Origin of the sequence: Streptomyces sp. NPDC098781 (genome assembly GCF_044759995.1) — a bacterium.
Lineage (GTDB): Bacteria > Actinomycetota > Actinomycetes > Streptomycetales > Streptomycetaceae > Streptomyces.
In genome coordinates this window covers 655,921-771,263 of the sequence record NZ_JBIWAK010000001.1, presented here as the reverse complement: position 1 = coordinate 771,263, position 115,343 = coordinate 655,921, and the positions used below count along the sequence as shown (strand labels likewise).

At 72.5% G+C, this 115,343-nt stretch carries 66 protein-coding genes and 3 pseudogenes (2 of these 69 only partly in view); 27 read left to right on the top strand and 42 right to left on the bottom strand.

Annotation, left to right across the window (positions count from 1 at the left end; translation table 11 throughout):
• The 7 genes and pseudogenes from ACIQWG_RS03240 to ACIQWG_RS03210 all read left to right on the top strand — a co-directional run.
• Positions 1–998 carry the 3' portion of an aromatic ring-hydroxylating dioxygenase subunit alpha gene (locus ACIQWG_RS03240; RefSeq protein ID WP_404089622.1) on the top strand. The gene continues 181 nt to the left of window position 1, outside the view, so only the last 998 of its 1,179 coding nucleotides appear in the window; its start codon lies off the left edge, out of view; it ends in the stop codon at positions 996–998.
• A 187-nt stretch (positions 999–1,185) separates the two neighbouring features.
• Positions 1,186–2,310, top strand: a complete 1,125-nt coding sequence (locus tag ACIQWG_RS03235) for a spermidine/putrescine ABC transporter substrate-binding protein (protein ID WP_404089620.1) — start codon at positions 1,186–1,188, stop codon at positions 2,308–2,310.
• A 3-nt stretch (positions 2,311–2,313) separates the two neighbouring features.
• Positions 2,314–3,207, top strand: a complete 894-nt coding sequence (locus tag ACIQWG_RS03230) for an ABC transporter permease (protein ID WP_404089618.1) — start codon at positions 2,314–2,316, stop codon at positions 3,205–3,207.
• Complete coding sequence (locus tag ACIQWG_RS03225) at positions 3,204–4,082, top strand: ABC transporter permease (protein WP_404089616.1); 879 nt, start codon at positions 3,204–3,206, stop codon at positions 4,080–4,082. The genes ACIQWG_RS03230 and ACIQWG_RS03225 overlap by 4 nt, the downstream gene beginning before the upstream one ends.
• A gap of 5 nt (positions 4,083–4,087) precedes the next feature.
• Positions 4,088–5,161 carry an ABC transporter ATP-binding protein gene (locus ACIQWG_RS03220; RefSeq protein ID WP_404089614.1) on the top strand — a complete coding sequence of 358 codons (1,074 nt, stop codon included), beginning with the start codon at positions 4,088–4,090 and terminating at the stop codon, positions 5,159–5,161.
• A gap of 25 nt (positions 5,162–5,186) precedes the next feature.
• Positions 5,187–6,506: a flavin monoamine oxidase family protein gene (locus tag ACIQWG_RS03215; RefSeq protein WP_404089612.1), complete on the top strand. Its 1,320-nt coding sequence runs from the start codon at positions 5,187–5,189 to the stop codon at positions 6,504–6,506.
• Positions 6,507–6,585: 79 nt separating this feature from the next.
• A pseudogene (locus ACIQWG_RS03210) lies at positions 6,586–7,920 on the top strand (aminobutyraldehyde dehydrogenase); the annotation flags it as partial.
• 22 nt (positions 7,921–7,942) lie between these two features.
• Here ACIQWG_RS03210 and ACIQWG_RS03205 read toward each other — a convergent pair.
• From ACIQWG_RS03205 to ACIQWG_RS03195, 3 genes and pseudogenes are all read right to left on the bottom strand, one after another.
• On the bottom strand, positions 7,943–9,577 hold the full coding sequence (locus ACIQWG_RS03205; RefSeq protein WP_404089610.1) for a sigma-70 family RNA polymerase sigma factor: 1,635 nt from the start codon (positions 9,575–9,577) through the stop codon (positions 7,943–7,945).
• A 270-nt stretch (positions 9,578–9,847) separates the two neighbouring features.
• Positions 9,848–11,305: a dihydrolipoyl dehydrogenase family protein gene (locus tag ACIQWG_RS03200; RefSeq protein WP_404089608.1), complete on the bottom strand. Its 1,458-nt coding sequence runs from the start codon at positions 11,303–11,305 to the stop codon at positions 9,848–9,850.
• Between the two features lie 234 nt (positions 11,306–11,539).
• Positions 11,540–11,749, bottom strand: a pseudogene (locus ACIQWG_RS03195) (diguanylate cyclase); the annotation flags it as partial.
• A gap of 242 nt (positions 11,750–11,991) precedes the next feature.
• On the opposite strand from ACIQWG_RS03195, the gene ACIQWG_RS03190 reads away from it, so the two are divergent.
• Genes ACIQWG_RS03190 through ACIQWG_RS03180 form a run of 3 tightly spaced genes read left to right on the top strand, consistent with a single transcriptional unit; the run spans position 11,992 to position 15,639 of the window.
• Positions 11,992–13,359, top strand: coding sequence for an MFS transporter (locus tag ACIQWG_RS03190; RefSeq protein ID WP_404089606.1), 1,368 nt, complete (start codon positions 11,992–11,994; stop codon positions 13,357–13,359).
• Positions 13,356–14,735: an alpha/beta hydrolase family protein gene (locus tag ACIQWG_RS03185; RefSeq protein WP_404089604.1), complete on the top strand. Its 1,380-nt coding sequence runs from the start codon at positions 13,356–13,358 to the stop codon at positions 14,733–14,735. The genes ACIQWG_RS03190 and ACIQWG_RS03185 overlap by 4 nt, the downstream gene beginning before the upstream one ends.
• A 52-nt stretch (positions 14,736–14,787) precedes the next feature.
• Positions 14,788–15,639 carry a PaaX family transcriptional regulator C-terminal domain-containing protein gene (locus tag ACIQWG_RS03180; RefSeq protein ID WP_404089602.1) on the top strand — a complete coding sequence of 284 codons (852 nt, stop codon included), beginning with the start codon at positions 14,788–14,790 and terminating at the stop codon, positions 15,637–15,639.
• A gap of 8 nt (positions 15,640–15,647) precedes the next feature.
• Here ACIQWG_RS03180 and ACIQWG_RS03175 read toward each other — a convergent pair whose 3' ends face one another.
• The 3 genes and pseudogenes from ACIQWG_RS03175 to ACIQWG_RS03165 all read right to left on the bottom strand — a co-directional run bounded on the left by ACIQWG_RS03175 (position 15,648) and on the right by ACIQWG_RS03165 (position 18,577).
• Positions 15,648–17,207: a glycoside hydrolase family 30 beta sandwich domain-containing protein gene (locus tag ACIQWG_RS03175; protein WP_404089600.1), complete on the bottom strand. Its 1,560-nt coding sequence runs from the start codon at positions 17,205–17,207 to the stop codon at positions 15,648–15,650.
• 313 nt (positions 17,208–17,520) lie between these two features.
• Positions 17,521–17,697 (bottom strand): annotated as a pseudogene (locus ACIQWG_RS03170) (transposase family protein); the annotation flags it as partial.
• 139 nt (positions 17,698–17,836) lie between these two features.
• A complete protein-coding gene (locus ACIQWG_RS03165; protein WP_404089598.1) occupies positions 17,837–18,577 on the bottom strand; it encodes a DUF1775 domain-containing protein in 741 nt (246 codons plus the stop codon).
• Between the two features lie 268 nt (positions 18,578–18,845).
• On the opposite strand from ACIQWG_RS03165, the gene ACIQWG_RS03160 reads away from it, so the two are divergent.
• The gene (locus ACIQWG_RS03160) at positions 18,846–19,850 is read left to right on the top strand and encodes an esterase/lipase family protein (protein WP_404089596.1); all 1,005 of its coding nucleotides are present in this window, start codon (positions 18,846–18,848) and stop codon (positions 19,848–19,850) included.
• Between the two features lie 84 nt (positions 19,851–19,934).
• Here the strand turns inward: ACIQWG_RS03160 and ACIQWG_RS03155 are convergent, their stop codons facing one another.
• The 3 genes from ACIQWG_RS03155 to ACIQWG_RS03145 all read right to left on the bottom strand — a co-directional run bounded on the left by ACIQWG_RS03155 (position 19,935) and on the right by ACIQWG_RS03145 (position 21,736).
• A complete protein-coding gene (locus ACIQWG_RS03155; RefSeq protein ID WP_404089594.1) occupies positions 19,935–20,336 on the bottom strand; it encodes a DUF3592 domain-containing protein in 402 nt (133 codons plus the stop codon).
• Positions 20,337–20,462: 126 nt separating this feature from the next.
• Positions 20,463–21,311 carry an ergot alkaloid biosynthesis protein gene (locus ACIQWG_RS03150; RefSeq protein ID WP_404089592.1) on the bottom strand — a complete coding sequence of 283 codons (849 nt, stop codon included), beginning with the start codon at positions 21,309–21,311 and terminating at the stop codon, positions 20,463–20,465.
• Complete coding sequence (locus ACIQWG_RS03145; protein WP_404089590.1) at positions 21,308–21,736, bottom strand: nuclear transport factor 2 family protein; 429 nt, start codon at positions 21,734–21,736, stop codon at positions 21,308–21,310. The genes ACIQWG_RS03150 and ACIQWG_RS03145 overlap by 4 nt, the downstream gene beginning before the upstream one ends.
• 109 nt (positions 21,737–21,845) lie before the next feature.
• Between ACIQWG_RS03145 and ACIQWG_RS03140 the strand changes: the two genes are divergently transcribed.
• Positions 21,846–22,430, top strand: coding sequence for a TetR/AcrR family transcriptional regulator (locus tag ACIQWG_RS03140; RefSeq protein ID WP_404089588.1), 585 nt, complete (start codon positions 21,846–21,848; stop codon positions 22,428–22,430).
• Here the strand turns inward: ACIQWG_RS03140 and ACIQWG_RS03135 are convergent.
• Both ACIQWG_RS03135 and ACIQWG_RS03130 read right to left on the bottom strand, forming a co-directional pair.
• Positions 22,423–22,809: a luciferase family protein gene (locus tag ACIQWG_RS03135; RefSeq protein WP_404089587.1), complete on the bottom strand. Its 387-nt coding sequence runs from the start codon at positions 22,807–22,809 to the stop codon at positions 22,423–22,425. The two genes, ACIQWG_RS03140 and ACIQWG_RS03135, sit on opposite strands and share 8 nt — an antisense overlap.
• 135 nt (positions 22,810–22,944) lie before the next feature.
• The gene (locus ACIQWG_RS03130; protein WP_404089585.1) at positions 22,945–23,508 is read right to left on the bottom strand and encodes a heme-binding protein; all 564 of its coding nucleotides are present in this window, start codon (positions 23,506–23,508) and stop codon (positions 22,945–22,947) included.
• Positions 23,509–23,742: 234 nt separating this feature from the next.
• Here ACIQWG_RS03130 and ACIQWG_RS03125 point away from each other — a divergent pair, with 234 nt between their 5' ends.
• The 4 genes from ACIQWG_RS03125 to ACIQWG_RS03110 all read left to right on the top strand — a co-directional run bounded on the left by ACIQWG_RS03125 (position 23,743) and on the right by ACIQWG_RS03110 (position 29,610).
• Positions 23,743–24,945 (top strand): sensor histidine kinase, encoded by a 1,203-nt coding sequence (locus tag ACIQWG_RS03125; protein WP_404089583.1) that lies wholly within the window; start codon positions 23,743–23,745, stop codon positions 24,943–24,945.
• A 61-nt stretch (positions 24,946–25,006) separates the two neighbouring features.
• Positions 25,007–25,648 (top strand): response regulator, encoded by a 642-nt coding sequence (locus tag ACIQWG_RS03120; RefSeq protein ID WP_404089581.1) that lies wholly within the window; start codon positions 25,007–25,009, stop codon positions 25,646–25,648.
• 79 nt (positions 25,649–25,727) lie between these two features.
• Positions 25,728–28,268, top strand: coding sequence for a beta-galactosidase (locus ACIQWG_RS03115; protein ID WP_404089579.1), 2,541 nt, complete (start codon positions 25,728–25,730; stop codon positions 28,266–28,268).
• A 184-nt stretch (positions 28,269–28,452) separates the two neighbouring features.
• Positions 28,453–29,610: a hypothetical protein gene (locus ACIQWG_RS03110; protein WP_404089577.1), complete on the top strand. Its 1,158-nt coding sequence runs from the start codon at positions 28,453–28,455 to the stop codon at positions 29,608–29,610.
• Between the two features lie 44 nt (positions 29,611–29,654).
• Here ACIQWG_RS03110 and ACIQWG_RS03105 read toward each other — a convergent pair whose 3' ends face one another.
• A complete protein-coding gene (locus ACIQWG_RS03105; protein ID WP_404089576.1) occupies positions 29,655–30,086 on the bottom strand; it encodes a hypothetical protein in 432 nt (143 codons plus the stop codon).
• A gap of 122 nt (positions 30,087–30,208) precedes the next feature.
• Positions 30,209–30,436 carry a hypothetical protein gene (locus ACIQWG_RS03100; RefSeq protein ID WP_404089575.1) on the bottom strand — a complete coding sequence of 76 codons (228 nt, stop codon included), beginning with the start codon at positions 30,434–30,436 and terminating at the stop codon, positions 30,209–30,211.
• 104 nt (positions 30,437–30,540) lie between these two features.
• Between ACIQWG_RS03100 and ACIQWG_RS03095 the strand changes: the two genes are divergently transcribed.
• Both ACIQWG_RS03095 and ACIQWG_RS03090 read left to right on the top strand, forming a co-directional pair.
• Positions 30,541–31,074, top strand: coding sequence for a PadR family transcriptional regulator (locus tag ACIQWG_RS03095; protein ID WP_404089574.1), 534 nt, complete (start codon positions 30,541–30,543; stop codon positions 31,072–31,074).
• A 125-nt stretch (positions 31,075–31,199) separates the two neighbouring features.
• Positions 31,200–32,381 carry a DUF2306 domain-containing protein gene (locus ACIQWG_RS03090; protein WP_404089573.1) on the top strand — a complete coding sequence of 394 codons (1,182 nt, stop codon included), beginning with the start codon at positions 31,200–31,202 and terminating at the stop codon, positions 32,379–32,381.
• A gap of 148 nt (positions 32,382–32,529) precedes the next feature.
• On the opposite strand, the gene ACIQWG_RS03085 is transcribed toward ACIQWG_RS03090, so the two are convergent.
• Positions 32,530–33,555, bottom strand: coding sequence for a hypothetical protein (locus ACIQWG_RS03085; RefSeq protein WP_404089572.1), 1,026 nt, complete (start codon positions 33,553–33,555; stop codon positions 32,530–32,532).
• A 571-nt stretch (positions 33,556–34,126) separates the two neighbouring features.
• On the bottom strand, positions 34,127–34,348 hold the full coding sequence (locus ACIQWG_RS03080) for a hypothetical protein (protein ID WP_404089571.1): 222 nt from the start codon (positions 34,346–34,348) through the stop codon (positions 34,127–34,129).
• Between the two features lie 196 nt (positions 34,349–34,544).
• On the opposite strand from ACIQWG_RS03080, the gene ACIQWG_RS03075 reads away from it, so the two are divergent.
• A complete protein-coding gene (locus tag ACIQWG_RS03075; protein WP_404089570.1) occupies positions 34,545–34,838 on the top strand; it encodes a hypothetical protein in 294 nt (97 codons plus the stop codon).
• Between the two features lie 58 nt (positions 34,839–34,896).
• Here ACIQWG_RS03075 and ACIQWG_RS03070 read toward each other — a convergent pair whose 3' ends face one another.
• The 7 genes from ACIQWG_RS03070 to glyA all read right to left on the bottom strand — a co-directional run bounded on the left by ACIQWG_RS03070 (position 34,897) and on the right by glyA (position 43,853).
• Complete coding sequence (locus ACIQWG_RS03070; protein ID WP_404089569.1) at positions 34,897–35,355, bottom strand: SRPBCC family protein; 459 nt, start codon at positions 35,353–35,355, stop codon at positions 34,897–34,899.
• 237 nt (positions 35,356–35,592) lie between these two features.
• Entirely contained in the window at positions 35,593–37,470 is a 1,878-nt protein-coding gene (locus tag ACIQWG_RS03065) for an exo-alpha-sialidase (RefSeq protein ID WP_404089568.1), read from the bottom strand.
• Positions 37,471–37,566: 96 nt separating this feature from the next.
• Positions 37,567–38,196 (bottom strand): sarcosine oxidase subunit gamma, encoded by a 630-nt coding sequence (locus ACIQWG_RS03060; RefSeq protein WP_404089567.1) that lies wholly within the window; start codon positions 38,194–38,196, stop codon positions 37,567–37,569.
• Positions 38,189–41,050 carry a sarcosine oxidase subunit alpha family protein gene (locus ACIQWG_RS03055; RefSeq protein ID WP_404089566.1) on the bottom strand — a complete coding sequence of 954 codons (2,862 nt, stop codon included), beginning with the start codon at positions 41,048–41,050 and terminating at the stop codon, positions 38,189–38,191. The genes ACIQWG_RS03060 and ACIQWG_RS03055 overlap by 8 nt, the downstream gene beginning before the upstream one ends.
• Positions 41,047–41,328, bottom strand: coding sequence for a sarcosine oxidase subunit delta (locus ACIQWG_RS03050; RefSeq protein ID WP_404089564.1), 282 nt, complete (start codon positions 41,326–41,328; stop codon positions 41,047–41,049). Before ACIQWG_RS03050 ends, ACIQWG_RS03055 begins: the two co-directional genes overlap by 4 nt.
• 9 nt (positions 41,329–41,337) lie before the next feature.
• Complete coding sequence (locus ACIQWG_RS03045; protein WP_404089562.1) at positions 41,338–42,558, bottom strand: sarcosine oxidase subunit beta family protein; 1,221 nt, start codon at positions 42,556–42,558, stop codon at positions 41,338–41,340.
• The gene (gene glyA, locus ACIQWG_RS03040) at positions 42,555–43,853 is read right to left on the bottom strand and encodes a serine hydroxymethyltransferase (RefSeq protein WP_404089561.1); all 1,299 of its coding nucleotides are present in this window, start codon (positions 43,851–43,853) and stop codon (positions 42,555–42,557) included. The genes ACIQWG_RS03045 and glyA overlap by 4 nt, the downstream gene beginning before the upstream one ends.
• A 112-nt stretch (positions 43,854–43,965) precedes the next feature.
• Between glyA and ACIQWG_RS03035 the strand changes: the two genes are divergently transcribed.
• Positions 43,966–44,631 carry a GntR family transcriptional regulator gene (locus ACIQWG_RS03035; RefSeq protein WP_404089559.1) on the top strand — a complete coding sequence of 222 codons (666 nt, stop codon included), beginning with the start codon at positions 43,966–43,968 and terminating at the stop codon, positions 44,629–44,631.
• A gap of 9 nt (positions 44,632–44,640) precedes the next feature.
• Here ACIQWG_RS03035 and ACIQWG_RS03030 read toward each other — a convergent pair whose 3' ends face one another.
• On the bottom strand, positions 44,641–46,050 hold the full coding sequence (locus ACIQWG_RS03030) for an FAD-dependent oxidoreductase (RefSeq protein ID WP_404090780.1): 1,410 nt from the start codon (positions 46,048–46,050) through the stop codon (positions 44,641–44,643).
• A 255-nt stretch (positions 46,051–46,305) separates the two neighbouring features.
• Here ACIQWG_RS03030 and ACIQWG_RS03025 point away from each other — a divergent pair, with 255 nt between their 5' ends.
• Positions 46,306–46,608 carry an antibiotic biosynthesis monooxygenase family protein gene (locus tag ACIQWG_RS03025; RefSeq protein WP_404089557.1) on the top strand — a complete coding sequence of 101 codons (303 nt, stop codon included), beginning with the start codon at positions 46,306–46,308 and terminating at the stop codon, positions 46,606–46,608.
• 20 nt (positions 46,609–46,628) lie between these two features.
• Here the strand turns inward: ACIQWG_RS03025 and ACIQWG_RS03020 are convergent, their stop codons facing one another.
• The 10 genes from ACIQWG_RS03020 to eccD form a co-directional block, all read right to left on the bottom strand.
• Positions 46,629–47,129, bottom strand: coding sequence for a DinB family protein (locus ACIQWG_RS03020; protein ID WP_404089555.1), 501 nt, complete (start codon positions 47,127–47,129; stop codon positions 46,629–46,631).
• 146 nt (positions 47,130–47,275) lie between these two features.
• Complete coding sequence (locus ACIQWG_RS03015) at positions 47,276–65,731, bottom strand: hypothetical protein (RefSeq protein WP_404090777.1); 18,456 nt, start codon at positions 65,729–65,731, stop codon at positions 47,276–47,278.
• Positions 65,732–65,845: 114 nt separating this feature from the next.
• Complete coding sequence (locus ACIQWG_RS03010) at positions 65,846–66,220, bottom strand: hypothetical protein (protein ID WP_404089554.1); 375 nt, start codon at positions 66,218–66,220, stop codon at positions 65,846–65,848.
• Between the two features lie 2 nt (positions 66,221–66,222).
• Entirely contained in the window at positions 66,223–66,678 is a 456-nt protein-coding gene (locus tag ACIQWG_RS03005; RefSeq protein WP_404089552.1) for a YbaB/EbfC family nucleoid-associated protein, read from the bottom strand.
• Positions 66,679–66,862: 184 nt separating this feature from the next.
• Complete coding sequence (locus tag ACIQWG_RS03000) at positions 66,863–70,174, bottom strand: AAWKG family protein (protein ID WP_404089550.1); 3,312 nt, start codon at positions 70,172–70,174, stop codon at positions 66,863–66,865.
• A 24-nt stretch (positions 70,175–70,198) separates the two neighbouring features.
• Positions 70,199–70,669, bottom strand: coding sequence for a type VII secretion system-associated protein (locus ACIQWG_RS02995; protein WP_404089549.1), 471 nt, complete (start codon positions 70,667–70,669; stop codon positions 70,199–70,201).
• Positions 70,670–70,893: 224 nt separating this feature from the next.
• The gene (locus ACIQWG_RS02990) at positions 70,894–71,202 is read right to left on the bottom strand and encodes a WXG100 family type VII secretion target (RefSeq protein WP_126900176.1); all 309 of its coding nucleotides are present in this window, start codon (positions 71,200–71,202) and stop codon (positions 70,894–70,896) included.
• An 88-nt stretch (positions 71,203–71,290) separates the two neighbouring features.
• Positions 71,291–71,626, bottom strand: a complete 336-nt coding sequence (locus ACIQWG_RS02985) for a hypothetical protein (RefSeq protein ID WP_404089547.1) — start codon at positions 71,624–71,626, stop codon at positions 71,291–71,293.
• A 469-nt stretch (positions 71,627–72,095) separates the two neighbouring features.
• Positions 72,096–73,661 (bottom strand): type VII secretion protein EccB, encoded by a 1,566-nt coding sequence (gene eccB, locus ACIQWG_RS02980; protein ID WP_404089545.1) that lies wholly within the window; start codon positions 73,659–73,661, stop codon positions 72,096–72,098.
• A 58-nt stretch (positions 73,662–73,719) separates the two neighbouring features.
• Positions 73,720–75,126 (bottom strand): type VII secretion integral membrane protein EccD, encoded by a 1,407-nt coding sequence (eccD, locus tag ACIQWG_RS02975; protein ID WP_404089544.1) that lies wholly within the window; start codon positions 75,124–75,126, stop codon positions 73,720–73,722.
• 453 nt (positions 75,127–75,579) lie between these two features.
• Here eccD and eccCa point away from each other — a divergent pair, with 453 nt between their 5' ends.
• Positions 75,580–79,566 (top strand): type VII secretion protein EccCa, encoded by a 3,987-nt coding sequence (gene eccCa, locus ACIQWG_RS02970; protein WP_404089542.1) that lies wholly within the window; start codon positions 75,580–75,582, stop codon positions 79,564–79,566.
• Positions 79,567–79,775: 209 nt separating this feature from the next.
• Here the strand turns inward: eccCa and ACIQWG_RS02965 are convergent, their stop codons facing one another.
• From ACIQWG_RS02965 to ACIQWG_RS02950, 4 genes are all read right to left on the bottom strand, one after another.
• Positions 79,776–81,005, bottom strand: a complete 1,230-nt coding sequence (locus tag ACIQWG_RS02965; RefSeq protein ID WP_404089540.1) for a S8 family serine peptidase — start codon at positions 81,003–81,005, stop codon at positions 79,776–79,778.
• On the bottom strand, positions 81,002–84,319 hold the full coding sequence (locus tag ACIQWG_RS02960; protein ID WP_404089538.1) for a right-handed parallel beta-helix repeat-containing protein: 3,318 nt from the start codon (positions 84,317–84,319) through the stop codon (positions 81,002–81,004). The genes ACIQWG_RS02965 and ACIQWG_RS02960 overlap by 4 nt, the downstream gene beginning before the upstream one ends.
• 152 nt (positions 84,320–84,471) lie before the next feature.
• A complete protein-coding gene (locus ACIQWG_RS02955; RefSeq protein ID WP_404089536.1) occupies positions 84,472–85,653 on the bottom strand; it encodes a ricin-type beta-trefoil lectin domain protein in 1,182 nt (393 codons plus the stop codon).
• Entirely contained in the window at positions 85,650–86,426 is a 777-nt protein-coding gene (locus ACIQWG_RS02950) for a type VII secretion system-associated protein (RefSeq protein ID WP_404089534.1), read from the bottom strand. The genes ACIQWG_RS02955 and ACIQWG_RS02950 overlap by 4 nt, the downstream gene beginning before the upstream one ends.
• 479 nt (positions 86,427–86,905) lie before the next feature.
• On the opposite strand from ACIQWG_RS02950, the gene ACIQWG_RS02945 reads away from it, so the two are divergent.
• Positions 86,906–87,946, top strand: coding sequence for a mannose-binding protein (locus ACIQWG_RS02945; protein ID WP_404089533.1), 1,041 nt, complete (start codon positions 86,906–86,908; stop codon positions 87,944–87,946).
• 94 nt (positions 87,947–88,040) lie between these two features.
• Here ACIQWG_RS02945 and ACIQWG_RS02940 read toward each other — a convergent pair whose 3' ends face one another.
• Genes ACIQWG_RS02940 through ACIQWG_RS02930 form a run of 3 tightly spaced genes read right to left on the bottom strand, consistent with a single transcriptional unit; the run spans position 88,041 to position 93,871 of the window.
• Positions 88,041–90,974, bottom strand: a complete 2,934-nt coding sequence (locus ACIQWG_RS02940; protein ID WP_404089531.1) for a hypothetical protein — start codon at positions 90,972–90,974, stop codon at positions 88,041–88,043.
• Between the two features lie 2 nt (positions 90,975–90,976).
• Positions 90,977–92,824 carry an HSP90 family protein gene (locus ACIQWG_RS02935; RefSeq protein ID WP_404089529.1) on the bottom strand — a complete coding sequence of 616 codons (1,848 nt, stop codon included), beginning with the start codon at positions 92,822–92,824 and terminating at the stop codon, positions 90,977–90,979.
• Positions 92,825–92,884: 60 nt separating this feature from the next.
• Positions 92,885–93,871 (bottom strand): hypothetical protein, encoded by a 987-nt coding sequence (locus ACIQWG_RS02930; protein WP_404089528.1) that lies wholly within the window; start codon positions 93,869–93,871, stop codon positions 92,885–92,887.
• A gap of 196 nt (positions 93,872–94,067) precedes the next feature.
• On the opposite strand from ACIQWG_RS02930, the gene ACIQWG_RS02925 reads away from it, so the two are divergent.
• From ACIQWG_RS02925 to ACIQWG_RS02910, 4 genes are all read left to right on the top strand, one after another.
• Positions 94,068–94,739, top strand: a complete 672-nt coding sequence (locus ACIQWG_RS02925) for a hypothetical protein (protein WP_404089526.1) — start codon at positions 94,068–94,070, stop codon at positions 94,737–94,739.
• Between the two features lie 64 nt (positions 94,740–94,803).
• The gene (locus ACIQWG_RS02920) at positions 94,804–96,513 is read left to right on the top strand and encodes an ABC transporter ATP-binding protein (RefSeq protein WP_404089524.1); all 1,710 of its coding nucleotides are present in this window, start codon (positions 94,804–94,806) and stop codon (positions 96,511–96,513) included.
• Positions 96,510–98,297, top strand: coding sequence for an ABC transporter ATP-binding protein (locus tag ACIQWG_RS02915; RefSeq protein WP_404089522.1), 1,788 nt, complete (start codon positions 96,510–96,512; stop codon positions 98,295–98,297). The genes ACIQWG_RS02920 and ACIQWG_RS02915 overlap by 4 nt, the downstream gene beginning before the upstream one ends.
• 107 nt (positions 98,298–98,404) lie before the next feature.
• Positions 98,405–99,472: an iron-siderophore ABC transporter substrate-binding protein gene (locus ACIQWG_RS02910; protein ID WP_404089521.1), complete on the top strand. Its 1,068-nt coding sequence runs from the start codon at positions 98,405–98,407 to the stop codon at positions 99,470–99,472.
• Positions 99,473–99,531: 59 nt separating this feature from the next.
• Here ACIQWG_RS02910 and ACIQWG_RS02905 read toward each other — a convergent pair whose 3' ends face one another.
• Both ACIQWG_RS02905 and ACIQWG_RS02900 read right to left on the bottom strand, forming a co-directional pair.
• Positions 99,532–99,741, bottom strand: a complete 210-nt coding sequence (locus tag ACIQWG_RS02905; RefSeq protein WP_404089519.1) for an MbtH family protein — start codon at positions 99,739–99,741, stop codon at positions 99,532–99,534.
• Between the two features lie 29 nt (positions 99,742–99,770).
• Positions 99,771–115,343, bottom strand: partial view of an amino acid adenylation domain-containing protein gene (locus ACIQWG_RS02900; RefSeq protein WP_404089517.1) — the 3' portion only. Its footprint extends 3,303 nt past the window's final position; the window shows 15,573 of its 18,876 coding nt (coding positions 3,304–18,876); the start codon falls outside the window, past its right edge; it ends in the stop codon at positions 99,771–99,773.

The window sequence follows — 115,343 nt, the reverse complement described above, 5'->3', positions numbered from 1 at the left end:
CCGGCCCCGGCGCCCGCCTGACCGCGACCGTCGCCGGCCGGGAAGTGCTGGTCGTACGGACCGAGGACGGCACGCTCGCCGCCCACCTCAACGTCTGCCGGCACCGCGGCACCCGTCTGGTCACCGACCCGGAGCCTTCGGGCAAGGCGATCCGCTGCCCGTACCACGGCTGGACCTACAAGCTGGACGGCCGTCTGGTCGGTGCCCCCGAGGCGCGCAGGATCCCCTGCCTGGACAAACCGAAGCTCGGCCTGCACGCGGTCAACGTGGAGTCGTTCCTCGGCTTCGTCTTCGTCAACCTGGACATGGAGGCGACCCCGCTCGCCGAGAGCTGCGCCGGGCTCGCCGAGGCCGTGGGCCGCTACGCCGGACCCGGTCTGGTGCCCGTCGGCAAGCACCGCATCCACGACCTGGCCGGCGGCGAGGAGCAGAACGCCAACTGGAAGGTCATCGTCGACAACTACCTGGAGGGCTACCACGTCCCGGTGGCCCACCCCTCGCTGATGCGACTGCTCGACTACGCGGCGTACACGGTGGACGTGCAGGAGAACTACGTACTGTTCGAGTCGCCGCTGCGCGACAAGCCCTCCTCCAACTGGACCGAGCGGCTCTACCAGCGACTGGCGACCCCGATGCCCGGCCTGGTCGAGGCCGACCGGCGGGTCTGGCGGTACGCCGTGATCTACCCCAACACGCTCATCGACTTCTACCCTGACCACGTGCTCGCGTGGACCGCCCTGCCCACCGCCCAGGACCGGGCGGCGATCCCCGGCGCCTTCTACACGAAGCTCGGCGAGGGCCTGCGCACCCGGCTGGCCCGGCGGCTGAACATCCACATCGGCTGGGTCACCAACGACGAGGACGCCGAGCTGGTGGAGCGGGTCCAGACCGGGATGCGGACGCCCGGTTTCGAGCCGGGCCCGCTGTCGCAGCGCGAGGCCGCCGTCGGCTGGTTCGCCGGACGGGTCAGGGACGACCTGGAGGGTGACGCACGGTGACGCCTCCGTCGACCTCGCCGGCGCGCACCCCCGTGCGTCCGCCGTCGGTCTCCGTCTTACCGCGCGACCTCTGATCCGCGCACGCACCTCCCCAGACCGGTCTTCACTACGGAATCAGGGCCTGAAGTGAGCCGACCAGCCGGTCCCGCCCTGGAGTTGTGCCGTTCCTCGACGGAGAGGACGTTCCATGTCCCCCGAGGTACCACCGCCGACCCGACGCGCCATGCTGAGAGCGGGTGCCTGCGGCCTGCTGGGCGCCGCGGCCGGCGGCTGCGGGTTCATGCCCGCCAAGAAACCCGGCGGCGAGCAACTCGCCCCGGTCGAGGCGCGCGTCGACGGCGATCTCGTCTACTTCAACTGGGCCGACTTCGTCGACCCGGCCGTGTTCAAGGGCTTCGAGAAGGAGTACGGCGTCAAGGTCGTCCAGTCGAACTTCGACTCGATGGAGGGCATGGTCGCCAAGCTCAACGCCGGCAACCGCTACGACATCATCTTCCCCACGGCCAAATGGGCCCAGCGGCTGGTCCGAGGCGGTCGGCTGCGCCGTATCGACCACGCCCAACTCACCAACGGCCACGCGGTGTTCGGTTCCCACGCCTACTTCGCCGACCCGTGGTACGACCCCGGATCCGCGCACACCGTGCCGTTCACGGCGTACAAGACCGGCATCGGCTGGCGGCGCGACCGGATCGGCGAACTCAGCGACTCCTGGCGGGACCTGTGGAGCGAGCGGGCCAAGGGCAAGGTCTTCCTGCTGGACGACCGCGACGAGGTGCTCGGCATGGGCGCCCTCTCGCTCGGCCTTGACGTCAGCACCGGTGACACCGGTGACCTCGACCGGATCACCTCGTTGCTGGGCACCCTGCGTCCGCGGCTGCGCGGCTTCTCCAGCGACAGCTACAACAACCTCCTCAACGGCAACGCGCTGATCCAGCAGGCGTGGAGCGGCGACATGGCCGCGATGCTCAACCAGGCCGAGGATCCGTCCGTGTTCGGGTTCGAGGCGCCCAAGGAGGGCACGCCGATCAACTCCGACTGCTACGCCATCCCCTGGAACGCGCCCCATCCCGGCACCGCGATGCTGTTCATCGACTACATGCTGCGGCCGGAGAACGTGAAGAAGAACATCGAGTACATCGGCTACCCGATGCCGGTCGCGGGCTCCGAGCAGATCTACGCCGATCTGGTGAAGCCCTTCCCCGAGTGCCTGGTCACCCAGGACGACCTCAAGGCCGACGTGTTCTTCCGCAACGCCGGCCGCGCGGCGGAGGAAGCCCGCGACATCGCCTGGACCCATGTGAAGGCGGGCTGAGACATGGCACTGCTCCGCCCCTCCTCGCGCAACCGGCGCCGCGACACCGGTGGAAACCGGATCTGGCTGTGGTTCATGCTGCCGGGCACCCTGTGGATGACCGGCTTCCTGATCGCCTCGCTCGCCCTCGTCGCCGTCCTCGCGGTCGGCACTACCGACGAACTCGGCAACCCCCGCTTCGGCTTCGACCTGGCCGGCGTACGCGCGCTTGCCGACCCCGCCTACACCGAGGTCCTCGCCCGCTCCCTCGGCTACGCCCTGCTGACCTGCCTGATCTGTCTGCTGATCGCCTATCCGGTGGCGTACACGATCGCCCTGCACGGCGGGCGGTACAAGCACGCCCTGATCGCCGCGATCGTGGTCCCGTTCTTCGCCAACTACCTGGTGCGGATGTACGGCTGGTCGGTGGTCCTGTCCGACGACGGGCCGGTGCTGCGCACCCTGCGCGCGGTCGGCCTCGCGGACGCGGGCACGAAGATCCTCAACAGCGGCTTCGGCGTCGTCGCGGGACTGGTCTACGGCTTCGTCGTCTTCATGATCATCCCGCTGTACGCGGCCCTGGAACGGCTCGACGTTTCCCTCATCGAGGCCGGCCGAGACCTGTACGGCGGCCCGGTCCGCACGTTCTTCTTCGTCACCCTGCCCGCCACCCGGCAGGGCGCGGCGGCCGGACTCGTCCTGGTCTTCCTGCCCGCGATGGGCGACTTCGTCAGCGCGCAGCTCATGGGAGGCCCGGACCAGATCATGATCGGCAACCTCATCCAGGACAAGTTCTTCCAGGGCCAGAACTGGCCGCTCGGATCCGCGCTCACCATGCTGCTGATGCTGGTCCTGCTGATCGGGATGCTCGGCTATCTGCGGCGCACCCGCAAGGACGAGGCGGAGGCCCTGCGATGACACTGGTCAGCACCCCCTCCACCACCGCTCCGGCCCATGAATCCGTCCGGACGCGGAAGCGCCGGCGCCCTCACCGCAGGCCCCGCGTCCTCGTCGCGGTCACCTGCCTGTTCTTCGCGCTGCTCTACCTGCCCATCGCGGTCGTGGCGCTGTTCTCCTTCAACTCCCAGAAGTCCCTGACCGTGTTCGACGGGTTCAGCCTGCGCTGGTACCGCGCCTTCGCCCACGACGACGTCCTGATCGCCTCCTTGGGCACCAGCCTGCGGATCTCCCTGGTGGCGATGGCCGGTTCGGTGCTGCTCGGGGTGGCGCTCGCGCTCGGTCTGGTCCGCTGCCGCACCCGGCTCGGCTCCCTGGCCGGGCTGATCATGCTGGTCCCGCTGATCACACCGGAGATCGTCACGGGCGTGGCGTCGATGCTGCTGTTCAAGGGGCTGGGTGTGCCCCTGTCCACCGGCACCGTGATGCTCGCGGAGATCACCTTCTCGATCTCGTACGTCACGGTCGTCCTCCGTTCCCGGGTCGCCGCGCTGAACCCGGAGGTGGAGGAGGCCGCGATGGATCTCGGCGCCACCCGCTGGCAGGCGGTGCGGCTGGTGACCCTGCCGGCGCTGCTGCCCGCTGTGCTCGCCTCCGCCGTACTGATCTTCGCGCTGGTCTTCGACGACTTCGTGCTCGCCTACTTCACCACCGGCGTCGACCCGCAGCCCCTGTCGGTGCGGATCTACTCGGCGATCCGCTTCGGGGTGCAGCCCACCATCAACGCCGTCGGGACGCTGATGCTCGCGGGATCCATCGCCCTGATCGCCCTGGCCCTGTTCATCCCGCGCCTCTTCGGCCGTCGCGGCGGCCTCGACATCCTCTCCGGGGAGTGACTTCCATGGACGCGACCCCCGCCGTCCGGCTCGACGCCGTCTCCAAGCAGTTCGCCGACTCCTACGCCGTGCACCGCCTCGACCTCGACATCGAGGCCGGCCACTTCTTCTCCCTGCTGGGCCCGTCCGGCTGCGGCAAGACCACCACGCTGCGCATGATCGGCGGGTTCAGCGACCCCACCGAGGGCGCGGTGCTGCTGGCCGGCGAGGACGTGACCGACCTGCCGCCGAACAAGCGCAACGTCAACACGGTCTTCCAGAGCTACGCCCTCTTCGACCACCTGAGCATCGCCGACAATGTCGGCTTCGGCCTCAAGCGCAGAGGCGTCGCCAAGGCCGAGATACGGCAACGGGTCGGCGAGATGCTGGAGCTGGTCCAGCTCGCCGGGCTCGCCGACCGGGGTCCCCGTACGCTCTCCGGCGGCCAGCGTCAGCGCGTCGCCCTCGCCCGCGCGCTGGTCAACCGGCCGGCCGTGCTGCTGCTCGACGAACCGCTCGCCGCGCTCGACCTGAGACTGCGCCGCCAGATGCAGGTGGAGCTGAAGCAGATCCAGCGCGAGGTCGGCATCACCTTCGTGTTCGTCACCCACGACCAGGACGAGGCGCTGACCATGTCCGACCGGATCGCGGTGATGAACGAGGGGCACATCGAGCAGTGCGGCACCCCCGAGGACATCTACGAGCACCCCGCCACCCGGTTCGTCGCCTCCTTCATGGGCACCTCCAACCTGATGACCGGCACCTACCGGGGTGGTGAGGTGGCCCTGGAGAAGGGTGGGCCCGCCCTGCCCGTCGGCGCGCGCTCCGAGATCGCGGACGGCACCGCCGTGAGCGTGTCGGTGCGCCCCGAGAAGATCTGGCTGTCCGACTTCGAACCGGGCATGTCGATGCTGAGCGGGGTGATCCGCGAGACCGTCTACAGCGGCCCGACGACGACCTATCTGATCGAACTCGCCCCGGGCGTCACGCTGTCGGTGCTGGAGCAGAACACGGCCCGCGCCCGCATGGAGGACCGCTGGAGCGGCGGCGAGACGGTGGAGTTCGGGTGGCGGCCCGAGCACTGCCTGGTCCTGGCCTGACCCACCCGCGACGAAAGCGAAACCCATGCATCACGACGTGATCGTGCTCGGCGCCGGTCTCGCCGGGCTGAGTGCCGCCCGGGACCTGGCCGCCGCCGGCACCGACGTGCTGGTCCTGGAGGCCCGGGACCGCGTCGGCGGCCGGGTCGAGCAGACCCGCACACCCGACGGCCGTACCGTCCAGCTGGGCGGCGAGGTGGTCGGCCACGGGCACACCGCCTATCTGCGACTCGCCAAGGAACTCGGCCTCGAACTGATCCCCAGCTACGTCGACGAACCCGGCCGCATCACGCGTGCCACCCCGGACGGGCTCTCGGCCGGCGACCCGCCGCACTGGTTCGGACCCGGTGACGCGGCCCTGCACGAGCGCCTGGGCGCCGAGTTCACCGCCCTCGCCGCCTCCGTCGACCCCGACGACCCCTGGTCGCATCCGGACGCGACCGCCCTGGACCGGCTGTCCGTCGCCGGCTGGCTGCGCTCCCGGCAGGCCTCCCCCGCCGTGGTACGCCTGTGGGAGATCGGCCAACTCGCCCTGGCGGGCGGCTCCTACGAGCGGACCTCGCTGCTGGCGGCGCTGCGCAAGAGCGCGGCCGTGCCCGGCTCCGGCAGGGGCGACTACGACTACGAGGACTGGGAGGGGCTGCGGCTCGCGGAGGGCTCGGCGACCCTCGCCGAGGTGCTGGGCCGGGTGCTGGGGCCGCGTATCCGGCTCGGTTCGCCCGTGGCCGCGCTGGACATCCGCCCCGGCCGCTGTGCCGTACGCCTGGCCACGGGTGAGGTCGTCACCGCCGACGCGGTGGTGAGCGCCCTGCCCGTCGGACCGCTGCGGTCGGTCGCCGTCGGCGGTGTCAGCGAGGCACGGCTCGCCTCCCTGCACCGGCAACGACAGGCGACGGCGGCGAAGTTCGCCGCGGTGTACGACCGTCCGTTCTGGCGGGACGCCGGCCTCAACGGGCTGTCCGAGGCGGAGGGGGTGCTGGGCAGCACCTGGCCGCAGAACGAGGGCGTCCTGTCGGCCCTGGTCCCGCCCGAGCGCTACGGCGTCCTGCTCGGCATCCCGCCCCAGCTGCGCACCCCCGAACTGCTCGCCGAGGTGGCCGGCATGTTCGGCGACGAGGCGCTGCGGCCGAGCTCCTGCCATCTGCGGCTGTGGGGCACCGACCCGTGGACCCAGGGGTACGTCACCCAGTGGCCGCCCGGCGAGGTCATGGCCGTCGGCCCGCTGCACGGCACCCATGAACCCCCGTTCTACGTCTGCGGCTCCGACCAGTGGGTCGCCGGATACATGGAGGGCGCCGTCCGCACCGGCCGCGCCGCCGCCGAGGAGGCGTTGCGCCGTGGCTGACACCGAGCGTCTGAACCACATCGGCGGCAAGGACGTGCCGGCCGCGTCCCGCGCCACCCAGCCGCTGATCGACCCGGCCACCGCACTCCCCCACGGCACGGCCCCGCTGTCCGGTCCCGAGGACGTCGACGCGGCCTGCCGCGCGGCCGAGGAGGCGTTCCAGGGCTGGTCCTCGACGACTCCGGCGCAACGACAGACGGCGCTGCTGCGCATCGCCGACGCACTGGAGCGGGAGGCCGAGGCGGTGACCCTGGCCGAGGTGACCGACACGGGCAAGCCGCGTGCGCTGTTCGTCGCGGACGAACTGCCCGCGATCGTGGATGTGTTGCGGTACTTCGCCGGAGCGGCACGCAACCTGCCGGGCGCGGCGGCCGCCGAGTACACACGGGGCCGCACCTCCGTGCTGCGGCGCGAGCCGGTCGGCGTCTGCGCGCAGATCACCCCGTGGAACTACCCGCTGATGATGGCCGTCTGGAAGGTCGCCCCGGCACTCGCGGCCGGCAACACGGTCGTACTCAAACCGTCCGACACCACCCCGTCGTCGGCGCTGCTGCTCGCCGGGCTGGCCGCGGAACACCTGCCGCCCGGCGCACTCAACGTGGTGTGCGGCGACCGCGACACCGGGCGGGCCCTCGTCGCCCACCCGTACGTCGGGCTGGTGGCGGTCACCGGCAGCGTCCGCGCCGGACAGGAGATCGCCTCCGCCGCCGCGGCCGACCTCAAACGGCTGCATCTCGAACTCGGCGGCAACGCCCCCGTGGTGATCCACGCGGACGCCGATCTCGACGACGCGGTCGAGCAGTTGTCGGCGCTGGCCTACTACAACGCCGGACAGGACTGCACGGCCGCGACCAGGATCCTGGTCGACCGGCGCATCCACGACACGTTCGTCACCCGGTTCTCCGAGCGGGCCGCACAGCGGCGGCCCGGAGCACAGGACGACACGGAGGCCGACTTCGGACCGCTCGCGAACGCAGCCCAACTCGCCTCCGTACAAGGCCTGTTGGAGCGGCTCCCGGAGCGTGCCGAAGTCGTCACCGGAGGCTCGGCACTGGACCGTCCCGGCTACTTCCACCAGCCCACGGTGGTCACCGGGGCCGGGCAGGGGGACGAGATCGTGCAGAGCGAGGTGTTCGGCCCGGTCGTCACGGTCCAGCCGTTCGGCGACGAGACCGAGGCCTTCCAGATGGCCAACGGCGTCCCGCAAGGTCTCGCCGCGAGTGTCTGGACCCGCGACCACGAGCGTGCCATGCGGGCGAGCCGTGCCCTGCGGACCGGCATCGTCTGGGTCAACACCCATGGCACGACGGTGTCGGAGATGCCGCACGGCGGCGTACGCCACTCCGGCTACGGCAGCGACCTCTCCCTCACCGGGCTGCTCGACTACACGCAGGTCAAGCACGTAATGCTGTGACCGGCGCTGTCCGGTTCACGGCTCAGAGCTCGGCGCCGAAGTTCTGCGTCCACCAAGGGCCGCCCGCACCGTCGTGGACTCCCACGCCGATGTCCTTGAACGAGCAGTTGAGGATGTTGGCGCGGTGGCCGGGGCTGTTCATCCAGGACTCCATCACGGACTGAGGGGTCTGCTGGCCCATGGCGATGTTCTCCCCGTACGTGGACCAGCGATAGCCCGCGGCGGTGATGCGCTGCCCGGGGTCGGCGCCGTCCGGGTTGGTGTGGTCGAAGAAGTCGCGGGCGGCCATGTCCTCGGAGTGTCCCAGCGCCGCCTTGTTCAGCAGGGAGTCCTCGGCGAGCGGACCGCAGCCGGCGTTCGCCCGTTCCTTGTTCACCAGCGCGACCACCTGCCCGACGGTGTCGGCCGGGGCCGACTGGGCCTGGGGGGTGCTGGACGCGGTCCGGGTCGGCCGGGTCGAGGGACGGGGGGTGGGCGAGGCCTTCTTGGTCGGCTCGGCGGACTTGGTCGGGCTCGGCTTCTTCGACGGCGAGGCGGACGGCGACGGGGACTTGGAGGGCGACGCGGAGGTTTCGAGGGGGCGTTCCGAGAGGTCCGCCACGGGGGCTCCGGCGGTGCGCGCGGCGGTCGGTTCCTCGGTCCCGGTGCCGGGGTCGGAGTCGAGGTACCAGAGTCCGCCGCCCGCGACACAGGCCGCCACTACGGCTCCGCCGACGGCCCGTCGCTTGATGCGCCGGCGGCGTCGGGCCTCGCCGCGGGAGACGGCCCGGCCTCCGGCCCCGCGGTGCCCGGCGGCCCTACCGCGAACTGCGTGACCCGTCGACCCGCTCGCCAGGGAAGTCGAGCCGACCGGTGCCATACCGCCGGAGGCCGCGAGCACCCTCTCCAGCAGGGCGGGCGCCGCGGCGACCAACGCGAGACCGGCCAGCAGCCCTTCGGCGGGCAGCAACCCGCTCCACAGACCGGAGCAAAGCGCGCATCCTCGGGCATGCCTGGCTATTCGCTTGCGCCACAACGCCGAGGGCCGGCCGTCCCAGGTCGCGAGAACGCCTTGCAGTTCCTGGCATCGCGGCCGCGCGTCGAGTGCCCGTACCACCACGCGGGCCGCCTCCAACTGCGCCTTCATCCGCTGCACGCGGACCGCCGTGTGCTGCGGCGACAGCTCCAGGGCCGCGGCGACCTCGGGCCGGGTCAGCTCACCGGCGCACTCCAGCCACCACAGCGACAGCAGTCCCCGGTCGTCGGGTTCGAGCCAGCGGGTGGCACGCGCCGTCTCCTGGCGCTGGCCGGACAGTTGGAGCTGCACCAGGGTCAGGTCCACGAAGTCGGCGCCCGGGTCGGCGAGCTCCTCGGCCTCCTCGACGCCGCCCGGGGCGGACTGCCGGTCGTGCCAGTGCGCCCGCACCTGGTTCATCGCGATCGCCACCAGCCAGGACCGGAAGCTCTCGGGAGCACGCAGACCGCCGAGCGCGTCCAGCGCGCGCAGCATGGTCTCCTGCACCACGTCGTCGACGTCGACCGATCCGTTCAGAGCCCGCCCCACCACGTTGTACACCAGCGGGAGGTACGCACTGACCAGGGCGTCCTGAGCCTCCGGGTCGCCGCTGCGGGCGGCGTTCACCAGTGCCGCGAGATCCCTCGTGCGCTCTGTACTCATCAGAAAACTTCCCTGCCCTCGACGCCGAACGATGCTGTCCGATACCTGGGAGATCGCTCGGTGGACCGTGGATAACAGTTCTTCGGAGATTTCTTCGGACGCTTGTTCCCCGTGAGCCTCACGAGGCGCGACGAGGCGCGCAATGGGGAACGTCACATCGAGGTGAACCCGAGGGAAGTTGGGAGCTACGGAACGTGCCGGTATGGGGCCAATGCCCTGCCTGTCCTGCCGATCGGGCCGACCGGTCCGGCCCTACGGCACCGACCCGTGTCAGTCCCGGTCGCGTCGGTACGCGGCGAGAAGGAAGAGCCAGATCTCGCTGACCGTGGGGAAGCACGCGATGGCGTGCCGCAGGCGCTTGAGCGGGATCTCGCCCGCGACCGCGACGGTGGCCGAGTGCAGCAGATCGCTGACGCCGGGGCCGACGAAGGTGACGCCGAGCAGGACGTCCCGGTCGACGTCGACGACCAGGCGGGCGTGGCCCGGGTAGTCATCTGCGTGCAGGTTGGCGCCCTGGGCGGCGTTGAAGTCGAGGTCCACGGTCTGGACGCGGTGACCGGCGCGCTCGGCCTGCTCGGCGGTCAGGCCCACCGACGCCGCCTCGGGGTCGGTGAAGAACACCTGGGGCACCGCGTGCTGGTCGGCGGTGGTGGCGTGGTCGCCCCAGGGACCGTCGTCCAGGGGGCGCCCGGCGGCACGGGCGGCGATGGCGTCGCCGGCGGTGCGGCCCTGGTACTTGCCCTGGTGGGTGAGCAGGGCACGGTGGTTGACGTCGCCGAGGCCGTACAGCCACGCTCCCTCGACGTCCCGGACGAGGCAGGTGGTGTCGACGTCCAGCCAGGCGCCCGGGGTGAGCCCGACGGTGTCCAAGCCGATGTCGCCGGTGCGCGGGGCGCGACCTGTGGCGAACATGACCTCGTCGGCCTCCAGTTCGCCGCCGTCGTCGAGGGTGAGGGTGACCGGGCCCTTCGGGTCGGGGCGGCGCAGCGCGGTCACCCGCACGCCGATCCGGACGTCGGCGCCCGCGGCGGTGAGGCCCTCGGCGACCAGTTCGCCGGCGAAGGGCTCCATGCGCGGGATCAGGTGACGGCGTGCGAGGAGGGTGACCCGGGAACCCAGGCCCTGCCAGAGGGTCGCCATCTCCACGCCGACGCCTCCGCCGCCGACCACGGCGAGCCGGTCGGGCACGGTACTGGAGTCGGTACCGTTCCGGTTCGTCCAGGGCCTGGCCTCCTCGATGCCCGGGAGGTCGGGCAGCACCGGGTCGCTTCCGGTGGCGACGGCCACCGCGCGCCGGGCGGCGAGGGTCTGGCGGGCACCGTCGTCGCGGGTGACCGTGACGCGCCTGGGGCCGTCGATCCGGCCGTGGCCGCGGAAGAGGTCGGCGCCGATGGACTTGACCCACCGGGCCTGGCCGCTGTCGTCCCAGTCGCTGACGTAGCGGTCGCGACGGGCGAAGACGCGGTCGGTGTCGAGCGGTCCCGTGACGGCCTGCCGGGCGCCGTCCACGCGGCGGGCGTCGGCGACGGCGATCACCGGTCGCAGCAGCGCCTTGCTGGGGACGCAGGCCCAGTAGGAGCATTCACCGCCGACCAGCTCCCGCTCCACGACGGCCACCGTGAGACCGGCGGCGCGTGCGCGGTCGGCGACGTTCTGGCCGACCGGACCGGCGCCCACCACGATCACGTCGTACGTTGCGGTGCCCGGGGTTTCCTGCGGCTGGCTCATGGCTTCCTCGCCTCACGAGACGGATCCGTGCGTACCGACTTCCTGTAACCGCGCGGCACCGCTCGCCCGCCGCGCTGCGCCCATTCGGCCCACGAAGAGCAGCCATAAGCGCCGCCTTCGGCCCATGCGGCAGGCCGGCCGGGCGCGGCGACAGGTGCGTGCCGTCAAGCCGACGCGGCAGGCGTCTCACGAGCACCGTGGGGGGCCGCCGCCTGTGCTGCCGTGGGTATGCGCCTACGCCGGCCAGTCGGAGTTCTTGACCACATCCACGAAGTCACCGCGGACGAAGCCGGGCACGAAGTGCTCCAGTACGCCCGCCTTGACGTTGCCGAAGGTCGTCTCGGGGCGGTCCTGAAGACCCTCGGCGAAGGCGGCGAGGATCCGGTTCTTGAAGTCCGGGCGGGGGTGGGCCGCGACGACGGCGGCGCGCTGCTCGTCGGAGACCTCGTGACCTCGGCAGCCCGGCGAAGCGGTCTGGGCAGCGACGAGACCCTGCGCCGCGCCTTCGCCCGCCATCTGGGCACCACCCCGCCCGAGTACCGCAGGCGTTTCACCACCACCCGTCCCCAGGACCCGTCGTAAGGACGCGGGCGACCGACCGTCCCTAATGTTGTGCACTTTCTTGACGGCGGTCACCACAGAGCCTACTTTCGCGATGTCCTTCCCACCGCTCTAGGGAGACCGCGATGCCCCCGTCCCCCGTCGCATCACCGTCACCGTCCCCGTCCACGAGCCCCGAGCGCACCCGGCAGTTGCGACGGGTCGCCCTGTCCGGACTGCTCGGTACGGCCGTGGAGTTCTACGACTTCCTCGTCTACGGCACCGTCGCCGCGCTCGTCTTCGGCGAACTGTTCTTCCCTGGTGCCGACCCCGCCGTAGGCACCATCGCCGCCTTCGGCACGTTCGCCGCCGGCTATGTCGCCCGCCCGCTCGGCGGCATCGTCTTCGGGCACTTCGGCGACCGGCTCGGCCGCAAGTCGATGCTGCTGCTCACCATGGGCCTGATGGGCGGCGCCAGTTTCCTCATCGGGCTGCTGCCGACGTACGGCACGATCGGTATCTGGGCTCCGGTCCTGCTGATCGCGCTGCGCGTCCTCCAGGGCGTCGCCATCGGCGGTGAGTGGGGCGGCGCCACGCTGATGGTCGTCGAGCACGCCGGGGAGCGGCGCCGCGGTCTGTGGTCCAGCTTCACGCAGATGGGAGCACCGCTCGGCTCCCTGCTGTCGTCGCTCGTCGTGACCCTCGTGGTCGCCATGCCCCGCGACCAGTTCACGGCATGGGGCTGGCGGGTTCCCTTCCTGATGAGCGTGGTGCTGCTCGGCGTCGGGCTCTTCGTCCGGCTGAAGGTGGTCGAGAGCCCCCTCTTCGCCGAGGTGAAGAAGGACCGAGCCGAGGCACGGCTGCCGATCCTCGACGTCCTGCGGCGGCCCCGGCCGCTGCTGCTGGCCTGCTGTGTCGGGATCGGCGCCTTCACCGCCCAGTCCCTGCTGACCAGTTACCTGATCGCGTACGCGACCGGCATCGGCTACGCCCGCCCGCAGGTACTGACCGCGCTCACGGTCTCCGCCGCCGTCGCCCTCGTCGTACTGCCCTGCGCCTCCGCGCTGTCCGACCGTGTCGGGCGCCGCCCGGTCGTCCTCACCGGCGCCGTCCTCTCGGCCGCCACCGCCTTCCCCGTCCTCGCGCTGATCGACTCCGGGTCACCGGGCTCGCTGATCCTCGCCGTCGTCATCGGCCACGGCATCGCCCAGTCCACGATGTACGGCCCGCTGGGCGCCCTGCTCACCGAGATGTTCGGCACCCGGGTCCGCTACACCGGCGCTTCCCTCGGCTACCAGGGAGCGACGCTCATCGGGGCCGGGTTCTCCCCCATGATCGCCGGCAGCCTGGTCGCCGGCAGCGGCAACGGCACACCCGTCGCGCTGCTGCTCTGCGGCGGCTCCCTCGTCACCGCGGTGACCGTGTGGTTCGTCCGGGAGACCAGCCGTACCTCCCTTTCCGCCCCCGCCACCGAACTTCCCGCCACCGCCCGCACGGAGGAGATCACCGCATGACGCCCGGCACCCGCACCGCCTGCGCGACCGCCCTCCTGCTCGCCGTCACCGCCCTCCCCGCCCCGGCCGTCGCCGCGACCCCCGCGCCCACCCACGTGGACGGCCGACTCCCTTCCGGGGCCACGTACATGATGGACGTACCCGCCGACTGGAACGGCACCGTCCTGCTCTTCAGTCACGGCTACGCCTCCGGCCCCACCAACCCCGCCCAGGACGCCCCGGACGACGCCACCAAGGCCCTCCTCCTCGGTCAGGGCTACGCCCTCGTCGGTTCCTCCTACGCCACCACCGGCTGGGCGGTGACGGACGCGGTCCCGGACCAGCTGGCCACCCTCAGCGCGTTCACCGACCGCTTCGGCGCGGCCTCCCGCACCCTCGCCTGGGGACGGTCGTACGGCGGACTCGTCACCACCGCCATCGCCGAGCGCCATCCGGAACGGATAGACGGCTCGGTCTCCCTGTGCGGGCTCGTCCAGGGCGGCGTGGCGAACTGGAACAACACCCTGGATCCCGCTTTCGCCCTCAAGACGCTTCTCGCGCCGGGCTCCGATGTGCCGCTCGTGCGCATCGCGGACCAGACCGCAGCGGACGAGGCGGCCGACGCCCTCACGGCGGTGGTCGACTCGGCGCAGTCGACGCCCGAGGGGCGGGCCCGGATCGCCCTGGCCGCGGCCCTGCACAACATCCCCGGGTGGAACCAGCCCACGCAGACCCGGCCCGCTCCGACCGACTGGGACGCCCAGCGGGCCCATCAGTACGAGGCCGTCAAGGGGCTGCTGAAGATCGCCGCCTTCAACCGGCGCCAGGAGGCCGAGGCCCGCGCGGGCGGCAACATGTCGTGGAACACCGGCGTGGACTACGCGAAGCTGCTCGGGCGGTCGTCGGTCCGCAAGGAGGTGACCGAGCTGTACCGGAAGGCCGGACTGTCCCTGCGCGCCGACCTCGCCGTCCTCGACCGGGCCCCGCGGATCGCCGCCGACCCGGCCGCCGTGTCCTGGATGGCCGGCACCAGCTCCTTCACCGGCGAGCTGACCAAGCCGCAGCTGTCCGTCCACACCACCGGTGACGCCCTCGTCCCCGTCCAGACGGAGAGCGCCCTGAAACGGGCCGTCACCGCCGCCGGCTCGGCGTCCCTGCTGCGGCAGGCCTACACCGACAACGCGGGCCACTGCACCTTCAGCCCCGCCGAACAGCTCGCCGCCCTGCACACCCTGGAGGACCGCCTGACCAGGGGCCACTGGGTCGGCACCGACGCCGCATCTCTCAACTCCCGTGCCACGCAAACCGATCCGACGACACCCACCCGCTATGTCCGCCACCACCCCACCCCCTACCTGCGCCCCTACGACCTCGCGCACCCCGGCGACGGCCGGTGAAGCCGTACGGCCGCCCGCCGCGCCCTCGGCTGGCGGCCGTACCCTTGCCACCGTGGAGGACGACGACATCCTGGACGGTCAGGACACCTCGGAGGGCCCGCAGCCGCGCCCGCAGTCACTGATGCTCGCCTTCTTCGGCAACCACGTCCTGGAGGAAGGCGACGTCGGCGTCTACTCCGGCAGCATCATCGACGTGCTCGGCCGGGTCGGGGTCGGTGAGCAGGCCGTACGCTCCACGCTGACCCGCATGGTCAACCGGGGGCTGCTGCGGCGTCAGCGCGAGGGCCGCAAGATGTTCTTCGGCCTGACCCCGCAGGCGACGCGCGTCCTGCGGGACGGTCGGACCCGCATCTGGCAGCAGGGCGCGGTCAACGACGACTGGGACGGCTCCTGGACCCTGCTCGGCTTCTCGCTGCCCGACTCCTGGAAGCGGCAGCGGCACGACCTGCGCTCCCGGCTCACCTGGTCCGGGTTCGGTGCCCTCTACAGCGGGCTGTGGATCGCCCCCGGGCACGTCGACGTCTCCGAAACCGTGGCGGAACTCGGCCTCGCCGCCCACGTCAAGGTCTTCCACGCGCAGGCCGACGCGGCCACCGACATCGAGGTGATGGTCCGCGACACCTGGGACCTGGAGAGCATCGCCGCCCGCTACGTCGTCTTCGACAAGCGCTGGACCGCGCATCTGGACGCCGGGGGCGGGGACGACCCGATCGGCACCCGGCTGCGGCTGGTCAGTGAATGGCTGTGGACCATCCGTACCGATCCCAGGCTCCCGGCCCGCCACCTCCCCCCGGAGTGGCCGGCCCGCCCCGCCCAGGACACCTTCCGGCGCGTCGCCGACCACACCGCCCTGCCCGCGCGGCGGATGGCCCGGGAACTGCTGGAGACGACGCGCCTGCGGTGAGCGGCCGGTTACTTCTCTCCGTCCCGCTCGCCGTGTCCCGCGTGCCCGTTCCACCGGTAGGTGGCGAAGGACCCGGCCGGCACCGTCACCACGAACCGCTGGCCGCCCACCGCGATCCGGACCCTGCGGTCGGTACCGGCGCTGTTGCCGAGGACCGCCACGTAGGTGCGGTCGCCGGAGCGGTAGACGACGTTGCTGACGCCGTTCTCCGTGGCGCTCGACTCCAGGCGCACATCGCCGGGTGCGAGGTACCTGGCGAACTGCCCGATCCCGTACAGCTCGTCGCGGACGGTGAACTTCTTCGCGACGGTGTCCACCTCCACCAGCCGGTCCGGCCACTTGGTGGTGGCCGCGACCTCGTCCCAGTCGATGTCGTTGTCGCGGTAGGGCGTCCAGTGCAGGGTTCCGCCGTCCTGGTCCGTGGCCTGGGCCCAGAGGATGTAGGAACTGGCGTCCAGACGGAAGTCGTCGAGGACGGTCGCGGGCGAGAGGTCGCTCGTCTCGGTCATATGGACCGGCTTCCCCGTCTGCTGCCGGGCGTCGCGCATGACGCTCGCGTCGCCCCAGTACGGGTGGAAGGCGATGCCGTCCGCCGCGCGCCGCACCTGCTCCCCGGTGACGGAGCCGTCCGGGGCGTCCTCGAAGATGCGGTGGTAGTTCTTGGTCGTCGTGCTGTTGGGGTCGCGCCAGTCCCAGAAGTTGAAGTCATGGACGTAGAGCTGGGTGTTCAGCCGGGCGGCGCGCAGTTCACGCTTGATCGCCAGGGCCAGCTTCTGCTGCTGGGCGACGCTGATGTCCATCGCCGGGTAGACGACGTCCATGCCGGGCTCGTTCAGCAGGGTCAGCGCGTCGACCCGGACGCCCTGCCTGGCGTACGCCTGGACGAACTTGACGTAGTAGCGCGCGAACACGTCGACGCAGTCGTCGCGCAGCTTGCCGACCTGGTAGTGCTCGGTGGTGCTGCCGGGCTTGAGCGCGACCTCGCCGGTGAACCGGTTGTTGGTCTTCATCCACGCCGGGGCGCTCCAGGCCGAGGCGAAGAAGGTGGCCTTGGGGTTGTGGCGCTGGATGAGCTTGATGGTCTCGACGATGTGCAGGTCGATGTCCCGCTGGATGGAGAAGTGCTTCAGGCCGAAGTCCTCGGTGACGCCGGAGGGAAGGTCGTCCAGCGACCAGAACGGCAGGTGCTCGATGAGGTCGGGGCTGCCGATCGTCAGCCGGAACCGGTCCAGGCCCGCGCCCCGCTTCGGGTCGACCAGCAGCCGGATCGCCCGCTCCCGTTCGGCGGGCGTGAGCTTCCACAGGTTGGACACGCTCGTCTCGTCCAGGGAGAAGCCGACGCCCGCGTACTTCTGGCGGGTGGCGGCGGGGTCGACGACCACGGTGGCGTCCACGGGGCCGCCGCGGTCGTCGCCCGTCCGCACGGTCGGCAGCGGCTGCCAGGCGTGCGCGGCACCGGTGGAGTAGGAGCCGGTCACGGCCTGGCCGTGCGCGGCCTGACCGGTTCCGACCAGTGCGGACAGTGTCGTGACCGCGACGGCCGCGAAGGTGGTGAGGGGACGTCTCACAGCTGCTCCTGGACTCGTGGGGGGCAACAACGTGAAGATGAGCGGGAGTTGAGATCCAAGCAAGACCCGCACACTTACGTCAAGGCGTGAAGAAAGCATCGTTACGGGGAGCCCTCAGCGGCCCGGTCGCGATCGGGACCGGGCTGCCCACCCCGGTGCCGGGCTTTCAGGTCAAGGTGAGCACTGGCCCCTCGACGCCCAACACCGATCGCAATGACGATATTTGATGCCACGTCAGTCCGAGAACACGGGAAGCGAACCGGAGCGTGACGTGTGACGCGCCCTTGGCCGCGTGCCGTGTCGCACCCCGTGCGTCCCGCGGGCTGTCGGGCAGCCCGAACAGCGGCGGCCACCAGCCGCAACGTGGGCTTCGTGCGCCAGTACGTCGCCACCAGCAGCACCCGGTCTGCCGGCGGCAGCCGCCGGGACGGCCGCGCCGGACGTCATATCCGCGGCGCCGCACCAGCCCTGTGAACTGCCCCTCGGTCAGCCCGGAGACCGGCTCGAGCCGCTTCGGATCATCTGCTCAGATCACTCCACCCTTGCCCGACCGACGCACCAACCGCCCCACCGGTTACGGGACATCTCCAGGTACGACCGCCTGCCGCACGGCGTCGCCCACCACGTCCTCAGGCAGCCCCACCCCGACGCCTCCGCATCCACCACGCCCCGCCACCGAGCACCACCACCACGGCCGCCCCGATGCCCACGGGCACGGCGGCGGACATGCCGTCGTCGTCCTTCGCGTCGTCCGCCACGGGCTGCGTGGAGGACTGCTCGGCGGCCGGCTCGTCCGATGCCGTGGCAGAAGGGGCGGGAGTGGTCGGGGCGTCCGTGGGGGTGGGGCTCACCGACTCGGCACCGGGTGCGGCGGCCTTCAGGGCCAGCCGGGGTGCGGGGTGGCCGTGCCCGTGTCCGTCGCCCTCGGCCTCCTCCAGTTCGATCCAGCGGTCGACCTTGCCGTCGCTGTAGCTCTGGAGGGTCTTGAAGACCACCTCCTTCGCGTCCGGCAACTGCCGTACGGTCACGACGTACTCGGCGTCCTCACCCACCGCCAGCTTCGGCCCGGACACCGTGTAGCCACGGCCGGTGGGGGCGAACTTCCAGCCCTTGGGCCCTTCTTCGTAGGTGACGTCCTGCGGGACCATCCCCTCGGGCAGGATCACCTCCAGCTTGCTTATCCCGGCCGTGCCGGACTCCGACTCGGCGGAGAAGGTCAACTCGACGTTCTGGTCGAGGGCCCGGGCTCCCTCGGCCTCCACCTCCGTGTGGGCCGCCGCCGGTCCCGTGGCGGCCAGGGTCACCGCGAGGGCGACGGAGGTGAGGACGCCGATCCGGCGCAGGCTGTCTGTCTGGGTGGAGCGGGGCACGGATGACTCCCTTGTACCGAGGACGTGGTGGAGCGGCCGACGAACGGCCCTCTCCTCTCACAGGTCGGCTGGAGGCCCCGAAGAGTTCCCGGCGTACCCGGGAGATTTTCGCCGGGACGGATCGGGCCGCTCGGATTCCATGGGCTGGACGGATGAAAGGCGTCTGCTCCATAAGAGGTGCCCGAGCGGGTGTCGGGCGCTGCGGCAACCCGTTCCTCGATGATCTTCGCGTCGGCGCTCGGCCGGCTCTGAGGCGAGGAGTGGCCCGATGTCGGATCGGATGGTTACCCGGAAACGTTCGCACGGGCGGCGGGGCGCACTCGCCGCCGCCTGCGCCGGTCTGGCGCTGTCGCTGACGGCCGGCGTGCCGGGCGTGGCGACCGCCTCCGACGGCCCCGTACCGCCGCGACCCGCTCTCCGGATCCTCGACGCCCCAGCGGCGGTGGCCCAAGGGCTGCTCCACCCGGATGCCTCGCCGGCCGGGGCCAACGACTGGAGCTGCAAGCCCACGCGCAGGCATCCTCGGCCGGTCGTCCTGCTGCACGGCTCCGCCGCCAACCGCTTCAACAACTGGAGCATGCTGTCCCCGTGGCTGAAGCGGCAGGGCTACTGCGTCTTCGCGCCCAACTACGGCGGGGCACCGGGCAGTCCGTTCCAGGCCACCGGTCCCATCGCGCGATCCGCCCAGCAGGTCGCCCGTTACGTCGACCGCGTGCTGAAGGCCACCGGTGCCCGCCAGGTCGACCTAGTCGGGCACTCCCAGGGCGGCGGTCCGACGCCCCGCTGGTATCTGCGCTTCGAGGGCGGCACGCAGCCCAAGCATCCGAAACGGAACAAGGTCCGCGGTCTCGTCGCCCTGGCTCCCTCCAACCACGGCGGTGACATCTCCGGCGTCGGCAGGCTGACCACCCAGCTGGGGCTCGACCCGGCCATGTCCGCCGTCGTCGGCCAGGCGTGGTCGGATCAGATGGTCGGCTCCGAAATGAACCGGAAGCTGGACCGGGACGGCGACACCCAGCCGGGCGTCCACTACACCGTCATCGCCACCCGGTACGACGAGTTCGCCACGCCGTACCAGAACAGCTTCCTGACCGCGGGGCCTGGCGCGACCGTACGGAACATCCTGATCCAGAACATCTGCCCGGAGGACCTCTCCGAGCACCTGTCGCTCGCGTACGACTCCAACGCCGCCCAGCTCGTGAGCAACGCCCTCGACCCCGCCCACGCACGGCCCGTGCGCTGCGGTCCGGCGCTGCCCGTACTCGGGGGCTGAGGAAGAGAGCCGGACACGGCGGGCCGTTCGGTTCACACCGTGTCCGGCGCCCGGCACGTCTCGCGCGGGCCGGCACCGGCGTGCTCAGCGAGTCAGCACGACCAGGACCGCGGTGCCCAGGAAGAGCGTTCCGCCGATCGACAGACCGATGTACGCCGCCCTGCGGTGCCTCGCGGTGAACACCCGTGCCGTGTCCGGCTGTTCGGGGAGATGGACGACCGGGACATGGGTGCCGAGAGCGAGGCCGAGACCTGTCCCGGTCGCCCGGGGCCGGAACCTGACCCGTCGCCCCTGCCGGTCGGTGTACTCGATCACCGGCGTCCAGGGGTCCTCCGACGAGGACCGCTCCCGGTCCACGACCACGCCCTCTGCGTGCACCCCGTGCCGGACGAGCCGTCGGATCAGGCGGTACTCGCGGACGCCGGCCCACAGGCACAGCGCACCCGCGAGGACGCACAGCACGACGCCCACCGTTTCACCCGTCATCGGTCACCCGTCTCCGTCGGTTCCGGCGCACGCTCGCCGCCGGCTTCACCCTGACACGACGCGGATCACACCCCAACGGTTCACGGAGCGCTCTCGTTCACGGCCCGACCGATCAGCTCCGACCGATCAGCTCCGACCCGTCAGCTCCCGCTCGGCGACCGCCCGGAATCCGTTCGGCGGGCGGCCCGTCACACGCCGGACGGTGTCGGTGGTGCGGTCCTCGGCTCCCTCGGCGATGGCACGGTCCATCTCGGCCAGCATCGTGGCGAATTCGAGCGGGATCATCGCGGCGAGCCGCTCCCGCATGTCGTCGTAGGACACGTGGTGGTGGGTCACTCGGCGGCCGGTGACCTCGGTGACGGTCGCGGCGACATCGTCGTGGCTGAGCGCTTCCGGGCCGGTCAGGATCAGGTCGGCATTGGGTGCATGCTCGTCGATCAGGGCGTGCGCCGCCACGGCGGCGATGTCGTCGGCGTCCACGAATCCGACGCGTCCGATGCCGGCCGCAGTCCGGATGACGCCCTGCTCGCGGATGCTGTCCGCGTGGGCGTGCGCGCCGGTGAAGTTCTGCATGAACCACGAGGGCCGCAGCACCGCCCACTCGTCGAACAGACCGGGCAGCGTCCGGTGCACCTTCCCCACCGCCGGACCGCCCTCCGGGATCGCCGACGAGCTGAGCAGTACGGCGCGCCGCACTCCCACGGAGCGTGCTTGCCGGAGGAACGGCAGCATGACCGCGGCGGGGTCCGGATCGCCGATCGGGGGGACGAGGTAGACGCGGTCAATGCCGGTGAGGGCGTCTTCGTGGGTGGCGGGGTCGTACCAGTCGAACCGGGCCGCTTGCGCCCCGGGCACCGGGGTGCCGCTTCGGCCGGCGGCCTTGACCCGCTGACCGGCGGCGATCAGCCGTGCCGCGGTACGGCTGCCCGTGGTGCCGGTGGCGCCGATGACCAGAGTGGCGCCGGTGGCCGTCATCGGGCGCCGCTCCCGGTGAAGTCCACGCCGGGTTCGGCGACGGCGAGCGGGTTCCAGTAGTCGCGGTAGGAGGCGAAGTGTCCGTCCCGGACGGTCACGACGGCGATGTAGGTCATGTCGAAGTCGCCGCCCGTCTCGACCAGTCGGCCCACGCCCCGCATCTCGACCACGATCGTCCCGGGGTCCGTCGTCTCGTGGATCCGCAGGTCGGGGAAGTCGTGGAGGTCGATGTGGTCGGGGTAGTCGCGCATGTAGGAGGCGATGGCCTTCCGGCCCTCCAGCCGCCCGGGCCAGCCCGGCGGCCCGAACGGGAACTCCATGACGCCGTCCTCGGTCCACAGTCCGACCCAGGCGGCGATGTCCTTGTCCAGGAGCAGCCGCAGGCTGTGGCGGTACAGGTCCGCCGGTGAGGTGGTCGTGGGCATGAGTGTCTCCTTGCCGTACGATACGGACCAACGGTCCGCTTCGCTGGAAACAATACGGACCGCCGGTCCGCATCGCAACCGGCACGCCACACCGCCGACGGAGGAGCCCATGACCGAGCGCAAGCCCCGCAAGGACGCGGCCCGCAACCGGGCGGCCGTCCTCGCCGCCGCCGACGCCCTGTTCGCCGAGTGCCGAACCCCGGAAGAGGTCACGATGGCGGGCATCGCGGAAGCGGCCGGCGTCGGCAAGGGGACGCTCTTCCGCGCCTTCGGCGATCGCAGCGGCCTGATCCGCGCGCTGTACGCCGCGCGGCTCGAACCCTTGAGGACCGCCGTCGAGGAGGGCCCCCCACCACTGGGCCCCGGCGCCGCACCCCGGCAACGGGTACCGGCGCTGCTCGACGCCGTCCTGTGCTTCAAGCTCGACCATCGACATCTCGCCCTGGCCCTGGAGGGCGACGCAGCGGACAGTCCCTACCGCGCCGAGCACTACGAGCGCTGGCACGCCCTGCTCCGGGACCTCCTGGACCAGGTCCCGGGTATGGCCGACGGCGACTTCACCGCCCACGCGCTGCTCGCGGCCACCCGGGCCGACCTCGTGGAGTACCTGGCCGGGGAGAAGGGGGTGCCGCGGGAGGAACTGCGGGAGAAGCTGGCGAAGTTCAGCGCAGGGGTCCTCGAGGGCGTCAGGTGAAGCCACGCGCGCATGCGGCGCTGCGGTACTCGTTGCAGGGCACGGCCGGCGGGCCGTCGAAGTACGGCGACGCCTGGTGGGCCTGGAGGGCGGCGCTCGCCAGGGTCAGGAGCAGGTCGATGTCCGAGTCGCAGTCCAGGTGGATGGTCACCCAGTGCGAGCCGAGGACCAGCCGGACGGCCGTCGAGTTCTTCAGTTCGTCCTGGAAGCGCCGGATCGTCCTGGCCGAGAGATGCAGATCGACGCTGTGATCCGAGTGGAAGTGCACGATCTCGGCACCGGCCGAGCGCAGCGCTCGGCCGGTGCCGCAGCTGGGGGGAGCCTCGGAGAGGTCGGGCCAGCCTGCGAGTCGCGTCATGGCACGTAAGGCCGTGGTCATTTGTCCATCATCGGGTGCTCACCGCTGCGCCACCAAGGCGTGAGCCAGCCGTAACCCGAAGGTGGTAATGAACCGCTTCGCGCGACCTGTACCGATACGCGATGACGGAAGTCGAGCGTCGAGCTCTCCCGGTGGCTAGCGAGCCACCGCGTTCGCGCCCGCCTGAGCGAACTTCTCGTCCAGCGCCCCGGACGGAGCGCCCGCGACACCGATGCCGGCGATCGGTGCGTTCCCCGCGGTGACGGGGACACCGCCGGCGAGGAACAGGGTGCCGGGGATGTCCTTCAGGTTGGGGGCCTGCTCCAGCCGCTCGGCGAGCTGGGAGGTGGGGGCGTTCCAGGAGACCGCGGTGTACGCCTTGCGCTCGGCGGACTCGTAGGACTGCGGGCCGGCGCCGTCGCCGCGCAGGGTGACGATCGTGTTGCCGTTGCGGTCGACGACGGCGACCGTGACGCGCTGGTTCTCCTTCTCGGCGGCGTCGAGCGCGGCCTGCGCGGCCTTCGTGGCGGCGTCGATCGTCAGGTGGGTGGAGGTGGTCGTGGCCCGCGCCGGGGCGGCAGCGGCGGTGGCCGTGGTGGTGGCCGGGGCCGAGGCGTTCGCGGACACCGCGCCGAAGCCCGCCAGGGCGACGGCGGCGAGCACGGCACCGCCGGTGGCGACGCGAGCGCGGCGGGAGAACTTCTTGTGCACGGGGTTCATGGGTCGGTCGACTCCTTCGGTGGGCGGGCGGCCCGGTTGCCGCCCCGCTTCGTCCGCTCTCCACCCTCGGCCCGGAAAGGGTCCCGCACGGTCGACGTTCCGGCTCGCTCCGGGTGACGCGAAGGACGACACCGGGGTCATCCGATCGGTTGACCCGCCCGCCGCCCGCACCGGGCCACAATGGAGGTGTTTGCCCAGTTCAGCGCGGGCGGGCGGAAGGGAGGCGAGCACCGGATGACGAACCGGCCGTACGAACCGGGCACCGTGGACACCCGGTGGCTCGGGGTCGTGATGCACACGGCGTTCTTCCTGCTGCTCGGCGGGGCGCTGGCCCGATTCGTGCTGCGTCACCCCGGCGAACCGCGCACGCCCTGGATCATCGCGCTGTGCGTCGTGCTCACCGTGCTGCATCTGCTGGGCCCGCGGGCCGGCGACGCGCGCCCTCGGCCCACCCGGCGGCACGTGGCCTGGCTGGCCCTCGTCGTCGTGGTGTGGATGGTCCTGGTCGTGCTCGCGCCCAGCTTCGCCTGGTGTGCGGTGCCGCTGTTCTACACCGGTCTGCGCACGCTGCCGACGCGCGCCGCCCTCGTTCTGGTGGTGGTCCTGACCGCGTTCGTGGTCGCCGCGCAGGTGCAGCTCGCGGGCCGCTTCGACCCGAACCTGGTGCTCGCGCCGCCCGCGGTCGCCGCCCTCGCCACCGCCGTCTTCCTCCAGATGGAACGGCACACCGCTCGCCAGCGCGTCCTGATCGACGACCTGATCCGCACCCGCCACGAACTCGCCGCCTCGGAGCGGCGGGAGGGCACGCTGGCGGAACGTCAGCGGCTCTCCATGGAGATCCACGACACGCTCGCCCAGGGCCTGTCCAGCCAGCAGATGCTGTTGCAGGCCGCGGACCGGGTGTGGGACACCGAACCGGACAAGGCCCGCGCCCATGTGCGTACCGCCGCGTCCGTCGCCGGCCACAACCTCGCCGAGGCCCGGCGCTTCGTGCACGACCTCGCCCCCGCGGACCTGGTGGACGTCGGCCTCGACCAGGCGCTGCGTGCCCTGGCCGCGCGGGAGTCCGGGGCCGCGCTCACCGTGCGCGTCCACATCGACGACGACGGCCGCCTCCCCCGGCTGCCGGACCGCGTGCAGTCGGCCCTGCTGCGCATCGCGCAGGGTGCCCTGGCCAACGTCCGCGAGCACGCCGCCGCCGGCCACGCCGCCCTCACCCTCACCGTGCTCGACGACGAGGTCGTCCTGGACGTCACCGACGACGGCCACGGTTTCGACCCCGCCGCGCTGCCCGACTCCCCCGGCGCGGGACGCGGTCACGGACTGCCCGCTATGCGGGCCCGGCTGCGCGCGCTGGGCGGGACCCTGACCGTCGACTCCACGCCGGGCGAGGGCACCGTACTGTCCGCCGCCGTACCCCTACGGGCGCCCCGATGACCACGACCGTCCCCCCGGTGGCACCGCCCAAGACCACCGCCGCCCCCACGGAGACACCCCGATGACCAGCGCCACCCCTGCCGTACGCATCCTCGTCTGCGACGACCACGCCGTCGTCCGGGCCGGGCTGCTCGCCCTGCTCGACAGCGCCCCGGGCATCGAGGTCGTCGGCGAGGCCGGCACCGGCGAGGAGGCGCTCGCGCTGGCCGCGCGACTGGCCCCCGACGTGGTGCTGATGGATCTGCAACTCGGCGAAGGCATCGACGGCGTGGAGACCACCCGCCGCCTCACGGCCGCCCCCGGCGCCGCCGCCCGTGTCCTGGTCCTGACCACGTACGACACCGACGCCGACATCACCCGTGCGATCGAGGCAGGCGCGACGGGCTATCTGCTGAAGGCGGAGCGCCCCGAGGAGCTCTTCGCCGCGATCCACGCCGCCGCCGAGGGGCGGCCCGCCCTGTCACCGCCGGTCGCCGGCCGCGTCATGGCCAACCTGCGCAGGCCCCGTCCCACCCTCACCGACCGCGAACGCGACATCCTCACCCAGCTCGCCCGGGGCATCGGCAACCGCGACATCGCCCGCGCCCTGTACATCAGCGAGGCCACGGTCAAGACCCATCTGCGGCGCATCTACGACAAGCTCGGCGTCGACACCCGCGCCGGGGCGGTCGCGGTGGCCAAGGAACAGCGTCTGCTGCCGTGACTCTTGTCGCGGCATTCGAACAAGGGTTAGTTTAACCCTCGTTCGAAGCCGGTCCCGGCCGCACCAGCGCGGGAGTGACGTGAACCGTACGGAGACCGTCGACGCCGTCCGTCTCGACGCCCGGGGCGTGTGGATCGCCGGCCGGCCGCGCACCCTGCTGTGCGCCTCGCTGTTCTACTTCCGTCTGCCACGCGAGCAGTGGCGGCAGCGGCTCGCACAGGTGCGGGCCTCGGGGTACACCTGCGTCGACGTCTATCTGCCGTGGAACTTCCACGAGTTGGCGCCCGGCCGCTGGTCGTTCGAGGGGCGGCGGGATGTCGCCGCCTTCCTCGATCTCGCCCACGAGGCGGGCCTGTACGTCATCGCACGGCCGGGCCCGTACATCTGCTCCGAGTGGGACGGCGGCGCGCTGCCGGCCTGGCTGGGCCTCGACCCCGAGTTGAGGGTGCGTCAGAACGAGCCACGGTATCTGGAGCAGGTCACCGCGTGGTTCGACCAGGTGCTGCCGCTGCTGGCCGGGCGCCAGTACCCGGCGAACGGACCGGTCGTCATGGTGCAGTTGGAGAACGAGCTGGACTTCTTCGACTGCGCGGACCGAGCGGGCTATCTTACGGCCCTGCGCGAGGCGGCACTCGGGCACGGCATCACCGTCCCGCTGATCGCCTGCGCCGGCCAGGGCGACCTGGCGGGCGCCACGGGGGACGTCGACGGCATCGTGCCTGCCTGCAACTTCTACCCGGACGACGACTCCCCCGACATCGAGGCCGAGGTCCGCCGCTACGCCGACCTGGTCGCGGCACGCGGCGTGCCGCTGCTGGTCACCGAGACCAACCGGCGCCATCGGACGCTACGACGGCTGCTGGCGTCCGGCGCCAAGCTGATCGCGCCCTATCTCCAGTCGTCCGGCTGGAACTTCGGGTACACCCCGTCGTGCGGCAACTGGGGCCGCCCCGGCAATTTCATTAGCCATGGCTACGACTTCGGCGGCTATGTGACGTCGACGGGCGTGGAGCGGCCGGAGTACGCCGAGGCGCAGGTGCTGGCGCGGGTCGTCGAGACGTGGGGCGACCGGCTGGCGCTCGCCGTGGCCGGGGCGCCGGACACCGACGTGGCCTGTGACTTCCCGACGAGTTCGGTGGCGGCGGCGCTGGACCTGCACGGGGGCGGACGCCTGGTGGCCGTACCGCACCTCGGCACGGACCCCGGTACGGCGGCTGTCCGGGGTGTGCCGGTCGCGGTCGCGCCGGGGTCGTGCCCCTTGATGGCGGTGGACGTGCCGCTGCGGCCCTGGGGCGTGGACGCGACCCTGACGCTGGCCTCGGCGGACCTCGTGGCGGCGATGGACGGGGTGCTGGTGTTCTCCTCCGACGTGCCGGTGACGGTCGTACTGGACGGGACACGGACCGAGATCCCGGTGTCCGAGCGGAGGACCCTGGCGGGAATGACGCTCCTCGCGCTGCCGTCGGCGCAGGCCGCGCGGCTGCGGTCGGTCGACCGGGTGGGTGCGGTGAGCGTCGCCGACGCGCCGAACCCGCCCGCCGAGTCCCCGCCGACCGCGGTGCGCCGGCGTCGCGAAGTGCCCCCCGAGGAACGGGCCGGGCGGCACGCGCTCCCGCCGACGTTGGAGTCGCTCGGCGTGTACCGGGGGCGTGGCGTGTACCGGACCACGACGGACCTGACGGACGTCGACGAGCTGCTGCTCACCGGCGCGGCGGACATCGTCGACCTGACCGTGGCGGGCCGCACGCACCCGTCGATCGCCGGGTTCGGCGCGGCGCGGCGCATCGACGTGCGGGACGTGTCCGGCAGCGTCGCGATCGAGGCCGGGGTGGAGATCTGGGGCCACGCCAACTTCGACGACGCCCGCCTGCCGGCACTCCGGCTCGGCGCGCTGCGTGGCCTCGGCACGCTGTGGAAGGTGCGCGGGACGACGGACGTGTCGGCTCTGTGGACCGTGCACGGGCACTGGGCCGGCGCCCCGGCACCCGTCCGTGTACTCGGCGGCTGGAGCAGCACACGCGTCGCCGCGCCGGTCACGTACCGGCGTACGGTCCACTCCCCCACCGCGTCGGCGTTGCGTCTGGAGGGGGTCGTCGAACCCCTCCGGGTGAGCGTCAACGACGGCGAACCGGAGACCGTCCACGCGGAGAACCCCTGGCTGCTGCTGCCTGCGGGCAGCCACCGGATCTCGCTCACGCTGCCCCACCACCCGAGCGGGCCGGGTCTGCGCGCCGAACTGCTCGCCCTCGACGCCGTACGGGACTGGTCGTGCGCGGTGCAGAACGACGAGCTCCTGACCGCGTTCGCCGCCCGGCCGGGCCGTGCGGAAGAGGTACCGCTCCCGCTCGCTCTGGCTCCGGGAGAGGAGGCGTGGCTCGACCTCGATCTGCCGGCCTCGGCGGACGGCCGTCTGGTCCGGCTGGATGCCACGCAGGTGCGGGTGACCGGATGGGCGGGTGGGGAGTGCGTGGGACGTGTCTGGCTCGGCGACCGGCCCGCGTTCTCGGGCGGGGACCCCGACTCGCTCTGGGTACCGCCGGGTTGGTCGAGGCTGACCTTGCTCGTGCGGGGGATCGCGGGGAGCGAGGTTCCGCTGGTGCGTACGGTGTGGGCTCGCTGAAGCCGCACCGGCCGGGCCCCGCCGCGCTCGCGGTCATGGCGGACGGCTTGTGGTGGGCGGCAGCGCGCGCACCCTGACTTTTCTCAGGGCCACGACACCGTCATCCGTCCCTATGGTTCGTCTCGTCCTCCAAGGCCCGGCCGCAGCACGGGACTTCCTCCACCGACAGGAAGAGACGGCATCCATGCGCCCGTTCCACCGCACCTTCACCTCTGCCGCCGTCGCGTTGACGCTGGTCGGCGGAACGGCGGCGGTCGCCACGGCCGACGCGCCCGCAGGGCGGCCTGCCGCGGTCGCGGCCGCGTCCGTCCAGGTGCCCGACGGGGTCTCGGCCGGGGTCGCCGTCTTCGACCGGCAGGCCGGTGTCTTCACCGAGGAGCTCAACACCAGCGCCCGCTTCCGGTCAGTCTCCGTTGTCAAACTGCTGCTGGCGCTGGACTTCCTGTGGAACCGGGGCCCCGACTACACCGTGCCCGCCGCCGACCGGGCCCTGCTGGAGCCGATGCTGCGCAGCAGCGACGACGATGCGGCCGACCACTACTGGTCGCAGTACGGCGGCTCGGCGATCATCACCCGCATGGTCAGCCGTCTCGACCTGAGCGACACGGCACCGCCGCCCACCGGGTACGAGGGCTTCTGGGGCTACACCGCGCTCTCCGCCCGCGACACCGTGAAGATCTACCGCTACCTCCTGGACTCGGCCCCCGGGCCCGTGCGCGATTTCGTGATGGGCAACCTGCGCCGGTCCACGCGCTGCGCTTCGGACGACTTCGACCAGCACTTCGGGATCGCCGGGGCGTTCGACAAGCCCTGGGCGGTGAAGCAGGGCTGGGCGGGATCGTCGTACCCGAAGGGCACGTGCGGCTCGGGCGGCACCGCGGCCGTGCCGCGTACGGCGGGTCCGGCTCCGGCAGCCGCGGCGGTGGACCTGACCCGGCCCGCCCTGCACAGCACGGGGACGGTGGGCGCGGACGACCGTTTCGTCGTGGCCGTGTTGACGCTGCATCCGGTCGGCACGTCGTACGGGAAGGCGTACACGGACATCGGCCGGCTGACCCGTTCGCTGAGCGCCCCGGGGGCGGCGCGGCCGGCGGGGTGGTGGTACGGCACGTGGAGCGACCATGTGAACGTCCGCCGGGACCCGTCCACCGCGAACCCGCGGATCACCCAACTCCCGGCGGGTGTAGAGGTGTTGGTGGGCTGCCAGGCAAGGGGGCAGAAGATCGAGGTGCCGCCGTACAGCAATGACTGGTGGGCCTATCTGCCGCAGTACGGCGGCTGGATCTCCAACATCTACATCAGCTCACCCGACAACCGGCTGCCGGACGTCAAGGAGTGCTGAGCGGACGTCCGTCGGTGTGTGAGAAGCATCTTCGGTCACACCGGTCACCGCGTGCGCCTGCGCCGTTCCCGCCGACCGAGTCCCTCGCCGATCCGCCGGTACGCGGCACGCGCGTGCAGGACACGGGCCAGGACCGTGCCCACGAGAGCCGCGCCGAGCAGACAGGCGAGCCAGAACGTGTCGCGCGGGCCGGCCCAGGTGAGGGTGCCCGCGGGTGGGATGGCGAACCCGTTGAGGAACAGCCAGCACAGTACGGCTATGCCGGGCGCGGCGCTGAAGCGCGCGTACAGGCCCAGTGACGCGGCCAGCAGGGACAGCACGGTCAGCGCGAGTGCGGGTCGGCCAGGACCCACGAGCGTGTTGACGAGCGTCACCAGTACCAGCGCGCCGCCGAACGCCCCCGCCCACACGAGCGGTGTGGGCGCGGGCGTGGGGACGGGCCTGGATTCCCGGCCCAGGGGCACCCATTCGATCACGCTGGTACTTCCTTCCCGTACTCCCGTCGGCCGGGCCGTGAACGGAGAAGGATTCTCCCATCGGGACCCGCTCCGGCGCAGCCGAGCACTCCGCCGACCCGGCCCTCAGCAGCTTGCCGGCATCACTGGCCGAGTCCGAGCAGCGAGGCCAGGGGCGACTTCGGAACGGTCCCGTTCGACTCGCCGCCCGACTGTCCCCAGGCCGCGTGCGGTCCCCTGGAGGAGGAGCTCTTGGTGTCGTTGACGCCCTGGAAGATGCCGAAGTCGACGGGCCCGTCGTCCGCCGAGGCGGGGACGACGGCGGTGAGCAGGGCGGCGCCGGCGAGAGCGCCGGTAGCGATGATCTTCATGCCGGGCTCAACGACGGGACGGGCGCGAGGGTGTCCCGTTCCCCGCCTTCGGCGGAACGCCGGTGCGGCCCCGCCACCGTCACCTGGGGCGATACGGTCCCCCCATGGCTGACGTACGGTTGACGACCTCCTCGTACCTCGTGCTCGGAATCATCGGCAAGCTGGGCGAGGCGAGCGCCTACGACGTGAAGAGGGAGGCGGCGCGGACGGTGGCGCCGTTCTGGTCGGTGCCGCACGCGCAGGTGTACGCGCAGTGCGAACGGCTCCTGGAGGCGGGGCTGTTGTCCGTCGTACGGCAGGAGAGCGGGCGCAACCGCAGGGTGCTGGCGCTGACGGACGAGGGGCGGGCTGCGCTTCAGGAGTGGCTCGCCGATCCGGAGTTCGTGCCGGTGGAGGCCAGGGAGCGCGGCATCCTCAAGCTGTGGTTCGGGGGACGGCCGGAGGTGCTGGCCCCGGTCCAGGTGGACGAGCACCGGCAGGCGCTGCGGTCGTACGAGGAACTCGCCGACGAGGTGGGTGAGTTGCTGACGCCCGGGCAGCGCGAGGCGCTGGAGTTCGGGATCCGGTACGAGCGGATGATGGTCGACTTCTGGGCCTGGGTGCGGCAGCGGGACGACCGGACGTCCACGGATTCCTGACGATTCCCGACCCCGCGGACCGTTGACCTCGGTGGCGGCCGGCTCTACCGTCTCGACAGTCCAGTCTGGACTATCGGGACGAGACCGTCGGACGGCCGTGCGGCCTCCACGGGCAGGAGGTGGCCGTGCGTCGTCCGACGAGCGGTATTTGGCGCCGCGGCGCCGCGATCGCGGTGACCGCCGTGTGCGTCGCCTACGCGCCGATCGCGATGACGGAGCTGTGGCCGTACGCCAGCCCCGGCGCCCCCGCGTTCGGCGAGTGGGTCATGTCCCGGACGGTGTCCCCGCGGTACGTCGCCGATGCCCTGGCCACCCGTGTCGGACCGTACCGGCACAGCCTGGTGCCGATGATCGTGCACTCGGTGCTCGGCGGCCTGCTCATGCTCCTGGGGCCCGCCCAACTGCTGACGGCGGCCCGGCGGCGGACCCGGGTGCACCGGGTGCTCGGCGTGGTCTTCGCGGTCACGGTGTACGCCTCGATGACGGGCGCCGGACTGTACCTGGCACGCACCGCACCGGAAGACGCCTTCAGCGGGCCCGCGTTCTGGATCGTGCTCACCACCCTCCTGGTGGGCACCGTGCTGAGCGTGACCTTCGGCATCATGGGCGCCGTCGGCGGCTTCCCGGATCTGCATCAGCGGTGGATGCTGCTGTGCTACGGCTTCCTGCTGACCGCACCCCTGCTGCGGCTGGAGTGGGGCGGCCTGCCGTGGCTGCTGCCGGGGCTGTCGATGGAGGAGATCAACCACGTGGCGATCATGCACCTGGGGTCGGTGGTCACGTTCGGCGCGCTCATCGCGTCGCGCACGCTGGACCGCCGTACGAAGGTCGACGGGGTGTCGGGCTCGTGGGCCCCGCTCCCGGTGCTGGCCGCGGCCCACCTCGCCGGCGCCGCCGCCCTGGCCTGGATCGTCTCCTCGTACCTGGACTTCGGGCCCGCCGGGCGGCGTCTGCTGCTCGGCTATCTGCTGCCGTACGCCGTCACCTACGCCGTGATGGCCGTCAGCGCCCGGCGTGCGGGACGGCAGGGGCGTGGCTGGGCCCGGGAGGAGTGGCGGCTGCACCTGACCGCGCTGTGCCTGGCCCCGGTGCTCTCGGCGGGCGCGACCCCGGTCTTCGAGCGCACCCTCGGCGTCGACCACCCCACGGCCCTGTCCGCAGGCGTCGCCGTCGGCTGTGGCGTCCTCGCCACCGCGGCGACGGCGGTGGTGAGCCTGCGCGTCATGTACGCCCGGGAACTGCGCAAGCGGTCGACCGCCGCCCCTGCGGCCGCACCGACCTCCCGCGTCTCCTCCCCCGCCTCCTAGCACCTGTGCGGCTTGTATCCCGGGGCCATGGTCGACCAGTTCCTACAGGTCAACGAAATCCGTCGGTGACCGGGACCCTGAGCCTCGCGGCCACCCGGCGTCACGGCATGCCCGCACCGTGACGCCCCGGCTGCACACTGCGGACGGGCTACGTCATCAACTCGATGTGCGGATGCTCGGGCTCCGCCGGGCAGACGAACAGGTGCTGTCGGTAGCCGCTGCCTATCTGGACGCCGGTCGCGTTGTAGCCGCGGTGGCCGGGGTACGGTCCAGCACCTGGGTGGGGGTGCGGAGACCAGCTGTTCCCGGCGTCGTCACCTTCCTCGAACGTGGCGACGGTCATCAGGACCTCCATCCGGGTACCGCACTCGGAGCAGGGCTGCGGGCTGGGGTCGGTGGAGTTCCAAGCGGGCCAGCCGCCGACCTTCCAGCCTGGTGCGTTGGACAGCACACAGTCGTAGTACGTCTCCGGGTCCATGTCTTCCTCTGCTGCCTGCGGCACACGCCACTGCTCGATCTGCTTCCGCAGTTCTTCGCTCAGCTCAAGATGGTCGGGGTACTCGGTGATCTGCTCCGGTTCGAGCACGCACGGCTCCGGTAGATAGCCGTCGAACTGCACTGCGGGCGGCTCGGGGGGCGTGTCGAGGATGTCGGTGACGTCGGCTGCCGAACGCCAGAAGAGCAGGGTCCTGGGCATGATCGGATGATCGAAGGGGCACCACAGAACCTGCAACAGGTCCTTGCCCTCCGGCGGGCTCAGATCGGGCACATCCCGTGCGTACAACTGCGCGACGGGCAGCATCGCTATGGGGCCGTCGTACGACTGGACCGCCAGCCACACCGGATACGTCCGAGGGGGCCGGATCCGCTCGAGAGTCTCCCGTTCCTCCGGAGTCAGGTCCCGGCCGTGCGAGTCGGCGAAGATCCGTCGTTCCAGCCGCAGATCCGCCGGGGACTGGGCTGAGTTGATGCCGTCCACCACATGCGGTTCCTTGCAGTGCGGCCACGGCTCCTCTGCGGGCCACAGCAGCGGCCCGCCGATCGAGCTGTCGTGCCACGTCGGCGCCCCAGGGCGGGGGTGCAGGCGGGTCGCCGTGCGGGCCAGCGGGGCCAGTTGGGGAAAGAGCGCGACAACGTCGAAAGGCCGTGGCGGAGTGACAGGAGTGACATTCATGGCCGCATTCTGCCGGTCGCCTCTGACAACGGCCCCCGTGGCCGCCCCACGATGAGCTCCGGCACGGGCGCCACCCAGGAGAGCCCTACCGCCGGTCCGTCGCCGGCAGATGGCCCGCGAGCAGGTCCACGATCGCCGCAGGGATGTCCGTCCACACGCGCGGTACGTCGCCACGTACTACTTCCATGCGGGTGTTACGAGTTACCGTGGCGCACCGCAGACCCGGCCGGGAACTGCGTCCACGGAGCTCGGGATCCCACACCCGTGACCGGAGCCATCACCGCAGGTCAGCACATTTCGTCGGTGGCCCAGTCCGGGCACGTCAGGCGGCGATCATCGGGGCAGTGTGCCGTCCTGGTCCTGAGAGGTGGTGACTTAGTGGTGCACAACTGCCACTCCTGCCCCTTCCACATCTCCGGCATCCACCGCTTGCGCAACTCAGGCTGGTCGGCACGAACCGCGTACCGGGACTGCACCCGCTCGGCCGGCCGGTCATCCTCGGCAGTGGTGACAAAGCAGGGCCGCGCAGGCGGGCGCTGCCCGGCACACCGGCGGGTCTCGCACAGAAGGCTCAGGTCGACCGCGTCCGCGTCGACCAGGCCTGTTGGATGCTCGGGGCAGCGGGTGACGGGCGGGGAGCGGTGACCGCTTCGGACAGAAGGTCCACGGCCCGCTGGAGATCCCGGCTGATCTCTTCCGTGGCGGGCGGCGCGTCGCCTTCTGTGAGCCGTTGACCGTGCTCATCGGCGACGCGCAGGGACCGGCCCAGAGCGATGAGCTGGGCATGGTTCACGCGTATCTCCTTCAGATCCTGGCCCAGTTGGGCTCGGCAGCCTGTCTCCCCGCGCCGTCTACGGTGGAGTCAGCAGTTCGGGCGTGCCTGCCGAGCGCGAGCGGTTCACGGCCGTCGCGGCCTACGACGGTGCCGGTGCGCCTGGCTGGGCATCGGCACCGGCCTGCTGATCCGCCCCGGCTTCTGGGCGGACTTCGTGCCCTGGCGCACCGGCCGCCTCGACGCACAGGCTCTGGGCGTCTGGGCTCTCGCCCTCGGAGTCGGGGTTCTCGGTGCCCTCGCCGAGGACGACCTGACCCGGTCCCGACCCGCCCTCCTGGCCCTCCCCGGCACCGCGGTCGCGCTGACCGTGATCCTCGCCGCCCGCGCCGGAGAGGTGGAGTGGAGCTCCGGCCCCGCCCTGAGCCTCGTCTGCATGGTGGCGGGACTGCTACTCGCGGGGGCGAGCGCACGTGCTCTGCTGTCCGGTTCGTCGGCGCTCCGGAGCTGACCGCCCGGACACAGGGGTGCCCCGGACAGGGCCTCGGGGCACCCGTGCGCCGGGGGCGTCAGCGCTGAACGATCGCCGTCTCGGCCGCCGCCTTGATCCGAGCGCCGAACGCGTCGGCGTCCTTGCGGGCGGCGGACAGGGCCAGGCCGACGAGGAGCTTGCCGACGCCGTGGCCCTCCAGGACGTTGAAGATACGGACGCGGGTCCGGCCGTCGGCGAGCGGCTCCAGGTCGTAACCGCCCTCCCTGGCCATCACGATGTTCTTCGACACCTCGGCCCAACGGATCCTCGACGGCACCTGGAGGTCCGTGATGCGGAACTCCCTCGCCGTCTTCATTCCGGCGTCCTTGACCGTGCTGCGGAAGACCGTGCCCAGGGCAGTCGGGCCGTCGGGAACCCGTTCGATCTTGAGCACGCGCGGGCTGAACTGCGGATCGTTGCGTCCGTCCGCGAGGTAGTCGAACACCGCCTCCACGGGTCTGTCGATCTCGACCGTCGCTTCGAACTGTCCTGACATGAGCACTCCTCGATCTCTTGAGCCGTAGCGTGCCCGCGGCTCCTTCGGAAGACGTCGGCCGGACCGCCGGACCGCCGGGCCGAGGGGACTGCTTCGTACGCGTGCGAAGGGCCGCGCCGCCTGCCCTGTGGTGGCGGCACCGCGACCCTATGGCGCCACCGGCGAACCCGCGAGACGGGCGGCACGGTCAGGAGGACGCGATCGGGGGCGTCCGCCCTTCGCGCCCGTCGCACGGCCTCAGCCGCCGGCGGTCACTTGGTCCATGGGCAGCCACAAGGTGGTGTTCGAGGAGGGGCCGGTGTTCGTCTGGCGTACCCGGGTGAGTTCGGCGTCGGTCAGCGCCCGGTTCCAGACGCGGACCTCGTCGATGCCGCCGGTGAAGAACGCCCGGCTGTCCATCCGCTGGCCGATGTGCACGCCGAACGGCGAGTTGCGGCTGACGGAGCCCGAGACGTCCGCCGTGCCGGTCGACCTGCCGTCGACGAACATCGTCAGCCGTCCGCCACCGCGGCGCAGGGCGAGGTGGTGCCACCGGCCGTCGTTGTACGCGGTGGTGGTGCTGACGGACGCCGACCGTACGACCGTCGCGCCGCTGCGCACCGTCATCAGTCCGCGCACCCGGTTGTTCGCCGGTTCGCCCCGCAGCCAGAACTGGGGCTGGTCGCCGCCGATGCCGCCCATCCACAGCAGGGGCTGCTCACCGGTGCGGCCGGTGTAGCGGAACCACAGGGATGCGGTGAAGTTCCCGGTGCCCAGCTCCAGTTGGGGGCGGAACGGCAGACGCACCGCGTTGTCCCTGCCGTCGAAGGCCAGGGCGCTGCCGAACACGCCGGCCGTGGGCGAGGCCCCGCCGAGCACGCTCGCCCGCTGGGCGGACGGGGCGCGGTCGGTCGTGGTCGGGTCGGGGCCCCGGCGGGGTTCGAGCCACTCCTCGTTGAAGCGGGCGAAGCGGATCTCGTCGCGGGCGTCGACGGTTCCGCCTTCGTACATCAGCCCGACCACGTCGCCGCCGATGGACGCCATGTCGGAGTAGCCCGCCCAGTCCTGGGTCACCACGGTGCCGCGGTCCACGCTCTCCCAGGTGCTGCCGCCGTCGTAGGAGGAGCGGATCATCATGGTCCGGCGGCGGTCCGGGTCGCCGGGGCAGGAGAGCAGGAGGCGATCGCCCAGTTGCAGCGTGGACCCCTGGACCTGCGGAGCGTAGAGGCCGGGGAGCGGCCGGAACGGTTGGGTGAAGGTGTCACCGCCGTCCCGGCTGAAGGTCTGGGTGCGGTGGCCCAGATCGGTGCCGTCCTGCTCGCGACCGCTGACCAGCAGGGTGCCGTCGGGGCGCTCGACGAGGGTGAGTTCGGACGGCTTCTGATGGAAGGTGCGGTCGGTGGCGATGGGCCAGGAGTCGGTGGCGCGCGGTCGCCAGGTGGCGCCACCGTCGTCGCTGACGATGAGGGCGGCGTGGTTGGCGGTGACCCGGCTGCCGTTCCAGGTCTCGGTGTTGACGCCGAAGACGAGCCGGCCGGCGTGGGCGCCGCGGGCGAGCTGGATCCCGTGGACGGGGCCGGTGGCGTACCAGGAGTTCCAGTTGGAGGGCTTGATCTGCGCGCTCAGGTCGCGCGGCCGGGTCCAGGTGCGGCCGTCGTCGTCGCTGTACTGCACATGGGGGCTGCGCGCGCACGGGACGTCACAGCTGTTGCCGTTCTCGGACGCCGGGTTGTGGGTCTGCGGGAGCAGGATGCGGCCGGTGGTCCGGTCCACGATCGGGGCCGGGTTGCCGTGGGTGTCACCGGCGCCCGCGCTGACGACCTGGAGCGGGCCCCAGGTGCGGCCGCCGTCGGTGGAACGCTTCAGCACGATGTCGATGTCCCCCGCGTCACCGCAGCTGTCCACGCGCCCCTCGGCGAAGGCGAGGAGCGTGCCCTGGGGCGTCCGGACGATCGCCGGGATCCGGAAGCACGCGTATCCCGGGTCCTGGGACGCTCTGAAGATGACCCGCTGCTCGAACTGCGGCGCTGCTTTGGCGGGTCGGGCGTGCGCGGAGCCGGGAAGGGCTGCCGCGACCGCCATGACGACACCTGCGGCGAGTGGGGCTCTGAGACGGGTGCGAAGCCTCGACGGCATAGACGGCCCTTCGTTCTGTCCTTACGTCAAAACATGGGGTGTCCAATCTATGCACTTTTATCAACGTTTAGACGGATTAACACACCGTCAGCTCGGCTATGGCACCTCCGGTCCGGCGTACTCGCCCATCGCGTCGATGAGCCAACGGGCCAGGTAGTCGGCGAACGACGACCGCGGGAGCAGCCGATAGGCCGGTGTGTCGTCGATCTGCCAGAGCAGTACGGCGACGGGACCCACCGTGGTGGACACGGCCGTGCCGGGACCGAAGGACCGGGGGTGCAGGTCCAGCGGGCAGCCCTTCTCCAGCACCTGCCGGGCGGCCGGACCGCCCAGCTCCAGGGTGGTGCGGTTCGCGGAGACGTCGACGACCGAGCCGGGGGCCACTCCGAGTGCCGCTCGCAGCGCGGGTGCCACGGTGGTCTCGTCGGTCCGGGACACCACGAGCCATTCGTCGGGGCCCAGCCAGAGGACCGAGTGGGCGCTGGAGGTGGCCGTCCGGCCGCAGCGGGGCGGGAGCGGCACCCCGAGAGCCCTCTCCACTCGGGCGGCCGTCTCGGTGCCGGGGGCGACACGCAGGTTCAGCATTCCGGTGAACGCACGCTCCGTCAGCGTGACCCCACGGGCGCCGGTGACACCGGCGGCACGCATGCGCTCCTCCATGTGCGCCAAGGGACTGGTGCGCAGCGCCACCGGGCCGGCGCTCGCGTCGATCGTCGGCTCAGCCATCTCGTTTGGTCCCTTCGGGGTCGTAGAGAACGCAGTCGGCGACCTCGACGGGCACCAGGTCGTCGCCCACGGGCGCGAGCAGCGTCTGGCCGATCCTGGTCCGCCCGCCGGAGACGAGGGCGAGGGCGAAGGGGCGGCCGAGCGCCGGGCTGTGGTAGCTGGAGGTGACATGACCGAGCATCGGGACCGGCCCCGACGCGGGAGTGACGGGCACGTCCGGGGCGACCAGTTGGGTGCCCTCGGGCAGCCGGGTCGCGCGGTCCAGCGGCAGCAGGCCGACCAGGTGCCTGCGGTCGGGGCGACAGGTGTCGGCGCGGGAGTGGGACCGCCTGCCGATGAAGTCCTTGCGCTGGGAGACCACCCAGGCCATGCCCGCGTCCTGCGGGGTGACGGTGCCGTCGGTGTCCTGGCCGACGATGATGTAGCCCTTCTCGGCCCGCAGGACGTGCATGGTCTCGGTGCCGTACGGCGTGATGTCGTACGGGCGGCCGATCGCGTACACCTCCTCCCAGACCGCCGGGCCGTACCACGCGGAGACATTGATCTCGTACGCGAGTTCGCCGGAGAAGGAGATCCGGCAGATGCGGGCCGGAACACCGGAGGCCAGGGTGGTCTCGCGGAACGCCATGAAGGGGAACGCCTCGTTCGACAGGTCGACGTCGGGGGCGAGATGGGCGACGACCTCGCGCGACTGCGGGCCGACCACGGCGATGGTGGTCCATTGTTCGGTCACCGAGGTGCAGTGGACGTCGAGTTCCGGCCACTCGGTCTGGAGCCACTCCTCCAGCCAGTCCAGGACAGCGGCGGCACCGCCGGTCGTGGTGGTCATGAAGTAGCGGTTGTCGTCGAGGCGCAGTGTGACACCGTCGTCGAAGATCATCCCGTCGGGCTTGCACATCACGCCGTAGCGGGCGGTGCCGGGCTTGAGCTTCTTGAAGGCGTTGGTGTACACGCGGTTGAGGAACTCGCCCGCGTCCGCGCCCCAGATCTCGATCTTGCCGAGCGTGGAGGCGTCCATGAACGCCACGCCGTCCCGGGCCGCACGGCACTCGCGGGCCACTGCCGCGTCCATGTCCTCGCCGGGCCGGGGGTAGTAGCGGGGCCGCTTCCACTGGCCGACGTCCTCGAACACCGCTCCGTGGGCCACATGCCAGCGGTGGACCGAGGTGGTCCGCTCCGGATCGAACAGTTCGCCGCGCTCGCGCCCCGCCAGGGCGGCGAAGGCCACCGGCGTGTACGGCGCCCGGTAGGCCGTGGTGCCGATCTCCCCCAGCCGGCCGCCCAGTGCCTCGGCGATCACCCCGATCGCGTTGACGCCCGACGTCTTGCCCTGGTCGTTCGCCGTGCCCAGCGAGGTGTAGCGCTTGACGTGCTCGACGCCCCGCATACCGGCGCCGGTGGACCGCCAGACGTCGGCGACGGTGACATCGCGCTGGAGGTCGACGAAGTGGGTGTCCCAGGTGGCGGGTTCGCCGTCCGGGGCAGGTGTCAGCCACAGCGCCCGCGTCGGACCGGGTGCCCGCCGCGTGTCGCCGGGCGGCGGTACGGGCACCGGGAACCCGGCCTCGGTCGCCGCCCGCGCACCGGCCCGCGCCCCGTCCGCTACACAGCCGTCGAGGTCGTACGTCCCGCGTGCCGCACCGACGATCTGCTGGTCCCGTACGGTGCCGTCGGGGACGAAGGCCACGAGGTCCTCGTCCCAGCGCAGCCGCCCCTGCCGCTGGCTGTGCAGATGCACCACCGGGCTCCATCCGCCCGAGACGGCGAGCAGGTCGCAGTCGAACGACTCGGGCCCACCGGAGAGCCGACCGCTCCCGTCCAGCCCCTGGACGGTGACGCCGGTGAGCCGGCCCTCGCCCGAGGTGCCGACGACCGCGCTGCCGGACAGCACCCGCACCCCGGTGGCCGCCGCGACCTCGGCCGCTCGCCCGGTCGGTTCGGGGCGGGCGTCCACGACCGCGGCGATGTCGATCCCGTGGGCATGGAGGTCGGCAACGGTGTCGTACGCGCTGTCGTCGGTCGTGCAGACCACGGCCCGTGAACCCGGCGCCACGGCATACCGGTTGAGGTACGTCCGCACCGCCCCGGCCAGCATCACGCCGGGGCGGTCATTGCCCGCGAAGGTCAGGGGACGTTCGTGCGCGCCGGTCGCGAGGACGACCTGGCGGGCGCGGATGTGCCACAGCCGCTGGCGCGAGACGGCCGGCGGAGCGGCGGGCCCCAGGTGGTCGGTGCGCCGCTGCAATGCCAGTACGTAGTTGTCGTCGTACGACCCGAAGGCCGTGATCCGCCGTAGTACGAGGACCTCGGGGGCGGCGTCGAGCGCCGCGCGGACGTCGGCGGCCCACTTGAGGCCGGCCTGCGCTCCGGAGAGCAGCGAGCCGCCCGGCTCGGGCTGGTCGTCGACGAGGATCACCCGGGCGCCGGAGCCGGCGGCGGCAGCGGCGGCCGCGAGGCCGGCGGGTCCGGCACCGACGACCAGGACGTCGGTGTGGACGTACTTCTTGTCGTAGACGGCGGGGTCGGGGGTGGGGTCGAGCGGGCCCATCCCGGACAGGGTGGTGGCGGACAGGCCGTCGTAGAGCTCGATCGTCGTCGCCGGCAGCATGGCCTCCGAGCACGGGCCCTTGATCCGCAGCAGGGCGTTGGGCTCCTCGACGCCCGCGGTGACGATGCCGCGTGGCCGGCCGCGGTAGAGCGACGGGGCGACCTCGACGAGGCCGTTGGCCAGCATCGCGGAGGCGACGGTGTCCCCCGGGTGGCCGGTCAGCTCGCGGCCGTCGACGGTGAACCGCAGCACCCTGCCAAGGTCCACTCGGCCACCCTGCTCGAGGCGGAATCGCTGGTCGGTCATCGGTTCCCTCCGGGGCGGGGCTCGTCGGGCCGGTACGAGGTCATCACCTCGTAGGTGACGGTGTCGCGCAGGACGTTGAACCAGCGGCGGCAGCCGGTGCTGTGCATCCACCGCTCGGCGAAGGGGCCCTTGGGGTTGTCGCGGTGGAAGACGTACCGGGCCCACTGCTCGTCGGTGAGCTCCGCGGGGTTCTCGGGGTAGGGGACATGGGCCTGTCCGCCGTAGTGGTACTCGGTCTCGTCCCTCGGACCGCACCAGGGGCACCTGATCAGCAGCACCTGTCCTCCTCAGTGGGCCACGGCCGCGGCGCCGTGTTCGTCGATCAGCGCGCCCGTCGTGAAGCGTTCGAGCGCGAAGGGGGCGTTCAGCGGATGCGGCTCACCGGTGGCGATGGTGTGCGCGAAGGTCCAGCCGGCCGCCGGGGTGGCCTTGAACCCGCCGGTTCCCCAGCCGCAGTTGACGTAGAGGTTCTCGACCGGGGTGGTGCCGATGATCGGGGAGGCGTCCGGAGTGACGTCCACGATGCCGCCCCAGGTCCGCAGCACGTGCGCGCGGGCGAAGACCGGGAACAGCTCGACGGCGGCGGCCATCTGCTGCTCGATCACATGGAAGGAGCCGCGCTGGCCGTAGCCGTTGTACGCGTCGACGCCCGCGCCCATCACCAGTTCGCCCTTGTGCGCCTGGGAGACGTAGACGTGCACGTGATTCGACATGACGACGGTGGGGTGCACGGGCTCGTGCAGCTCGGAGACCAGGGCCTGCAACGGGTGCGACTGCACCGGCAGCCGTACGCCCGCCCGCTCGGCCAGCACGCTGCTGTGCCCGGCGGCGGCGAGCCCGACCCGCCCGGCGAGGATGCGGCCGCGGTTCGTGTCGACCCCGACGACCCGGTCGCCGTCCTTGAGGAAGCCGGTGACCTCACAGCCCTGGACGAGGTCCACCCCCATCTCGTCCGCGCGGCGGGCCAGCGCCCACGCCACGTGGTCGTGCTTGGCGATGCCGGCCCGCGGCTGGAAGGTGCCCCCGAGGACCGGGTACCGGGTGCGGGGCGAGACGTTGAGGATGGGACAGACCTTGGCGACCTCGTCCGGCTCCAGCCACTCGGCGTCGACTCCGTTGAGCCTGTTGGCGTTGACGCGGCGCACGCCCTCGCGGACGTCCTGGAGGGTGTGCGCGAGGTTGAGGACGCCGCGCTGGCTGAACAGGAAGTCGTAGTCCAGCTCCGCCGGGAGTGACTCCCACAGTTTGAGGGCGTGTTCGTAGATCGCCGCGCTCTCGTCCCAGAGGTAGTTGGAGCGGATGATCGTGGTGTTGCGGGCCATGTTGCCGCCGGCCAGCCAGCCCTTCTCCAGTACGGCGACGTTCGTGATGCCGTGGTTCTTGGCCAAGTAGTAGGCGGTGGCCAGGCCGTGGCCGCCGGCGCCGACGATGACCACGTCGTACGAGGAGCGGGGCTCGGGGTTGCGCCAGAGGAAGTCGGGGTGTTCCGGCAGCGGTTCGGCCGTCATGCCGCGGCTCCGTTCGCGTAGAGAGGGAAGGCCGAGGTCAGCTTCTCCACCCGGCCGCGCAGTTCGTCCTCGGGCCGTTCGCCCTTCAGCGTCTCGGCGACGATGTCGGCGACCTCCCGGAACTCCGATGCGCCGAAACCGCGCGTGGCCAGTGCGGGGGTGCCGATCCGCAGCCCCGACGACACCATGGGCGGGCGCGGGTCGAAGGGCACGGCGTTGCGGTTGACGGTGATGCCGACGCGGTGCAGCCGGTCCTCGGCCTGTCTGCCGTCGAGCTCTGAGTCGCGCAGGTCGACGAGGACCAGGTGGACCTCGGTGCCGCCGGTCAGGACGGTGATGCCCGTCTCGGCGACGTCGTCGGCCAGCAGCCGTCCGGCGAGGATGCGGGCGCCGTACAGCGTGCGCCGCTGCCGCTCCCTGAACTCCTCGCCCGCCGCCACCTTGAAGGCCACCGCCTTCGCCGCGATGACGTGCTCCAGCGGTCCGCCCTGCTGGCCGGGGAAGACCGCGGAGTTGATCCTCTTCGCGAGATCGGCCCGGCTGAGGACGACACCGCCGCGCGGGCCGCCGAGGGTCTTGTGGGTGGTGGTCGTGACGACGTCCGCGTACGGCACCGGGTTCGGGTGGAGGCCCGCGGCCACCAGTCCGGCGAAGTGCGCCATGTCCACCATCAGATAGGCGCCCACCGCGTCGGCGATCCGCCGGAACGCGGCGAAGTCCAGCTGCCGCGGGTAGGCCGACCAGCCGGCGACGATCATCTTCGGCCGGTGGGCGAGGGCGAGTCGCTCGACCTCTTCCATGTCGACGCGCAGGTCGGACTCGCGCACGTGGTAGGGCACGACGTCGTAGAGCTTGCCTGAGTAGTTCAGGCGCATGCCGTGGGTGAGGTGTCCGCCGTGCGCCAGGTCCAGGCCGAGGATCGTGTCGCCGGGCTGGAGCAGCGCGAACATCGCGGCCGCGTTGGCCTGGGCACCCGAGTGCGGCTGCACGTTCGCGGCCTCGGCGCCGAAGAGGTCCTTGACCCGCTCGATGGCCAACCGTTCGACGACGTCGACGTGTTCGCAGCCGCCGTAGTAGCGGCGGCCCGGGTAGCCCTCGGCGTACTTGTTCGTCAGGACCGAGCCCTGGGCGGTCATGACCGCGGCCGGGGCGAAGTTCTCCGAGGCGATCATTTCGAGCGTGGTCTGCTGGCGGTGCAGCTCGGCGGCGAGGGCCGCGGCGATCTCCGGGTCGAGTTCGCCGAGCGGGAGGGACAGGGGGGAGGTGACCGTGGTGATCGACGAGGTCGCTGCCATCTGCACACCATCCTGGGAGACGACTGGACGCCGACTGATATATCAGCCTGTGCGGTAAGGTATGGGAGCCCACGGGACAGGTCAAGGGGGCCTTATGCAGCAAGGGGGCCTTATGCAGCAGGCGGCGACCCAGCCGGACGGCGAGGAGCTGTCCCTCGCCGAGCGCGCCTACCGCGCCATCCGTGACCGGCTCGTGCTGCTGGAGATCCGTCCGGGCGCCCCGATCAACGAGGAGCAGCTGGCACAGTCCCTCGGTGTGGGCCGGACCCCGGTGCGCGAGGCGCTCAAGCGGCTCCAGTACGAGCGCCTGATCACGACGTATCCCCGGCGCGGCACCTTCGCCACCGACGTCAACATCACCGACCTGGCCCATATCTCCGAGGTGCGCCTGGAACTGGAACCGCTGGCCGCCGCCCAGGCCGCGCGGCGCGCGACGGCGGCCGACCGGGCCGCGCTGACGGCACTGCGGCAGGAGCTGGCGCGCGCGGGCGCCCGCCGGCCCGAGCCGGTCGAGCTTTTGCACCTGGATCTTCAGGTGCACCGCGCCATCTACGCCGCCACGCACAACCCGTATCTGGACGACACCCTCGTCCGGTACGACAACCTGGCCACCCGGATCTGGTGCCTGTTCATCGAGCGGCTGTCCGACATGGCCGGCCATGTCGAGGAGCACGGCCCGCTGATCGAAGCGATCGTCGCCGGTGATCCGGATCGGGCGGCGGAGCTCGCCCGCCGGCACGTCGTGGGCTTCGAGCGGGCCGTCCGCGCGGCCATCTGACGCCTCGCGTCAGCGCACCCGGGCCCCACCGGCGGCACCGTCGAGGCGCTGCCTCGCCCAGTCCTCCGGCTCCTCCTGTGTCTCCGGTGGGTCGACGGGCGTCGGCGCGGGCGGACGGAAGAGGACGGACCGGGCCACGGGCGGGGCGAACAGGGCGGAGACGGGCGCGGCGAGGGTCAGTACGGCACGGAAGGCGCGCCCGACGACCGGATCGCCGGTCGAGCACTCCTGGACACGTGCCAGGTACCAGTCGGCGACGCGGTCCGCGGGCCCGCCGTCGACCGCGTTGCCGATCGCTCCCGGCATCTTGCGGTCCGCCCCGGCGGAGATGTCCCACGCCTGCCGGGACGCCGCGAGCAGTGCCCGCTGGACGCGCCGCGTGGTGGGCGTGCGGCGGGTGTCGACGAGCGCGTCGCGCAGGGCGACGGCGTTCATCGCGGCGACGGCCATCCCCTGCCCGTAGATCGGGTTGAAGGTGCACAGGGCGTCACCGACGGCGAGGAATCCGGCCGGGCCGGCGCCGCCGAGGTCGTAGCGGCGACGGACATTGGCGGTCCGCCGGTAGCCGAACGCCGAGGAGACGGGTTCGGCCTCGTCCAGCCACCGGTGCAGAAGCGGATGCGGCAGCCTCTTGGCGTAGGTCTCGAACTCGTCGTCACCCTGGGGCGGTTCGTCGCCACGCAGTCCCGAGACGATGACCAGATGGCTGCCGTCCTCCAGCGGCAGCGCCCCGCCGGCGTGCACCTGGTCGGGGTTCGGATAGACGTAGTACCCGGTGGTGTCGCCGTCGAGGACACCGCTCCTGCCGCGGTAGACGCGCGAGGCGTAGGCGAGCCCGGTGTCGATGGTCTCCTCGTGCGGGGCCTCGGCCCCGATCCCGGTGAGCCACTGCGGGGCCTTGGTGCCGCTGCCGGAGGCGTCGACGACCAGGTCGGCATCGACGGTCCGCTGCTCCCCGCGGGCTTCGGCGGAGCGGTCCCGCAGCAGCACGCCGCGCACCCGCGAGGCGTCACCGACAAGCCCGACGGCCTCGGCCCCCTCCACCGTGCTGATCACGGGGTTGGCGAGAACTCGCCGCCGCACGAGCTCCTCCAACTGGGCGCGGGAGCCAGTGTAGATGTACGTCGACGCCGGCACCCTGCGGTACCAACGTCCGTTCTGCCACAGCACCATGTCCGACGGCATGCCCACCCGAGGCGCCCCCGCCGCCGCCAGCTCCGCCAGGAAGCCCGGCAGCAGTGACTCGAGGGCCACCTGACCGCCCTCCAGGAGCACATGGGGATGCCGGCCCTGCGGTACCCCGGCCCTGGGCTTCGCCCCGTCCGGGAACCGGTCGCGCTCCACGACGGTCACCCGGTCGGCGTGCCCGGCTAGCACGTGCGCCGCGAGCATCCCGGCGAGGCTCCCGCCGACGACCACGGCGTGCCGCCCGCCCCGTCGGCCGTCCACGTTCCAACCGCCCGTCTTCCCAGCAGAGTTCACAGACCGCTCCCTTGACCACCACGTCGCGACAAGGCACCAGTATCCAGTGATGCAGGACTGGTTGATCGCGTTTCAGCCCTTTTGCGCCTCACCGATCTCGAGGTGTGCGCAACACACTTGCCCCTGACATGGGCGTGAGGTCCTAGCTTGGTCGCGAGCAGGGCAAGGGAACCGACTGAGGAGACAAAGGACATGGCCGTTTGGGAAGTTGTGCGGATACCGGTCGCCGAGGGCGATCAGGACGCGTTCGCAGCCGTAGTCCGGGCGCATCTGCCACTTCTGGAGGAGGCCGAGGGCTGTCTGGACGTGAAGCTGCTTCGAGCCGTCGACCAGGAGGGCGTCGTCCTGTTGTGGGTCCTGTGGGAGTCGCTGGAGCACCACACCGAGGTGTTCGTGAAGACCGACGCGTTCACGACGTTCTCCAGCGCGATGATGCCGTTCTTCGCCGGGACGCCCGAGGTGCTGCACGCGAGCACGGTGATCGACGGGTTCTGATCCGGCGTGGAGAAGGCGGGTCAGCGGCCGGTCGAGCCGTCGATCAGCTCCCGGAGGATGTCCGCGTGGCCCGCGTGCCGGCCGGTCTCCTCGATCATGTGGGTGAGGGCCCAACGGGTGCTGGGGGCGGGGCGGCCCGCGCGCGCTCGTGGGACCGGCGCGGCGGGATCGGTGCATCCGTCGAGCACCTCGTTCGCGCGCTCGACCGCGTCCCGGTAGCGGGCCACGACATCGGCCACGCTGTCCGACGGTGCGGCTCGGAACGTCGCGTTCCAGTCGGTGACCGCTTCCCCGAGGAACATCGAGCGCTCGACGGACGTCAGGTGGTTGAGCAGGCCGAGCAGGTTCGTGCCCGACGGCACGGCGGCCGTGCGCACCTGGGGTTCCGGTGCGCCGTCGACCTTCGCGGCCATCGATGTGCGGAGGTAGTCCAGGAATCCGCGAAGGACCTCGATCTCGCCGCCTCCGGTCCGGGGCGGTGGGGTGTCGCGGCGGCGGGTGCGGCGGGTGGTGCCGGGCATCGTGGGCTCCCTTCCTCGTCAGGGGCGGCGCGGGCCGCCGCCTCGGGGCTCCTGGTGTCGCTGCACGCCCAGTCTCGCCACGCGCCGTGCGGGCCGGCACGGAATTTTGCCGATACGGCAAGACGGCCGCCGAGCCGGCGGTGGCCTCAGGTCGCGTCGGCCTGCTGGATGCTGTCGCCGCGGTTGTTGAGGGCGATGTTGGTGCCGATGCGCCGGAAGTCGTTGATCACGCCGAACATGCTCTTGTCCGACGGCAGCAGGGTCCGGAAGGAGGCGTCCGCGGCCAACCGGGTGAGGAACGCCTCCTTGTACGCGTTGTAGACCTTCGCCGTGTAGCCGGGCTCGGTCGCCGCGTTCATCCGGTGGTCGTTGGTGACCGCGATCGACGCGAGGTCCATCAGGTAGCAGTCGATGAGGTCGGTGACGTCCTTGGCCTTGGCGTTCTCCTCCCCGTTCGTCGCGTCCTCGGCCAGGATCTCGGCCATCCTCACGACGATGTCGCGGTAGATCCCGTGCCGGGTGCTGCTGGGGAACGCCGCCATGATGTGGTCGGCCTGGCCGGCGCCCTCGGTGCTCATGGTGCGCGGCGTCCTGAGGTCCGTCAGGCCCGGCACGGCGAGCGGCACGCCCTCGAACATGACTTCCTCGTCGGGGATGTTCGGGTTCCGGGAGGCGAGCGGATGCAGGCCGATCTCGTGGGCCAGCATGCCCATGACGTACCCGATCTCGTACTTCTCGAAGTAGTAGCTGGCCAGGTTGATGTCCACGCCGTCCTCGCCACGGTCGATCACGTCCGCGGGGGTCTCGGTGGTGCGCACGCGGAGCGTGATGCGGCACGGACGGCCGTCGATGTAGGCGCGGATCGTGTCGTGCCTGCGCAGCAGGTCGATGATGCGTACGGCCTTGTCGCGGTACTTCTCGCTCGTGTGCTTGAGGTTGGTGAACTCGAAGTTCCCCGAGGAGAACGGCACGTACGGGGTGGCAGGTTCGGAGGGCGCGGTGTTCGCGTCCTGCGGCATGAGGGGCGGGACTTCGCCGGCCGCTGTGCCGTCGTTCGGCCTGGGCAGGGACACCGGGTCCACCCACACCGACTCGTGCGGGACCGGTGCGGCAGCGGTACGGGCCGCGTCCCAGCTCTGGTCGGTGGCCTGTTCAGGGGCCGCGGTCACGTCCCCGATGAGGGCGCCGAGCAGGGCCAGGTGCCGGCCACGCAGACCGCCTGCGGCGAGGGAGACGTCCTCGGGCTGCTCGTCGAGCGCGCCCAGCAGGCTGCCCGGGATGTGCGGGCGGTGCGGCGAGTCGGCGTCCCGGTACTCGTCACGCAGACCCAGCTGATGAGAGAGCTCGTGGACGAGGTGGACCGGGTCGGCATCCGCCCACCACGTGTTCTGGTCCATCACCCGGTCCCGGTCCGCCAGATCCACGGTCAGGTGCGGGGAGTCGGCGGCGTCGACGTGCTCGACGGTGACATGCAGGCGGTCGCCGTTCGGCAGTCGGTACGCCGGGCTGTTCAGGAACTCACGCACCCCTGCCGCCAGCCGGTCGCGCACCTGGGCCGCCTGGTCCTGCGGCCCTCGTACGGCGAGCCGTACCGTGAGGTCGGTGACCGGCTCGCCCTCGTACGAGAACCGCCGTGTGTCGAAGCCGGCCCGCACCACGAAGCGGGGGCGATGGTCACGCGGGCCGCGCGCCTGTGGTGTGACGTCCGCGGTGTGCGGCGAGGCCGTCCCGCTCCGTTGCGGGAGTCGGGGGTGGGCCTCGTCCGTCGGGATGGGCTGCTGGATGCTGTCGCCGCGGTTGTTGGTCGCGAGGCTCGTGGCGAGCTGGGCGAAGTCCCGCACGACGCCGAACAGCCCCTTGTCGGCCGGGAGCAGGGGGCGGGCGGGGCTGTCCTCGGCCATGTGCTGGGCGAGCAGGGCCTTGTAGGCGTTGTAGACCTTGGCGGTGTTGCCGGGCTCCTTGGCGGCGTTCATGCGGTAGTCGCTGGTGATCGCGATGGACGCCACGTCCATGAGGTAGCAGTCGATGAGGTCGGTGACGTCCTTGGCCTTGGCTCCCTCCACGCCGGCTCGCGCGGCCCGCGCCAGCATGTCGGCCATCTTCAGGACGATGTCCCGGTAGATCCCGTGCCGGGTGCTGCTGGGGAACGCGGCCATGATGTGGTCGGCCTGGCCCGCGCTGTCGGTGTTCATGGTGCGCGGCGTCTTCAGGTCGGCCAACCCCGGCACCGGCAGCGGAATGCCCTGGAACATCGCTTCCTCGTCAGGGATGTTCGGGTTCCGGGAGGCCAGCGGATGCAGGCCGATCTCATGGGCCAGCATGCCCATGATGTAGCCGATGTCGTACTTCTCGAAGTAGTAGCTCGCCAGGTTGATCTGCACCCCGTCGTCGCCCAGGTCGCGTACGTCGGCCGGGGTTTCGGTGGTGCGCAGGTGCAGGGTGATACGGCAGGTGCGGTCGCCGATGTAGTCGCGGATCGTCGGGTGTTCCCCGAGCAGCTCGATGATGCGTACGGCCTTGTCGCGGTACTTCTCGTTGGTGTGCTTCAGGTTGGTGAACTCGAAGTTGCCCGACTTGAAGGGCGTGAGCGTCGCGTCCTGCGGCATCCGGGCCGGGACATCGGCCCCCTTCTCGGCGGACCGCGACCCGGGCAGGGACACCGGGTCCACCCAGACGGAACGACGCGGCACCGAAGTGGCGCTCGAACGGGCGGCGTCCCAGGTCTGCTCGTCGTGCCGGGGCTGTGGTGCCACCTCCCCGATCAGGGCGCCGAGCAGGGCCAGGTGCCGGCCACGCAGACCGGCGGCGGCGAGCGAGGCGTCCTCGGGCCGCTCGTCGAGCGCGCCCAGCAGGCTGCCCGGGATGTGCGGGCGGTGCGGGGAGTCGGCGTCCCGGTACTCGTCACGCAGACCCAGCTGATGAGAGAGCTCGTGGACGAGGTGGACCGGGTCGGCGTCCGCCCACCAGGTCGTCTGGTCCATCACCCGGTCCCGGCCCGCCAGGTCGACGGTCAGGTGCGGGGAGTCCGTGGGCTGGACCAGTTCGACGGTGACGTGCAGGCGGTCACCGTTGGGCAGGCGGTGGCCGGGGTTGTTCAGGAACTCGTGTACGCCCGCGGTGAGTCGGTCGTACACCTGGGTCGCCTGGGTGTCGGTGCCGCGCAGCGCGACACGGACGGTGAGGTCGGTGACGGACTCGCCGTCGTAGGAGAACCGGCGGGCGTCGAAGCCCGAACGCACCACGTAGCGGGGGCGGTTGTCGCGCGAGCGGGGTGGCTTCGGCGTGGCGTCCGGCCGAGGCGGTGTGGGGGTGCCGGTCTCGGGCAGCCGGGGGCGGGCCTCGTCGGTGTCGGTGCCGGTCTGGATGCTGTCGCCCTGGTTGTTGAAGGTGAAGCTGCTGCCCAGGCCGAGGAAGTTGCCGGTGACGTTGTACCAGCTCTTGTCGGCCGGCAGCAGCGCACGGACGGGGCTGTCCTGGGGCAGCTGCGCGACGAACATCTCCTTGTACGCGTTGTAGACCTTCGCCGTGTAACGCGGTTCCCAGGCCGCTTCCTTGCGTCGGTCGCCGGTGACCGCGATCGTCGCCAGGTCCATCAGGTAGGTGTCGATCAGATCCGTGACGTCCCTGGCCTTGGCGCCCTCCTCCCCCGTCCGCGCGTCCTCGGCCAGCACCGCCGCCATCTTCACCACGATGTCGCGGTAGATGCCGTGCCGCGTACTGCTGGGGAACGCGGCCATGATGTGGTCGGCCTGGCCGGCGCCCTCGGTGCTCATGGTGCGCGGCGTCTTCAGGTCCGTGAGGCCCGGAACGGCCAATGGCACGCCCTCGAACATGGCCTCTTCGTCGGGGATGTTCGTGTTCCGGGAGGCGAGGGGGTGCAGGCCGATCTCGTGGGCCAGCATCCCCATGACGTACCCGATGTCGTACTTCTCGAAGTAGTAGCTGGCCAGGTTGATCTCGACGCCGGCGTCGCCGTGGTCCGTCACATCGGCCGGGGTCTCCGTGGTGCGCAGATGGAGGGTGATGCGGCAGGGGCGGTTGCCGATGTAGTCGCGGATCGTGTCGTGCTTGCGCAGCAGGTCGATGATGCGTACGGCCTTGTCGCGGTACTTCTCGTTCGTGTGCTTCAGGTTGGTGAACTCGAAGTTGCCCGACTTGAAGGGGGTGATGGTCGCGTCCTGCGGCATCCGGGCCGGGACGTCGGACCCGTTCTCGGCGGACCGCGACCCGGGCAGGGACACCGGGTCCACCCAGACGGAACGACGCGGCACCGGTGTGGCGCTCGTACGGGCCTCGTCCCAGCTCTGCTCGTGCTGCGCCGGCTGGGGCGTCACGTCTCCGATGTGAGCGCCGAGCAGGGCCAGGTGCCGGCCGCGCAGACCGGCGGCGGCGAGAGAGGCGTCCTCGGGCGGTTCGTCGAGGGCGCCGAGGAGGCTGCCCGGGATGTGCGGGCGGTGCGGGGAGTCGGCGTCCCGGTACTCGTCACGCAGGCCCAGCTGGTGGGTGAACTCGTGGACGAGGTGGGCCGGGTCGGCGTCCGCCCACCAGGTCGTCTGGTCCATCACCCGGTCCCGGCCCGCGAGATCCACGGTCAGGTGCGGGGAGTCGGAGGGGTCGACGTGCTCGACGGTGACGTGCAGGCGGTCGCCGTTGGGGAGGCGATGGCCGGGGTTGTTCAGCAGGTCTGCGACGCCTGCTTCGAGTTGGCGGCGCACGTGTGCCGTCCGGTCCTGCGGGCCGCGGATGGCGAGCCGTACCGTGAGGTCGGTGACCGGTTCGCCCTCGTACGAGAAGCGGCGTGCGTCGAAGCCGGAGCGCACGACGAACCGGGGGCGCCTGTCGCGCGGGCCTCGCGGGACCGCAGGGGTGGCCGTGGGATCGGACCGTGTGGGCGCGGACGTCTGCGGCAGCCGCGGTCCCACCGCGTCCGTGTCCATGTCCATCTCGTCCTCGCCGGACTCGTACTCCGACGAGGACCCGGCGGGGTACTGCTCGTTCGCGTTCTCGGTCCGGTCGCCCTGGAGCACCCCACCCTGGTCCAGGTAGGCGCCGATGTTCTCCGCGTTGTCCCTGATGTGCTCCATGAGCTGCGGCCGTTGCCGCATCCACTGCGGCATGCGCCAGCCGGGGAAGAACATTCCGTGGGTGCCGGACGCCTGCACCCGGTGGCCCAGGCGGCTTCCGATGTGCTGGTTGACCGCCTGGTAGGCGAGGTCGCAGGAGGCGCAGGCCATCTTGAACCCGCCCACGTGCAGTGTCTGCGGGGCGTTCGGGTCACCGGGGTTGTTCTCCCAGTGCTCGACCCAGTGCCCGAGCAGGGTCAGCTCGCCGTGCTCGGAGCCGTACGATCCGGCCGCCGGGGTGCCGTCCCCTCCGGCCACGTTGAGGATGCGCGGGTTGGCCAACGCCTGCTTGACGAGGTCGAGTTCGGGTGAGTCGGGGTGGTAGAGCCGGTACCAGCCGGTGGCCAGGGCGCGCAGCTTCGTACGGTCCTGTGTCTCCCGCGCGATGCCGGGCCGCCGACGTGCCAGCCAGCGCTCGTCGCGCCCCCACTGCCGCCGGTCCGCGTTGAGGGTCTGCCGTTCCTGGTGGACCGTTGCCTCGTCGCTCTCCAGGGTGTCCCACTGCTCCTGCCGCTCGTCGTCCCAGACACCGGAGTCGTACTGCTCCTGGAGGTGCTGTCGCAGCTCTGCCTGTTCCTCGGCACGCCGGTCCAGGTCGCGTTGCCGCTCCTCCAGCCGCGCCGACCCCTGGCGGTGCGACTCCTCGTCCCGGGACCACTTCTCCAGTTCCCGCTGACGCCGTGTGCCGCCGGGCTCCTGCCCGGTGACGAACCACCGCAGCTCGTCCCGCACCTGCTCGGCCTCTTGCGGCGTGAGCGCCTTCGCGCCGGTGTTGCCGGCGATGCCGAGTGAGCCGTCCGGCAGGAGTCCGACGGCGATGTGCGGGGTGACCTGGGCGTCGGCCTGGCGGTCGGGCTTGCGCAGCACCTCCTTCACCAGGCGGGCCACCCGGTCCAGCATCCGCAGGGTCACCTCGCGGTCCCGTGGGGAGGTGCCGGTCGGCCGTGTCTGGGTGAACGGGCCGCCGGTGCCGAGGCCGAGTGCCTCGCGGAGCGCCTCGTACTCCTCGGTGGTCAGCCTGCCGGCCTGCTCCACCTGGTCGAGGGCCTCCGGCAGGCCGATCCCGGTGTGCTCGGTGAACGCGCTGTCGAACGCCACGTCCGGGAACCCGCCGAGTCCCGCGTTACGCCGTCGCACCACGTCCAGCAGGGCGTCGGCCCGCAACTCGGGCTCGTCCAGCAGGTCGGCGAACTCGACCGCGAACGCGTTCTCCGGGCTGGTCCGGACGGCCGCCTGCTCGCTGTCGGAACCGGAGTCGAGGTCCATCTCGACGTCCGAGTCCGTGCCCTGGTCCCCCGCCTCCCCGGCTCCGGACAGTGTGCTCAGCCCGTACGCCTCCTCTTCCTCCACCGGTGAGCCACCGGTCGTGGGCACGGGCGACGGGGGCAGCGGTACGGCGGCAGGGTCCTGTTGCGGCTGCTCGGGTGCGGGGGTGCGCGGGAGCAGGGGGACGAAGTCGCCGCCGCGCCGACGCAGCCGGAGGTGCGGGCCGGCCTCGCCGGACGGACCGGGGTAGGTGTGGGCGGTGCCGTTCTCCTCGACCAGGGTGAGGGTGGTGCCGGTCGCTGCGGCGGCCCACTCGGCCACCGCCCGGTCGGCGCCGGGGCCCCAGGGGGCCTCGGCGAGGTGGCGGCGCAGGTGGCCGTCGCGGGCGTCCTGGCTCGGCGGGGGCGCGTCCGGGCGCCGGGTGAGGGGCGGCGGTGTGAAGAGCGAGTCGCGCTCGGCCGGGGTGCCGGGCAGACCGTTCAGGCGCATCAGTTGGGCGGGCGGCGACCCGGCGCGCAGGCGTAGTCGTGCGGCCTCGTGGCGGTCCAGGCCGGGCTGTGCGGCGGCGTGGTTCAGGGCCGTGGAGAGCGCGCCGAAGAATCCGTTGCCGCGGCCGGTGGGGGTGCCCTGGCGGTAGGTGGCCCCGTCCGGTGCGGTGAGGACGCCGTCGCGGGCGAGTCGGTAGCGCGGGCCGGAGCTCTCGGTGGGCGGGTGCCAGGGCGGGGTGGTGTGGCTGCGGTGCGCGGGCGCGGGGCCGGTGTCCGAAGTCGTGGTGTCGGTACCCGTGTCGGCCGTGGTCGTCGGAGTCGGCAGCGGGGTGGTGACGGGCGGCGGTGTGCCGGGCGGCAGGGCGGCGTGGAAGAAGCCGTCGGCGGCGAAGAGGACCGGGTCGCGGGCCGGGTCGACCGCGGCCGGGTCGGTGCCGTGCGGGAGGAAGCTCTGCTCGCGGCCCTCACCGGTGACGACGGTGACCGGGGTGCCGAGCACGCGGGCGGCGAGGGCGGGCAGCAGGTCGGCGCCGCCGTGGTCGCCGGCGCGGCGCTCGGGCGGGGCGGGGTCGCCGTCCGGTCGCGCGGGGCCGGACGGGAGCGGCTCACCGGAGAAGGGGCGGAGCATGGCGGCCGTGGCAAGTGCCACGCGCTGCTCAGGGGTGGGCCAGAGCGTCTGCGGAAGCCGGCCCAGCGCGTCGAACTCAGCCTGCTGCGCGGGCGTCAACCGCACGCCGGCGAAGTCGAGTTCGTCCTGTGTGAAGGTGTCCGCGGTGTCGAGGGCGAGGGTGTCGAGCAGGTCCTGATTCCGGTCCTCACCCAGCTCCCAGGCGAGGCGGTTGCGGGCGGCCCGTACTGCCCGCGCGGTGACCGCCGGGTCGCCGGGGGCGGCCGTGAACCGGGCCGCGAGGTCGGTGCCGAGGAGGTGGGGCAGCCGGCCGCGGTCCTGGGCGACGGCAATGAGCGCGTGGAAGAACGAGGCGCCGTCGTGCGGCATGTCGTGCACCTCGCGCACGGTGGTGCCGTCCGGCGAGGTGAGGGTGCGCGGGGCGGAGTCGCCGGCGTCGGTGATCCGGTACGGCTCGGGCGCCTGCGAGCGCCAGTCCGGCTCGGTGTACGGCTGTGCCGGGTCCGCCACCGGGACCGTGGCCCGGCCCTGGTGGTGGGCGGTGAGCCGGGCGGCCGCGAGGTGCAGCCGGTGGTGGTCCGCGGCGGCGGCGTCGGTGTGCCGCTCCCAGTGGCGGGCCTCTTCGCGGGCGGCCTGCCAGGCGGCGACGGCCGGGGACTCGGCCAGGGCCCGCGGCAGCACGGTCGGCCGGTCGGGCTGGTCGTCGCCGAGCGCGGCCTGTTCCTCCGCGCTCAGGTCCAGCCACGTCTCACGGGCCCGGGCCCGGGCGTCGTAGTAGTTCTTCTCCGCCGCCGCGAGGTCGGCCGCCGCCTTGGCCATGTCGTCCCAGGCCGTGCCGACTTCGTCGGGGAAGGTCGTGTCGTCGAGGAGGCCGTAGTCGCGGGCGATGTCCTCGCGCAGCCAGACCAGGGCGGTGGTCTCGGCCTCGGCGGCGCGCGGGCCGCGCTTGGCCTTGCCGAGCGCGTGCAGCGGGCGGCTGTCGGTGACGCGGTGGTCGACCTCGGCGACCGACAGCCAGCTCACCGGCAGGGCGAAGAGCATGCTGCGGTCGGTGACGACCTTGAGGTGGGTGCCGAGGGTGGTGTCCGCGGTGCCCTTGAGGGCGGTGCCGTCGTTCGCGCCGCCGATCGGGACCGAGGCGCCCGGGTTGGTGACGCCCGCGTTGCTGTTGCCCGCGAGGGGTGAGGTGCCGATCACGCCCTCGACGTTGTCGGTGATGCCGGCCTCCATCGCGTCGGAGGTCTTCGACCGCTGCATGGCCTCCATGCGCGGCTTGCTCTCGACGGCGAGCAGCCGGGCGCCGCGGCGGTGCATCCTCGCGTAGAGGCGGGAGTCGGCGGTGTGGGACTGGCCGAAGAGACGGGCGGAGGCCTGCGCGGGCAGCGGTGAGCCGTTCGGGCCGAGCGCCTCGCGGAAGCCGGCGGTCAGGCCGACCTGTGCGGTCGCCTCCTGCTGGGCCTGCGCGGGGGCGGTGCCGAGGCCGGTGAGCGGGGTGAGGCGGGCCATCCGGACGCGTTCGGCGAGGCTCTTGCCGGTGTGCCGTTTGCCGAGGTCGCTGTCGCCGAGGCCGTCGGCGCGGGCGGTGGCGAGGGTCAGGGCGTCCTGCACGTTGGCCGCGCCGCGGATGTCGACGGCGAGGATGCCGGAGCCGATGCGGTCGTCGAGGTCCAGGACGTCCGGGTCGGGGGTTCCGGTGCCGTCGTCGCCGGCGCGCCAGGCGGCGATGCCGGACGGGCGTGCCTGATTAGCCGTCAGCATGCGTACCGCGCGCTCCGGTTCGGGTACGTCCTGCTCGGTGAGCGCGCCGTCGTCGCCGTCGCCGGCGGGGGTGAGCAGGCCGGCCGGGACGATCTCGTTGAGGGTGCCGACCGACGCGACGGCGCGGGGGGAGAGCGCCTCGCCGGTCGCGTCCGTCATCGTGACGGTCAGGACGTAGCTGGTGACGATCTCGGCGTGCGCCTGGGTGGTGGCGATGTTCGGCATCGAGGTGCTGCCGTCGGTCTCGGTCCGGGTGCTCGACCGCTGCTTGGCGGCGGTGCCCTGGAGCGAGGGGTTGGCGAGCAGGACGCCGCTCTCGGCGGCGCGCTGGCCGGTCGCGAGCGTCACGTCGGCGCCGCGGTCCTGGGAGGAGGCGTCGGAGGCGTCGCGGGCGGTGGTGCGGTAGTCCTCCAACTCGAAGCCGGTGCGCAGCCGTTGCACGGTGGTGGTGACCGGGGTCAGCTTGAACCGGACCTGCCCGGGGCTGCCGCCCACCGGCAGCCGGCTCGGGCTGCGCCAGGTGCGGTAGCGGACGGGCAGGGTCATCCCGTCGGTCGTCAGCTCGTGGAGGTGGGCGCGGAGGAAGTCCGGGGAGAGCCGCTGGAGGACCTGTTCCCGGTCGTGCGAGGGCACTCCGATCTTCTCCAGTCGCCCCATCAGCTGCTGGGCGGCGTGACCGGCGTCGAGCCGGCCGCTGGGGTGGGTGGGGAAGCGGCGGCCGCGCAGGAAGGGGGGCACCCGGTAGCCGCCGCCGAGGTTGCGCGGGGTGGTGGTGCCCAGGCCGTCCGGGGCGAGCCCGGCCTCGATGACGTCCTGCATCGGCAGGTGGAACATCACCGCGTCCCAGACGCGATGGAGGGCGGCGGCGGCCCGGCGCGGGGCGAGACCGCGGCCGAGGCGCTCGGACAGCCGCCCGGCGGCGGAGCTGATCCGCGCCCCGGCACGGGTGCCCAGCGCGCCCATCGCGGCCGTCCAGCGGTCCCGTACGGCGACGGTCTCGGCGGCGTCGGCGACCACCAGGTACATCCGCCCGGCGTAGGTGAGGGTGGTGTTGCGTCCCCGGGTGAGGGTGTGCGCGGCACTGCGGCCCTTGCCCCAGGCGTACTGGAGGGCGGCCGAGTAGGAGCCGACCACCGCGGGCCCGCCGGGGGCCTGTTGCAGCGGCATGTCGGCGCCCTGGACACCGAGGGTGGTGCGCGAGACGGTGCTCGCGCTGCCCGCGACCCGGTGCTCGTTGCCGATGGTGGCTTCGAGGCTGGCCGGCTTGGGGTCGCTCTTGACCCGTAGGTTGTCGAGTTCGCCGCGGATCGCGCCCTTGAGGTAGTGGGTCTGGAACGGTCCGGCGCCGTTGAGCCCGGTGATGCGGGAGCCGAACGGGCCCAGGTACTGCCCGAGTTGGCCGGCCACGTGGAGGTTCGCCATCGCCCGGCGCAGTGCGCCGCGCACCGGGGCGCCGGGTGCGCTGACGTGCCAGGAGGTGCCCGAGGCGCGGTCGGCGGTGTCCTGCATCAGCTGCTGGCGCAGCTGCCCGCCTTCCGTGCTGAGCACGACGTGCGGGGCGCGCAGCAACTGCCGGACGAGCCGCTGGGCCGCCGAGTCGGTTCTCGGCAACGGGCGGGTGCCGTCGAGGAGTTGGTCGGCCTCGGTGGCGGAGAGCCGCTGCGGGACGGGGGCGGGCGCCGGGGCCGGTCCGGTGGGTGGCGGGTCGGCGGGGGCATGCCGGTCGGAGCCGTGCGCAGCCGGCACGGCCAGTTCGACGCGGCCGACGGTCTCGCCGCCCCGGCCGAACAGCGGGCGCTCCTCGACCTTGCTGACGAAGACGCCGGCGCCGAGGAGGCCGACCGAGGCGAGTCGGGCCCAGCCGCGCGGGCGGCGGTGACCCTCGAACGTGGCGCCCAGCTCCACCTGGTAGCTGTAGAGGTCGGCGCCGTTCTGGAACATCAGGTGGTCGTGGTTGACCGCGACCGTACTGCGGGTGGCCTTCTGGTCGGTCCTGGCGTAGCGGGCGCCCAGGGACACGTTGCCGGTCTGGCGCGGCAGCCCGGCCTCGGGCACCTTGTCGTGGTCGCGGGGCGAGATGCCCAGCTCGACACCGCCGGAGAGGGTGGCGGACGCCTGCTGCCCCTGCCCGGAGACCTCGGTGCCGATCACCGCGTTGCGCAGCGAACGTTCGCTCAGGGTGGTCTCGAACCGCCGGTCGCTGAGCTTCGCCCGGAGGATCAGTGTGTGGTGGCCGCGGCGGACCTTGCCGTCCTCGGTGAGGGTGACCGGCACCCCGGTGGTGGTCAGGTCGTCCAGGCTCTGCGCCAGGCTGGGCCGGTTGAGCGCCTCGCGCACCTGACGGTCGTTGTGCAGCGCGGTCCGCATCCGTCCGTCGCCGTACCAGAACCGGGCCAGCCGCGGGTGCCGCAGCATCAGCGGCGGGACGAACAGCGACGGGTACGACCGGTGCAGGGTGTCGAGCACGGTGTCCGCGAAGGCACGCAGCGGGTCCTGGGGGGCGGGTTGCCCGTCCTGGTTCGGCTGCTGCTGCGGTACGGGGTTCTGCGGGGGGCGGTCGGGGCGGAAGCCCTCGGCACGGACCTGGCCGCTGAGGTGCGTCGGGTCCTCCCGGGTGAGGTACCACGGCACCGGCGGTTCGGCGTCCGGGTTCGGTCCCGCCTGTCCGGGTGTACGGCTGTCCCAGCCGGCGAGCCGGCGCGCGTCCTGGGTGGAGATCCAGTCCAGGCTGACCACCCTGACCGGGCGGGCCGCGGACGAGGGCTCGCCGGCCTTGCGCACCATCAGGGTGCGCTCCACCCGGTAGAGGGCGACGGGGTGGTTGCGGACGCGGCCGGTGGTCTTGCGGGCCGCGTCGGTGCCGAGGTAGTGGCCACGCCCGGCGCTGAGGTCCGCGCGGACCAGGGGGCCGCCCTGGAGACGTACGTCGGTCTCCGGGCCGACGAGGGTGTAGTTGGGGCCGGCGGTGACCTGGACGCCGAAACGGGTGTCGCGGACGTGGCCGCGTTCGTTCTGGTACGTGGTCTGGGTGAGGTCGCGCAGTTCGGCCTTGACCGACTCGGTGACCAGGGTGGCCCGGTGCGGGATCGACCGTTCGACGACGAGGTGCCCGAGCGGGTGCTGACCGCTCCCCCGGGTCAGCTCGGGTCCGCTGACCGGCCCGGTGAACCGCCCGAACAGCGCGAGCAGCCGTCCTGGACGGACGTACGAGACCAGCGTGCGGTGTGCCGAACTGCCGGGCCGGGCACCGGAGATGGCGAGCGCCACGTCCTCCGGCGGGTCCGGCAGATGCAGCCCGGTGGTGTCGGCGATCCGCGGCTCGATCCCGTCCGGGAAGGTGAGCGTCTCCGGTGCCCGCCGGGGCCCGGTGAACGGCACGGTGAGGTCGTCGGGCAGTCGCCAGCTCAGCCCGTCCCGCATGGCGAACTGGGCCGTGTGCACCGCGCCGCGCTGCCAACGGGGGCCCGGTACCACCGTGTTGTCGCTCTTCGGCGCCTCGGTGACGCGCTCCACGCGCACCCGGTAGTGGACGTCGTCCAGGTGCAGGTGCGAGCCCTCGTGGGCGCGGTGCTCGGTCTGGTGGTACGCCTGGGTGCCGAGGGAGTAGTCGGTACGGCGGGTCCAGCCGAGCGAAACGCCGATCTTCAGCAGCCAGTTGAGCGGCGGGCCCATGCTCAGGGCGGCGGCGATCCGGCGCCCATAGCCGACGCTGCGACCGCCGCCGGTGCCCGCCTGGCCACGCCGCATGGTGTCCAGCCGGGTGGTGCCGCCGTTCACGTCGGAGAAGCGTTCCCAGCGGTGGTACGGGATGGCCTCGACGGTCATCTCGTGGCCGACACCCGACTTCTCGCGGCCCACGAAGCGTGCGCCGCGCGGGGCGGTGAACGCGCCGGGCTGGTCGGTCAGCAGGCGCAGCAGTTCCGCCTCGTCGAACTGTCCGCGCAGCTTCTTCGGCAGCTTCCCGAGGATCTCCTCGGCCACTTGCTCGGGTGAGCGCAGGGTGAGGACGCCGGGGCCGGTGAGGAGGCCGCTTCGTGGGGTGCCGTCGGTGCGGGGTGGCGTGCTGCCGTCGTCCGGGTCGGAGTCCGGGCTGATGAGCACGGTGGGCAGCCGGCTGCCGTCGTCGAAGGTGACGCTGCGCGGTGCCGGGCCTGGCGGCGGGGCGTCCTGGCCGGTCAGCAGACGGGCCGGGCGGTAGCGTTCGAGCTGGGTCTCCAGCGGTACCGGGTCGCCCTGGTCGGGGCTCTCGGGGTCCGGGCGGTCGAGGTCGGTGATCCCGCCCATGCCGCGCAGCCACTCGCCGAAGGGGTCGGAGCCGTCCGGCTTCTCGGTCGCCGGGTCCGGGGTGACGGATCCGGGGTCCGGTACGGCGGTGAGCGGGGCCGCGGCCGGGACGAGGGCGTCGTAGTGGTCGCTGCCGTTGTAGGCCAGGTGCAGGGTGCCGCCCCGGCCGCCCGGGTGGAGGGGGGTGACGAGGGTGTTCGCCGGTGACTGCGGGTCGGGCTGGACGAGGCGCAGGTCGAGGTCGAGGGTGTGCGCCAGCGCCTGTGGGATCAGATCGGCGAAGGGAGAGGCCCACAGGCCGGGGAGTTCGGCGGCGGTGGCGATGAGCCCCTCGGTGCCGAGCCGGCGCGCGTCGGCGGGGGTGGGTGCCACGTCGGCGAGGTGCGGGTAGCCGCTGTCGCGGAGGATACGCCGCCACCGGCGGGGGTCGCCGTCGGTGACGACGGCCTGCGCGATGCCGTTCCAGCGCTGGGTGATCCTGCTCTGCGCGTCGGGGTCCCGCACCCCGGCGAGGGCGGTCATGCGCAGATCGTCGACCACGGCGAGCACCGGGTCCGGGGTGGCCTCGGCCGCCGCGGCGGCCAGTTCGGACCCGGTGATCCGGTCGCGCAGCAGGCCGCGCAGCCCGGCGACGTTGCGCGCGGCCCACGCCGGCGGTACGTCCTGGCTGCGTGCGCTGTCGAGCAGCGCCCGGAAGAGGCAGTTGCCGCCGCCGGGTGTGTCGAGCCGCCTGAAGTTCCGGCCGTCCGCCCGCACGATGTCCGCCGGGTCGGCGGTCGTGGCGCCCTTGCTGAACAGGGTCAGGTCTTCGGCGAGGCTCTCCGGGCGGCTCGGCGCGGGCGCCAGATCGGGTCTGCGGCGAGCGAGTTCGGCGGTGTCCTCGGCGCTCAGGCCCAGCTCGGACAGGGGCAGCGGGGTGTCGGAGAGGGACCAGGTGATCTGCGCGGACGGCGCGTAGGCGAGTCCGCGTACGTCGTCCGGCGAGACCAGGGTGCTCGGCGGAAGGGCGGGCGGCGGCGGGGGCAGCAGGGCGTCGAGCGTGGTGCCGGGTCCGGCCGTCGACCGCAACTCCGCTGCGGCACGCAGGAATTGGCCGTACTGCTCGCTGCTGGGGCCGGTCGCCGGGTCGGTCGTGGCGCCGGACCAGTCGGTGACCATCCGGCGCAGCAGGTCGGGGGTCATCCGGCCGTCGCCGTAGCGGGCCGCGGTGTCCGGGCTGAGCCAGCGCAGTCCGTCCACGTAGGCGAGTCCGGCCAGCAACTCCCGGTTCTCCGGTCGCTGTTCGGCGTCCGGGCCGAGGGCGTCCCGCAGGGTGCGGATCTGCTGGAGGGTGCGCGCCCGGGCGAACGCGTCGGCCGGTTCCGGGCCGGTGTGCAGGCCGGCGTCGCGTGCCAGCTGGTCCAGGTCGGTGCCGCCGGGCTCCGGGGTGAACAGCCGCCAGCGGCCGGGACCGTCCGGGCCCTCGGTGAGTACCGCGCGGACGTCGCCCTCCCGGTCCCGGGCCGTGCCGACCTCGGTGGTCGGGGCGTACACGGGCCGTCCGGTGCGGTTCGCCACGTGCTGGGCCACCGGGAGGCCCGCCACCTCCGGCTGCCGCCCGGTCTCGCAGGAGAACAGCACCAGCGGCCGGTCCTGATCGCCGTCCTGCGCCCAGGACTTGAGCACCTCGCCGAGCTGCACCCCGCTGACCCTCACGGTGGGGCGCGCCGCGTCGTCGGTGCCGAGCGTGACCGTACGAGGGGTGCCGTGCCCGGCGAAGTAGTCGGCGCCGCGCTCGGTGCCGGACCCGGGCAGCGGGGCCGGGGGGCCGGTGAACACGGTTCGGGGCGGCGGCGGGACGGAGGTGCCGTCGGCGGCGGGACCGGAACTGGTGCGCACACCGCGGAAGGTGTCCTGGCCGAGCAGCGCGCTGCGGCCCGCGGCGTGCGCCGTACCGTCCTCGGCGGGGCTCTGCGAGATGGTCAGCGTCCGCACGGCCCGCCCCGGCCGGGGCTTCACGGCGGCGGCGGGCACCAGGCGCCGCAACTGCGCGAGCGGCACGGTGTGGCCGTCGAGGGTGGTGACGGCGGGGTCGCTGCCGTCTTCCGCGGTGGTGGTCTCGGTGCCCGCGCGCCGCACGATGATCCGACCCGGCGGTGGGGGTGGGGGCGTCGGGCTGGGCGGCGGGGTGGGAGGCGGGGTGCCGTCGGCACCAGGACCGCGACCGCCGCCGCCGAGGCCGGGAGTGTGTCCGCCGGTTCCGTTGCCTTGGCCCGACTCCAGGTACAGGTCGGTGGCCGGCTCGGTCCACGGGCCGGACAGGGTGGCGAGCTTGGCCGGGGCGGGGGGTGGGGTAACGGTGGAATCGGTGTCGATTCCGTTGCTGTGTACGGGGGTCGCGGTCTCGGTGAGCACCTTCTGGGGCGGCGGGGCGGGGATGGTGATCGCCGGTTCTGCGGCGGTCGTGGCGGTGCTCAGGGTGGCCGGGCGGGGTGCGGGACCGAGCGCGTCGGCGAGGGGCAGCAGCACGTCCGCGCCGGGGAAGGCGTGCTCGGTGGTGACCGTGCTGGGGGTGCTGTCGTCCGGCGTCGCGTCGGCCGGGGGGCCGGTGAGCGGGCGGACCCGGACCGGTGCGCCGGGCGCCTCGCGGGTCAGCTCGACGGCGGCGCGGACCGGGCGCCCCGTCCCGTCGGACGTGACCGCCGGCCCCAGCACGACGGCCCGGTCGGTCCCGGCCCCGTCGAGCAGCTCGACCGCCTCCTGCGAGCCCTCCCCCGGCGGCGGCAGCTCGGAGACGACGATCGTGAGCGGCGGAGCCAGGGATGTGTCGCCCGGGTCGGCGGTGGCGGTGGTGGCGGTGGTCGTGGCGGCGGTGTCGGCGTACGAGCCGGTCGTGGTCACCTTGGGCGGTGCGGTGCTGAGGTCGGCGGCAGGGGTGACGTCGTTCTCGGCGGAGCCCGTAGTGCGGGTGGTGTCCGGGGTTTCAGGGGTACCCGAAGTGTCGGTGGTGCCCGAAGTGCCGTTGCTGTCAGACGAGTTGAGTATCTCCGAAGACTGAGGCGCAGGCGGCTCGGGGCGCTCCTCCGAAGAGAGGATCTCCTCCGCAGAAGGGGTCTCCTCCGCAGAGGGGATCTCCTGCGAAGAGGGCGTCTCCACGGACGTGGTGCCCTCCGGCCCCGTGACGTCCTGCGTACGGGTGCCCTGAGGCTGGGCGGCGGGGGACGCCGGGTTGCCTCCCGTGCCGGGCACGCCACCCGGACGGGCACCGGTGCCCGTGCCGGGCGTGGTCTGGGAGCCGTTCGACGGGACGGGACCGCCACCGTCCACATGGCCCGGCGCAGCAGTCGTACCGGTGGCCGGGGCGTCCACCGTGATCGGCGTGCCGAAGCTGTCGAGCGCGCGACGGACGTTGTCCGCGTCGACCTGGACCGCGGGGCTGTTTCCCGCGGGCACCACCCGGATCTCGGGATGCTGCGACAGGTTGCCGTGCAGACTGCCGCGGACGTCCGTCTCGGTGGTGCCGGGCGGCTGGCTGCCCCGCAGGGCGGCGATGTCGCGCAGGGCCTGCTCGCGGACCTCGGCGGGTCCGTTGTGGAACTGCTGCCACAGGTCGTTCTCCACCGCGGTCGCGGGCAGCGGACCGGGCGAGTACGGCGGCGGGTCCTGGGTGGTGTACGACGGCGGGTCCTGGGTGGTGTACGGCGGCGGGTCCTGCGTCGTGTACGGCGGCGGGCTCTGAGCGGCTTGGGGCTGCGGGGAGCCGGTGTCGCCGGTCAGATCGGTGGTCGAGGGACCTCCCGTGCGGTCGGCGCCGTCGCCGTCCCCCGTGCGCGAGGAGTCGGCGGAGTCCCGCGTGTCGGAGTCGCTCGTGTCGCCGGTGTCCCCGGAGACGGTCGGTGGCTGGTTGCGCAACTTGTCGATGACGTGGCGCAGTTCGGCACCGCTGTTCAGGGCGGTGTCGGTGAGCGTGGCCTCGACCTGGCTGCTGATGCCCGCGCCGACGAAGGTGGACCAGCTGGTGGACCAGTCGCCGTCGAAGGCTCCCTTGATCAGGATCTCCGCGAGCGACTCGCCTGCGCCGGCGGCGAGGAAGTCGGCCGTTCCCTTCAGCCCGTAGTGCCCGGCCAGCGCGCCCGGCCGGTCGGCGTTGTTGCGCAGGATCTGGTTGTTGCGCCACAGGTCGGGGTTGTTCCGGAAGGAGAGCGGGCCGTCCCGGAAGGTGCGCGGCGGTTTGTTCGTGAGGCTGGGGCCGTTCGCGTCCGGGCCGGGCCGGTCGTTGGGGGTGGGGCCGGGGTCGGGGTCCGGCTTCGGGTTGGGGCCGTTGTTCTTGAACTCGGGGGTCGGGGTGTTCTTCCAATTGGGGTTGGGCTTGAAGTCGAGGTCCGGCCCGTTCTTCAGGAAGTTGTTGTCGTAGCTCTTGACGATCTTCTTGGCGATGTCGTCGAAGATGCTGGTGAGGAAGCCGGCTGCGGCGCCGAACGCGGCGGACTTCAGGATGTCGTTCCAGTCGAAGCCGTCGGGACGGCGGCCGTCCGGCGCGAAGTTCATCATCGCGAGCCGCACCGCGAAGGTGGTGAACGCCTCGGCGAACGCCTCGGTCAGCGAGGGCGCCAGGTGCAGCCGCTGGAGCAGGTGGGTGAGCGTGGTGAGGATCAGGAAGCGGCTGCGCAGCTTGGCCATCATGATCTGGCTGGCCGAGGCGCCGCCGGTGAAGAAGGACATCGCCAGATAGATGGCGATCTCGATGAGCAGCCGGATGACCTCGGCGATGACCTGCCACTTGGACTCCATGATGTCCATGGAGGTCTTGCGCCGGCCCTCGGCGATCTTGTCGAGCTGCTCGGCGAAGTCGCGCAGGTAGTTCTTGCCGCCGTCGTCGATGAGCATGCCCATCGCCTTGGCGTACGACTTGGACAGGTCGTCCGGCATCACCTCGGCGATGTCGTGGATCGACTTGTCGATCAGCGCCGACATTTTGTCCAGCTTGCGGCCCAGTCCGGAGTAGGGCCGGCGACTGTCGTAGGCGAGGTCCTCGTCGGCGTCGATGAGCTTCTCCCCGGTGAGGATGAAGATCATCGCGTTGACCTCGGGCGATGCCTTGATGCTCAACGGGGGCCGTCCTGGGGGCCGTGCGGGCGGGAAGGAGCGGCCGCTCCCGGCGTGGTGCGGGAGCGGCCGGCGGAGCGGAGGTCAGCGACGGCCATGCCCGCCCGGGCCGTCGCCGTTCAATCCGTTGGTCTCCAGGCGGCTGTTGGCCTGTTCCACGCCCTCGATGTTGCGGTCGCGGGTGTCCTTCATCATGCGCACCTGGCTGACCGTGGCGTCGGTGATGCCCACCACCGCGTCGCGGATGGACATCATGGTCTCCTTGGTGGTCTGGCGCTCCTTCTGCTCCTGCGGCCTGGCCTTCTCTGCGAACTCGCCTTCCGTGCCGGGCCAGCTGATCGTGGGCGCGAGGTCGTCCAGGAACTCCTCGGTGATGCTCGACGCCAGGGTGCCGATCTCCTCCAGCTGCCTGGCCAGGGCCTCGATGCGGTTCGGGTCGACGTAGTACCGCTGTCCCATGGTCAGTCCTCTCCGTCCTCGCCGAGCGCGTCCCGCCACGCGGGGGCGGCCTGTCCGTCGCGCGCCTTGTCCTCGTCGTCGTCGCGCAGCACCTCGGGGCCGAAGATCCGCTCCCAGTCCAGCTCGAAGCCCTTGAGCTCCGGCACGTTGCTGCTGGGCTCGGTGAAGGGCGCCATCGCCTTCATCACATGGCGGTTCATCTTCAGGCGGGCCGCGTTCGCCGCTTCCAGGACGCTGGCGGCCAGCTCCTGGGGAGACATGTCGCGGTACTTGTTCTCCAGGAACTCGATTCCCGACAGCTCGCCCTGCGGACCGACGGTGGCGCGGACGGCACGGTCGGAGGAAAGCACCGCGAACGACGCCTGCCGCAGCTCGCGCTCGGTGCGCGCGACCGCCTCCTGGGCGGCCTGGAGTTCGGCCATCGCCTTCTCGAGGCGCTTCTCCAGCGGTTCCGTCACGCCCGCTCCTGCCTTCTCGGTCGGTCTCTCCGTGCGTCCGTGTTCCGGTCCGCGCACCGGGTCCCGCTCGCCGGTCCTTCAACTGCCCTGCTGATCTTGCCTGGTGGGACGTCCGTCGCGGAAGCCGGGGGCCGGGTGGGATACGTCTCCGCGCGACGACGCTCGCGCGGAAGCCGTACGGCCCTCACCGCCCGATGACGGCCGGGGTGCCGCCCTCTTCGGTGCCCCATACGTCCGCGTCCTCCTCCAGGTAGTCGGCGGAGCTGGTGACCCGGCGGCCCGGCTCCGTCTCCTCCTCGGGGGAGTCGCCGCCGGTGGTGGCCACCCGGGAGGCCGGGGCGAGGAAGGTGTCGTCGTCCTCCTGACGGTTCCACGGGCTGCGCCGCCGGCGGTTGCGCCGCTCGCTCTCCTCCGCCGCGTCGACCAGGACCGCGCGCACCCGCTCGCCGTTCCCCTTGTCGCCGCCGGCACCCATGCCGCCCGCGCCCATGCCGCCCATCGGCATGCCGGGGCTGCCGGGCATGCCGGGCGCGCCCGGGGTCCCGGCGGTGGCCGCGGGAGCGAGCGGGCTGCCCGCGCTGTCGGCCGTACCGTCCGAGAGGGGCTCGGCACCGAGTCCGCCGGAGCCGTCCGTGGAGAGGGAAGCGTCCCCGGTGAGGCCTCCGCCGGAGGCCCCGGCGGTCGCGCCGCCACCGAGACCCAGGTCGCCCAGCGACAGGTCCTGGCTGGTGGTGCCGTCGCCGCCACCGCCGCCGAGGTCGCCGATGCTCTCCAGATCGCCGAGGCCGTCGAGGGTGTTCGAAATGTCCGCGTTGCCGGACGAGTTGAGGTCGTGCAGGTCGACCGTCTCGGTCCTGCCCTGCGGGTCGGTGACGGTGGCGATGCCGGTGTCGGGGTCGATGACCTGGGTGCTGCCGTCGGGGAACTCGGTGGTCAACTGGCCGTTGTCGAGGCGGGTGACGGAGCCGTCCGGGTTGGTCACGGAGGCACCGTGGGTGAGGTCGGTGGTCGTGGTGGAGCCGTCCGGGTTGGTGCTGGTCAGCAGGCCGCTGTCGGGGTCGAAGCTGATGCTGCTGCCGTCGGGGAAGTCGGTGGCGATGTCGTCGCCGGAGAGCTGGGTGTTGCCCCCGGTGGGGGTCTCCAGGCCGGACCGGTCGCTGTTGAGGTTCCCGAGGTCGCCGAGGTCGCCCACGGACTGGGTGGGCAGGTCGGAGTTGATGTCGCCGAGGTCGTCCAGGTCCGAGGTGTTGCTCTGGGCGTTGAGGTCACCCAGGTTGCCGAGGTTCTGGGTGGTCGTGGTGCCGTCGGGGTCGGTGGTGCTGACCTGGCCCGTCGCGGGATCGACGCTCTGGACGGTGCCGTCGGGGAACGTGGTGGTGAGCTTGCCGTCGTCGCCGAGGGACGTGACCGAGCCGTCCGGGTTGGTCACCCGGGTGCCGTCGCCCAGGTTCTGCGTGGTGACGCTGCCGTCCGGGTGGGTGGTGGTGAGGACGCCGCTGTCCGGGTCGAAGGAGGTGCTGCTGCCGTCCGGGAAGTCGGTGGTGAGCTTGCCGCCGTCGAGCTGGGAGCTGCCGCCGGTCGGGGTCCTCAGTGAGCCGCCGCCGGTGTTCAGGCCACCGAGGTTGCCCAGGTTCTGGGTGATCGCGTCGTTGGCGGAGTTGTTCGTGCCGCCCGGCCCGTTGTTCAGGTTCCCGAGGCTGCCCAGGTTCGTGGTCGTGGGGGGCGGGCCGCTCGTGAGGAACTGCTCTTCGCCGCCGGGGTTGTTCACGTCGCCGAGGTCGCCCAGGCTCTCCGTGACCGTGGTCGGGTTCAGCAGGCTGTCGAGGTTGCCGAGGTTCTGCTCGGTGACCGCGTTGGGATCGTTGAGGCCGCCGAGGCTCTCCTGCATGGCCTTGGTCTGCTCCTCGGCCTCGCGCTTGGCCTCTTCCTGCTCACGCCGCTGTTCCTCGCGGAGTTCGTCCTGGTACTTCTTGTCCTCATCCCGCTGCCGGTCCTGCTCTTCGCGCAGCTCGTCCTGGTACTTCTTGTCCTCCTCGCGCTGCCGGTTCTGTTCCTCGCGCAGCTCGTCCTGGTACTTCTTGTCCTCCTCGCGCTGCCGGTTCTGCTCTTCGCGGAGCTCGTCCTGGTACTTCTTGTCCTCTTCGCGCTGCCGGTTCTGTTCCTCCCGCAGCTCCTCCTGGTACCTGCGGTTCTCCTCGTTCTGCCGGTTGATCTCCTCCTGCTGCTCCTCGGCCTTGCGCTCCTCGTACTCCTCCGAGGCGGTGCTGGTCGACTTCGGCTTGGGCACGTTGTCGGAGAAGTCGTCGCCCAGGTCGAGGAAGTGGTTGTTCAGGTTCGACTGCACCTCGGCGGCCGGCTTGCCCAGGTACTCGTTGACACCCTGGCTCCAGATCTTGACGGCCTTGTCGCCGACCTTCGCCCAGTTGGCGATGTCGGTGAGATCGCCGAACTCCGGATGCACCTGGGTGAAGCCGGCCTGCGGGCTGTGGCTGACGGTCGTGGTGTAGCGGGAGGTGTACGACTTGATGTCCGTCTTGGCGACGTTGTTGGCGTCGACCCACTGGGCGAGTTCGTCCAGGACGTAACGCAGCACCTGGTGCGGGTCGTAGTAGGGCGACTTGGCCCAGGCCAGCCACGCCTCCAGCAGCTTGTTCGCCGCGTCCTCCAGGTACTTGCGGCCCAGCGACAGGGCGCGCGAGTACACCGTGCCGCCGGTGCCGGTTCCCTCACCGGCGCCGGGGCTGGAGTTGAAGGTCTCGACGTAGCTGTCGTAGTTCTCCCGGATCTTCTTCAGCAGGCTGCGGAAGACCTCCGCGGCCTCGCCCTTCCAGCTGGCGTCGTCCCGGCCGAAACGGTCCTCCCAGTCCTTCAGCACCACCGCGTGGTCCTTGAAGAACTTGGCCGCGAAGTCGAAGGACTCCCCTGTGGTGTTGAAGGAGTTCAGGTCCACCACGTCGGCCCCGGGCACGCCCAGGTTGCTGAACCGGGCGTCCGTGGTGTTGCCGCCCAGCAGGGCGAGGAGTGCCGCCCGCGGCCCGTTCATGTACCGGGCGAGCGGGATGGTGCTCATCTTGTCCTTGTTGTAGTCCGTGAACTCGTTGCCCTCACGGACCTGCGCGTCATGGACGTTGTCCGAGCCCGGGCCCGCGAAGATGATCTCCTCGCCCGCCTTGACCCGGCCCTCGAAGACGATCCGGGCCTGCATGATGGACCGCTTCTTGCCGCTGTCGAAGAACCAGATGTCGTAGTCCTCACCCTTGTTCGTCAGGAAACCGGAGTCCTTGACGAGCAGGCTGAGGCTGCGCTCCTTGATGTCCATCCGGAAGAGCTTGCCGCCGTGCTCGGAGCGCAGGGAGTCGAAGATGGTGTTGCGGTCCGGCACCGGATAGCCGGTGATGTGGGTGACCAGGGTGGCCCAGGTGTCGGTCGACGGGTCGCCCGCGTTGTCGAACTTGTCGAGGTTGGCGACGGAGTTGGGATCGTACCGATCGGCCACCGGGCGCCCTTTCTACTCGGTTGGTCAGGACTCGTCGTCCGGATCGCCGGTGCCGCCGGCGGTCAGGGTGTCGACCTCGTCGAAGGTCTGGAGCAGCGTCTGGGCGTCGATGGCGTCGAGGTTCTTGTCCTTGGTCTTGTTGGCCTCTTCGATGGTCTCGGTGAGGGCCTCCTTCAACTCCTTGAAGAGGTCCATCTGGTCACCGAGCAGCTTGTCGATGGCCTCGGCCGCGGTGCGGATGTCCTTGATCAACGTCGGGCCCGAGACCAGGGGCTCGGTGACCATCCTGCCGATCCGCAGGAGCTGCTTGTCCTGGGCGAGGTTGTCCGGTGTGGTGTGCCCGTCGATGAGGTGGCCGAGCGGGCGGATGTGGGACCCGTCGCCCTCCTCCTTGTGCTTCTTCGCGGCGGTGTGGACCGGCTGCACCTCGTTGTCCCGGAAGTTCTCCATCTGCTTGAGGTCGAAATGCTTGACGTCGGCTTTCTCACCGGCCATGACGCTCTCCTGCCGCTCGGTGCCGGACGGGGATACGGGGCCCGCCGGCGCCCTCTGCACGGGCGACGGCCGGGCCGGCGGGCCCGAGTGCCGCACGGGGGCACCGGGCCGGTCCGGAGGTTCCCGCCCGCTCCACGATGTCCGGCACGGCCTCGCGGGGACACCTCACCCGTCGGCCCGGCCGCGTCGCCGGGCCCTCGACGAGCGGAAACTCCGGCAGTGCCCTAACGGGCCCGCACGTTCCCCCAGTTGTCGGCGCTCTTGCGCTCGTCACGGGAGTGGTTGTCGTGGATGGTCTGGATCAGTTCGCCGTTGTCGCCGAGGAGCTGGGCCATGTTCTTGGTGGCCTGGTCCCACTCCGCCTGGACCTGACGGTAGGTCTCCTGGTCCGAGCCCTCCCAGGAGCTGACGAGCGGCTTCAGCTCGTCCTCCAGGTTGTTCAGGGTCGTGATGATCTGCTGGGTCTGGGCCATCAACTCCTCGATGGCGTTGCGGACCACGGGGTACTGCACGTCGATGATGCCGTCGGCCATGACGTCTCCTCTCGGACGGCCGGGCGTCTGGGCCCGGGAAGCTCAGGGGTCCGGCCTCGCCGTGACAGGGCCGGTGCTGCCGGTCGGGTCAGCGCAGTGCTTCGAAGACGCCCTGGCTGGTCTTGCTGTTGAGGACCTCGGTCAGGTCCTGGTTCTCCTGCGCCAGGCGGTTGGCGGAGGTCACGTTCTCCTGGAGCGCGTCGACCATCTTGCTGATCTGGATGACGACCTTCTGCGCCTCGGCGTTCCAGCTGCGGAAGAGCTTCAGCAGGGCCTGGCCCTCGTCGCCGCCGACGCCGGAACGCGCCGCGATCTCGCCGACGTTGTTCTGGATCTTCTCGACCTGGTTCCGGGCCGACTCCAGGGAGGAGACACCCCCCAAGCCCTTGGCATAGTCCGCTTTCCTCGCGGCACTGTCCGCCATGTCGCGCTCCCTTCGTTCGGGTCTGTCCGGCACGTTGCCAGCCGAGGCTAAAGAGAATCCGGTGTTCCGCGCAACGCACGCAGGGAAGATTTGAGCTTCAGTCAGCTCACCCCAGAATTCCTGCGTAGCACGGGAGTTGTGGTGAGGTTTCAGCGAAATGAACAGGCCTGCCCGGCCGGCCGGGCACAGCGGAGCGCACCGCCCGCCCGCCATCGCGAGGCGGGCGGAAAGCGGGCACGCCTGGAAGGCGAACGGGCAGCGCGCAGAGCCGTATCCGGCAATGCAGGCGCCTGAGCGGATTCCGCGGGCACGGCCGGCCGGTAAATCTGAGCTTTCTCTGAGGTTCCCGCCGCATCCCTTCCGCTGATTGCTCCACGTACTTCACGCGGCCGGAACCGAGTTTGGCTCAATACTTATGCTGGGCCGCCCTTTTCCTTTTCATCGGTGTCGAATGCACCCCTTGCCGTGATCACTGCGAGGTGTCCGCCTTGTCCTTCGCGGAGCTCGCCTCGTCCCGCCCACGCTCGGGGGTGCCGGCGCACTGCGGAGCCGTCACCTTGGGCTCGGCGGTGCCCGAGGCGGCGGCCGGGTCGAGGTCCGCTCCGGTCGGGAGGGTCGCGAGCAGCGGCGCCGGGACGGAGCCGATGTCCGAGGTCCCGTACCCGAGGGCGGCCAGTGAATCCTTCGTGGAGACGCGGTACTTGACGCCGTTCTCCGCCACCAGATAGGTCGTTCCCGCGTGCGCGGCGCCACTGGCGTGCAGGGCCCGCACCAGGGCGCCCCGGCCGGGCCGGACCACGGTGGCGTCGGTCGGGACACAGGCCGCCCGCAGCGGCTGGGCGGTGCCCTGCGACACCGCGACGGGGGTGAGCCGGTCCAGCGACACCAGGACCGACCTGATCCGGACGCCACCGTCGTCGCCGTCCACCTGCGCGCAGAGCGCGGTGCCGGCCGGGGCGGACTGCGGCACGGGCGGCGCGTCCGGCAGTTCCGTGGACGCGGTGGCACCGTCGTCGGTGGCCCGGTGTTCGCGCAGCGCGTCGGCGCCGACCGTGCGCACCTCGGGCGAGCGCCCCTGGTAGGCGTCCTGCTGGGTGGCCGGGTCGCCCAGCACCAGGGCGGCGCCGAGCCGGGTCAGCGGCACCAGGCCGTCCTGCGTCAGCAGGTGGTACGTGCTGTCGCCGCCAGGGACACTGACCTTGAACAGCTGGCCGATCCTGCTGGCCTCACCGCCGAGCTCGGGGCCTTCCTCACCGCGGCCCGTCACCGTGGGCGGCTTGAGGACGGGGCCGGGGGCCAGCGCGTCGAGGAACGCCGCGGAGACCGGCATGGGCCGCTCGGAACCGTAGCCGAGGGCGTTCCGGGCGTCCGACTCCTTGTCCAGCGGCAGCCTGCTGCCCCGCCACACCAGGTACTCGGTGCCGTCCGGCCCGCGTACCAGTACGGCCCGGTCGCCGCCGATCCCACGGGAGTCCAGCGGCGCCCCGGCCACCACGGTGGTCGCGCCCGGCTCCTCCACCCCGGTGCTCGCCACGGCGCCGGAGGTGTCCGGCAGCGCACCCTCCGGCCCGGTCACGCACATGTGCCAGGCGTCGGCGTCGAGTTGGCCGGGTTCGGGCACGGTGTCGGGGGCGCCGGGGATGCCCGCGGGGGCGCCCACCGGGACGTCCCGGAGCGAAGCGGTGCCGACGTCCACGGTCTCCAGGTCGGAGCCGCCGATCAGCCGGGCCGAGGCGTAGTTGCGCACCGGGTGCAGCACGCCGTCGGTGTCGGTCCACACATAGCGGGCGCCGGTGTCGCGGTTGACCACCAGGTGGGCACCGTCGCGCCAGGCGTCGTTCCCGCCGGGGCGCAGCAGGCCGTACACCGTGGTGCCCGCGCCGATCAGGACGGTGACCAGGACACCGAAGGCCACTCCGCGGGTGGTGCGCCCGAGCGGGCTCTCCGGGGCGTCCGGGTCGGCCATGAGCAGGCCCGAACTGAGCCTGCCCATCATGAAACTGTGGGCGTGTACCTGGTCGCGTTTGGACTGCACGGCCTCTCCTACTCGTTCTCTTGCCGCGGTGCGGGTGCGTTCGGCTCCGCGCCGGTGCTCAGCCGAACAGGCCGCGCAGCCAGCCGAAGAGTCCCGCCACCCACAGGCTGAGCGGCAGCAGCGCCACGGCGAGGCCGGTGTGGGCCATCTCCGCCGCGCGACCCCAGTACGGCAGCATCCGGCGTCCGGGCACCGTCCAGGCGGCGATCACCAGTGCGGCGGCGGCGCCGAGCAGCACCGCGAAGACCACCAGGCGCCCGTCGCCGTCGCTGTCCACCGCCCAGGCGCGGGCGAGCAGCAGCAGCCCCCAGATCCCCGGCACCGCCAGGGTCAGCCGCTGCCCGATGTGGACCAGCCCGCGGGAGTGCAGAAGCAGCAGCAGGCTCAGTGCGAGCGCGGTCAGCACCTCGGGCAGGTCGGGGTGTTCGGCGAGAACGACCAGGGCGGCTGCCGCGATGACGCCGGTGACGCCGAACAGCGCGGTGACCCAGCGTCCGGCCAGCTCGGTGCGCTCGGCGACCTCGTCGCCCGCGTAGGGCTCGATGCCCTCCTGGAGCTGGCCGGCCGAGGAGGGCAGGGCGGGCATTCGCATCCCGGCCAGCTTGAACGCGAACGGTGCGACCGTCCCGGCCGCGAGGGCGACCACCGTCGCCACGAGGGCGGCCGCGGCCGGCACGTCCAGGTCCGTGTAGCCGATCAGGGCCCCGGCGATCGCGGTGGCCACCGACACGACGGCGGTGGCCAGCAGGGCCGGGGCGCCGACGGCGGTGGCGGCCAGCGCCAGGACGGCGCCGCCCGCTCCCGCCGCTCCCGCCGCCAGCAGTCGCGCACCCGCGACCCGTGCCGCGTCCGGGCCGGTCAGATCACCGCCGGGCAGCACCCAGCCGGCCAGGGCCAGGCAGGGAGCGACCAGCAGGCCGAGCGCCGTCGCGGAGAGACGGTCGCCGACCGCGCGGCTGGCGGTGCCGGCGCCCGCGAGCAGCAGCACGCCCGCCACGGCCGCGCAGGCGGCCCGCACGGAGCCGGAGCCGGCCACCCCCGGCCGGAAGACCAGCACCAGGGCGGCCGCGACGGTGGCCACCGTGGCGCCCACCAGCAGTCCGCGGGCCGCCTCCGGGTGCCAGGTGTGCAGCTTGCGGCCCGCGGTGTCGGCTATCCCGTCCACCAGGTCGTCGAGCCGTGCCTCGGGCAGCGCCTCGGTGTGCGGGCGCAGATAGAGCACGTCCCCGTCGGCGAGCCCGGCCCGCGCGAGGGTGGTCTCCTCGTCCAGCGGGGCGTCACCGAGCCGCTGAAGCGCCCAGCCGGCATGGTCGAGTCCAGCCTCCTCCGCCTCCTCGCCGACGTAGCGCAGCAGCGTGGGCAGCAGATCGGCGACGGGGACGTCGGCGGGCACGGCCAGATCGACGGAGACGCTCGGCGCGCGTACGGTCAGGCGGCACAGTTCGGCCACCGCGCTGTCGGTCATCAGCTGAACTCTCGTCTTCCGTGGGGGGTTTGACAGGAGGACTTCCCCGGGACCGGGGCAGTGCGAAGAGTACGGAGGGTACGCGGCAGCCAGAACAGGGGGGTCGGGCAGGGGAATTGGGTCCGTGTGCCCGGCAACCACCTCTCCCGCGTGGACAGGTCGCGTTTCGTGAATGCAGACTACTGCCTAGGCCCGCCGGATCGTGCTGGGGACCGGGCTCCTTGTCCGGTATGCAGTTGAATGGTGGGGGACTTGACCGTTCCCCGCTTTCCGCTCCCAACATTCATCCGGCGTTCACCGCGTACCCGGACCCCCGGAAAATGAGCGCGGTGCGGTCTTTCCCGCTACCGGGGTGCCGGTATTCGGCGCGGGCCGGAAAGCCAGTGAAACCGGAGGTTCTGTTCCTTGAGTGTGGTGCTGTTTCGCCGGCCGGCCCGCAGGCGCGGACCCGAGATGCCCGAAGGGCAATTGACCCTTCAGGAACCGCCGGTCCTCGCCGAGACGGTGCCCGACACCTCGGCGATATGGACCTATTTGCCGATGGCGCTGATGTCGGTGTCCATGATGCTGATGTTCCTGCGCCCGGGCGGCGGCAACGGCGTCTTCATGTATTTGGCGATGGGCGTCATGGCGCTGTCCGCCGCCGCCATGCTGCTGGGCCAGCTGATGCGCCGCTCCAGCGAGCGCAAGCAGCGTCTGAAGGGCGAACGCCGGGACTACCTCCGCTATCTGGCGCAGACCCGCAAACGGGTGAGGTCCACCATCGTGGAGCAGCAGCGCGCGCTCGCCTGGCGTCACCCCGAGCCCGCGTCGCTCCGCTCGCTGGCCCGCACCTCACGGCTGTGGGAACGCCGCCCGGCCGACGAGGACTTCGGCGAGGTCCGGCTCGCGGTCGGCGAGCAGCAGCTCGCCCTCACCCTGAACCCGGTCTCCACGCGTCCGGTGGAGGACCTCGAACCGCTGTGCGCCCACGCTCTGCGCCGCTTCATCCGCGCCTACTCGACCATCCCCGAGCAGCCCCTCGGGCTCTATCTGCGGTCCTCGGCGCGGGTCATGGTGCGCCCCGAGGAGACGACCGGCGAGGAGAGCGCCGGCGGCCCGGCCGAGGGCACCGACCCCGCCGTCGACGCGGTGCGCGCCCTGGTGCGCGCCGCGCTCGGCCAGCTCGCCGTGTTCCACGCTCCCGAGGAGCTGTGGATCGCCCTCTGCGTCAGCGACGAGCGGCGGGCGGACTGGGAGTGGGTCAAGTGGCTGCCGCACGCACTGCACCCGTACGAGGAGGACGGCGCGGGTCAGGTCCGCCGGATCACCGCCGACCTCACCGAACTGGACGACCTGCTGGGCGCCGAGTTCGCCGAACGCCCCGGGTTCGACCCGGACGCCCGGCCGGGCCGTGACGAGCCCTACACCGTCGTCGTCCTGGACGGCATCACCGTCCCCGAGGGCCACCGCTGGGAGGGCCACGGCTACCGCAACGCCGTGGTCCTGGACGTCTCCGGCGCGCTGCGCTGGCGCCCCGGCCGCAACACGCTGCGGCTGACCGTCGGGCCGGACCGGGTGAGCCTGGTGCGCACCGACCGCAGCCGCAAGGAGCGCTCGGTGCCGCTCGGCCGCCCGGACCGGCTCGGGCCGCTCGGCGCGGAGTCGCTGGCCCGGCTCCTCGCCTCCCGCCGGATCAGCCTGGGCAGCGACATCGCGCAGCCGCTGGACAGCGACGTGGAGCTGACCACCCTGCTCGGCATCCCCGACCTGCACCGGCACGACACCAAGGCCCTGTTCGCGAGGCACACCGGCTCCGCCCGGCTGCGGGTGCCGATCGCGGTCGGCGTGGACGGCCGCCCCGTGGAACTGGACATCAAGGAGTCCGCGCAGGGCGGCATGGGTCCGCACGGCATGCTGATCGGCGCGACCGGTTCCGGCAAGAGCGAGCTGCTGCGCACCCTGGTCCTCGGTCTCGCGTTGACGAACTCCTCCGAGACGCTGAACTTCGTCCTGGTCGACTTCAAGGGCGGCGCGACCTTCCTCGGTCTGGAGGAACTCCCGCACACCTCCGCCGTCATCACCAACCTCGCCGACGAAGTCGCCCTGGTGGAGCGCATGCAGGACGCCCTGCACGGCGAACTCATCCGCCGCCAGGAGCTGTTGCGCGCGGCAGGCAACTACACCTCCGCCCTGGAGTACGAGCGCGCCCGCGCCGCCGGTGCCGACCTCACGCCGCTGCCGAGCCTGTTCGTGGTGGTCGACGAGTTCAGCGAACTGCTCTCCGCGCACCGGGAGTTCATGGACCTGTTCGTCATGATCGGCCGCCTCGGCCGCTCCCTGGGCGTGCACCTGCTGCTGGCGTCGCAGCGCCTGGACGAGGGCCGGATGCACCAGTTGGAGAGCCATCTGTCGTACCGGGTCGGCCTGCGCACCTTCTCCGCCATGGAGAGCCGGGGTGTGCTGGGTGTGCCGGACGCCTACGAGCTGCCGGCCCAGCCCGGCAGCGGCTATCTGAAGTCGGGCGTGGAGGCCCTGACCCGGTTCCGCGCCGCCTACTCCTCCGGTACGTACCGCCGCCGCACCGGCGCCGTGGTGCAGGCCCGGGTGGCCAGCCAGGTCGTGCCGTGGACCAGCGGCTGGGTGGTGCCGCGCACCCTCGACCCGACGCCCGCCCCGGAGCCGGAGGAGACAGGCGACGAGGAGACCCTGCTCGACGTGGCCCTGGACCGGCTGCGCGACTCGGGCCCGGCCGCCCACCAGGTGTGGCTGCCGCCGCTGGACGAGCCGTCCCCGCTGGACGCCCTGCTGCCCGGTATCGCCCCCGACCCGGAGCGCGGTCTCACCGCGGCCGGCTGGTCCGGCACCGGCAGGCTGCGGGTCCCGGTCGGCCTGGTGGACAAGCCGTTCGATCAGCGCCGGGACCCGCTGGTCGTGGACCTCTCGGGGGCCGGCGGCCATGTGGCCATCGCGGGCGGCTCGCAGAGCGGCAAGTCCACGCTCGCCCGCACCCTGATCGCCGGCCTCGCCCTCACCCACACGCCGGCCGAGATCCAGTTCTACTGCCTCGACTTCGGCGGCGGTGGCCTCTCCCAGCTCGCCGGGCTCCCCCACGTCGGCGGGGTCGCGGCGCGGCTGAACCCGGAGCGGGTGCACCGGGCCGTCGCCGAGGTGATGACGCTGCTCGCCCGGCGGGAGCAGTTCTTCGTCGACCACACCCTCGACTCCATGCAGTCCTACCGCCGTCGCCGGGCCGCCGGGGAGTTCCCCGACGAGCCGTTCGGCGATGTGTTCATGGTGGTCGACGGCTGGTCCACGGTCCGTCAGGACTACGACGAGCTGGTCCCGAAGTTCAATGAACTCGCCGCCCGTGGCCTCAACTACGGTATCCATCTGCTCATCACCACCACCCGCTGGGTGGAGTTGTCCGCGCAGGTCCGCGATCAGGCCGCGACCCGCCTGGAGTTGCGGATGGGTGACCCGATGGACTCGGAGATCGACACCCGCAAGGCCCGCTCGGTGCCGCGCAGCGGTGGCCGGGGCATCACCGCCGACAGCAAGATGCACTTCCTGGCCGGCCTGCCACGCCTGGACGGCAGCGGCTCCCTGGAAGACCTCGGCGACGGCGTCGCCCACCTGGTCGGCGAGATCGCCCGGCACTGGTCCGGCCCGGCCGCCCCGCAGGTGCGGATGCTGCCGCACCGGCTGCCGCTGGCCGAACTCCCCGCGCCCGAGACCACCGAGGGCGGCGGCATGCGTCTGCCGCTCGGCATCGACCAGGACGCCCTGGAGCCGGTGTGGCACGACTTCAGCCGCACCCCGCACCTGATCGTGGTCGGCGACACGGAGAGCGGCAAGACCAACCTGCTGCGCCGGGTCACCGAGGGCATCACCGCCCGGTACGCCCCCAACGAGGCGAAGATCATCGCGGTGGACTACCGGCGCACGCTGGTGGACGCCATCCCCGAGGAGTACCGCATCGGGCACGTGATCTCCCTGGACAACCTGACGGAGACGGTCGATGGCGCGGCCCGCGCGCTGAAGACCCGCGTGCCCGGCGCGGACATCGCCCCCGCCCGGATGCGCAAGTGCGACTGGTGGACCGGCCCGCGCCTGTTCATCCTGGTCGACGACTACGACATGGTCTCCGGCAACTCATTCCAGAGCCCCTTCGAGCCGCTCTTCGAGCATCTGACCCTGGGCTTCGAGATGGGCCTGCACGTGATCGTCGCCCGCAGCGCGATGGGCGCGGGCCGGGGTCTGAGCGACGCCCTCATCCGCCGCCTGGACGAGGCGAACAACCCCGCGATCCTGCTCTCCTGCCCGCCCACCGAAGGCCGCCTCTTCGGCAACGCCAAGCCCGTCAACCTCCCACCGGGCCGCGCCCTCCACATCGCCCGCCGCAAGTCCCGGCTGATGCAGACGGCGCTGGTGGAGCAGGGGCGCGGTCAGGAGAGCTGAGCGGACGGGACGGTGAGCTACGCGGCGGGGGTCGACTGGTGGCCCCGCCGCGGGCTTGCGGGCTGCCTCGCCGAGGCGGACAACCCCGCGGTCCTGCTCGGTCGGTGAGATACGCGGCGGGGGTCAGCTGCTGACCCCCGCCGCCCGGCACCCGGCCGTCAGCGCCCGCACCGGGCACACTCCCCCGTCCCCGCCCCCAGGGGCGGGGCTCAGTCCTCGCCCGCCCCAGCCGCCCGCGCCGGGCGCCAGCCCCGAGCGCGCGCCCGGGGAAGGATGAAGGCGGCCCACAGGACCGTGAGTACGGCGGCGGAGCCGAGGAGGACGAAGAGGGTGGCGCGGCCTACGGCCCGGTCGGCGGTGGCGGTGTCGCGGACCGCCACGGCTTCCGAGGCGCGCGGTGGGTCGGCGGATGTTCCCGAGCCTCCGAGGACCGTGGTCACGGCGGCGTACGCGTCCAGTTGAGGGATGTCGGCGGGGTAGGCGGTGGCCGTGAGACGGGCCGCGACGGCGTCGGGTGAGTCGTCCGGGTACGCGGCGCGGACCACGGCGGCGGCCCCGGCGGCGTAGGCCGTGGCCACCGACGCGCCGGCGCCCAGGTAGTGGCCGTCACCGCGCGGGCCCCCGGAGACCACCCCGGCGCCGGGTGCGGCCAGGTCGATGCCCGTGGTGGGCAGGGAGCGGTCCGGGCGGAGGCCGCCGGGGAGCATGTCGGCGACGGAGAGGACGCCGGGTTCACCGGCCGGCCAGTACACGCGGGACGGGATCTCGTCGGTGCCGGCGCGGGACGGCGGGTCCGGGGTGGCCGCGGCGACCACGACGGCGCCGGCGCGTCGGGCGTCGGCGACCGCACGGGTCAGGTCCGTGTCCCGGCGTGGCAGGGCCACCGTGACCGCGATCACCTCGGCCCCGGCACCGGTGGCCTCGCGTACGGCGTTCGCGACCAGTTGGGCGCTCGCCTCTCCTCGGGTGTCGGTGCCGCGCAGGGCCAGGATCCTCGCGCCCGGGGCGACCCCGGCGAGGGTCGCGCCGTCCCCGGCGACCAGTCCGGCCAGGTAGGTGCCGTGCCCGACGCAGTCGTCGGCTGCCGTGCCGTCGGCGGTGACCCGACCGGCGAGGCCGGCGGCGTCGGGGGCGACGCCGGTGTCGATCAGGGCGACCGTCACGCCCGATCCGGTGCCTTGCCCGTGCAGCCGGTCCAGATCGAGGCGCTGGCGCGACCAGTCCTGCTTCTTCGCCTTCGCCCGGGAGGCGGCGGTGCAGGCCGCGTCCGCGTCCAGGGTGGAGGGCATCGCGGGAAGTTCCTGGCCCTTGGCCCCGTCGGCCGACGGCAGTCCCGCGTGGGGCGCCGTATGAGCCGTGACGGCCGTGGGCAGCAGCAGCGCGGCGGCGAGACCGGCGCCCGACAGCAGACGGGCGGCCCCGTGGGCGGGCGGCCTCACAGTCCGGCCGCCTTCGGGGCCGCGACCACGACGTCCTCGGGAAGGAGGATGCGCAGGTCGTCCAGGGTGGGCGCGGCGAGCGAACTGAGCCGCCCCGCCTGGCGGGTGACCATCGACTCGACGACCTGCCGGGCCAGCCGCGCGTTGCCGAACGAACGGTCCCGGGGCAGCGCCTCGAAGTACGACTTGAGCACCGGGCCGGTGCCGGGCCCGCACTCGTAGCCCATGCTCGTGGCCTGTGCGCGCACGATGGTGACCAGTTCCTCGGAGGAGTAGTCGGCGAAGGTGATCCGGCGCGGGAAACGGGAGGACAACCCCGGGTTGGAGGCGAGGAAGCGCTCCATCTCGTCGGTGTAGCCGGCGACGATGACGACCACCTCGTCGCGGTGGTCCTCCATCAGCTTCAGCAGGGTGTCCACCGCCTCCTGGCCGAAGTCGGCGCCGCCGCCCTGCGGGGTGAGGGTGTAGGCCTCGTCGATGAACAGCACACCGCCCCGGGCTCGTTCGAAGACCTCGCGGGTGAGCTGGGCGGTGTGGCCGATGTAGCGGCCGACCAGGTCGGCGCGGGCCGCCTCCACCAACTGGCCGCGTTGCAGGATGCCGAGCTGGGTCAGGATCTCGCCGTAGAGGCGGGCGACGGTGGTCTTGCCGGTGCCGGGCGGGCCGGTGAAGACCAGGTGGTGGCTGAGCGAGGGCACCGGCAGTCCCGCTGCGGCCCGGTGGCGGGCGGTGGTGATGAGGTTGACCAGGTCCGCGACATCGCGCTTGACCTCGGCCAGGCCGATCATGTCGCCCAGGCGGGTCAGCGGGTCGTCGGCCGGGACGCCGGACTCCGCGGCCCGCGCGGCGGCGGTGACCGACACGTCCTCGGGCAGCAGCAGCCGTAGATCGTGCTCGCCGACCTGGGCCTGGGAGGCGAGCCGGACCGCCTGGCGGTCCACCATCTCCTCGAACACCCCGCGCGCGGCGCGGCCGTTGCCGAATCCGGCGTCCCTCGGCATCGCCTCGAAGTGCGCGGCCAGCGCGTCAGCGGTGCCCTCGCCCAGTTCGTACTGGTGCTGGGCGCACATGTTCTCCATGATGGCAACCAGTTCGGGCACGGAGTAGTTCTCGAACTCGACGGTCCGGGAGAAGCGGGACGCCAGACCCGGGTTGGAGCCGAGGAAGGACTCCATCTCGCGGGAGTAGCCGGCGGCGACCACCACCACGTCGTCGCGGTGATCCTCCATCAGCTTCAGCAGGGTGTCCACGGCCTCGCGGCCGAAGTCGGCGCCGCCGTTGCCGCTGTCCGCGGTGAGTGTGTACGCCTCGTCGATGAACAGCACTCCGCCGAGGGCCCGTTGGAAGGTCTCGGTGGTCTTGATCGCGGTGCCGCCGACGACCTGCGCGACCAGGTCGGCGCGAGAGACCTCCACGAGGTGCCCGCTGCGCAGGGAGCCCAGCTCGGCCAGGATCGCGCCGTAGAGGCGGGCGACGGTGGTCTTGCCGGTGCCGGGGGGACCGGCGAAGATCAGATGTCTGCTCATCGGCGGGGCGGACATGCCGAGCTGCTCGCGGCGCTGGGCGAGCTGGGTCAGGTTCACCAGGGTGCCGACCTGCTGCTTGACGTTCTCCAGGCCGATCAGCGCGTTGAGGGCGCCGAGCGGACCGTCCACGCGGTCCGGTGCGGGTCCGTCCGCGGCGCCGGAGCCGGCCGGGTCGGTGTTCTCGGCGCTGCCGGTGCCCCAGGCGTCCCGCTTGCCGTTGCCGGTGCTCTTGAGGCCGTCCACGGCGAGCCGTTCGCCGGGAGCGGTCTGCACCAGGCCGCCGCCCTCGTTCTCCCGGGCCAGGCAGTTGACGAGCGAGACGGGGGCGGTGGACTCCACCCGGAAGCCGTCCTGGGCTCCGCCGGAGACCTCGCAGCCGCTGAGCGAGGCGAGCGCGCCCTCGCGGAGCAGGAAGCCGTGGCCCTGAGGGGCGTGCACGGTGGTCCGGTTGGCGGTCAGCTCGCCGCCCGCGGCGACCACCACACCGTCCTCGCCGGATATCTCGACGCGGAAGTCGCGGACGGTGACGTTGCCGCCGTCCTCCACGATCAGACCGCTGGTGGCGGTGTCGGAGACCCCGCCGCCGGCCAGGTAGAGGGTGCTGCCGGAGGCCACGCGCACACCCGCGCCCGTCGGCCGTACGATCTCGCAGTCCTCGGCGCGGCCGCGGGCGTCCTTGCCGGCGACGATGCCGTCTCCGGAGGGCTCCACCAGCCGGGCCCGGCGCAGCAGGGGGTTGGCGCCGCCTCGCACGGAGACCGCGGGCGAACCGCCGATCACCTCCAGGCGGTCCAGCTCCGGCGCCGAGTCCTCCTCCAGGAGCAGTCCGGTCTGGTCGCAGTCGCGGACGGTCAGGCCGGTCAGCGCCGGGGAGGCGGCGCCCGCGACCCGCAGCGCCGCGCCCTGCGCGCCGTCCACCCAGCAGTCCTCGAAGGTGCCGCGCGCCCGGTCGGTGACCAGCACGCCGTGGCCCCGGGTGCGCGAGACGCGGCAGCGCCGCAGCACCGGATCGGTGCCGCCGGCCAGGGCGATCCCGTTCCCGGAGGCGCCGGTGACGCGGACGTCCTCCAGCGTCGTACGGCCCGAACTGCTCAGGTGCACGCCGGTACTGGTGTCGTGGACCACGGTGCGCACCACGGTGAGGGAGCAGTTCTGCTCCAGGGCGATGGAGGGCTTGTCGGTGGAGGAGATGTCGCAGTCCTCGACGCTGCCGGTGGACTCTCCGTTGGCGAGCAGGCCGTTGCCGCGGGCGGCGCGCACCGTGCAGCCGCGCATCCGGGCCTCGCCCTGTTCGGCCAGGACCAGCCCGCTGGTGCCCAGGTGCTCGAAGGTGCAGGACTCCACGGTGGTGGGGGTGGTCGAGGTCACCACGATGCCCGCGCCCTGCGGGTTGCTCACCCGGCACTCCCGCAGTGCGAGGGAACCGGTGCCGCCGGACAGGATCGCGGTCCAGGCGGCGCCGACGATCTCGCATCCGTCGAGCGCGGCCTGTCCGCGCCGCACGTCCACGGCGGGCAGTTCGGCGTCGCCACCGCGCAGGGTCAGCTCGGAGACCATCACGGCGTCGGCGCGCAGCGCGAGCACGCTTCCCGAACGCGGCCGGATCTCGACCGTGCCCCGCCCCTCGGCGGCGGTGAGGGTGACCCGGGTGTGGATCACCAGGTTCTCCGCGTACGTCCCGGGCCGGACGCTGATGAGCGCGCCGGTACGGGCAGCCGAGAGTGCCTCACCGATCGTCCGGTAGCGGTCCCGGTCCCCGGGACCGACCGTCAGTACCTGGCGCGACACGCACCAACCTCCTTGCTGGGGGGCGTTTTCAGCGAGCGCCCCCGATGGTGGGGGCGCGTGTCGGCGAGCCGACTGGTGCCATCATGCCTCGCCGTCGCGGCGGGCAGGTGCCGGGAGCGACACTCTCGGCCGGTCAGGCGGCTGACGGGTGGTCAGACGCTCCACTTCTGGTTGTCGGTGCCGGCGCAGGTCCACAGCTGGAGCCAGGCCCCGTTGCCCGTGTTGTTGTCCTTGATGTCGACGCACTTGCCGACGACCGTGTTGACCAGGTCGTGGCGCTCGTTCAGGACGAACTTCTGGGCGGCGTTGCCACTGCACCAGGCGATCTGGATGGGCGTGCCGTCGTTGTAGTTCGCGTTGGCCACGTCCAGGCACAGGCCCTGGATGCGGACGGTGCCGTCGGATGCGAACTGCCATTTCTGCGCCACACCGTTGTTGCAGTCCCACACGAACAGCTTCTTGCCGTCGCCGAAGTCCGCGTTCGGTACGTCGACGCAGCGGCCGGAGAGATGGCTGCGCAGCGAGACGGGGGCGCTGAACGTCACGCCGGAGCCGGGGTTCGCCGGACTGCCGCCGCCGGACGTCTTCCCGCCGCCCGACTTCGCGGGCTGGTCCTTCTGCCCCGCGTCCCCCTTGGGCCGGTCCTTCTCGCCGGTGTCCTGCTTCGGGGTGTCCTTGCCCGAACCGCGTGTCGCGCTGCCCGCGGGGGCTTGCTTCACCGGCTTGTCGGGCTTGGCGGAGCTCTTGTCGCCGTCGTCCGAGGCGCCGGCATCGGGTTCGGTCACCACGAAGTCGCCGGGCGCCTCCTGGGAACCGCCGCCGAGGACGGTCCCGCCCGCCGGTGTCGCCTTGGGGTCCTTGTCGTCGCCGCCGGTGAGGACCAGGAACGGGACCGACACGAGCAGTGCGCCGGCGACCGCCGCTCCGGCCAGCACCGCCTTGCCCGGCCGTCCCACGTGAGCGCTCTGCTCCTGGGGCCGGTCGATGGCGGTGGCGGTCATGGTCCGCACGAGTGCGGGCAGCCGGCTCTTGGCCGCCGCGGCCGCGCCGGGGTCGGCTTCGGACTCCGCCTCGGTCTCGGGCCGGCCCCGGGGGGCCGTCTCACTCTCGGGGCCGGTCTCGGGCTCCGGGTCGGGTTCGGTGGCGCGGACCGCCGGGGCGGCTTCGGCCCCTGCGGTCGCCTCTTCGGCCCCGGCGGGCTCCGCCTCGGGCTGTGACTCGGGCTGTGTCTCGGGCTGGGGCTGGGCGACGGCGGCGGTAGTGGCCGTCTCCTCGTCGCCGGAACCGGACTCCGGCCTCGGGGAGGCCGGGGTGTGCTGGACCGAACGCGTCACGAGGTACTCCCTGTGGTGTGGGGCCAGGGTTCAGAACTGCTGGGGGCCCGGTCCTCGGAGCCGGCGTCCGCCGCCTGCTCAACTGCCCGTTCGGGTAGGGGGTCGAGGACCTCGGGCACGGGGTCGAGAAGGCTGTCCGCCGGGACGAGCAGGGGGGCCGCAGCACCGGCGTTGACCATCAGCAGCGCGTCCGAACCGTGCAGCGAACGGGCCAACTCCCGCGCGGGGACGGTGTCATGCCGAAGTGCCTCGGACATGAACTCATGTGCCGGTGAGGTGAACGACAGCACCACGGGTGCCCCGTCCAGCCCGGCGGCCGTGAGGGGCTCGCCGTTCGGTCCGCGCACCACCGTGATCTCCGCCTCCGCGAGCGCAGCGATCGCCTCGTCCACCGAGCCGTAGCCGGTGGCGGCCCGCTGCGCCGCGGCATCCACCGGGTCGGTGGGCTCCGGCCAGCCGAGCACGCCGGCCGACGGCCGGTATGCCGGGTTGGGGCGGTACTCCCCCACGTCGCCGGTGCCGTCCGACTGCCACTCCCCCAGCACCGCCCAGTCCGGCGGCGTCCGGTCCTGCGTCCACTCCGCGTCCACCACGCCGATCCAGTGGCCGGGTGCCCGGCGCGCGGCGGCCCGTACGGCCTCGGGTATCTCGGGGGTGTCGGCGGCCCCGGCGTCGTCGGCGCGGGGTGACTCGGCGGTGGGGACGGAGCCGTCGGGCACCGCGGACGGGACCTCGTGCCCGCCCTCTTGGCGTTGTCCGGGCCGCATCTCCACCTGAACTCTTCGGTCAGTACGACTACTTCGGCGCCGACGGCACGCGCGCACGCCGACGATGATCAGATCGGGAAGCCCCAGGATGCCACACGCGCCCCGCCCGTTGCGGGACAGCCGACGTCCGTATCGGCCGCCCAACGTGCCCGTTTGCTGCCCGAGTCGGGGACTTTCCGGGAGCAGGGAGGCGTGAGTGGACAAAGCGACGGGAGAGTTGAGGGGGTCGTACGGCTGATCGTCCCGGGGACGGGCTAAGTTGGGCCGTACGACAGGATCTCGCAGCTCGGAGAGGCGTCGGGTCGGCGTGCGGTCTCGGCCCCCGCCGGTTCATGTGCCCTCGACGGCTGTCCGGGCAGCCGAACCGCCCACCTCGGCGCGGCGTTCGCCCAACGCCCGCCGGGTCTTCAGGTGTTCGCCCAGCCGCCACTGGGCGAACCCCGCCCCCCACCACAGAGAGCTCCGCCACCGAGGAGGAGTACCGCATGCCCCCCGAGCACAACGCCCCCGGCGCGAACGCGGAGGCGGCCGCCACCCGCGCAGGGGAGGCCGCGTTACCGTCCGCGCCCGCCGGCCCGGACGAATCGGCACCGAGTCAAGTCCCGGTCCCCGAGGCGCAGTCCGGTACCGACGGAACCAGGTCGGGCACCGGCGCACCGCAGTCCGGCGCCGCCGAAGGGGAATCAGGAACCTCCGGGACGGAGCCCGGCTCCACCACGGCCGGAGAGAACACCGCCACCCCGACGTCACCCCCGGCGTCGGCAGCCGGGACCGCTGAGACCCGCGAGGAACGCGTCGCCGTGGCGGTGGCCGTGGGGACGACGCCGCCAGGGGTCAGGACCGATACCGGCGTGGGCAGCGGACGCCCCCGCAAGCCGATCCTGGCGGGAGCCGCGATCGCCGGCGCCGCGCTGATCGCGATACCGCTGTTCCTGGCCGGGAGCGCGAAGGACGACGGGCCCCCCGACTCCGCCAAGGGGCTGGCCGCGGAGGGCTCCGACACCGTCCTGAACCCGACCTCCGCCCCGGCCGCCCTCGACGACTACGTGGCCGAGAAGCCCAGTCCGTCCCCGAAGAAGGCGAAGAAGAGCGCGCCCGCGAAGGTCACCGTCCCCCAGCCGGCCGCGCCCCCGCCCAGCCCGAGCAGCTCCCCCACCACCAAGCCCGAACCGAAGCCGAAGCCCAAGGCGACCCCGAAGCCGAACTGGAGCACCGAGTCCGTCTTCGCGACCAGTGTCCTGGAGGTCAACCAGGCCTGGACCACCAACCGCATCCGGATGGTGATGCAGACCGACGGCAACCTCGTCGTCTACAACGAGCAGGGCAAGCCCATCTGGGCCTCGATGACCTTCGGACCGAACCACCGGGCGATCTTCCAGCAGGACGGCAACCTGGTCATCCACAACGCCGAGGACCGTCCCATCTGGGCCTCGCAGACCTGGGGCCACGAGGGTGCCCAGCTGGTCCTGCGCGCCGACGCGAAGGTGGTCATCGTGCACAACGGCGGGGTGGTCTGGTCGACCTGACACCCTGGGGCAGGGCGTCTCCCGGACGCCCAGGACCACGCGTCGGCAACGCGGTTGCGGTGCCGGGGCGGGTCGTCGCCCCGGCACCGCCGTGTCAGTCCTCGTCGCGCAGCTCGGCCGCCAGGGAGATCAGGGACTCGGTCTCCTCGGTGTGGCCCAGGGCGGTCAGGCGGGCGATCGCCGCGTCGAGACGGGTGAGGGCCGGGGCGGGGCGTTCCAGGTAGATGCCCTCCACGGCACCCGCGAGGCGGACGCACTCGGCCCACTCGCCGGCGCGGTCGTCCTCCTCTCCCGGCTCGCCGAGCAGGGCGAGGGCCTTCTCCAGCGCGGCCAGCGCCTTCTCGTACTCGCCGACGTAGGCGTGGACCCGTCCGTGTTCGTAGGCCAGAGCGGTGTCCAGGGAGCGGCCGCGTGCCTCGTACGCGGCGGCGCGGGCCTCGTCCGCGATCCGGCCGGCGTCGGCGAGGTAGCCGAGGGCGTCGGCCAGGCCGTCGGGGCCCTGCCGCTGGGCCTGGAGCCGGGCGAGTTCGCGCAGGCAGTTGCTGAGCTGCTCGAAGCGCGGGTCCTGGGCGTGGGCGGCGAGTGCCTGGTCCGCGGCCTCGCGGGCGGCGCCGAACTCGCCGGACTCGCCGAGGAGTACGGCCGTCTCCGCGGCGATCATGGCGTGGCTGCCCGGGTCGTCGTCCCAGCCGGCCGACTCGGCGGCGAGGGCGACGAACTCCGTCGTCGCGGCCTTGAGGTCCTCTCCCGCTTGCAGTGCGCGGGCTCGGGTCAGGCGCAGCTGGGCGACCAGCCGGTCGTCCAACTCACCGGATGTGACGTCCGGTTCGGCCAGCAGGGAGTCGAGCAGGGCGATGCAGTCCTCGACCCGGCCCAGGTCGAGGCTGAGCTGAGCCGCGTTGCTGTAGGAGCAGAACGCGTCCGTGCGGCTGCCGCGGCGCAGTTCCACCTCCGCGGAGCGGGTCAGGTGCCGCAGGGCCTCGTCGGGGCGGCCCAGGTGCATACAGGCCTCGGCCAGATCGCCGTGGAGGCGGCTGGTGTCGATGGCGTCGGCCGGCCATTCGGCGGCGAGTCGAACGCCCTCGGCCAGGTCGGCGTGTGCGGCCCGCGCGTCCCGGAGGCCTAGCTGGAGGCGGCCGCGCAGTCCGAGGGTGCGGGGCAGGTGCCAGGCGGGGCCGTGCGCCCTCAGCTGGTCGATGAGCGCGTCGATCTCGGTGACGGCGGCGGGCAGGTCGCCGGAGATGGCGTGGGTGCTGGCCCGGAGCAGCAGGGCGCCGGAGAGCTGTCCGGCGAGGTCGTGCCGGGTGGCGAACGCGTGCAGCTGGTCCACTTCGGCGAGGACCGGTGCGACGTGCTCCTCGCTGCCCGAGGTCTGAAGGCGCAGGCCGAGCGCGGTCGCCCGCAGCCGCAGCAGGCGTCCCTCCTGGAACGGGGCGAGGCCGGACGCCTCCTCGTGCAGGCGGACCATGGACGTGTGAGCGGCGGTGAGCGCGGCGATCTTCGCCTCGGCCGTGTCCGCGCCCACGGCGGGGAGTTCGGCGGTGGCGAGGAGGGCGCAGGCGCGGCTGACCGCGGCGTGACCCGGTTCTCCGGCGTCGTCGTACAGGGCCGCGGCCTCCTCGTGGAGTTCGGCGGCGACGGTGTACTCGTCCTTCTCGCCCGCCCGGCTCGCCTCTTCGGCCAGCAGGTCCGCGCGCAGCCGTACGAGCGTGCCCACGGCCGGGTCGTCGGGGTGGGCGTACTCGCGCGCGGCGACGAGGGTGCGCAGCCGCGCCCAGCAGGTCAGTGCCTCCGGATGTCCCTGTTCGTCCAACTCCCTCGCGCGGACGATGAGTTCGGGCAGGGAGTCCGGGACAACGGAAGCCGTCCGGGAGGTGGGCGCGGCGACCGGGGCGGCCGGGGCGACGTCTTCGAGGCCGCGGGTACGCAGGGTCAGTTCCAGTGCGTCCAGCAGCGGGGTCCGCCGGAGACGGGCCGTGCGGCGGTCGGTGTGGGCCGTGGTTCCGTTGCGTGCGTCGAAGCGGGCGGCGAGGTCGTCGGCGCGGCCGCGCACCTCGGCACGCAGGCCGGCCACGGTCCAGACGCGGCCCGCGTATCCGGCGGCGGGCAGTTCGCCGTGGCCGAGGTCCTCGACGCGCTGGAGGAGGACCTCGACACCGGTGAGGAAGCCGAGCTGGTCCAGCGGCGAGTCGACCTCGTCGAACATGCTCCGGTTCTCGGCGAGCAGTTCCAGACCGCGTCCCTCGTTGCCGGTCAGCGCGCAGAACTCCAGGTGCCGGCCGACCTCCTGGGACATCGAGGGGTTGCGGCGGCAGCTGCGGTAGCCGGCCAGGTGCAGTTCGCGGGCCCGGTCGGTGGCGCCGGTGCGCAGCAGGGGCAGCAGCGCGTAGGAGATCGAGCGGGCCGGCTCCTCCTGGCAGGACTCCTTCCCGGCCAGGACGGGCTCCCAGGCGCTCAGCGCCCGCTCGTCGTCGCCCGCCTCCAGGTGGTGCAGGGCGCGTTCGCAGATCTCGCAGGCCTCGCAGTCGCTGAGCCGGGTGCGGGTGCGGCCCGCCCACAGTTCGTAGGCGAGGGTGGTGTCCTCGCCGACGTGGGCGGTGAGCTGGTACGCCTGTCCGTAGTAGGGCTGGAGACCGAGACCGGCCTTCTCGTACCGGTCGCGCATCTCCGTCAGCCACTGGCGCAGGCTGGTCAGTGGTATCTCGGGCAGCTGACGCAGGGCGTGGCCCACCCACTTGAAGCGCCAGAACAGCTGGTGGCGCAGGCGGTCGTCGAAGACGTCGGGCTGCTCGTCGAAGAGGGTGAGGAGCCGGGCGAAGACGACGGGCGACTTCCGGGGTTCGGAGCCGTAGGTGTAGGCCTCCTGAAGTTCGAGGAGCGCGTGGACGAGCGGGAGCGGCTCCGCGAACTGCTCGGCTGCGTCGACGAGTTCCTCGGCGGTGACGGTGCGGGTGCGGCCGTAGGGGCGTGCGTCGTTCTCCTGGAGCGCCTGGTACAGCTCGTCGGTGGTCTGGGGTGCGGTCGGCATCGTCAGCTGTCCTTGCGGAGGGCGTGGGCGAGAAGGTCGAGGAAGGAGCGGTTGATCAGGCTCGACTCGGCGGGCCTGAGCGGGCGCCGGGACAGCATCGCGGCCTGCCCGTACAGGGCTTCGGCGCTGGTGCGGGCCAGCTCGGGCTCGTCGATGGCGACGGCGGTGCGGACCAGCGGGTTGAGCTGGTTGAGGATCAGCTGGGCCCGCGGCGCCTCCTGCCGCAGGGCGCCGAGGATGTCGCCCCACAGACCGCCTTCCTGCTCACGGGCGAGCTGGGAGCGGGTGCGCTCGTGCCGGGCCTCGCGGCTGTCGATGAGGAGGGCGGGGGCGGAGGCGGGCTGGAAGGTGCGCAGGGCCACGTCGCAGTCGAAGACCGCGAGGGCGTCGCGGGCCTGGGCGAGGTAGGCCGCGGCGGCCAGTTCCGTGTCCCGGTCGACGGGGTCGAGGTGGGCGGTGAGGGTCGCCGGGTCGAGGTCGGCCACACTGGCCTCGGGCCTGATCTCGGGCAGCCGGTGGACCAGTTCTCGGTCGTAGGTGTAGCCGCCGTTGACGACGCCGAGTCCGGCGGCCGAGGCGATCGCCGCGACCTGCCGGAACTCCTCCACGCTGGAGGTGACGAGCACGGTGCGGTGGGTGCGCGCGAACTCGTCGAGGGTGGTGTGCCCGTCGGTGGTCTCGAACGGCAGCCAGGGCAGCAGCATCCGCAGGATCTCGTCGTCGTGCACCGCGAGCGACTTCACGGCCAGGTGGTGGGCCTGGAGGAAACGGGCGAGCAGGTCCGGGTCGCTGGCCGCGGCCCGGGCGATCCAGGCGCGCAGCCGCTCGGCGAGGGCGTCGCGGACGGCGGCCAGGGTGTCGTCCTCGTACAGGGACTCGCGGGACGCCGTCGGGCGCAGGCTCTCCGCGTCGACGACGCAGCGCACGAAGAACGCCCAGTCGGGCAGGATCTCCTCGGCCTGCTCGGACAGCAGCATGCCCTTGACGTGCACGCGATGGCCGTGCCGGCGCCCGGCCGGCACCGTCTCGGGCAGCACGCACGCGATGCCCTTCAGCCCGACGGCCGGCAGGTCCAGCTCGATGGTGTCCAGCGGGGTGAACCCGAAGACCTGCTCGCCGTACGCGGCCAGCGCGCGGGAACGGGCTCCCGGCGTGGGGTAGGCACCCGCCCAGGGAGCGGGCTCGGGGTTGATCCGCGCGCCGGGGCCGCCCGTGCCGTCGTCGAAGGTCACGGGGTGGCGCAGCAGGGAGCCGAAGTGGCGGGCGAGCGCGTGCACCTGGGCCGGCCGGGTCCACTCGCCGGCGTCGGCGCGCGGGGTCAGCGTGACGGTGGTGCCGGGCCGGGGGCGGGCGGAGGCGGGCAGGGTGCGGACGGTGTAGCTGCCGTCGCCGCGTCCTCGCCACTCCACGGCGGGGGCGTCGGGGGTGCGGGCGGAGCGGCTCAGTACGTGGATCTCGTCCGCGACCAGGAAGCAGGAGAGCAGGCCGATGCCGAACTGGCCGATGAAGTCACCGCGTTGTTCGGCGATCCGGTCGGCCCGCTTGCTGCTGCGGCCGATCGTGGCGAGGAAGGTGTGCACGTCGGCCTCGGTGAGGCCGACGCCGTCGTCCTCGACGCGTACGACGGATCCGTCGGCGTACAGGCGGATGCCGAAGGCGTCGGCGGACGCGGCCGGTTCGAGGCCGTGCCGGGCGGTCAGCGCGTCCACGGCGTTCTGGAGGAGTTCGCGCAGATAGACGCGGGGGCTGGAGTAGAGGTGGTGGGAGAGGAGATCGACGAGGCCGCGCAGGTCCACCTGGAAGGTGCGGTCGGCGCCGGCCTGGTCTACGGCGGTTTCGGGCAGAGTCATCGGGCAGTCCGGAGTGGGAGGAGCGACGTGTGGCGGGGGCGGCCGCTGGGCCGGGGGTGGTCAGGCGCGGCGGTGGTGGCGGGCGAACTGCTTCTCGGGCTCCGCGAAGTAGACCCAGGGCCACTTGGTGTAGGCGCCGTCCAGGGTCTGGAAGACCCGCCGGACGGTGTGGCGCTCACCGGCCAGCGACAGGGCCATGGCGAACATGTTGAAGTCGTTCTGCCAGCCCGGACGCCAGGTGTAGGCGGGGTGGAGGATGCTGTGGTCGGCCGCCTGCCGCAACTCGGCCTGGATCGCGGGGGTTTCGAGGCAGTCACCGCGGTCCGACTCGACCCAGTCCTCGATGTGGGCCATGGCGATCACACAGCCGAGGCGGTGTCCCTGCGGGGCGCGGGCGAGCGCGTCGCGGGCGAAGGCCAGCGCCTGGCCGGGCTCGCCGCCCCAGCGGGGCTGCGACTGCGACACCCACTCGAGGTGGGTCTCCAGGTCGAGCGGGTCGCGGCGCAGGGCGGCGTCGCGCCGGGTCTCGTTGACGGCGGACCCGAGTGACATGCCGCGACCGGAGGTGAGGAGGCGGCGCCACGGCGTGATCCACTCCGGCCGCAACTCGGCGGCTTCGAGGAGCTGTTCCTCCGCGATGTGGAGCCGCTCGTGGAAGACACGCCACTGGTCCTGGGTGACGTTCACGGCACGATCGGAGGTGCGGGCCTCCCAGCCCCAGCTGATGTGGCGGGCCCCGGATATCAGCAGGGCGGTCGCCCGGTGCTCCTTGTCCTCCTCGACGGCCCGGCCGATCCACTCCTGCACATGGTCCAGTTCGGCGAGCTCGCCGAGGAGCAGGTGGTCGCGACCGAGATCGAACAGGGCGAGCGCCGCCTTGACCGCCTCCCAGTCACGGGCGTCGGCGGCCTCCACCACGGCGAGCACCCGAGCGTCCCCGAGGGCGCGCAGGGTGTACATCCCGTTTCTCTGCCGACGTGGCGCGGGAAGGACATGCGGATCCGCCGCCGGTCTCTCCGCACCCCTACCGAACAGCTTGCCGAACATGCCGCGCCCTCCCCTGGTCCCGCGTGATCTTCGGGGTGCAGCATAAACGCCACCACTGACACCACTTCCACAGGGTTTTCACGGGGGCTTCACGGGGCGCGAGCGCTTCACGGGCCCGGTGACACCCGGGTGGCAAACCGCTGACACACCACGCTCCCGTATGCTTAGGTAAGCCTTACCTAAACGGGGAGTTGTCGTGGACCTGGATGACGGAGAAGGCCCCGCCTGCCGACTGACGGACTGGGCCGACGGCGTGCTGGAGCGGCTCGTCGCGCAGGACGAGCTGGACGGCGACCTGCGCACCGCTCTGGGGCTGGGTCCGAGCCTGCGCGAGGAGACGCTGGCCCGCATGGCCGAGGCCGTGCGGGCGGCGGCGCTCGGGCTAGGGCCGGCCGGCTGCGCCACGGCGGCGGGCATCCCGGAACGGCTCCTGAGGGACTGGCAGGCGCACAATCCCTCGTTCGCGGCGGCCATGGCGGGCGCGAGCGCGCTGGCCCGGTCGCACTCCCCCGGCGGCAACGGCAAGCCGGGCGCGCTGTCGCCGACCGCGTTGCGCGTCCTGCTCAAGGCGATCCGCGCCGGCGCGCGGCACTCGCCCGCCGCCGCGGTCGTCGGCATCCCCGTGCGGGCCCTCAACGAACTGCGCAGGAAACGCCCGGAGGTGAACGCCCTGGTCCTCGCGGCGCGACGCGCCCGGCCCAAGCGGGGCGACAGGAGGGGCGTTACGGCGTACGAGCACAGCTACCGGCTGGTGCGCCTGGACGACGCGACCGCGGCCGTCCTCGAGCCGGACGCCGTCGAGTCCCACCTCGCCGACTCGGACACAGCCTCGAATCCTCACGGGGCTAGCCGAGCCGGGGAGTTGTAGTTAGCCTTACCTAAGTTTGTGCGCATGGTGTCAGCGTGCTGTGAATCCCGCTCCGGAGGGATGCGTGAGAAAAGCGGACCTGCCGGGACGGAAAGTCCTGTGGCGCGCGGTGCGGGAACAGCGCCGTGACGTCGTGCTCGGTGCGGTGTTCGGCATGGGCCATCAGACGGGCGAGGCCCTCGTGCCGGTGCTCATCGGCCTGGCCGTCGACCGGGGTGTCGTCGACGGTGACATCGCCGGACTGCTGCTGTGGCTAGGTGTCCTGGCCGTCGTCTACGTCGGGCTGTCCTTCAGCTTCCGATTCGGCGCGCGCGCCGGCGAGCGGGCCGCCGTGACCGCCGCGCACCGCCTGAGAACCGAACTGATCGGGCGGGTCCTCGCCCCCGAAGGAGGCGCGGACGAGGGCCGGTTGCCCGGCGAGGTGGCCAACACCGCGACCGAGGACGCCCGTCGCGTCGGTGCCGTCATGATGGCGCTGGTCGTCGGCGTCGCGGCGGCCACCGGCCTGGCGGTCGGCGCGGTCGTGCTGTTGCGCGTGTCCCTGCCGCTCGGAGGGCTCGTTCTGCTGGGCACTCCCCTGCTGCTGTGGCTGGTGCACCTGCTGAGCAAGCCCCTTGAGCGGCGCAGCGAGACCGAGCAGGAGCGCGCGGCGCGTGCCTCCGGCGTCGCGGCGGACCTGGTGGCCGGGCTGCGGGTGCTCAAGGGCATCGGCGCCGAGCACGCGGCCGTCGCCCGCTACCGGCGGGTCAGCCGGGACTCGCTGACCGCGACCCTGCGCGCGGCCCGCGCCGAGGCGTGGCAGAGCGGGGTCGTCACCATGCTCACCGGCGCCTTCCTGGCCCTGGTCGTACTGGTCGGCGGTCGGCTGGCCGCCCGCGGCGACATCGGCCTCGGCGAACTGGTCGCCTCCGTCGCGCTGGCCCTGTTCCTCATCGGCCCGCTCTCCGAGTTCTCCTGGGTCAACGCCGAGCTGGCCCAGGCACGCGCGTCCGCCGCCCGGATCGCCGAAGTTCTCGACGCCGAACGCGCCGTGTCACCGGGCCCGTCGTCCGGCGACCCCGTGCTGCGCCGGGTGGAGGGCCGACTGCGGCTGCGGGGCCTGTCGTTCGGGTCGCTGCGGGGCGTGGATCTCGAACTCGCGCCCGGCGAGAAGGTCGGCGTGGTCGCCGCCGATCCCGCCGACGCGTCGGCGCTGTTGCGCTGTCTCGGCCGCCGCGCCGACCCGGACGCCGGTGCCGTGGAACTGGACGGGACGGACCTGACCACGCTGGGCCTGGCTCAGTCGCGCGCCGCTCTCCTGGTCGCCGAGCACGACGCGGACCTGTTCGAGGGCACGCTCCTCGACAACGTCGCCGCCGCGGCGAACTCCCGTACCGGGGCGCCCGTCACGGCCGCCGTCGCCGCGTCCGGCACCGAGGAGGTCGTACGCTCGCTGCCCGACGGCCTCGACACGGCCGTGACCGCGCGCGGGCACTCGCTCTCCGGGGGCCAGCGGCAGCGTGTCGCCCTGGCCCGCGCGCTGGCCGCCGACGCGCCGGTCCTCGTTCTGCACGAGCCCACCACGGCCGTCGACGCCGTCACGGAGGCGAGGATCGCCGCGGGCATCAGGGACGTGCGCGCCGGCCGCACCACGCTGCTGGTCACCACCAGCCCCGCACTCCTCGCGGTGACCGACCGGGTCGTCCTCCTCGACGGCGGCAGGGTGACCGCGAGCGGCCGCCATGAGCAACTGGTCCACGACCGCGCCTCCTACCGTACGGCGGTGCTCACATGACCCGGTCCCAGGCGGCGCCGGCCGACGGCCCCGCCCTGCTTCCCGTCGCCACCCCGGCGCGCACCCGGGCCGCGGTCGCCGAACTGCTGCGCCCACAGCGGTCCTTGGCCCTGACCGCGTTCGCCGTCATGGTCGGCGCCACGGCCGTCGGCCTGCTGGTGCAGCCACTGCTGGGCCGGATCGTCGACCTGGCCGCCGACCGCGCGTCCGCCGACGCCATCACCACCACGGCCGCGCTGCTCGTGGCCGTCGCCGTGGCGCAGGGTGTCACCTCCGGATTCGGTCTTTCGCTGATCTCCCGGCTGGGCGAGACCACCCTGGCCCGGCTGCGCGAGAAGTTCGTGGAACGGGCGCTCGGTCTGCCGCTGGAACGCGTCGAGCGAGCCGGGGCCGGTGATCTGACCGCCCGGGTCACCGCCGATGTGTCCCTGATCGCCGAGGCGGTGCGCAACGCTCTCCCGGAGCTGGCCCGTTCACTGCTGACCATCGTCCTCACCCTGGGCGCGATGGCCCTGCTGGACTGGCGGTTCCTGCTGGCGGCGCTGCTCGCCGTGCCCGTGCAGGCGGCGACCGCGCGCTGGTACGTCGCCCGGGCCGTGCCGCTCTACGCCGAACAGCGTGCCGCCGCGAGCGCGCAGCAGCAGCAACTGCTCGACACCGTCGCGGGCAGTTCCACGGTCCGGGCGTTCCGGCTGGAGCGGGAGCACGCCGAGCGGGTCACCGAGCGGTCCTGGTCGGTGGTGGCGCTGACCATGCGTGGCGTCCGGCTGGTCCTGGGCTTCTACAGCCGGCTGCACATCGCCGAGTACATCGGGCTGGCCGCGGTCCTGCTCACCGGCTACTGGCTGGTCCACCGGGGCTCCGCGTCCATCGGTACGGCGACCGCGGCGGCCCTGTACTTCCACAGCCTGTTCGCGCCCGTCAACGCCGCCCTCGTCCTCCTCGACGACGCCCAGTCGGCCACCGCCGGGCTGGCCCGGCTCGTCGGCGTCACCGACCAGCCCCCGCCGCCGAAGGCGGCCCGCCCGGTCCGGACGGGCCGGGTCGAGGTCACCGTGCACGCGCTGAACCACGCGTACCGAGCCGGGCATCCCGTCCTGCACGACATCGACCTGACGATCCGGCACGGCGAGCGGGTGGCCCTGGTGGGCGCGAGCGGAGCCGGCAAGACGACACTGGCCAGGCTGGTCGCCGGCATCCAGCCGCCCACCTCCGGCACCGTCCTGGTCGGCGGCGTCCCCCCGACCGAACTCGGCGCGGACGCCGCCCGCCGCACGGTCGCCCTGATCACCCAGGAGACCCACGTCTTCGCGGGCCCCCTCGCCGACGACCTCCGCCTCGCCAGGCCCGACGCCACCGACGACGAACTGCGGGCCGCGCTCGACCGCGTCGACGCCCTCGCCTGGGCCGAGGCGCTGCCCGACGGCCTCGCCACCGTGGTCGGCGACGGCAGCCACCGGCTCAGCGGCGAACGGACCCAGGCGCTGGCGCTGGCCCGGCTGATCCTCGCCGATCCGCCGCTGGTGATCCTCGACGAGGCCACCGCCGAGGCGGGCAGCGCCGGGGCACGAGCCCTGGAGAAGGCGGTCGCCCGGGCCGTCGACGGCCGTACCGCGCTGATCGTCGCGCACCGTCTCAGCCAGGCGGCCACCGCCGACCGCATCGTCGTCATGGACGCCGGACGTGTCGTCGAGACCGGCACGCACGACGAACTGCGTGCCGCAGCGGGGGCGTACGCCGCCCTCTGGCAGGCGTGGTCGGACACCCGGGACACCGCCGTATGAGCCCGCGCCGCGTGAAAGGCGCCGGATGAGCCCCACCGCACCACCCCGTAGTCACACCACCCCCCGCATCGCCCGGCTCCACAGGAAACGAAACCGAAGGACCACCGATGTTCCGCTCCCGCAGAGCACCACGGCTCGCCGCCGTGCTCGCCTCCGTCCTCCTGCTGTTCACCGCGACCGCCTGCGGCGGTGACGACTCGGACTCCGGTTCCTCGGATGCCGGGGCGAAGGCGAGCGCCTCCGGCGAGTCGGCCTTCCCGGTCACCATCGCCCACAAGTACGGCAGTACGACGATCGAGTCCGAGCCGCAGCGGATCGTCACCGTCGGCCTCACCGACCAGGACGCCGTCCTCGCGCTCGGCAAGGTCCCGGTCGGCACCACCGAGTGGCTGGGCGGCTACAAGGGCGCCATCGGCCCCTGGGCCGCGGACAAGCTCGGCTCCGCCGAGGCGCCGACCGTGCTCAAGGACACCGGCACCGGCCCGCAGGTCGAGAAGATCGCCGCGCTCAAGCCGGACCTGATCCTCGCGCTGTACGGCGGGCTCACCAAGGAGCAGTACGAGTCGCTGTCCAAGTTCGCACCCGTGGTCGCCCAGCCCAAGGAGTACAACGACTACGGCATCCCGTGGCAGGAGCTGACCGAGAAGGTCGGCCAGGCGCTCGGCAAGCCGGACGAGGCGAAGCAGGTCGTCGAGGACACCGAGGCCAAGATCAAGGCGGCGGCCGAGGAGCACCCCGAGTTCAAGGGGGCGAGCGCGGTGATGGCGACGCCCTACGAGGGCATGTTCGTCTTCGGCAGCCAGGACGCGCGCTCGCGCATCCTGACCGACCTCGGCCTCACCCTCCCGAAGGACCTCGACAAGGCCATCGGTGACCAGTTCGGCGCGAACATCAGCAAGGAGCGCACCGATCTGCTCGACCAGGACGCCGTCGTCTGGATCGTCGGCGATGTCACCAAGGACGCCGACAAGCTGCACAAGGACGCCTCGTACAAGGACCTGGCGGTGGTGAAGGAGGGCCGGGAGGTCTTCGTCCAGGAGACCGGCGACTACGGCAACGCCACGTCGTTCGTGTCGGCGCTCAGCCTGCCGTACGTAGTCGAGCGGCTGGTCCCGCAGCTCGCGGCGGCGGTCGACGGCAAGGCGGACACCAAGGTGGAGCAGCCCGCGTCCTGACGCGGGAAGCCGCAAAGGGGGTCGGCCGAGCGGCCGACCCCCTTCTCGTGCGCCCCGGTTCAGCCGTCCATGGCCTCGGCGAGGCTGCGCGGCCGCATGTCGGTCCAGTGGGCCTCGACGTGGTCCAGGCAGGACTGCCGGGCCGCGGGTCCGTGGACGACCCGCCAGCCGGCCGGTACGTCCGCGAAGTCCGGCCACAGGCTGTACTGGTTCTCGTCGTTGACGAGCACCAGGTAGGTGCCATCGGGGTCCTCGAACGGGTTGCTCATGCTCTTCCTCTCCTCATGGACTTGCGCTCTCACGGCCGTCGGTTCCGATCCGCCCAGGTGACCATCCCCTCCAGCGCCCGGAACCACGTCTCGGCGAGATCCTGGACCGTCTCACGCGGCAGCAGCCCTTCCAGATAGGACCAGTGGGCGGCCAGCACCGGCCCGTCCGCGCGGTCCTCGGTCACCACGTTGATGCTGAGCGCGTGGCCCTCGCGCATCGCGCCCTCCGGACCGATGTCGGCCGCGTCCTCCTCGGGCGCGTACGACCAGTCCGTGTCCTCCGGGATGCCGAACCGGCCCAGGTAGTTGAACTCGACACGGGCCGGTTCCCGGCCCGCCAGCTCCTCGCGAGTACGGGGGTTGAGGTGCCGCAGCACGCCGAAGCCGACGCCGTTCCCGGGCAGCGACGCCAGGTGCTCGCGGACCCGTCGTACGGCTTCCTCCGCGGCCGGGCCCCCTTCGAAGACCTCGGTGGGATCGGCCTTCCCGGCGTCGAGCCGGACCGGGAAGACGCTGGTGAACCAGCCCGTCGTGCGGGAGAGATAGACGTCGTCCCCGGCGAGTTCCTCCTCGCGGCCGTGCCCTTCCAGGTCGACCAGGACCGAGGTGTCCGTCCCGCCTAGCCGCCGGCGCCAGTCGGCGAAGGCCAGGGCGAGTCCGGCGAGCAGCACGTCGTTGACCCCCGCTCCGAACGCGGCGGGCACCGCCGACAGCAGCGGGCCGGTCCGCTCGGCGGGCAGACGCAGGACGACCTCCCGCTGGGTCGCCGTGGTGTCGCGGTCCGGGTCCCACTCCCGTGCCAGCGGGAAGGGTTCGCTCCCACCGTCGAGTACCGCCGTCCACACGGGCAGCTCCGCCTCTCGGGCCGGTTCCTGGGCGAGTTCGGTCAGCAGCCGGGACCAGCGGGCGAACGAGGTCTCGACGGGGGCAAGCCGCACCGCCCGTCCGGCACCGACGTCCCGCCAGGCCGCCGCGAGGTCCGGCAGCAGCACCCGCCAGGACACGCCGTCCACCACCAAGTGGTGGGCCATCAGCAGCAGTCGGCCCGGCGCCGCACCCGCGTCGAACCACACCGCACGGACCATCACGCCCGCGTCCGGGTCGAGCAGCGCACGGGCCGCGTGCGCGTGTTCCCGTACGGCGTCGGCGAGCGCCGGAGCGTCCGGTCCGGTGACGTCGACCCGCTCGATCCATGCGGCGGCGTCGACCGCGCCGGCCGGCGGCACGTGCAGCGACCAGTCCTCCGTGTCGTCGTGCGAGGGCCGCACCAGGGTGGCCCGCAGCATGTCGTGCCGGTCGGCCAGGGCCTGGAGCACGGCGGTCAGGCCGGGCAGGTCCAGGTCCGCGGGGGTGCGGACGAGCGCCGCCTGGTGGTAGGTCGCGAACGGTCCGCCCAGTTCGCGCAGCCAGTGCATCACCGGGGTGAGCGGCACGGTTCCGGTGCCGTCGTCCTCCGGGCGCGGTGCGGTGGCGTCCGCCGGTGCGGCGACCGCGGCCAGCGCGGCCACGGTGCGGTGCCGGAAGACCAGGCGCGGGCTGATCCGGACACCGGCCAGGCGGGCCCGGCCGACCAGTTGCATCGCGACGATGCTGTCCCCGCCGAGGGCGAAGAAGTCGTCGTCCACACCGATGCGTTCCAGCCCCAGCACCTCGGCGAACACCGCGCACAGCGTCTTCTCGACGGGGGTGGCGGGCGCGCGTCCCGTGGACAGGGCGGAGAAGTCCGGCGCGGGCAGGGCGGCCCGGTCCAGCTTGCCGTTCGCCAGCTGAGGGAAGGCGTCCAGCACCACGACGGCCGCCGGGACCATGTGGTCCGGGAGCACCGCCGTGGCATGGGCGCGCACCTCCGCCGGGTGCGGCGCGGAGCCGGCCGCGGGGACCACGTACGCCACGAGCAGCTTGCGCGGCGCCTCCTGACGTACCGTCACCAGCGCCTGGGCAACTCCGGGATGGCCGGTGAGCGCCGACTCGATCTCGGCGGGCTCGATCCGGAAGCCGCGGATCTTGACCTGGTCGTCGGCCCGGCCCAGGAAGTCCAGCCGTCCGTCGGCCGTCCACCGGGCCAGGTCGCCGGTGCGGTACAGCCGTGCGCCCGGTGCGCCGAACGGGTCGGCCACGAACCGCTCGGCCGTCAGCCCCGGGCTGCCCAGATAGCCGCGGGCGAGACCGCCGCCCGCCAGGTACAGCTCGCCGGTGACGCCGGGCGGCACCGGCTGGAGCAGCCCGTCCAGCACATGGGCCCGGGTTCCGGCCACCGGCCGTCCCACGAGCGGGCGTTCACTGTCCCGGACCCGGGCCACCAGGGCGTCCACGGTCGACTCGGTCGGCCCGTACAGGTTGAACGCCTCGGTGTCGCGCAGCCCGGCCAGCCGTCGCCACTGCGCGACGGGTACGGCCTCCCCGCCGACGCCGACGACCGCGAGCGGGCAGTCGTCGCCGCTCAGCAGGCCGCTGTCGGCCATCTGCGCGAACAGCGAGGGAGTGACCTCCAGGAAGTCGAAGCGGTGCTGCACCACGGCCGCCGCGAGCAGTTCGGGGTCGCGTCGGGTCTCCTCGGAGACGATGTGCACGCAGTGCCCGTCCAGCAGCCACAGCTGGGGCTGCCAGGAGGCGTCGAAGAAGAACGACCAGGCGTGGCCCGCCCGCAGATGGCGACGGCCGGTCGTCCGGATCGCGGGTGCGTAGAGGGTCTCGCGGTGGCTGTGGAAGAGATGGCCGAGGGTCTCGTGGGTGACCACGACTCCCTTGGGGCGGCCGGTGGAGCCCGAGGTGTAGATGACGTACGCCGGGTGGCGGGGCGTCAGCGGGCTGTGCCGGTCGGCGTCGGTGAGGTCGCTCGCGTCCTCGGCGGCGAGACGGCCGGCCGTGGCGGGTTCGTCGAGGAGGAGGGTGCCGGTGCCGGTCGGCAGGGCGGTGGCGAGTTCCCGGGTGGTGAGGGTCAGGACCGGACGGGCGTCGGCGAGGACGTCGGCGGTGCGTTCGGCCGGTGCGTCGGGGTCGAGGGGAAGGTAGGCCGCCCCGGCCTTGTGGACCGCGAGGACGGCCACCAGGAAGCGCACGGTGCGCGGCAGCGCGAGCGCCACGAGCTGTTCCGGTCGGGCACCGGACTTGACGAGCACGCGTGCCAGCCGGTTGGCCTCCGCGTCGAGTTCGGCGAAGGTGAGCTCGATGCCGTCGGAGGCCGCGGCGGGCTGGTCCGGGCAGGCGCGCACCCGCTCCTCGAAGAGCGCGGGGACGGTGGTGGGCGCGGCGATGAGCGGCCTGCTGTGCCAGCCGCCGGTCAGGCGGCGCCGCTCGTCCTCGTCGAGGATGTCGATCCGCCCGAGTGGCAGGTCCGGGTCGGCGGTGACGGCCCGCAGGACGCGCCGCAGCCGGTCCGCGAAGGACTGCGCGGTCGGGGGGTCGAAGAGGTCGGCGCTGTATTCCAGGACGCCGTCCACGCCGCTGCCGTCGCCGCGCTCCACGAAGTCGAAGGACAGGTCGAACTTGGCGGTCGTCTGTGTGACCTCGTCGCGTTCGCCCCGCAGCCCGAGAATTCCCGTGTCCTCTCCGCCGGACGCCAGGTACACCACCATCACCTGGAACAGCGGGTGCCGGGCGAGCGAGCGGGCCGGGTTGAGCACCTCGACCAGCCGCTCGAACGGCACGTCCTGGTGGTCGAAGGCGGCCAGATCGGCCTCCCGTACCCGGGCGAGCAGATCGCGGAAGGCAGGGTCGCCGGAGGTGTCGGTGCGCAGCACGAGCGTGTTCAGGAAGAAGCCGACCAGGTCTTCGAGAGCCGCGTCGGTGCGGCCCGAGATGGGGCTGCCGATGGGGATGTCATGGCCCGCGCCCAGCCGGGTGAGCAGGGTCGCCACCGCGGCCTGGAGCACCATGAACACGCTGACGCCGTTGTCCCGGGCCAACCGGTGCAGGGCCGCGGACAGTTCGGCGTCGAGCGAGAGGTCGGCGGAGCCGCCGCGGTAGGTGGCCTCCAGCGGGCGGGTGCGGTCCGTCCGCAGCGCCAGCTCCTCCGGAAGTCCCTCCAACGCGGCACGCCAGTGGGTGATCTGACGTGCCGCCAGGCTCTCCGGGTCCTTCTCGTCGCCGAGCATCTCCCGATGCCACAGGGTGTAGTCGGCGTACTGCACCGGCAGCGGCTCCCACTCGGGGGCCCGGCCCGCCGTACGGGCCGCGTAGGCGAGCGCGAGGTCCCGGTTCAGCGGCACCTCCGACCACTCGTCGCCCGCGATGTGGTGCAGCAGGAGGAGCAGCGTCCACTCCTGCTCGCCGGTGCGGAACACATGGACGCGCAAGGGGAGTTCACGGTCCAGCTCGAAGCCGTACGCCCCGGCCCGCGCGAGCAGCTCGGGCAGCCGGTCCGCCTCCGTGTCCGTCACCTCGAACGGGACGCGGACCTCGCCGGGGTCCAGCACCCGCTGGAAGGCCAGGCCGTTCTCGTCCGGGAACACCGTGCGCAGCGTCTCGTGCCGTACGACGAGGTCGTGCACGGCGTCCCGCAGCGCCGCCACGTCCAGCACGCCGGTCAGCCGCCAGGCCGAGGGGATGTTGTACGTCGCGCTGGGGCCCTCGACCCGGTACAGCACCCACAGGCGCTGCTGGGCGGAGGACAGCGGGAGGCGTCCGGGGCGCGGCCGGGTACTGAGGGCCGGGCGGGTCGCGGCGGTGCCGTCCTGTGTCAGACACTGCGCGAGACGGGCCACGGTCGGCGCGTCGAAGACCGTGCGCAGCGACACCTCGGTTCCGAGGGCGTCCCGGATCCGCGCCGTCAGCCGCATGGCCAGCAGCGAGTGGCCGCCCAGGGCGAAGAAGTCGTCGTCGATGCCGACCTCGGGCACGCCGAGCACGGCCGCGAAGGCCTCGTGGAGGAGGTCCTCTCGCGGTGTGCGGGGCCTGCGACCCGAGGTGAGCGTGGCGAAGTCCGGCGCGGGCAGCGCCTTCTCGTCGAGCTTGCCGGCCACCGTGCGCGGCAGCCCCGCCACGGTGACGAAGGCCGTCGGCACCATGTGCGAGGGCAGTGCGGAGGCCGCGTGGGCGCGCAGCACGGCCGGGTCCGGTGCGCGGTCGCCGGCGGGGAGGACGTACGCCACCAGCCTGCGCACGCCCGGAGTGTCCTCGCGTACGACCACGGCGGCCGTCGCCACGTCCGGGTGCCCGCCGAGCCGCGCCTCGACCTCGCCGAGTTCGATGCGGAAGCCACGCAGCTTGACCTGGCTGTCCGCCCGGCCCAGGAACTCCAGTGAGCCGTCCCGGCGCCGCCGGACCAGGTCGCCGGTGCGGTACATGCGGCTGCCGGGTTCGCCGAAGGGGTCGGCCGTGAAGCGTTCGGCGGTCAGCGCGGGCCGGTTCAGATAGCCGCGGGCCAGTCCCTCCCCCGCCAGGTACAGCTCGCCCGCCACACCCACCGGGACGGGCCGCAGCACAGCGTCCAGGACGTGGGCGCGGACGTTGTCCAGCGGCGCGGCCCAGCGTCCGGAGGCGTCGCTGTGCCAGCCGTAGGCGTCGACCGCGCTCTCGGTGGGGCCGTACAGGTCGTGCACCTGCACACCGGGCAGCGCGCACAGCCGCTCCCACAGCGCGGCCGGCGTGGCCTCGCCGCCCACGGTGATCACGCCGGGCAGGTGGCGGCCGGGCTCCAGGAAGCCGTGGTGGATGAGCTCGCGCAGATAGGTCGGCGTGACGTCGACGAAGTCGATCCGCTCCTCGCCGAGGTAGGCCAGCAGGGCGGCCGGGTCCGCCATGGTGGCCTCGTCGGTGACGTGCATCTCGTGCCCGGCCAGCAGCCAGATCAGCGGCTCCCACGAGCCGTCGAAGCTGAACGACGCGGCGTGCACGGCCCGCAGCCGCTCACGGCCCAGGGCCTGCCCGGCGGGCGCGATGAGGTCGTCACGGTGGGCGGCGAAGAGGTTGCTCAGGCCGCGATGGGTGCCGACGACGCCCTTCGGGGTTCCGGTCGAGCCGGACGTGAAGATGACGTACGCGGCGTCGGCGGGAGCGGGCGGCAGGGGCGCGGGGACCTCGTGGGCGGGGTCGTGCGCGGCGAGGACGTCGGGGGCGTCCAGCAGCACCGGGGTGCGGCCGTCGGGGAGTTTCGTCGCCAGGGCCGCGGTGGTGAGCACGCACAGCGGATCCGCGTCACGCAGCATGAACTCCAGCCTTTCGGCGGGGAGTTCAGGGTCGAGGGGCAGATACGCGGCCCCGGACTTCAGTACGCCCAAGATGGCCGGGACCATGAGGCGGCGGGGCAGGGCCAGGGCGACGACCGTCTCGGGGCGGGCGTCTCGGCGCAGCAGCAGCCGGGCCACGGCGTCGACCTGTCCGGACAGTTCGCGGAAGGTGAGGCGGCCCTCGCGGGTGACCAGGGCCGGGGCGTCGGGCCGCGTGCGTACGGCGTCCTCGAAGAGCTCCGGGACGGAGCGTCGCTCCACCGGCCGGGCCGTGTCGTTCCAGAGGGTCGCGGCGGCCGACTCCTCCTCCTGGGTGAGCACCCTCAGCGAGCTCACCGGCCGCCCCGGATCGCGGGCGACCTGTTCCAGCAGGGCGAGCAGCCGCTCGACCAGCGCCTGCGCGGTCCGTTGGTCGGTGAGGTCGGTGGCGTACTCCAGGAGGAGTGTCATGTCGTGACCGGGGCCGTGGTCGACGACGGTGAAGTCCAGGTCGAACTTGGCCATGCCGGTGTCCATGTCGAACCACTGGGTCGGCAGGCCGAACAGGTCGGGGTCGCCGTCGGGCCGGTGGTGGTAGCCGAGCATCACCTGGAACAGCGGGTTGCGGTCGGCGACGCGGGCCGGATTGACCGCCTCCACGATCCGGTCGAACGGCACGTCCTGGTGCTCGAAGGCGGCGAGCGCCGCTTCCCTGACCCGGCCGAGGAGGTCGGTGAACGCCGGGTCGCCGGACACGTCGGTGCGCAGCACGAGCGTGTTCACGAAGAACCCGACCAGATCGTCCAGAGAGCTGTCGGTGCGCCCCGCGATCGGCGCGCCCAGCGGGATGTCGTCGCCCGCGCCGAGGCGGTGCAGCAGCGCCGCCGTCGCCGCCTGGAAGAGCATGAACATACTGGCCTGCCGGGTGGCGGCCAGCTTCCGCAGCGCCTCCCCGGTGGCGTCCGGGAGGGCCGTTCGCACGACCGCCGCTCGACCGCTGGCACGGGCGGCGCCCGGACGGTCCAGCGGCAGCGGGATCTCCTCCGGCGCGCCGTCAAGCGTCCGCGTCCAGTGGGCGAGTTGCCGCTCTTCCGCTGCGACGAGCAGGCGTTCCTGCCACAGCGTGTAGTCGGCGTACTGCGCCGGCAGCGGCTGCCACGCGGGTGCCCGGCCCGCCGCACGGGCCGCGTAGGCGTGGTTCAGGTCGGTCAGGAAGGGCCGGTCCGACCACTCGTCGGTGGTGATGTGGTGCAGCACCAGAGCCACCACGTGGTCGTCCGGACCCAGCTTCAACACCTCGGCCCGGAGCGGGAGTTCGGAGGCGAGGTCGAAGGGGCGGCGCTGTGCGGCGGTGATCCGGGCGGGCAGTTCGTCCTCGGCACAGTCGGCCACCCGGAACTCCGGCTCGGCGGCACCGGGTGCCGCGATCCACTGGTAGGGCTCGCCGTCCTCCTCCAGGAAGCGTGTCCTGAGCGACTCATGACGTCCCGTCACATCGGCCAGCGCGGCTCGCAACGCGTCGAGATCGAGCGGGCCCCGGACGCGGGTGACCAGCGGGAAGTTGTACGCGACCGAGTCGCCGGCGATCCGCTCGACCAGCCACAGCCGCCGTTGGGCGGCCGACAGCGGGATCCGCGCGGGCCGTTCGGCCTCGGGCACGGGCTCCAGCGCGGGACGGGCCGGCCGCCCGGCGTCCGCCCGCAGCGCCAGCGCCTGAGGCGTCGGCGCCTCGAACAGGTCCCGGATCGCCAACTCCGCGCCCAGCTCGGTGCGCGCCCGGCTGATCAGCCGGGTCGCGAGCAGCGAGTGGCCGCCCAGGTCGAAGAAGTGGTCCTCCGCGCCGGTGCGGGGCAGCCCCAGCACCTCGGCGAACAGGCGGCACAGCACCTCCTCCGCGGGGGTGCGCGGTCCTCGTCCGGCGGACAGGGCGACGGCGGGCTCGGGTTCCGGCAGGGCCCGCACATCCAGCTTGCCGTTGTCGTTCATCGGCAGCCCGGGCAGCACCACGAAGGCGGCCGGGACCATGTAACCGGGCAGCCCCCGGCCCAGGTCCTCACGCAGACGCCGGACCAGGGCGGCGTGCCCGCGTGTCGCGGCCGGGGTGTTGGCGTACGGCGCCGTGCCGCGCTCGGCGCGCGGGCGGTACAGGCCCGATGTGCGCCGAGTCGTCCCCGGCGCGCGGACGAACACGGCGTCGAAGAAGCCAGGTTCGTCCGACCACGTGGTCAGGACCCGGAAGCCACGAGCCTCCCCCAGCTCCCGCAGGTGGTCGGGCTCCTCTCCGGCCGGTGCGGGGCCGGGCAGCCGGCCGGCGCCGACCGAGTGGGTCGCGGCGAGGTCGTCGGCCGTCCGGGCGTCCGGAATCCGGCGCACCCGCAGTGCGTCCGCCTCGGCCAGAAGCGAGATGAGCCGGTGCGCGTCCTGCGACCAGTCGACGACCGGGACGTCGTCGAGCGGTACGGCGTCCGCCGTGTCGCCGTACAGCACGACGTCGTACCGGTAGCGCGTCAGCTCGTTGTGGTGCCGTCCGGCCTTGGTGCGCAGTTCGACGCCGACGCCGAGGGTGGTGAACCAGTCGGGGTCGACGAGGAGTTCCTTCTCCAGGGCGAGGCCCCGGTCCACGGCCCGGCGCAGCGCCTGCGGGTCGGCGGCCTCGCCCGCGCGGGCGAGCTGGATGCCGGTCTGGAACACCCGGGCCTGCCGCAGGTCCCGTACATCGCCGAGGAACAGGGCGCCGCCCGGCGCGAGCAGCCCCATCGCGCCGCGGATCACCTCGCGCAGATGGTCCAGGCTGGGGAAGTACTGCACGACGGAGTTGATGACGACCGTGTCGAAGAAGCCGGCCGGCAGCCCGTCGGTCACCTCGGCCGCCTGGCAGCGCAGTTCGACCTTCCGCGCCAGCTCCGGGTCGGCCGACAGGTCCTCGCCTAGCTTGCGGATGACGGGGGCCGCGAAGTCCGTCGCCCAGTACGCCTCGGCGTCCGGGGCGAGCCGGGAGAGCAGCAGGCCGGAGCCGACGCCGATCTCCAGGATCCGCCGCGGCCGCAGTTCCCGGATGCGCTCGACGGTGGCCTCGCGCCACTCGCGCATGTGCTCCAGAGGGATGGGCCGACCGTCGTAGGAGCTGTCCCAGCCCGCGAAGTCCTCGGTGCGCACGGCCGTGCCGATCTCGGAGTACTCGGCGGAGTAGATCTCCCGCCACTCGCCGATCTGTTCCCGCTCGGCCTCCTGGCGGGACGCCTCGTCGGGGTCCGCCGGGACGACATAGCCCACCAGCCGTTTGGTGCCGGGCGCGTTGGCGTCGTCGCGGGCGATCACGGCGGCCCGGGAGACCTCGGGGTGCTGCGCGAGGGCCGTCTCGATCTCGCCCAGCTCCACGCGGTAGCCCCGGATCTTGACCTGGTCGTCGGTGCGGCCGAGGAAGTCGAGGTTGCCGTCCGGGCGGCGGCGCACCAGGTCGCCGGTGCGGTAGATGCGCTCGCCGGGGCGGCCGTACGGGTCGGCGACGAAGCGTTCGGCGGTCAGGCCGGGACGGTCGAGATAGCCGCGTGCCAGACCGACGCCCGCGATGTACAGCTCGCCCGCCACGCCGTCCGGCACCGGCCGCAGCCAGGTGTCGAGGATGCGGGCGCGGGTGGCGCGGATGGGCCGGCCGACGGTCGGGGTGGCGCTGTCGTGGGTGCCGCCGCCCAGGGTGTTGATGGTGTACTCGGTGGGCCCGTACAGGTTGTAGCCGTACGTCCCCTCGGTGTCCCGGAGCGTGTTCCACACCGTCTCGGTGACCGCCTCGCCGCCGAGCAGCACCAGCGGTGGCCGGTGGCCCTCCAGCAGGCCCTCCTCGATGAGGAGATGGGCGTAGGTGGGGGTCACGTTGACGACGTCGACGCGGTGTTCCTCGCAGTACGCGACCAGCGCGGTCGCATCCCGCCGCAACTCCTCGTCGCAGATGTGCACTTCGTGTCCCTCGACGAGCCACAGCAGCTCCTCCCAGGACATGTCGAAGGCGAACGACACGGTGTGCGCGATGCGCAGCCGCCGCCCGCCCGCCGACTCGATCGCCGGGGCGAAGATCTCCTTCTGGTGGTTGAGCTGCATGTTCGTCAGGCCGATGTACGGCGTGACCACGCCCTTGGGGCGGCCCGTGGAACCGGAGGTGTAGATCACGTACGCCGGGTGGTCCAGGCTGAAGGACAGCTCGACGGGGTCGGCGGACAGGCCGGCGAGCTCGGCCGCCGTCCCCGGATCGTCGAGCAGTACCCGTGAGAACGCGTCCCCCGTCAGGGTCCCGGACACCGCCCGCGTCGACAGCAGGAGCAGCGGGCCGGCGTCGGCCAGCATCGCCGACAGCCGCTCGGCCGGGTGGTCCAGCTCCAGCGGCAGGTACGCGGCACCGGTGCGCAGCACGGCGAACAGGGCGACAACCGTGTCGATGGAGCGCGGCAGTCCGAGCGCGACGACCTGCTCGGGTCCGGCGCCGCGCGCGAGCAGCAGCCGGGCCATGCGGTTGCAGCGGGCGTCGAGTTCGGCGTACGTCACCGTCCGCGTGCCGAAGACGAGGGCCGTCGCGTCCGGGGTGCGGGCGGCCTGCGCGGCCAGCATGTCCGCCACGGTCTCGTGCGGAACCGGCTGCCGGTTCGCGCTCTCCGCACGGGCCAGCGCGGCGGCCTCGGCGGGCAGGACGGCGGCCAGTGAGCCCACGGCGGCGGACGGGTCGGCGACCAGGCGCTCAACCATGAGCGCGAACCGGTCGATCAGTCCGGTCGCGTAGGCGTCTTCCAGCAGGTCCGGCCGGTAGGCGAGGGTGACGCGGATCCGCTCCCCGGGGGTGACGACCAGGTTGGCCGGGTAGTGCGTGGCGTCCACGTTGGCGACGGCGGTGGCGCCGTGCCGGTCGCGCAGCTCGGCGAGCCGGTCGTCGGTGTCGGCGTTGCGCAGCACGAACAGGGTGTCGAACAGCCGGCGGTGGCCGGTCTCGGCCTGGAGCACCCCCAGCCCGAGGTACTCGTACGGCATCAGCTCCAGCCGCTCGCCCTGGACCCGGCGCAGCAGGTCCAGCACGGACTCCCGGGGGTCGAGGGCGATGCGGGCGGGGACGGTGTTGAGGAACATGCCGATGACGTTCTCGACGTCCGGCACCTCGCTCGGCCGGCCCGCGACGGTCGTGCCGAACGCGATGTCGGTACGACCCGTGACACCGGCGAGGACCAGGCCCCAGGCGGCGTTGAGCACGGTGTTGAGGGTGAGCCCGTGCCGTCGGGCGGTGTCGCGCAGCCGCTCGGCGGTGTCCGCGTCGAGGGCCACGTCCAGGTGCCGCGGGATCACCGGCTCCAGGCCCCGGTCGGAGACGGCGGGCACCAGCAGCGTGGGCTCGTCGAAACCGGCCAGGGCGCTGCGCCAGGCGCGGGTGGCGTCGGCGTCGTCCTGGCGTTCCAGCCAGGTCAGGTAGTCGCGGTAGGAGCCGGGGCGGGCGAGACCGGCCGGGTCGCCCCCGCTCTCGTACAGGGCGAACAGCTGGTCCAGGAACAGCCACGCGGACCAGCCGTCCCACAGGATGAGGTGGCGGCCGATGACGAGCCGGTCGCCGCGGTCGTCGCCGAGGCGCACGAGCAGCATCCGGAAGAGCAGCGGACGGGACAGGTCGAAGCGGCGGGAGCGCTCCTCGTCCATCAACTCCCGCATCCGGGTGTTCTGTTCGGCCGTCGTCAGCGCGGAGAGGTCCACTTCCGTCAGGGGGATCCCGGCGTCACGCACGATGAACTGCACCGGTTGGCGCAGCCCTTCGCTGGTGAATCCGGCGCGCAGGCTCGGGTTGCGGTCCAGCAGCGTGCGGGTCGCGGCCCGCAGCCGTGCGGTGTCCACGCGCTCGGCGAAGTCGAAGGACTCGTGGACGGTGTAGACGTCCAGCACCGTGTCGTCGTACGTGGAGTGGAAGAACAGGCCCTCCTGGAGCGGGGCGAGGGGCCACACGTCCTGGACGCGGCCCGGGGCGAGCTCTTCGACGCGTGCCCGCTCCTCCTCGGTGAGGGCGAACTCGGAGGCCGCCGGCGCTTCCACGGTGGTGTCGGTGGCGGTCGCCGCCGCCGCGAGCGCCGCCGGGGTGCGGTGTTCGAACACATCCCGCGGGCCGAGTGCGAGGCCGGCTCGGCGGGCCCGGCTGGCGACGGCGATGGAGCTGATGCTGTCTCCGCCGAGGAGGAAGAAGTCGTCGTCGACGCCGGCGTCCGGCAGTCTCAGTACGGCGGCGAAGATCTCCGTGAGCAGCTGTTCCCGGGGGTTGCGCGGGGCCCGGGCCGTGGCGCGTTCGGCCTGCGGGTCGGGCAGCGCGGCCCGGTCGAGCTTGCCGCTGGGGGTGAGGGGCAGGGCGTCGAGGACGACGTAGGCGCCCGGCACCATGGGCGCGGGCAGCGACGCCGCCAGGGCTTCCCGCAGCCCGGTGGCGTCCACGTCGTCACCGTCCGCCGGTACGACGTAGGCCACGAGCGCGTTGTCACGCACCGCCACGGCGGCCTGGCCCACCTCGGGCAGCCGGCCGAGCGCGGCCTCGATCTCGCCGGGTTCGATGCGGTTGCCGCGCAGTTTGACCTGACGGTCGGTGCGGCCCAGGTACTCGATCACCCCGTCGGGCCGGCGGCGCACCAGGTCGCCGGTGCGGTACATGCGGCTGCCGGGCGGACCGTACGGGTCGGCCGTGAACCGCTCGGCGGTCAGGGCGGGGCGGGCGTGGTAGCCGCGCGCCAGTTGCACGCCGGTGAGATACAGCTCGCCGGGGACGCCGTCGGGGACGGGCCGCAGACAGGTGTCCAGGACGCGCAGGCCGGTGTTCCACACGGGCCTGCCGATCGGCACGGTCGTGCCCTCGTCCCCGTCGTACGGGTGGTGGGTGACGTCGACGGCGGCCTCGGTCGGGCCGTACAGGTTGTGCAGCGGCACACCGGTCAGCGCCCGCCAGCGGCGCGCGGCGGCCGTCGGCAGGGCCTCGCCGCTGCTCAGGACGCGGCGCAGGGACGCCGCCCAGGCCGGGTCCGCCGTGACCTCGTCGGACTGGAGGAACGCCTCCAGCATGGACGGCACGAAGTGCAGCGTGGTGACGGCCTGTTCCCGCACGAGCGCCGTGAGGTAGGCGGGGTCGCGGTGGCCGTCCGGGCGGGCGAGGACGACGGTGGCGCCTTCGAGGAGCGGCCAGAAGAACTCCCAGACGGAGACGTCGAAACTGGACGGCGTCTTCTGGAGGACCCGGTCGTCGGCCGTCAGCCCGTACGCGCCTTGCATCCAGGCGAGCCGGTTGACGATGGCGCGGTGGGTGACGACCACCCCCTTCGGCAGGCCCGTCGAACCGGAGGTGTAGATGAGGTAGGCGGGGTCGTCGGGGTGGGCGGCCGAGCGCGCTTCGACCGGGTGGGGGTCCGGCTCGGTCGCGTCGAGCAGCAGGATGCCGTCGTGCCGGGGCAGCCGGTCGGCGGTCGCGGACAGCGTCACCACGGTCGCGGCGCCGGAGTCGGCGAGCATATGGGCCACCCGGTCCGCCGGATAGTCCAGGTCGACCGGCAGGTAGGCGCCACCCGCCTTCAGCACGCCGAGCAGCGCGACCATCAGCTCCGCGGACCGGGGCACCGCCACCGCGACGAACTGGCCGGGACGGGCGCCACGCCCGCGCAGCCGGGCGGCCAACGCCTCGGCGCGGGCGTCGAGTTCGGCGTAGTCGAGCCGCTCGCCCTCGAAGACGACCGCCGTCGCCTCCGGGGTGCGGGCGGCCTGGGCGGTGAACGCCTCGGCCAGGGTGGTCTCGTGGACCGGGTGCTCCTCACCGGCCGGATGCGCGTGGAGTGCCTCGTCGGGCGACAGCAGTTCGACGGAGGCGGCCGGGCGGGCGGGGTCGTCGGCGATCGCCGTCAGGACGCGCGTCAGCCGGTCGGCGAGGGTGCGTACGGTGTCGCCGTCGAGGCGTTCCGTGTGGTGCTTGAGCCGCAGGTCCAGCCGCTGTCCCGGCTTGACGACGAGGGCGAGCGGATAGTGCACGGCGTCGTGGAAGGTGTCGCCGGTGATGCGTACGGTGCCGGACGCGTCCCGCAGATCCGTTTCGGCGGGGTAGTTCTCGAACACCACGAGGGTGTCGAAGAGTTCGCCCTCGCCGGCGTGTCCCGCGAGCCGTTGGATCTCCGCCAGACCGAGGTGCTGGTGGTCCAGCAGCCGCGCCTGCTCGTCCTGGAGGGTGACGAGGAGGTCCCCGAGCGACGCCCAGGGCGCCCAGCGGAACCGCGTGGGAAGGGTGTTGATGAACAGGCCCACCATCGAGGCGATCCCGTCGACCTCGCCGTCCCGGCCGGAGACCGTCGTGCCGAACACCACGTCGGCGCGGCCGGTCAGTCCGCCGAGCAGCAGTCCCCAGGCGGCCTGGACGACCGTGCCCAGGGTGACGCCGTGGTCGCGGGCCCGGTCGACGAGGCGGGCCGTGGTCTCCTCGGGCAGCTCCACGCGGACGTGTGCGGGCTGCACCGGCGCGCCGGCGGCCGGGGTCGCAACCAGCCGTGTCGGCTCGTCGAGCCCGGCGAGGGCCGTGCGCCAGGCGTCGCGGGCGCCCTCACGGTCCTGCCCGGCGAGGCGGCCCAGGAAGGCGCGGTAGGGGGTGACATCAGCGAGCGGGGATGTGTCCGTGCCGTAGCAGGCCATCAGTTCGCGGTGCAGCACCGGCAACGACCAGCCGTCGGCGATGATGTGATGGAACGTCAGGATCAGTTGGCTGTGCTGCCCGCCGAGGTGGATCAGGGCGCAGCGCAGCAGCGGCGGTGCCGCGAGGTCGAACCCGGCGGCCCGTTCGTCGGCGGCCACCGCCTCGCCGAGCGTCCGACCGACCGCCCGGTCCTGGGCCGAGAGGTCGATCTCCCGCCAGGGCAGTTCGGCGTCGCGGGTGATGATCTGCACAGGGGTGCCGTCGGGGCGCTGGCGGAAGGCGGCCCGCAGCGGTGCGTGGCGGTCCAGCAGGCGCTGGGCGGCGCGGCGCAGGGTGGGCCCGTCGACCGGGCCGGACAGGTCGAGGACCTGCTGCACGACGTAGGTGTCGCCGCCGGTGGCGTCGGTCAGCGCGTGGAAGAAGAAGCCCTGCTGGAGCGGGGTGAGGGGCAGCAGCTCCGCTACGGCCAGCGGGTGGGTGCCCTGGATCTCGGCGAGTTCGGCCGGGTCCAGGTCGAGCAGCGGGCGTGCGGTGTCCGTGCCGTCGTCGGTGCGCTCGACGGCCGCCTGGGCGAGGGCCTCGGCCGTGCGGTGCCGGAACACCTCGCGAGTGGTGAGCCGCAGGCCCGCTTCCCGTGCCCTGATGAGCAGTTGGATGGCGCTGATGCTGTCGCCGCCGAGGGCGAGGAAGTCGTCCTCGGCCGTGACCGAGTCCAGCCCGAGCACCTCGGCGTACAGGCGGCACAGCAGTTTCTCGCGCGGGGTCCGCGGCGGGCGGCCGGAGCTCAT

Bases quoted from the DNA above. Each gene is read 5' to 3' on its own strand.
- ACIQWG_RS03130 (WP_404089585.1), bottom strand. From the start codon at position 23,508: ATGAACCCCGTGCACAAGAAGTTCTCCCGCCGCGCTCGCGTCGCCACC.
- ACIQWG_RS03095 (WP_404089574.1), top strand. From the start codon at position 30,541: ATGGCTGACGTACGGTTGACGACCTCCTCGTACCTCGTGCTCGGAATC.
- ACIQWG_RS03140 (WP_404089588.1), top strand. From the start codon at position 21,846: ATGACCGAGCGCAAGCCCCGCAAGGACGCGGCCCGCAACCGGGCGGCC.
- ACIQWG_RS03155 (WP_404089594.1), bottom strand. From the start codon at position 20,336: ATGACGGGTGAAACGGTGGGCGTCGTGCTGTGCGTCCTCGCGGGTGCG.
- ACIQWG_RS02915 (WP_404089522.1), top strand. From the start codon at position 96,510: ATGACCCGGTCCCAGGCGGCGCCGGCCGACGGCCCCGCCCTGCTTCCC.
- ACIQWG_RS03230 (WP_404089618.1), top strand. From the start codon at position 2,314: ATGGCACTGCTCCGCCCCTCCTCGCGCAACCGGCGCCGCGACACCGGT.
- ACIQWG_RS03225 (WP_404089616.1), top strand. From the start codon at position 3,204: ATGACACTGGTCAGCACCCCCTCCACCACCGCTCCGGCCCATGAATCC.
- ACIQWG_RS03215 (WP_404089612.1), top strand. From the start codon at position 5,187: ATGCATCACGACGTGATCGTGCTCGGCGCCGGTCTCGCCGGGCTGAGT.
- ACIQWG_RS02990 (WP_126900176.1), bottom strand. From the start codon at position 71,202: ATGGCCGACGGCATCATCGACGTGCAGTACCCCGTGGTCCGCAACGCC.
- ACIQWG_RS03200 (WP_404089608.1), bottom strand. From the start codon at position 11,305: ATGAGCCAGCCGCAGGAAACCCCGGGCACCGCAACGTACGACGTGATC.
- ACIQWG_RS03025 (WP_404089557.1), top strand. From the start codon at position 46,306: ATGGCCGTTTGGGAAGTTGTGCGGATACCGGTCGCCGAGGGCGATCAG.
- ACIQWG_RS03015 (WP_404090777.1), bottom strand. From the start codon at position 65,731: ATGATCTTCATCCTCACCGGGGAGAAGCTCATCGACGCCGACGAGGAC.
- ACIQWG_RS02935 (WP_404089529.1), bottom strand. From the start codon at position 92,824: ATGACTCTGCCCGAAACCGCCGTAGACCAGGCCGGCGCCGACCGCACC.
- ACIQWG_RS02985 (WP_404089547.1), bottom strand. From the start codon at position 71,626: ATGGCGGACAGTGCCGCGAGGAAAGCGGACTATGCCAAGGGCTTGGGG.
- ACIQWG_RS03065 (WP_404089568.1), bottom strand. From the start codon at position 37,470: ATGCCGTCGAGGCTTCGCACCCGTCTCAGAGCCCCACTCGCCGCAGGT.
- ACIQWG_RS03035 (WP_404089559.1), top strand. From the start codon at position 43,966: ATGCAGCAGGCGGCGACCCAGCCGGACGGCGAGGAGCTGTCCCTCGCC.
- ACIQWG_RS03010 (WP_404089554.1), bottom strand. From the start codon at position 66,220: ATGGGACAGCGGTACTACGTCGACCCGAACCGCATCGAGGCCCTGGCC.
- glyA (WP_404089561.1), bottom strand. From the start codon at position 43,853: ATGGCAGCGACCTCGTCGATCACCACGGTCACCTCCCCCCTGTCCCTC.
- ACIQWG_RS02945 (WP_404089533.1), top strand. From the start codon at position 86,906: ATGCCCCCCGAGCACAACGCCCCCGGCGCGAACGCGGAGGCGGCCGCC.
- eccD (WP_404089544.1), bottom strand. From the start codon at position 75,126: ATGACCGACAGCGCGGTGGCCGAACTGTGCCGCCTGACCGTACGCGCG.
- ACIQWG_RS02910 (WP_404089521.1), top strand. From the start codon at position 98,405: ATGTTCCGCTCCCGCAGAGCACCACGGCTCGCCGCCGTGCTCGCCTCC.
- ACIQWG_RS03100 (WP_404089575.1), bottom strand. From the start codon at position 30,436: ATGAAGATCATCGCTACCGGCGCTCTCGCCGGCGCCGCCCTGCTCACC.
- ACIQWG_RS02995 (WP_404089549.1), bottom strand. From the start codon at position 70,669: ATGGCCGGTGAGAAAGCCGACGTCAAGCATTTCGACCTCAAGCAGATG.
- ACIQWG_RS03085 (WP_404089572.1), bottom strand. From the start codon at position 33,555: ATGAATGTCACTCCTGTCACTCCGCCACGGCCTTTCGACGTTGTCGCG.
- ACIQWG_RS03070 (WP_404089569.1), bottom strand. From the start codon at position 35,355: ATGTCAGGACAGTTCGAAGCGACGGTCGAGATCGACAGACCCGTGGAG.
- ACIQWG_RS03110 (WP_404089577.1), top strand. From the start codon at position 28,453: ATGCGCCCGTTCCACCGCACCTTCACCTCTGCCGCCGTCGCGTTGACG.
- ACIQWG_RS03045 (WP_404089562.1), bottom strand. From the start codon at position 42,558: ATGACGGCCGAACCGCTGCCGGAACACCCCGACTTCCTCTGGCGCAAC.
- ACIQWG_RS03060 (WP_404089567.1), bottom strand. From the start codon at position 38,196: ATGGCTGAGCCGACGATCGACGCGAGCGCCGGCCCGGTGGCGCTGCGC.
- ACIQWG_RS02930 (WP_404089528.1), bottom strand. From the start codon at position 93,871: ATGTTCGGCAAGCTGTTCGGTAGGGGTGCGGAGAGACCGGCGGCGGAT.
- eccCa (WP_404089542.1), top strand. From the start codon at position 75,580: ATGCCCGAAGGGCAATTGACCCTTCAGGAACCGCCGGTCCTCGCCGAG.
- ACIQWG_RS03150 (WP_404089592.1), bottom strand. From the start codon at position 21,311: ATGACGGCCACCGGCGCCACTCTGGTCATCGGCGCCACCGGCACCACG.
- ACIQWG_RS03135 (WP_404089587.1), bottom strand. From the start codon at position 22,809: ATGACCACGGCCTTACGTGCCATGACGCGACTCGCAGGCTGGCCCGAC.
- ACIQWG_RS03055 (WP_404089566.1), bottom strand. From the start codon at position 41,050: ATGACCGACCAGCGATTCCGCCTCGAGCAGGGTGGCCGAGTGGACCTT.
- ACIQWG_RS03160 (WP_404089596.1), top strand. From the start codon at position 18,846: ATGTCGGATCGGATGGTTACCCGGAAACGTTCGCACGGGCGGCGGGGC.
- ACIQWG_RS02940 (WP_404089531.1), bottom strand. From the start codon at position 90,974: ATGCCGACCGCACCCCAGACCACCGACGAGCTGTACCAGGCGCTCCAG.
- ACIQWG_RS03145 (WP_404089590.1), bottom strand. From the start codon at position 21,736: ATGCCCACGACCACCTCACCGGCGGACCTGTACCGCCACAGCCTGCGG.
- ACIQWG_RS03185 (WP_404089604.1), top strand. From the start codon at position 13,356: ATGACGCCCGGCACCCGCACCGCCTGCGCGACCGCCCTCCTGCTCGCC.
- ACIQWG_RS02905 (WP_404089519.1), bottom strand. From the start codon at position 99,741: ATGAGCAACCCGTTCGAGGACCCCGATGGCACCTACCTGGTGCTCGTC.
- ACIQWG_RS03235 (WP_404089620.1), top strand. From the start codon at position 1,186: ATGTCCCCCGAGGTACCACCGCCGACCCGACGCGCCATGCTGAGAGCG.
- ACIQWG_RS03020 (WP_404089555.1), bottom strand. From the start codon at position 47,129: ATGCCCGGCACCACCCGCCGCACCCGCCGCCGCGACACCCCACCGCCC.
- ACIQWG_RS03120 (WP_404089581.1), top strand. From the start codon at position 25,007: ATGACCAGCGCCACCCCTGCCGTACGCATCCTCGTCTGCGACGACCAC.
- ACIQWG_RS03190 (WP_404089606.1), top strand. From the start codon at position 11,992: ATGCCCCCGTCCCCCGTCGCATCACCGTCACCGTCCCCGTCCACGAGC.
- ACIQWG_RS03125 (WP_404089583.1), top strand. From the start codon at position 23,743: ATGACGAACCGGCCGTACGAACCGGGCACCGTGGACACCCGGTGGCTC.
- ACIQWG_RS03220 (WP_404089614.1), top strand. From the start codon at position 4,088: ATGGACGCGACCCCCGCCGTCCGGCTCGACGCCGTCTCCAAGCAGTTC.
- ACIQWG_RS03205 (WP_404089610.1), bottom strand. From the start codon at position 9,577: ATGAGTACAGAGCGCACGAGGGATCTCGCGGCACTGGTGAACGCCGCC.